This window comes from Pararhodobacter sp. CCB-MM2 (assembly GCF_001691415.1).
Classification (GTDB): domain Bacteria; phylum Pseudomonadota; class Alphaproteobacteria; order Rhodobacterales; family Rhodobacteraceae; genus Pararhodobacter.
Window position 1 is genome coordinate 1 of the sequence record NZ_LRRR01000006.1, and the last position, 112,819, is coordinate 112,819.

A 112,819-nucleotide genomic window follows, 5' to 3' on the forward strand; every position below is an offset into this window, starting at 1 on the left:
TCACGGGCGTGGTGTCGCTGTCGATGCTGTTGATGCATGGCGCGGCTTGGCTGGGGCTGAAGACCGAGGGCGAGATCGCCGCCCGCGCCCGCCGGATCGGCACCGTCGCGGGCATGGTCGCGGCGGGGGGCTATCTGCTGGCCGGGCTCTGGCTGGCGGTCGGGATCGACGGCTACCGCATCGTGACCGAGGTCGTGGCAAACGGCCCGTCGAACCCGCTCTACAGCGAAGTGGCGCGGGACACCTCGTGGCTGGCGGCCTATGTCACCCGGCCGTGGATCATCGTGGCACCCATCGCAGCCTTTGCCGGCATCGCCATGGCCGTCCGCGGGCTGCGGGCCGGGCGTGAGGGGACGACGCTTTTGTGGTCGAAACTGGCGATCACCGGCATCGTCTCCAGCGTCGGGCTGACGATGTTCCCGTTCATCCTGCCGTCCTCCAGCGCGCCGGACAGCTCGCTGACCGTGTGGGATGCCTCGTCCTCGCAGACCACGCTCTTCGTGATGCTGGTGGCGACGGCGATCTTCATGCCGCTGATCCTGGCCTATACTGCCTGGGTCTACAAAGTTCTGTGGGGCAAGGTGACCGAGGATGACGTCACCGGCCCCGGCCATTCCTACTGAGGAGCTGACGCGATGTGGTATTTCGCCTGGATCCTGGGCCTTCCGCTGGCCGCGCTGTTCGCCGTCCTGAACGCTATGTGGCTGGAGTTGCGCGAGGATTCGCGCATCATGCGCGAGGCTGAAGAGGCCGACCGAACTCCGACACATCCTGCGCCGGGCTAACACCGCACACCGTTCGGCAGGGTGTTTTGCCCCGCCGCGCTGGTTCCCGCATTGCATCGTGGCCGAAGCCAAGCGCGACGGCTTGAGTCGGGCTCTTAGGCGCCCCGGTATAAGCTTCAAAGGAGCATTCCGTGAAATCCAAGCTCATTCCTTTGACCCGACGCGGATTGCTTGGTCTCGCCTTTGGCGGGGCCGGGGTCGCCGCCTTGAGCCTGCCTGCTCGAGCGGAGCGTATTAGCACAGCCGCAAGAATCGTCATCATCGGCGCCGGCGCGGCCGGGACGGCATTGGTCAACCGGCTGGTCGAGCGGCTCGAGGGTGCGCAAATCACGATTGTCGATGCACGCGCCGAGCACCTGTATCAGCCAGGTCTTAGCCTGGTAGCAGCCGGTTTGAAGCCGCAATCCTACACCATCTCGCAGACAACTGACTGGTTGCCGGAGGGCATTACTTTAGTTGCAGAGAACGCGGCTGCCATCGACCCGGTTGCGAAAACCGTCGAAACAACCGGTGGCCAAACACTGCGCTATGATTTCCTGGTCGTGGCACCTGGCTTGGTGTTGGACCATGACGCCATTCCGGGCTTCTCGCTGGATATGGTAGGCCAGAATGGTATCGGCGCGCTTTATGCCGGGCCGCAGTACGCCGCCCGGACTTGGGAGGCGGCACAGAAATTCACCGAAGAGGGTGGGATTGGGTTGTTCACCCGTCCCGCGACCGAAATGAAATGCGCGGGTGCACCGCTAAAGCACACGTTTCTGATCGATGATATCTCCAGCCGTGGCGGCGCAGCAGGGCGATACGAAATCCACTATGCCGCGCCGCAGGCGGCCACCTTCTCTGTTCCCATCGTCGCTGAGAAGGTCCGGATGCTCTTCGAGGAGCGCGGGTTTACTCCGCATATGCGCCACAGGCTGGTCTCGATTGAACCGGGTAGCAAGCGCGCAACCTTCGAGAAGACAGAAACGGATGCAACCGGGGTTGAGTTGCGGTCGACCGTGGAGCTGCCCTATGATTATCTTCACGTCATCCCGCCGCAGCGTGCGCCCGAGGTCATCCGTCAGTCCGGCTTGTCATGGTCGGATCGTTGGACAGATCAGGGTTGGATCGAGGTCGATCCGCACAACCTACGCCATCTGCGCTATCCAGAAGTTTTTGGTTTGGGCGACGTGGCAGGCGTGCCCAAGGGCAAAACCGCCGCAAGCGTAAAATGGATGGTCCCAGTTGTCGAAGATCACCTGATCGCTGCCATTCAAGGCCGTGAGGGCACCGAGAGCTATGACGGTTACACGTCATGTCCGTTGATCACGCGTGTTGGACGAGCCATGCTGGTCGAGTTCGATTACCACAACAACCTTGTCCCTTCTTTCCCGGGAATTATTGCCCCGCTCGAGGAGCTGTGGATCAGCTGGTTGATGAAGGAAGTCGCCCTAAAAGCCACGTACAACGCCATGCTGCGCGGCAAGGCCTGAGGAGGACGTCATGAAGGAACTGACATTCGAAACCCTGATCGCTGTATTTGAGGAAATCTTCGGTCAGGGCCTGTTCTGGGCCATGGTTCTGACAGCACTGGTCGTCACTGGGGCCTATATTTACGTCCTGGTCCGTGACCGCGCGATGTCGATGCGGAAGTTTCTTTTGGCCCAGCTCTCGATGCCATTCGGAGCGATTGCCGCTGTGCTGTTCGTTCAAGCCGTTACCAGTTCTCATTTCCGCGACATCGGCGGGCCGGTGGATGTTATGGTGCTCCTCGGCGTGGCGGCGTTGGGTGCGGTCGGGACGGCTATTCTTGTCTATACCGCTCAATCACTTTTCCGGCGCAAATCGACATGAAACGTGCCCAACTAAAGCGATGAACCCAGCGCATGCCGCACAGGGGGCCCTTTTCGGCGAAGCATCATACCGCCTTCTCATTGATCAAGCTGCGGCCGGTCTTTCCGGCCGGATCCTTTGCGCATCTGACAGTGATGCGCACCACTGCGTGTGGCTTAAAGAGCCGGATCGCAAGTTGGTCTCGTTGAACTTCTTGGATTTGGCTCAGCGCAAGGCGGCCGATTTGGCTGTGTTGCGGCCGGTGATGCTGGAAATAGTGGAACCAGCTGGCGAAGCTTGCGGTCTCCCGATTGAAATGAAGCTTTCAAACTGGTGGCCGCCATTTTCATCCCGGTTGGCGTAGCGATTGACCGAACGCGGAAATCATCTGTGTCATGCGCCACCTTGGCCATCTGATACTGTACGGCTACACGCCCGAACAAATTCGCTGCGCCGCCAGCGCGCATCCCGCAGTTTCGATGATCAGATCAAACTGGGCACTTTCGACATCAAGGTCGCGCTGAAACGTCCGCGCCAGTGGGCGCGCGACAGGGCCGCGCAGGAGATCGACTTCTTCGGCACGATCCGCGCAACGGCGGAACAGGGCTGGCCTGCGCGCATGAACTTTGACCCAACGATCTGTGGATCAACCCACACTTGGGAAGTTCTGGCACCACTCGAATTCGATCTGAATGCTCACCGAGATCTTCGAGGACCTGATGCTCGAAATGACGCTGGACGGTTTAACATGGGGGATTGGCACGCTGGGGCCGGCCCCTTCGCCACGCGTCTTGCAGGGCACAGGGGTTGCGCAGGATTAGGTGGATGCCGTATGCATGTATTGCTATATGAAACGAGCCTCTTATGTTTGACGCCCTCATCGACCGGCTGACCGCAAGGCTCTACGGCCCTGTCGAACTTCTTTTCCGCGTAGCTTTGTCCCTGATCTTTCTGATCGGCGGCTTGGGTCACTTTATGCGCGCCGAGGATATGCTGACCCGGATTGTCGACTCTCCATGGCATGATTTCGTTCTGGCGCTTGGGAGCCCACTGCTTTTCCTGCATCTCAGTGGCGCTGTCTTCATAATCGCCGGGCTGTTGCTGATTGTCGGTTACTCGACACGGCTCGCCGCACTGGCGCTGTTTGTCACGCTGGTGCCGATCACTTTCGTTATCCATATCGCACCGGGTCACGAAGGCCCGTTGTTCAAGAATGTCGCCATACTGGGGGCCCTGCTGTTCATCGCAGTTCGTGGCAGCTATCGATTGTCGATCGACGGTCGTTTACGAGCGCCGGGATTCACAGCCTCGATATGACAACAACGAAGCTCCTCAACAGACAGATTTGGGGAGCCGATGCATGGCGCCGAGGAGTCGGCGCAAGCTAACGCGGGCTATCTCGCTGCAGAGCTTGTGGCGAAGGTCAGTGTAGCGGGCGACCGCAAACAGGCCCGTCAGCAGCGCGTGGGATACCTGCTGCGGTATTGGCGGGATCGCCACCGGTCGAGCCGTCCATAGGTTGCTTGACAACGTGGGGCAGCTGGTTTCCCGCGCTCAGCCGAGGCGAGATAACCAGCGCTCTTCTTGCCTGCTGTAAGGCCGTCCCTCTAAAGGCCGTTCACCGGCACTTTCAGCATCGGGCGTCCTGACGCATCGGTCGGAATCTCACCCGCACGCATATTCACCTGCAACGACGGGAGGATCAGCTTTGGCATTGCCAAAGTGGCGTCACGATCCGTGCGAAACTGGACAAAATCTTCTTTTGTTGCGCCACGGCCGACATGAATATTGTGTTCCTTCTCTTCTGCCACGGTCGTTTCCCAACGGATATCCCGACCATTTGGCCCGTAGTCGTGGCACATAAAAAGTCGGGTCTCATTCGGCAGCGCAAGCACCTTCTGAATGCTGTCGTACAGAACACCTGCATCGCCGCCCGGGAAGTCTGCTCGAGCCGAACCGCCGTCGGGCATAAAGAGCGTATCGCCCACAAATGCCGCGTCGCCGATGACATGGGTCATGCAGGCGGGGGTATGTCCCGGCGTGTGCAGGGCGACTGCGTCCAGCCCACCGATGGCATAGGTGTCACCATCCTTGAACAGCGCGTCAAACTGAGATCCATCTCGCTGGAACTCGGTCCCTTCGTTGAAGACCTTGCCAAAGGTTTCTTGCACGACCGTAATCTTTTCACCGATACCTATTTTCCCGCCGAGCTTGTCTTGAATATAGGGCGCAGCGGACAGGTGATCTGCGTGGACATGGGTCTCAATCAGCCAGTCAAGCCGCCAGCCCTTGCCCTGAATGAAGGCAATGATCTCGTCCGCATGGTCATAGGTGATGCGGCCTGCCGCATAGTCGATATCCATGACGGAATCAAAGACCGCGCAAGCGTCCGAGGCCGGATCACGCACGACATAACTGATCGTGTTGGTCGCAGGATCGAAGAAGCCGTGCACTTCGGGGGGCCGGGATTTCTTTGATGAGGACATCACACTTTTCCTTTGGCTTGGGAGAAGATCTTGCGGCAAGGGTTCGCCGCAAGACCAAGACTTTCTGCTCAGAGCATTTTGGTGCTGAAATACCAGTCCACCGTGTTCAGCCCCTCCTGCATGCGCGCATCGGCGGCATCGCAAGTCTGCGGCGTCGGCACGATAACCGGCTGGCCAGGGTGCCAGTTCTCGGGTGTTGCGACCTTGTGCTCGGCCGAGGTCTGCAGAGCCACGATCAACCGGTGAATTTCGTCCACCGAGCGTCCATTGGTCATCGGATAATAGACCATCGCCCGCAACTTGCCCTCGGGGTCGATGATGAAGGTCGCTCGCACGGCCTGAGTGTCGGACGCTCCAGGCATGATCATGCCATAGGCCTGCGCCACTTTCATGTCGAGGTCAGCGATGATGGGGAAGTTGATGTCCACACCGAAGCTCTGTTTGATCGAACGGACCCAGGCAATATGGGCGTAGTGGCTGTCGATCGACAGGCCGAGGAGCTCAGTGTTTAGCGCCGCAAAGTCGGCCGAGCGAGCCGCAAAGGCGGTGAATTCGGTAGTGCAGACCGGGGTGAAATCTGCCGGATGTGAGAAAAGGATCAGCCACTTGCCTTTATAGTCGGACAGCGACTTCATCCCGTGCGTTGTCAGGGCCGTGAAATCCGGAGCCGGTTCATTCATACGCGGCAGGCCGGCGGGCGTTTGGATGGCGGAGGTGGTGTTCATGGTGTCCTCGGTGAGTTGGTTTGCGATGCTACATCCTTACGCTTGAGACACTGATTGTGGAAATTGATTGTAAAACTTACAATAATAGACTAAATCTATTATTGCCATGACCACACTTCGCCAACTCCGATTTCTTGTCGCCGTCGCCGACACTCTCAACTTCACGCGCGCAGCAGAAATCTGCCATGTCACGCAGCCGACGCTCTCGGCCGGACTTAAGGAACTGGAGGATCACCTCGGCATCATAGTTGCTGAACGTTCCAAACGCCGAGTGATGCTGACACAAGTGGGCGAGGAGCTGGTACGGCGCGCGCGCACTGTGTTGACCGATGTCGCGGACATGGAAGCAGTTGCGAGGACGCAAGCAGGGGTAGGACAAGCAGATCTGCGGCTGGGGGTCATTCCAACCGTAGGCCCATTTCTAATTCCACGCGCAATGCCGATGCTGCGCCAAGTGTGGCCCGAGCTTCGACTATTTTTGCGAGAAGAGTTGACTGAACGGCTGCTGGAAGGGCTGGCTGACGGCAGGCTTGATTTGATCATCATCGCTTTGCCGTATGACACAAGCAGCATTGAGACCGAACTGTTGTTCGAAGACGGCTATCAGCTTGCCACTCCCATCGGCCATAGCCTTGCTGGGAACCCAGAGGTGACAGGTTCTCTTCTTGCTGGCGCACCCCTTCTCTTGCTTGAAAAAGGCCATTGCCTGCAGCGCCACGCACTTGAAGCCTATGCTGAAATGCGCAGCCCCCCGGGCGACGCCTTTGCAGCGACCAGCCTGCCTACACTCTTGTCGATGGTAGAGGAAGGACTCGGAATTACCCTTCTCCCCCAACTTGCCATCGACGCCGGCATAGTGCGCGGTCAGTCAGTCAGTCTAACACCCTTGCCCACGGCTTGCCCTCGAAAAGTTGTGCTGGGATGGAGGTCAACATCGCCTCATGCTGAGACATTTCGCCGGATTGCTGACGTGTTCCGTACTGTTAGGGCTCTGATGAGTTGACCACCCCCCGAGGGTATCGGTGTGCCAGTGCGCTGGAGAGCCATGCGGCCTTCGAAACGGGCGCCGCCGAGGAACAGCTGCGGATCGCGCGCGACATCTACGACAATATTGGCATCCCGCTCATGGGGGCGCTGCAGAGCCAAGAACCTCAGCGCAAGGATCAGCTGATCCGAGAGACCCTGACCGACTTTCGGGATATCGTGAACAATGCCAGCAGTCCGGCTCTTTCCTTCGAGGAGTTGCTGGCTGATCTGCGCGCTCAGATCTCGGACTCCGTCTTTGCGGCCGGGATGCGCTTCGACCGGGTCACCGACGGCGGGGCGGAGGTCGCGCTGCCGCTGGTCGATGCGCATACGCTGCGCTCTGTGATCCGCGAGGCGGTGCAGAACGTGTTGAAACACGCACAGGTTAAGTCGATCGGATCGTCCATCCAGCAGCAGGAGGGTGAGATCATCGTCACGGTCGGATATGACGGTAATTCGGACCTCCAAGACGCCCACTATTGCGCAGTAGAAGGCCCGCCCAGTATCGGGCGGGCCAGTTGGTCAATTACATCGGTGGCATCAGGACCGCGTCGATGACGTGGATCACGCCGTTCGAGGTCTCAATGTCAGTGGTCACGATGTTGACGCCGTTGATCGTCGCGCCGCCTTCCAGCGAGAAGGTGACCTCGGCGCCGTTGACCGTTGCAGCGGTCATGCCTTCCGTCAGGTCGCCAGCCATCACCGCGCCGGGTACAACGTGGTAAGTAAGGATGCCGGTCAGGGCCTCGGTGTCTTCGAGCAGGCCTTCGACGGTGCCCTCAGGGAGGGCAGCGAAGGCTTCGTCAGTCGGGGCGAAGACGGTGAAGGGGCCGTCGCCCTTCAGGGTCTCAACCAGACCCGCCGCTTCAACTGCAGCGACCAGAGTCGTGAAGTTGCCATTGGCGGCGGCGGTGTCGACGATATCCATCGCATGATCGCCATGGCCGTCGGCCAGCGCGGTGGTGGCAAGCGCGGTGCCGGCGACGAGGGCGAGGGCAGCGGTACGGAACATGTCATCTCTCCTGTGTTGGTGTCGGATGCGCAGTGTTGCATCGGCGGGAAAGACGGCTGAACTGGTCTATCGGATCACTTCCGGATACCTTCAACGTTGTGCGAGGCCCCTTGACCTGGCCCATTTTGTTGCCAAGCCCGGGCTGTCCGATCTTTCCAATCACATTTTCTTGATCCGCAAACGGGCCCCAACCCGCCGATTTTCTGCCGGGTTCTCGAGATTCAGGGGACTCGATTGACCTCTCGGCGTTAGCCCCATGTTGCCTGAGCTAAAGACAGATACAGGGGGAGCCCCAGCGCCACGTTGAACGGAAACGTCACCCCCAAGGAAAGGGTGAGGTAGATCCCCGGCTCAGCCTGCGGCAAGGCGATGCGCATAGGCGTCATGGGCGTTCATGTCCTTGGAGACCAGCGCGACCAGCCCAGCCTCCGCGCTGGAAAACCCCTGCGACATCAGCCAGCCTCGGTGCAGATCGGGTGCGACGCGCTCGACCTCCTCGTGCCAGTCCTTGAGGCTCGACTGTCCGAGCAGAGCCTCCAGAAGGTCGCGCGACCGGGTCTTCTCTACGATCTCCGTGTCCAGCACGGCCAGGCGCTGCCCCAGCATGTCGCGGTCGAGCTTGCCATCGAGGCAGGTCTGGCATTCTTGAAGGCTCAGCCCACCCGCCTGAAGTTGCTGCATAAGCCGCAGCCGCAGCCGCTGCCGGTCGACATCGGAATAGACGCGATAGCCGTTCGCCTTCCGCTTACCCTTCAGCAGCCCGAGCTTCTCGTAATAGAGCAGCGTCGCGCGGGACAGGCCCACGCTATCCGCCAGTTCAGAAATCCGCACCGCCCGCCGCCTCGTCCGTTCACACCGATTCTCGACCTATTAGACCCTCCTAAGGTGTGAAGTTATAGACAGGTCAAGTTCGTTCAGGGTGAAAACCGGTGTCGTCCGGCATAGCCGACGTCAGGGTCAAGAAGGCTGGCTTCGGATGCAATTTCTATCCTTGATGGATGAGGAAGACCGCCGCCTCTCCCCTACCTGAAAACTCTCGCTTCCTGACCCCGGAACTCGGCGGAGGCAGGCCTATCGGTTGGCACCAAGTTTGCTCCTCCAATTGGAGAGGTGAACCCCGACCGATTTCGAGCGTGAGGCGCCAGCAGATCGATGCCAAGGCCACCGTAGAGCGAACCCGGTCTTGGGCAGCAATGACTTGCCATCGCAAGCCCCTTGGGTGACGATCCGCCCATTGATCTATGGAGTTTTCATGTCTGTCTTTCTCCTCCCGCAAACCCACGCCCTGCGCCGTGGTCTTGTTGCGGTCGCCCTGTGTGTCACCACCTCACCCGCCTTGGCGGGATCGATGAATTCCGTCTCAACCCTGCGCCATGATCCCGACCACAATGGCCGCGAGATACGCCAGACCCTCGAAGCTGCGGGTTGGCAGCATGAAGTTGTGGACCGCGACGGCCTCTATACCGAACTCGCCACGGTGATGGTGCTGGAGATCACAGACAGTGCGACCGCGCTGGACGACCGCTTCGCGCAGGCTCCGCGCCTTGCTGCGAATTTCGAACACATGGTGCTGTCAGGCACGGCGCGCATTTACCAACGCGAAGGCGCGTTGCTCTTCGTTTCGATCCAGCTACGGCCAGAGGGGGGCGAGCAAGTCACCTGCATCCTGGGCAGTCCGCCCGACCCCGAGACCCTGACGCTCATGGCGCAGCATGGCAGGAGCGTCGTTGATGTCCCTACCCCTCGCTTAGTCACCCGCGTGACTGAAGAGGATGGCGCCGGCCTGCGCTCAATGCGGTTGTGGTCACGGCTCACGCACGAGCCCGCGCCCACGCCGCTGACAGACCTATTCTATATGGAACGCCTGACGCCGGAGGGCCGATAATGCGCGTAGCCGTCCTCGCGGCAGCGATCCTCGGCGTGTTCAGCCATGCCGCAGGCGCGCAGCCTTTTACCAACCCACAGGAAGCTGTCGACCGGATGATGGCGGCGACCGAAGCTCAGGATGCCGCGGCCATGGCCGGCCTCTATTCTGAGGGCGCGCTGCTGTTGATCCCCGGTCAGCCCGTGGTCGAAGGGCGCGACCAGATCGAGGCCCAATGGCGCACAGCCTTTGCTGACGGGTTTCAGGAACTGCGCATCGCCACACGCGAAAACCGACGCCGAAGCGAGGGCGCCGCAAGCGTCTATCAATGGGCCGCACGCGTGCAGCAGGGCGACCGCCTTACTGTCCTGCGCGCCCGCACGCTCTTGTTTCTGGAGCAAGTCGATGACGGTTGGCTGATCGCGGCCGAGATGTGGCAACCCGCGCCAGACGCCCCCTGAACATTTGTCAAAAGCGAGTCTTACATGATTTTCCGTTCCCCTGCCGTGTCGGCAATCGCCCTCTCAATATTCCTGTGTGGTTCCTTCAACCCTGCCCTTGCGCAGATCACCCTCACACCTGCACCTGAAGTTTCGGCCCTCATGGCGGCGTGCACGCCGACCGATGCACAAGCCGACGCCGTCATCTCCGGGCTGCGCGAACGTGGCTGGAGTGAGCCGGAGGCGAGCGACCAACGCGCCGCGCTGACATCGCTCACCGGAGCCCATCTGTGGTCATTCTTGCCGGGACGCAGCGCCGAGGAACAGAACGATGCGCTCGCCGGGCTCACGGAAAGGGTCGCCGGCGCGCTGCCGGCGAATGGCACGCTCCTAACGCTGGGCGAGGAGAAGGCGCTGATCCTGTGGAACGGCGAGGGTCTGTCTTGCCTCTGGGCCGGGCCTGAGACGCGCACCATCGACACGCTGGCCGTGCAATTGGGCGGCCCGCTTCCCGAAAGCACAGGCACCACGACGCGAGCAATCAATCAGCGGGTTGAGGCCGGTGGGCGGATGTGGCGGCGGCAGATGGCTGTCGGGCGCACCCCTGCTGCGGTGTTGCCGCCCGCGCTTGCCGGTGCCGCGATCACCGACGCGGCACGGCTGGATCGATGGCCGGATTGATGACACAATACGTATCGTCACCTTCCCATTACGCCTCGCCCCTCACCCGGTCGAGGCCCAGCGGGATGCGGTCGCCAACCGGGATCATCCGATCATGGGTGACGTAATCGATCGCGCCGAATGCCCCTCACGTGTTTCCCAACGCAACGAGGCGCCGGCGAGATCGCGCTAAGACAGCCGACGGACCGACGATACGGACGCACACCGCATTGGCGGCCGGCGTATGGCGCTCGGCAATTGCGTTCGACATCACTACTGCCCGGGACGACGGCACAAACCAAGAGACTGAGTGGATCTCGAAGTATGCCCTCCGATCAAGGGGATACCGAACCCTGATCCGGCGTGTTTCCGTGCAAGATTTTTCGCACCCAGTTCCTGACCTCAACTGCCAGAGGTCGCGAAAAAACAATGGTTTGCAATGGCGCTACAAGCTCTGCTCAGACCGAGCAGGCCCGGATCGAAAACGCTCTCCTCTACGTCGTTCAAATGATCGATCTTGAAGGTGGCGAGGTCTATCTTCCGATCTTTCAATGCCTGGAAACGGAGCTCGCCAAGCTTACAGCTAAGGAGACGGCAATCGAGCGGGCGCGACGGATGGCTCGGGCAGCGAGGCAGGCCGCATGATCATGATCTTCTGGTGCAGCTCCAGCCGCTGCTCCAGCGTCTGATCACCGTAGTATTGCCGACCTCTAATACGTCCGACGTCATGGCCCATCAGTGCTCCGCGGGTGTCCATCTCGACGCCGACTGCATCGAGTCTATCTTCAAAAGAGTGCCGGACACCTCCTGCTGTCACATGAACTGGCTTTCGCTTCCCACCTGGCAGTCGCTTGTACGAAGCCGGTTCAGACGGCAACAGCCCAGCAGCGCGCATTGACTTAGATGCGGCGTTCGAAAAGTTCCTATTGTTTCTATATCGGGGGAACCCAGCGGGGTGCCGCTTCATCGCTTCAAGGGCAACGCCTACCAGCGGAACACGGCGCTCCGACGACGATGTCTTGATCTGCCTTGCCCCCTCCCCATTTTCATCCCCCTCCTCTTCTTGAATGAGGATGTGTGGAATTGCGTGATCAAGGACAATCGCATCCTCCGGCAAATTGAAGATCTCGGACTCGCGGCAGCCGGTTTCCAGACACACTAACATGATGTCTCGCAGTTCGTCATTGATGCTCCGCCAGTTCGACAACACCACCCATTTCAGCAGATACGGCATAGGAACTGGCGGCTTACGCGATTTCTTCTGCCGGATCACCTTGTTGCATCGTATCCCGTGTGTTGGGTTTGGCGGATCCCTTCGATCGAGGGATGTGTGGTGATCCCGTATCATCCGCTGTAAATACTGGAGTTCCTTGTTCGCCGTAGATGAGTCCATCTCTCCTGCTTTGACGCGCGTATTTAGGCCATCCCGCAAAGCTCGAATGTGATCGGGCCGAATGTCGTCGACCGGGATATCCTGGACGCCGATTGCATCGATGAGCTTGTTTGCGACCCGCCTCCATTTCTGCTTCCAGTCATGTAGTTGCTGCTTATTCTTGTTGTCGACTTCGTAGGAGTTGAGCTCGTCCATCTCTTCGGCAAGCTCCAACAGTGTCCGGCGCGGCGCCGCGATGCCGCCAAGCAGCGCTTTGGATGCGATCGATCCGGGCGCATCGCCAGCGGATTGCAACCCCTCCACCCGCGCAATTATGTCTCTGGGGTCACCCTCAGCGAGCTCTGCAGCGGTTTGGTACTTGACACCTCGCGACGCCGTAAGTTCCGCCGCGACCAGATACCGAGACTTCGTCGATGGACCCTCCGCACCCGCGAGGGCTGCGTTCCACTCGGCGAGTTTCCTGCGCTTCCACGCAATGCGGAACTCGATCGCCTCGTCTGGATCCGAAGTACCGGTGGCTTGCCAAATCTCAGGCTTGCCGACGATGCCACGGAACTGGACAGGAACCTGAAAGCGCGCGGTAAACAGGCCTTTCTTACCGCGCCGGAAGACCCCATTCGACATGATGACCTCAACCATCTGAAACCCAGCCACGAGATACATCACAGGCTTCAAACCTCAAGGTGTTGCACCAAGATTTGCTACAGAAATTGCTACAGTATGAATGATTGCCTCAAGAATTTTTATCAATAAAATAAAGACTTACAGGTCGAAACTCCGCCTGATATGATTCCGCCCCCGGGCACCATTATTTCCCTCAGAAAAAATGAAGATCGACAGCTAGATACGATTCTGGCCCGTCGCCAATTTCTACGCCGAGCTAGACGTGGGCTGCGTTTCGCGTGCGGAGACCCAAGCAGGGTCCATCAACCTGAACGCACCAATCCACGAAACACCGCCGGAAGAAAATCCCAACCGCAGTTTGCAGCTGCGGTTGGAAGAGGGAGGCCACAATGGCGCCTTTAATGGATCCCTCATCGGCTGCGCATTTCGCTCGGGATGCCGCAGCAAAGAAGGACGCATCATCTCCCAGCGTCTGACGGCTTGCTGAAGCACTGTGTCGCTGGCCTTTCTCGGTGACGTCAGTCGAGCAAGATCCTCGCTCCTTCGCCAGAAACTGGGGTTCGACCGAAAATTCAGGGCGGCTGTGATGATGAGTCAGCGTGGTGATTTGCGCCGCAACGACGCCACGATAACCCAGACCCCGAGCAACAGAAACATCGCCGAGACCGGACGGTTCACCAGGAACCAAACGTCCCCGCCCGTCGCCGCGAAGGCCTGACGGATTGCCCTCTCCAGCGGCGAGGCAAGGATGAACGCGATGATGAAGGGCAAAGGTGAGATACCCAGCCGACGCATCAGATAGCCCAGCACTCCGAAGATCAGCGTCACCACCAAGGTCATCATTTCGGGCGCCTGCACATAAAGCGATGTCAGCGTGACCAGAACCACCGAGGGGAGCAACAGGCTGCGCGGGATACGCGCCATGATCCCGCTCGCGCGCATCACCGCACCACCCAGCGTCCAGTTCAACAGATTGGCGACCAGCATCATGGTGAACAGGCCGAAGGCCACCACCATCTCGGGATTGCTGCCGGTCGTCGGGACGCGGAAGACCCAAGGCCCGGGATTGAAGCCGCCGATACTGTCCGCCGCGAGGATCAGGAAGACCGCCGCTGCATTGCCCGGAATACCCAGCGAGAGGACCGGGATCAGATTGGCGCCTGATACCGCGCTGTTCGCGGCCTCGGTTGCAGCAACGCCCTCGATCGCGCCCTCGCCGAAGGCCGGACTGCCGCCGCGACGGGCGTGCCGCGCGCGGCCCAGCGTGTAGCCCAGCGTCGCCGCCAACGTCGAGCCGATGCCCGGAAGCGCACCGATCACCGTCCCGATCACCGCCGAGCGGCAGACATAGGGCAGGATGCGGCCGAAATCCGCGCGGGTCAGCGCTTGGGGCCCTCGAGGGCGGGTGTCCGGACGGCTTCCGGAACGTGCGTCGCGCAGCCCGTCCTCCAGGCTCTTGAACACCTCGCCCAGTACTAAAACCCCCAGCACCACCGTGACGACCGAGAAGCCCTCGGCCAGGGACGGCATTCCCAAGGTCAGGCGCGGGTAGAAATCCTGTCCGGTGCCAATCGCCGCGATCAGAAGACCGAGCCCCATCGAGATCAGCCCCTTGCCGATCGAGCCCCCCATCACCGCCGCGATGAATGTCAGGGACAAGATCAGCAGTGCCGCCTTCTCGGGCAGGTCGAGAAAGCGCTCCACCATCACCGCAAGAAAGGGCGCGCAGAGGATCAGCACCAGATCCGAGAAGCTGTCACCCATCACCGAAGACGCATGGGCGACCCGCAGCGCCTTTCCCGCCTGCCCGTTGCGTGCCAAGGGCCAGCCGTCCAGCGTGGTCATATAGGCATCGGGCGTTCCGGGCGTGTTGAACAGGATCGCCGGGACCGCGCCGCCCAAGGTCGCGCCCTTCATCACCCCGACCAGAAAACCCATCACCGGCAACAGTGCCTCCGGGCGGAAGCCGAAGATCGAGATCAGGATCGGCAGAGAGATCGCCATGGCCATCGGCCCGCCAAGGCCCGGCGTCGCGCCGACGATGATGCCGGCCACGACACCAAGAAGCACCATGACCAAGGCGACCGGGATGGGCAGACCAAAGAGGCTGAACAGCGCCGGGCCGTGGAAGACCGCGAGGACCCCCAGCCAGACATGGTCAAGGATGCTCATCAAAAGTCTCCGTTCGGTGGCAGCAGCAGGTCATCGAAAGGCAGGTCATAGATGGCGATCAGACCCAGCACGACCAATGCCGCGACCAGCGTTCCGCGCCAGCTGAAGCGCCGCTCAGCCAAGGCGACAAGCCCGGCGACAAGCACGAAGCCACCCAGTCCGAAGCCCAGATATTTCCAAGGCGCGCTGGCCCGCAACGGCCGGTAATCGAGCCCGGCCAGCACCGTAAGCATTGGCCCGGTCCAGCGCATCAACACAAAGCTCAGGGCGATGATCAGGACGGTCAGCCCCAGGAACACGAGGCTCTCGCGCGGCAGACCCGGTGTCGCCTCTCGCTGGCGCTCGAACACCAAGACCACCGCGCCCAGAAGCAAGATCACAGCGGCCACGGCGGGGGCCATCGCATCGCCAATGCTCGCCCGGCGCCGCACCAGCTGGATCACGCTACTGTCGACATCGGCGGGGATCCAAATCAGCAATGTGGCGAGGGCGAAGGCAGCGCAGGCAGCCGCCAGAAGAAGGGTGCGATGGCTCCCGGTCATGATGCGGCCTCAGTTCGACGCCGCGTCCATCAGCGCGCCAGCATCGTCATACTGCCGCGTGAGGAAGTCCGTCAGGGCGGCCCCGGACAGAGTGGAGGCTTCGCCGAAGGCGCGCTGGATCGCCTCACCCGCCGGGTTCGAAGGGTCGCTGGCGATGGCACTGATCGCCTCGGCCAAGGCGGTCCGGGCCTCTTCCGGCAGACCCGCCGGGGCGATGAAGACGAAATAGCCATCCGAATCGAAGGGCAGACCAAATTCCGAAAGCAGCGGCGCATCGGGCGTCTGGGTAAGCGGCGCACTCAACGCCGAGGCCAGATTGACGAGATCGCCGGACGCAACGCCTCTGGATTGTGCCCCCGCGACAAAGCCGACATCGATATCACCTGCGGTAATGCCGTTCATGACCGCCGCCCCGCCGTTGAGTTCGACGATGTTGAAAGCCACGTCATTTGCCTCGCCCAGCAGATACGCCTGATCCGCCAACTTCGCCGACATGACGCCAAAGCGGATGACTTGCCCGCCGCGCGCCGCGTCGAGCAAATCGGGGAAGCTTGCCCAACCAGACCCGGCACTGGCGACAAGGCCCATCTGGAAGCTTGCGGTGGTCGCAATGGGGGTGAAATCCGCTGGGGTCCAAGGGGCCTCGGACGCGCGTGACGAATAGCCGAGGCTGTCCGTCACCGTCATGCCGATGACCGTTCCGTCCGCCGGGTCATCCCGGATATCGGCCAACAGCGAGAGCCCACCGCGCCCCGCAGCCTGCTCGGGGATGATCGTCCATCCATAGCGGCTTTCCAGTTCAGCGGCGATGAGCCGCGCCTGCGTGTCCGCGCCACCGCCTGCCGCGAAGGCGATCTTCAGCGTGATCGGGCCGGATGGCATCCAACCCTGTGCCTGCGCCCCCTCGGAACCGAACGTCGTCGATGCGGCCACCAAGAGGGCCGCGATAGCGCCCTTGTAGAAACTCTGCATGTCGTCCTCCCAACGATGATGCGCAATCATGTGGAGGAGATAGATGTAAAGTCAACTTTAAAGTTGACTTTACATCTTCTTAGTCTCAAGATCATGACAAATAACAAGGTTTTCCGATGACTAACAGTGACTTGGATGAAGAGAAGCTGCTGACCGCCCCCTTGGGCTCGCTGCTGACTTTCCGTATTTCGCGCCTCAACAGCCAGCTGAACGCCCAGGCAAACCGGCTGCTCGACGCGACGGCAGGGCTGACCCTGACCCAATGGCGGATCTTCGCGCTGATCGATCTTCTGGGCCCGATCCCGGCGGCCGAGATCGTGCGGCGCAGCAACTCCGACAAGGCGCAGATCAGCCGCACCGTGGCACGGATGTTGGCCGACGGCCTTCTGGAAGCTGCGCCGAACCGAGCTGACCAGCGCAGCACTGTCTTGTCGATGACGCCGCTCGGTCGCGCCACCGTCGACAAGGCTCGCACCGCGATGCGTCAACGCCAGCAGCGCCTCCTCGGCGCCATGACGGAGGCTGAGCAAGCGACCCTGTTTGCCTGTTTTGACAAGCTCGACAGCGTGATCGCCGACATGGAGGACGAAGCATGAGCCGCAACCTGCTGATCCTGATGTCCGACGAGCATCAAGCCCGCGCCATGGGCTGCGCCGGCCACCCTTTCGTCCAGACGCCGCATCTCGATGCGCTGGCCGCGCGCGGGATGCGCTTCACCGAGGCCTATACGCCCTCGCCCATCTGCGTGCCTGCACGCGCCTCGTTTGCCACCGGTCGCTACGCGCATCAGCAACGGCTTTGGGACAATGCCATGCCCTACACCGGCCAGCCGAGGGGTTGGGGCCATCAGCTGCAGGAGCGCGGCATCGCCGTCGAATCGATCGGCAAGCTGCATTACCGCTATGACGATGACGACGCCGGTTTCGATGTCGAGCATATGCCGATGCAGGTGGTCGGCGGCCATGGCATGGTCTGGGCCTCGATGCGACGCGAGGGCGAGCGAAAGATCCGCGACGGGCGGATGCTCGGCGATTACATCGGACCCGGCACCAGCAAATACACCGAATACGACGCCCGCGTCACCGCCCGTACCGTGGACTGGTTGACCCAGCGCGGCGCGCAAGAGGGGACGGCGCCTTGGTGTCTCTATGTCGGGCTGGTCGCGCCGCATTTCCCGCTGATCGCGCCGCCGGAATTCCTCGATCTCTATCCGCCCGAGATGATGCCCGAGGTGAAGCTGCATCCCTCGACCGGCTACCGGCGCCATCCCTGGGCCGAGGCGCAGAACGCCAATATGGACAGCGAAGCCAAGTTCCGCGACCCCGAGGAGCGGCTGATGGCGATGCGCTGCTATTACGGGCTGACCAGCTGGCTCGACCAGAATGTCGGGCTGATCCTGCAGGCGCTCGAAGACGCGGGCCTCGCCGGGGACACCACGGTCGTCTACACCTCGGACCATGGCGACAATGTCGGCGCGCGCGGGCTCTGGGGCAAGTCGCAGATGTACCAGGAGAGCACGGCGATCCCGATGATCATGGCGGGCCCCGGCATTGCGCGCGGTACCTGCGCGACGCCGGTCAGCCTCATCGATCTGTCGCAGACGCTGGCCGAGCATTTCGGCGGTCATCTGGCGGATTCGCCCGGTGAGAATCTCTACGCCATCGCCCGCGCTCCCGACGCGCCCGAGCGGGTGGTCTTCTCGGAATACCATGCGACGGGCTCGATCTCGGCGGGCTACATGCTGCGGCGGGGGCGGTGGAAGTATCACTACTACGTCGGCTTCCCGCCCGAGCTCTTCGATCTGCATGCCGATCCCGAGGAGCTGGTGGATCTGGGGCAAGACCCGACCCATGCCGCGATCCGCGCCGAGCTGCATGCCGCCCTCTGCGCCATCGTCGACCCCGAGGCCGCCAATGCCCAGGCCTTCGCCGATCAGGATGCGCTGATCGCGCGGCTCGGCGGGCCCGAGAAGGCTTTCAACATGGGCGCCTCGGGGGCGACACCGCCGCCCGAGGCCTGAACCCCTCAGCCCTGCACCGAGGGGATGCGGATGACCATGCCGTCAAAGCTGTCCTCGATCTCGACCTGACAGCCAAGCCGCGAGGTCTCGCCCCGCTCCTCGGCGAAATCGAGCATGTCCTCCTCGTCATCGACCGGCGCGCCGACCCGGTCGAAATAGGCCGCATCGATCTGCATGTGGCAGGTCGCACACGAGCATTGCCCGCCGCATTCCGCGACCACGCCACGGATGTTGTTGCGCATCGCGGCCTCCATCAGCGTGAGGCCGGGCGCGACCGACACCGGCTTTGCGGTACCATCGGGTTCGATGAAGGTGAGGGTGATCATGGCGGGTCTCCGAGGGTGCAAGAGGGGGGCCGGCGCCGTGGGACGGGCCGGTTCGGTGGCGGAAAAGGGGATGCGGTTACAGGTCGGCGGGCCAGTCGGCAGCACCGCCGCCCATGGGCTGCAGGCGCAACAGTGGCCAGGGGCTCGCCATCGGCCCGACCGGAGCCTCGACCAGAAGCGGGCCCTTCGCGGTGACGCTCTCCGTCAGCACCGATTGCAGCGTGGCGGGATCCCCGGCCCGGGCATAGTCGACGCCGAAGGCGCGGGCGAGATCCTCGAAGCGCGGATTGGCGAGTTCGGTGATCGCGTTGCGCCCGAAGGTGCGCGACTGGATCGCCCGGACGTTGCCGTAATAGCCGTCGTTGAACACCACGAGCGTGACCGGCAGCTGATAGCGCGCGGCGGTGGCCAGCTCCTGCAGGCCCCAGCCGAAACCGCCGTCGCCGGTGATCGAGAACACGCGCCGGCCCCGCCCCCCGACCGCCGCCCCGAGGGCCGTCGGAAAGCCATAGCCCAAGGTGCCCTGATAGCCCGGCCCGATCAGCGTGCGCGGCGCCCGCGTCTCGAAGGCGATGCGCGACAGGTAACCTACCTGCGTCAGCTCGTTGACCAGAATACCGTCGTCCGGCAGCGCCGAGCGCAGGGCGCTGACGTAATCCCAGAGCACGCCGGTGCTCTCGATCAGCCCCTGTGCCCAGGCCTTGATCCGGGCCGCCCGCGACGGCTCCAGCGCCTTCCGCCTGGCGACGCTGGCGGTCAGGGCCGCGGTGCCGAGGGCGGCATCAGCCTCGATGCAGACGGCGCCGAGCCGGGGCGGCGAGAAATCGGCCGGATCGATGTTGAGATAGATGAAGGTCTTGCCCTGATCCTGCGGCCAGCTGGCATCGGGCGTCATGATGTCCATGAACCGGCTGCCGATCACCAGAACCAGATCCGCCTTGTCGAACAGCACCCGCCCGGCCAGCGCGTTGAAGGACAGGGGATGCACGTCCGGCAGCACGCCGCGCCCGTTGTCGCTGGCAACGACGGCCGCGCCGAGACGCTCGGCCAGCGCCTGAACCTCGGGGCCGGCGTCCATTGCACCGCCGCCGACATAGATCACCGGGAAGCGCGCCTTGTCGATCAGCGCGGCCGCGGCGTCGACGGCCTTTGCATCAGGCGCCTTGGCCGCAGCCGGCGCGAGGGGTTGCGCCTCCCCTGCCCCAGCCTTGGCGATCAGCAGATCGTACGGCAATTCCACCGCCGTCGGCCGGGGGCGACCCGAACGGGCCTGGGCATGGGCCTCGAACACCGCGGCTTCGATGCGGCTGCGGTCTGTGACCTGCTCGTGCCACTTGGTCAGGCCCTTCAGCACACCGGATTGATCGGTGATCTCGTGCAGGTTGCCATAGCCCTTGCCGATCGCCTGCGAATGGATCTGTCCGACCAGCATCATCACCGGCGCATTGCAGGCATAGGCCGTCGACAGCCCCGCCGTGGCGTTCAACATGCCGGGACCGGGGACGACCATGCCGACGCCGACCTCGCCGGTGACCCGCGCGAAGCCGTCGGCCATGTAGCTGACCGTCTGCTCGTGGCGCGGGACATAGAGCGCGATCTCGGGATGGTCGACCAGCGCATCGACGGCGTAATCCAGCTGGATGCCGGGCAGCAGGAACAGATCGCGCGTGCCGGTCGCCGACAGGGCGCGGGCGAGGGCCTGACCGCCGGTCTGGGTGAAGATGTCCTGTGCGGTCATGCGGTGCTCTCTGCCGTCTGGGTCAATAGTCCGATTGTCTTCAAGGGGATCGAGGGATCAGCCAGCGCCTTTGGGTCGGGCGAGACGCCCTCGGCCAGCCAACGTTTCCCCATCATATAGGCGCGCGGGTCGTCCAGCGCGTCGACGGCGAGGAAGGTCTCGCCGGCATAGTACCAGATGGATTCTGCGCCCGGTTTCTCGCCCACGCGGCGGATCACGCGGTCATGGCCGCGGTTCAGGCCAGCGATCTTCAGGCTGCTGTCGAACTGGTCCGACCAGAACCACGGCTGGGGGGCGTAGGGGCCCTTGGCCGTGCCACAGATATGGTCGGCCACGTATTCGCCCTGATCACAGGCGTTCTGCACCGATTCCAGCCGGGTCGGCTGGCCCCGGAACGGGAAGACCGCGCAATCTCCGGCGGCATAGATGCCGGGCGCGAAAGCCCGGCATTGGCCATCCGTCAGGATGCCGTTCTGCACGCTGAGCCCGGCATTGCGGGCAAGCTGCTCATTCGCCGTCACGCCAATGCCGACGACCACCAGATCCACTCCGACCGCGCTGCCGTCACTCAGCGCGGCAAGCCCGGCACGCTTGCCGTCGCCGAGCAGGCGATCGAGCGACACGCCCTCGCGCAGATCCACACCCTCGCGCAGATGCAGCGCGCGGATGGCGTCGGCGGTCTCGGTCGCGGCGACGCGCTGCAGGATGCGCGGCTGCGCCTCGATCAGTGTCACCTCCATCCCGGCGCGGGCAGCGACGGCGGCCATTTCCAGCCCGATATAGCCCCCGCCCACCACGAGCAGCCGTTGGCCCGGCCGGATATGCGGCCGCAGGGCGTCGGCATCCGAGAGGCTGCGCAGGGTGAAGACATTCTCCAGCCCGCCCCCCTGCGCCTCGGGCAATCTGCGCGGCGTGGCGCCGGTCGCCAGCACCAGATGGCCATAGGGCACATTGGCATTGTCCGACATCGCCACGCGACGGGTCGCCGTGTTCAGGTTCAGCGCCTGCACGCCACTGTGGATCTCGATCCCAAGATTGGCATAGAGCGCGGCGGGACGCAGAAGCAGCCGGTCGGCCTCCATCCTGCCCTTGAGATAGGCCTTCGACAAAGGCGGGCGTTGATAGGGCAGCGCGGGCTCGGCGCCGTAGATCGCTACGCGGCCCTCGAAGCCATTGGCGCGCAGGCGCAGGGCACAGGCACTGGCGGCCTGTCCGCCGCCGATGATCACCACATCATCCATGATCGCCTCCTCAACGGAAATCGTCCTCGAGATAGCCCTCTTCCCATTCCCCGATCGAGACCTTGGCACGGATCTCGCCCAGCTGGTCGCATTCCAGCGTGGCCGAGCCCGCGACCTCGGTCGAGGTGCCGAGATTGGCGATCTCATTGGCGAAGATCCACGCGTATTGGCGCGGCAGCCGCCAGATCAGGTCATTCGCCCCGCGCGCGCGGGGCCAAAGACCGGGCTTTTGCGCGGCACCCTCGGGCAATTCATCCAGCGTGACCTGCGTGTCGGTCGAGAAGACCCCGGCCTCGGTCAGGCTCAGCGTCCCGCCGGTCTCAGAGAACCGCTCGAAGATCGCGGCCAGTGCCAGCAGCTCCGGCTTCTGACCCAGCACCAGCAGGATCGGGTGGAAGTCGCTCGGCATGTAGCTCATGCGCAGCATGGCGGAATCCTCACTCGGGCGAATGGACTTCGGCGATGTCCTGACTGTGGACGAGCTCGCTCTCGCCGTCGAATTCGACGCTCAGCCATTGGCCGTCGCCCATGTTTTCCTCGACGACGCCCTCGCGGCCGTCATGCAGTTTCAGCCTCGCGCCTTCGGGGACGCGCATCAGGTCAGTGGTGGTATTCAGGATCAGCTTTGCCATCGGGGCCTCCCGCCGGTCAGAAGAAAGTCGACAGGTTCTTGGCCTGCAGCACGTTCTGGTCGAGGATGATGCGCCGGTGCAGCACCTTCCATTCGCCGCCCACTTTCTTCAGCCGGTCGTAGCGTTTGCCGACGAAGAAATAGGTCTCGTATTCGACCCGGTTGAGATAGGTCAGGAAGCGGCAGGAGGTGGTGATCTCGTCCGCCGCCTCGACGCTGGGCAGGGCCGTCTGGACCTGCACATTGGTGATCATATGGGTCGTGCGCGACAGCGGTTCCTCGGCGTAATGGACGCCCGTCAGGATCTGTTCGACCCGCTTCGAGACGGTCCATTTGTCCTCGTTGAACCAGCTGATCCCGTAATCCTCGCGGCTGTTCTCGCGCTCGTCATGCTGGCCGAATTTCACGTTGTGGCGCATGGGCATGAAGTACCGCAGGTCTTCGTGCAGCATGCCCAGCCATTCCTCGAAGCGGCGGGTGTCGAGGCATTCGGCCTCGTCGTAGAAGAACTCTTCGATCTCGGCGCGCAGGGCGAAATAGGCGGGATCGCGGCGCAGTTTGGGGTCGGTCTGGACGGCATCCATCAGGGGCGTCTCCTCTGTCTCAGCTTTTTCCGAGCGGGGTCGAGGACCCCTGATGGGCGAAACAGCCCACGTCGATGATCGTGCCCGAGATCGCGGCGGCGTCCTCGGACATCAGGAAAGCGATGGCGCGGGCGAGGTCTTCGCCCTCCATGTAGCGGCCGGCGACGGTGCCGACGGCCTTGGCGCGCAACTTCGACAGATCGCCGCCGACACGGCCCATGCTCATGCCGGCCTTGATGCCGCCGCCGCCCGGAATGACGGTGTTGACCGCGATGCCGTCGGCGAAATGATCGAGCGCCATGGCGGCCCCCAAGGCGATGAGCCCGCCCTTCGATGTCGCATAGGCGGCCATGTTGGGCTTGCCCCAACCGGCGCCCGAGCCCACGTTGACCACCCGTCCGCCGCCCTGCTTCGCCATCACCGGGATCGCGGCGCGGCACAGAAGATACGGCCCCATCAGGTTGACGCGCTGGATCGCCTCCCACAGCGCCGGCGGGGTGTCGAGGATCGTGCCAAGGGGCCCGATCGCCGCGTTGTTGACGATGCCGTGCAGATGCCCGTGACGCTCCAGCGCCGTCGCCACCACGCCCGCCACCTGCGCCTCGTCCGTCACATCGGCGGCCATGAAGAACAGCGGCAGCCCCTCGGCTTCGGCCTCGGCATTCAGCGCGGCGACCGAGGCTTCGGCCAATGAGGAGACCGGCGCGGCCTCCAGCCCGAAGGCCACGACCGGCCAACCGCGGCGGGCCAGAAGGCGCGCGATGTCGAGCCCGATGCCAAAGGTCGCGCCCGAGACGATGATCGCTCCCAGATCCGCCATGGCTTACTCCGCCGCCTGCGCGTGGAACCGCTCGTCACCGGCACCAAGCAGCACATCCCAGGGCTCGCGGTCCAGATATTGCGCCCAGCGGCGGTAGAAGCCGACCGCCATGTGTTCGGTCACCTGCAGCGAGACATCGCCCTTCACCTCGATGCCATTGACCACCGGGTTCAGGCTGCTCGCCCCCATCGACTGCGCGTAGTTGAAATTGTGCCGCCGGGCGATGGTGCCGGTCGAGGCGCGGGTGGCGTAGAGCCAGTTCTCCAGATCGTCCTGCTCGGTCATCCCGGCGGGACCCGAGTAGCGCATGTAATATTCGCGCAGGAAGTCTTTTACCTTGGTCGGCGCGTCGGCGTCGACGAGGAAGAAGCGCCAGCCCTCGGTCTCGTTGGCGGAATGCGGATGCCAGGAACACAGGCTGCGCGGCTGGCGGCCATGGTAGCTGGTGTTGGGGAACAGAGTGCCGACGAAGGGCAGAAAGCGCGCGTTCTCGCCCAGCCGGCGTTTGCGCTCCTCATGGCAATGGCGGAAATACTGGCCGATCTCGGGGTCGTTCTTGAAGGTATCGACGAATTCATAGCCCTCGGGCTGGATCGCCGAATGCACGCCGTGACCGGCGGGGAAGCTGCACCAGATATGCTGCGCCTCCTCCATCTCGTTATCGCGCCGGCCCTTCACGCCCTGCAGCGCCGAGGGGCCGATGCCGATCATGTCGACCGAGCGGTGGCTGGGGTTGTGATAGGTGTCGCCAAGGAAGTTCTCGGCGGCGAATTTCCAGTTGGCCGGGAAGATCCATTTGTGCACGCCGATCACTTCCGAGCCGCCGGGCCGGCCGTCGCGGCAATCGAGCGCCTGATCGAGATGCAACTTGGCATCGCCAAGATAGGTCAGGAAATCAGGGGCTTGCGGGTCCCATGTGGCCCAGATCGTGCCCTTGTAATTGTGCAGCTTGGCGACCTCGATCAGCGACCAGTCATCGCGGTCGAGGTTCCCCTCGTAGAGCGCCTTGTAGAGCGGGATGCCCCGGATGCGCCCGTCGGTGGTGTAGGTCCAGGAGTGATAGGGGCAGGTGAACAGCGAGGTGTTCCCGCTCTCGTAGCGGCAGACCTTCATGCCCCGGTGGCGGCAGGAATTCAGGAAGACATGGATCTCGCCCGCCTTGTCCCGCACGAGGATCACCGATTCCTCGCCCATCCGCGAGGTGAAGAAATCGCCCGGATTGGGGATCTGCGATTCATGGCCGACGAACAGCCAGGCGCGGGTGAACAGCGTCTCCAGCTCCTGCCGGTAAACCTCCTCGCTGACATAGATCTCGCGGCTGATCTGCCCGCGTTTCCAATCGACATAATCGGCCGCCCTGGACGTGAAGCTCATGTCCGGTTCCTCCTGATTCGGGTGTTCTGCTTTGCCAGAACAAGTTGACATGTTTACTACTTGAGCGCAATGAGAACCACCCCGTCAGGAATGGTTTTCCGCCAGTATTTCAAGGGATTTGCCGCGCATCCAACCGCACAGACCCGCCAGCGCGAAACCGGCGATGGCGATCAGCACGGCAAGCGGCGCCTCCGGCCCGAAGAGCGCGGTCGAGGCCAGCGCGAGGAAGGCCGCCGCCGTCATCAGCACCGCAAAAGCGCGGTTCGGCAGGCCCGCCAGAGGGCTCTCCAACATCGACTGTTTCAGCAGGAACGAGGCCGACAGAACCGTCGCGACGACAATGGCGATCTGCAGGGGGGTGCCCTTCAGCAACAGCGCCGGGTTGTAGACCCACAGGAACGGCAGGCAGTATGCCGCGATGCCGATCCGCATGCTGAGGAACCCCGTCTGCCACATATTCGCCCCCGCCACCCGCGCAGCGACGATGCTGCCGATGGCGATGGGCGGCGTGACCATGCTCATCAGGCCGAAGTACAGCAGGAACATATGCGCCGAGATCGGCGTCACACCGAAATCGATCACCGTCGGCGCGACCACCGTGACCAGCACGATGTAGACGGCGGCGGTGGGCATGCCCATGCCCAGCACGATGGCGACCAGCGCGGCGAGCAGCAGCAGCGCGAAGAGCCCGTAGGCCGAGGCCAGATGCGTCAGCGCCAGCGAGAGTTGGAAGGCGAAGCCGGTCGAGTTCATCAACCCGATGATCACCCCCGCCGCGCCGCCGATCAGCGCCAGCGGCACAAACTCGCGGCCCAGCGACAGCAGCGCCCGGCCGAACTCGGCCAGATCGATGCGGAAGCGCGACTTCACCACCCAGATCACCAGCATCAGCGCCGAGGCGATCAGCGCGCACATGCCCGGCTGCAGCCCCGAGGAGAACAGCAGGTACAGCAGCAGGCCGATGGAGATCAGCATCTCCCAACCGCCCTTCAGCGTGTCCAGAAGGTTCGGCATCTCGGACCGGTCGAGCCCGCGCACCTTGTTGCGCTGCGCCATCGCATCGACTTTGAGGAACAGGATGAGGAAGTAGAACAGCGCCGGGATCGAGGCCGCGACCATGATCTCGGTGTAAGGGACCTGCAGGAACTCGGCCATGATGAAGGCCGTGGTGCCCATGATCGGCGGCGCGATCTGCCCGCCGTTCGAGGCGACGGCCTCGATGGCAGCGGCCTGCACGCGCTTCATGCCGGACTTGACCATCAAGGGGATGGTGAAGACGCCCGTGGACATGATGTTCGCGACGGTCGAACCCGAGAGCATGCCGAAGAAGCCCGAGGCAACGATCGACACCTTGGCCGGCCCGCCCCGGCGATGACCGACCATGGCCAAAGCGAGGTTGTTGAAGAAGGCCATACCGCCGACGATCTCCATGACCTTGCCGAAGACCATGAAGGGCAGCACCAGCGTGACGATCACGGTGATCACCATGCCGGGCACGCCGTTACTGTCGGCATAGAGGTACAGCACCGTTCGCGTCGGCGCGAAGACGGCGGCTTGCAGGATGCCGGGGATCCAGTCGCCGACGAAACCATAAAGCGCGACCAGCCAGACGAGGCCGGCGATCACCAGACCCATGGTCTTGCGCAGGGCCTCGACCAGCAGGACCAGCGCGAAGATGCCGGGGATCCACATGTCCGGGGTGCGGAAGGCCATCGAGACCATCCAGGTCTCGAAATTCCACGCATACCAGAGCCAGGACCCGGCGGCGATCAGCGCCAGCGCATAGTCCAGCGCACCCGCGCGTTTGCCATAGGGATAGCCCAGAAGGGCGGCGGCGGTGGAAAGCCCCAGCACCACGGCGACGATCTGCTGGGTGACCAGCCTTACGCCCAGCATCTGCGGGACGTTCAGTGCCCAGAGAATGCCGAGAAGCGGAACCGCGACCAGCAAGGCCGCAAGCGTCGTATTGACCAAAGCGCGCACGGGCGCGTCCTCCCTTTGGTGGATCTGCCACCCCTCGCGATCCCTGAGGACCGCGAGGGGTTTCGGGTGATCTGCCTCGGCTCTACGCCGGATCAGAAACGAGCTTGCGCTGCTTCATGCGCCTCGGTCCACAAGCCGACTTCCTGATAGAAGCGGATCGCGCCCGGATGGTACGGCACCGAGGGCGCCGGCAGCGCCAGCTCGGCCTGCGGGACCGAGCGCAGCGGGCCCACATCCTGCTGCAGGTCGGCCCAATGCTCGTACAGGGTCCGGGTCAGCTGATATGCGTCGTCGTCCGACAGGCTGTCATCGGCCACCAGAAGCGTGTCGTAGACGGTGATCGGGGTCTCACCCATGACGAAGGGGGTCCGCTCGTTCGGCTGCGCGGTCATCATGCCGACACCGGGCACGCGGCTGGCAAAAAAGCCCTCCTCAGCCGCGCTGCCATTGGCGACGATGCGCAGACCGCCGGGGATGGAGGCCTGGGTCTCGGCCAGCACCGGCATCGACGTCGCCACCGGAGCAGCATCGGCGCGGCCCTCGACAATGGCGTTGATGCCGTCCATCAGACCGCCGCTGCGCATGAAGTCGACATCCGACAGCTCCAACCCGCCCGATTGCACGATGGCCGCGTTGATCTGCGTCAGCGCCTGCGAGGTCGGCATGTCGCCCATGATCCGGCGGCCGCGCAGGTCGTCGGCGGTGACAATGCCGCTGTCGGCGCGGACGATGAAGGCATAGGGAATGCGCCAGACGGCGGCCAGCGTGCGCAGGCCGTTGATCTCCTGCGGGTAGCCGGCCGAGCCGGTGTAGGCGAGACCTGCATCAACCGTCGAGGACAGGCCGAGCGTGATGTCGCCCACGTCAATCGACGGCAGGTAGATCGACGAGCCCGCGAAGGGTTGCGCCGTCGAACGGATGCCCAGCTCCTCCTGGAACAGCCGCGCGAAGGCAGAGCCGATGGAATAGAACGTCGACCCCGAGGGGTTGGTGCCGATGGTGATATTACGCAGTTCGGCTTGCGCCGGGGTCTGGAACGCCAGCAGCGAAAGCGCTGCCGCGGTCAGGATCGGTGTAATCTTCATTCTGTCCTCCCGTGCTTGCTTAAAGCATATTTGGTAGATATGTTAATCGTCAACTTGTCAACTATCTTGCGGGACGATTTCCCTCCCCGGCCACGCACACCGCAGCCCTCGTTGAAGAAAGATCAGGAATTTTAGCATGTTGGACGCAGCGATCCGCGATGAGTTGAAAGCCCTCCTTGGCCCGCGCGGTTGGGCCGAGGCCAGCGAAGACAACCCCGCGCTGCGCGACATCCACGGCCTCGGCCTGCCGGCGCTGCTGCTGGCGCGACCCGAATCGACGGATCAGGTCGCCGCCTTGATGCGGTTTTGCGCCCAGCATCAGATCGCCGTGGTGCCGCAGGGCGGGAACACCAATCTCTGCCGCATGGCCCTGCCGACCGAGGCCCGTCCGACGGTCCTTCTGTCCCTCGCCCGGATGAACCGCGTGCTGGAGATCAACCCCGAGGCCGCGACCCTGACGGCCGAGGCGGGCTGCATCCTTGAGGTCGCGCAGGAGGCGGCGCTTGCGGCGGGCTTCATCCTCTCGCCGGACTGGGGCGCGCGCGGCACGGCCAGCCTCGGGGGCGCGGTGGCGACGAATGGCGGCGGGCTCAATGTCGTGCGCTATGGCACCACGCGCGAGCAGGTCAGGGGCATGGAGGTGGTGCTGGCCGATGGCACGGTCTGGGACGGGATGCGCAGCCTCGTGAAGGACAATTCCGGCTATGACCTGAAGCAGATGTTCATCGGCTCCGAGGGGACTCTGGGCGTGATCACCAGGCTGATCTTCCGCCTGCATCCCGCCGAGCCCGAGAGCCGCACGATGATGGCGGCGTTGGCGGATCTCTCCGGCCTCATGGACTTCTTCGGACAGGCGCGGCAGATCGGCGGCACCCATCTGTCGGCCTTCGAGCTGATGCCCGGCATCGGCGTCGAGAAGGCGCTGGCACGCTATCCCGACCTTCGGCGCCCGCTGGAGGCATCCTCCGACTGGTATGTCCTCGTCCGCTTCTCCGGCCGTGAGGCGGTCGAGGATCTGCTGGGCGAGCTTTTCGAGGCGGGCTTCGAGGCCGGGCTGCTGACCGACGCCGTCCTTGCCAGTTCCGAGGCCCAGGCGCGGAACCTCTGGGAGATCCGCGAGCAGATGATCCCGCATCAGTATTTCCCCGGACAGGTCATGCTGAAATGGGATGTCTCGCTGCCCATCGACCACATGGCAGGCTTTCTCGCGCAGGCCGAAGACACGGTCCGCAGCCTCGCGCCGCAGGGGCTGTGCTATGCCGTCGGCCATGTCGGCGACGGCAATCTGCATTTCAGCTGCTTCCTGCCCGCCGGCACAGGGGAGGACACGCAACACGCGGTCTACGAGACCGTCGACGCGCTGATCTGGCGCCTCGGCGGCTCCATCGTCGCCGAGCATGGCGTGGGCGCCCTGTTCCGTGACCGGGTCGCGCGCCAAAAGAGCCCTGTCGAATACGCGATGCTGCAGCGCCTGAAGGCGGCCTTCGACCCCGAGGGGCGGCTCAATCCCGGCAAATTGCTGCACCCGCCCACGTGACGCCCGGCTGCGCCCCCCTTGCCCGACGTCCGGATATTCGCCACAACAGACCATCATCGAGAGGACCCGATGCACAACCCTGAATGGCCAGAAGGCAAGACGCCCCTGCTGAAGGATCTCAAATACGTCGACCGTTCGCTTGCCGTCGCCTGCACCCGCGGGCGCGAGGCCGTGGTATCGCGGTTCCGCAAGATGCTGCAGCGCGAGGACCTCTCCGAGCAGCAATGGCGCGTGCTCAGGATCCTGCATGATTTCGGCCGGTTGAACTCGGTGCAGATCGCCGATCAATCCTGCATCCACAAGACCAGCATCTCGCGGATCGTGAAGACGCTGGAGCAGCGCGATATCGTCGAACGCAGCCCGCATGAGACGGATTCACGGATCAGCTATGTCGCGCTGACCGTCTTCGGGCAGACGATGATGGACCGCTTGATCGTCGAATCCACCACCATCCACGAGAAGATCGCCGACGATTTCGGGCATGACAATTACCTCCGGCTGCTGGAGCTGCTGAAGAAGCTCGCCAAGCTGAACGAGCCCGGCTGAGACCGCGCCCTCACAGCTTGATCCACGCGGTCTTCAGGTCGAGATACTTGTCCAGCGCATGCAGCGAGCGGTCATGCCCGTTGCCCGATTGCTTGACCCCGCCCAAGGGCACGGTGATGTCGGCGCCGCCATAGGTGTTGACATGCACCACCCCCGCCCGGAGCCGCCGCACCATGCGATGCGCGCGCGACAGATCTGCCGTCCAGACCGCCGAGGCGAGGCCATAGTCGCTGTCATTGGCCAGCCGGACGGCCTCGTCTTCGGTGTCGAAGGGCAGGATCGCCAGCACCGGGCCGAAGACCTCCTCGCGCACCACGCGGTCCTCGGGGCGGGCGTCGGTGATCAGCGTCGGTTCCATGAACCAGCCGCCGGTGTCGCTGCGGATGCGCTGGCCGCCGATCACGGTACGGCCGGCCTGCCGCGCCTCCTCGACGAAGGCGAGATTCTGGGCGAGCTGGCGTTCCGAATTGATCGCCCCCGCGCCGGTCGCAGGGTCCAGCGGATCGCCCAGCGTCAACGCCTGTGCGGCCTTGGCGACCTTCTCGACAAATTCCGCATGGATGCGGCGTTCCACCAGCAGGCGCGAGCCCGCGACGCAGACCTGCCCCGAATTTCGGAAAATCCCGAAGGCTGAGACGCGCGCAGCCTCGTCAAGGTCCGGCGCATCGGTGAAGACCACGTTCGGAGATTTGCCGCCCAGCTCCAGATAGACCCGCTTGAAGTTCGACCGGGCCGAGGCCTCCATGAGTTTCCGCCCCGTCGCGCCCGAGCCGGTGAAGACCAGAACATCGACGTCCATCGACAGCGCGATGGCCTGCCCGACCGTCGCCCCCTCGCCCGTCACCACGTTCAACACACCCGGCGGCAGGCCCGCTTCCTGCGCCAGTTCGGCCAGCCGCAGCAGCGCCAGCGAGGCCGTCTCGGCGGGTTTCAGCACCACCGAACAGCCAGCCGCCAAGGCCGGCCCCAGCTTCCAGGCGCCGATCATCAGCGGGAAGTTCCAGGGCACGATGGCGCCGACGACGCCCACCGGCTCACGGTGGATCAGGCCCAGGGTGCCGGGCGGGGTGGGGGCGATCTCGCCCATGATCTTGTCCACGGCCTCGGCATAGAAGCGGATGGTCTGCGCGGCGGAAAGCGGCTCGGCGGGCAGGGCCATGGCGATCTCGGTACCATTGTCGCGCACACCCAAGACGGCCAGCTCCAGCGCGTTCGCCTCGATCAGCGCGGCCCAGCGGAAGAGGATGCGCTTGCGCTCGGCGGGCGCGAGGCCGGACCAGCGCCCGTCCTCGAAGGCGCGGCGGGCGGCGGCGGTGGCATCCTCGGCATCCTGCGCAGTGCCCCGCGCGAGGCTGGTGAAGACCTGCCCGTCGAGCGGCGAATGCACGTCCATCCGCCCGCCATCCGAGGCCGGGACCGATTGCCCGTCGATCAGATGCTGCGCCGGCGGCACCGGGGCCGCGCGCAGGGCGGCGATGCGGTCGCGGTCCATCATGCCGCCTCTCCCTTTACCAGACGGGGCGCCGCGCCGCGCAGTTTGGCGACCAGCGCGGCGGGATCGGCAGGCAGCGCATCGCCGCGCCAGGCGACATGCAGATCAGGCCGCGCCAGCACCAGCGCATGGCGATAGGCCGGATCCGTGATCCAATCCGCCTCCAGCAGCACCAGCGGCAGGCCCTGTGCCTGTGCCGCCGCCATCAGCGGTGCGACATCGACCGAGGGGTCGCAGCGGATCAGCGTGTACCCCGCGCCCAGCCCGTCATAGAGCGAGCCGCCCTCGGGCGTCACCAGATGCGGCAGGCGGCAGCCCGGCACGGTCGAGGCGGTGAAACTGCCCATTGCATAGGGCGGCGGGGTCTCGGCATCCCCCTCGATGATCGGGCTTCGGTCGTAGTAATAGCCGAAGTTCAGCCCGGCGGCGGCGTATTGCTGCACGTTCAGCGCATAGGCCTGCGCGCCCATCTCGGCCCGCGCAGCGGCGCCTTCGGGGGTGTCGTCCTCGATCCCCGCAGGCACCGAGCCGCGCTGTTTCGCCATCGCCTCGGCGTGGCGCATGGCGAAGCGGCTGACCTGTTCGGTGATCGGATGGCGCTCGGCCTCATGCGCGTCGAGGATCGCTACATCGCCCCAGCCCTGCAGATAGGCGGCAAGGATCCAGCCGAGGTTCTCGGCATCCGCAATCCCCGCATTCATCCCGTAGCCCGCATAGGGCACCCAGATATGCGCGGCATCGCCACAGAGGAACACGCGCCCCTTGCGGAAGCGGTCGGCGACCAGACGGCGGCCGAACCAATCCTCGTTGCTGACCACCTCATAGGCGAAATCCGCCCCCACCCCGAGGATCGCGCGGATCGAAGCATCCCGGTCGACGCTGTAGAAATCCGGCTCGTCGGGGCGCAGGTAATTGTGGATCAGCCAAAGCTCGCGCCCGTCGATGGCATAGATATTTCCCTGCCGGCGCGGGTTGAGCGAAAACATCGCCCAGGCGGGTTCGACCTGCATCAGATCAATCAGCTGCGGCGCGCGGATCAGCGTCGATTGCACCCGCTGCACCACCGCATCGCCCTCGAACTTTGCGCCGATGGCCTTGCGCACGCCCGAGCGCCCGCCGTCGCAGCCGATCAGGAACTCGGCCCGGATCCGGGTCTCATCCCCGCTGTCCAGCGCGCGGAGGTGGGCGGTGACGCCCTCAGGCGTCTGGGTGAAATCCACCATCTCGGTGCGGTTCAGGATCTCGATCCCCGGCATCGCCTTGGCATGGGCGAAGAGGATCGGTTCCAGATAGATCTGGTTGATCCGGTGCGGCGGCTCGGGCGTCGGCCAATTGCCGTCCGGGCCGTCCAGATCGGTGAACCGGCGGCTGCGGCTGGGGATCTCGATGCGGGTGAGCTCAGGGCCCACCGTCGTCGTACGGTACGAGATCGAATGCGGGTAATCCGGCGGCAGACCCGCCTCGCGCACCGCCTGCGCCACGCCCAGACGCCGCAAGATCTCCATCGAGCGGGCCGAGACATGGTTGCATTTGACATTGGGCGGCTCGGCCTCGGACCGCGTCTCGACCACGGTGACCGCGATGCCGCGCTGCGCGAGGCTCATCGCCAGCACCAGCCCGACCGGCCCCGCACCCACGACCAGTACACGCGTGGCCCTTCCCTTTGGCTCGTCCATACCGCTCCCCCCTTCGTCCGGTGGCGCACCCCTCCCGGCGCACCATTAGTTGTCTTGTTAACGAAATTACTTGCCTTGTCAATCTTCTTGCCGTGCAGAGCGCCGAAACAGGGTCACCAGCCTGTCACATCCCGGGGCTAAGCGGGGCCATCCATAATCCGAGCCTTCGACTCGGCAATTCCCCGGGGGATTCATGAAACACGCCATCATCGCCGCGCTTGCCACCCTTCCGCTTGCCGGGGCCGCGCTTGCCCAGAACACCGAGATTTCGGGCCCGCTGACGCTGTACACCTCGCAGCCCAACGAGGATGCGCAGCGCACCGTCGACGCCTTCACCGCCGCCTATCCCAATGTCGAGGTCACCTGGATCCGCGACGGGACCACGCAGGTCATGGCCCGTCTGGAAGCCGAATTCGCCGCCGGCGCCCCGCAGGCCGATGTGCTGCTCATCGCCGACACGGTGACCATGGAGGGCCTTGAGGCTCAGGGCCGCCTGATGGCCTATCCGGGTGCGGATACTTCGGCCTATGACCCGGCGCTGATGGACCCCGAGCATCACTACTTCTCGACCAAGCTGATCACCACCGGCATCATCTACAACACCAACGCCCCCTTCGTGCCCGAGAGCTGGTCGGACCTGCTGCGCCCCGAGGCGCAGGGCCAGATCGCCATGCCCTCGCCGCTGACCTCGGGCGCCGCGACGATCCACATGATCGCGCTGACCGGCCATGAGGACCTCGGCTGGGCCTATTACGAAGGCCTCGCCGATCAGGGCACCAACCCGCAGGGCGGCAATGGCGGCGTCTACCGCGCCGTCGCCGGCGGCGAGCAGATGTACGGCATGGTCGTCGACTTCCTGCCGATCCGCGAGATCCCGAACGGCGCGCCCGTTGGCTTCGTCTTCCCGACCGAGGGCGTCTCGGCGGTGACCGAGCCGGTGGCGATCCTGTCGAACGCGCAGAACGTCCCCGCCGCGCAGGCCTTCGTCGACTTCCTGATCTCGGAAGCCGGTCAACAGCTGGCCGCCGACATGGGCTATCTGCCGGCGCTGGAAACGGTGACCCCGCCCGCGGGCTTCCCGGCGCGTGACCAGATCCAGCTTCTGGACTTCGACCCGGCCGCCGCGCTGGAGAATGCCGATGCCGACCGTCTGCACTTCACCGAGATCTTCGGCGGCTGAGCCAAGACGCATGCGGTTTCGCCTCAAAGGCGGCGAGGGCCTGACCCTCGCCGCGCTTTTCCTTTTCGCGCTGGTGCTGATGGTGGTGCCGCTGGTCCTGCTTTTGCGCATGGGCCTGCTGGCCGAGGGCCACCCCTCACTGGCGCCGATCCTCACCGCGCTGGACAGCCGCTCCGTCCCCCGCGCCCTGTGGCATTCCTTGGAGAGCGCCGGGGCCTCGGCGCTGTTGTCGCTACTCGCGGGCACGTTGGTGGCGCTGCTGGTGGGGCTGACCGATTTGCGCGGCAAGGCGGTCTTCACCTTCCTCACGCTGATCCCGATGATGATCCCGCCGCATGTGACGGCCATCGCCTGGACGCAGGCCATGGGCCCGTCCTCGCCTTTGCTGGGGATGTTGGGCCTCGCGCCCGCCCCCGGCTCGCCGCATCCGCTTTACGGGCGGGGCGGGGTGATCGCGCTGCTCGCGGTGCAGCATATGCCTTTGGTGTTCCTCGTCGTGCTGGCCGCCCTGCGCTCGCTCCCGCGCGAGATGGCCGAGGCCGCGCGGATGGCCGGTGCCGGCCCGCTGCGCCTGCTTCTGAAGATCATCCTGCCGCTGCTGATCCCCAGCCTTCTGGCCGCGCTGACGCTGGCCTTCGTCTCGGCATTGGGGAATTTCGGCATCCCGGCGCTCTTGGGCATTCCGGGGCGTTACATCACCCTGCCCGTACTGATCTGGCAGCGGCTCTCCAGCTTCGGCCCCTCGATGCTGGCCGATGTCGCGGTCCTTTCGGCACTGATGGCGCTGATTGCCGTGGCGGTGGTGGCGGTGCAGATGGGCCTCTCGTCGCGCAACCGCGCCGCACTGATCGGCCCGGCACAGGCGCCCTTGCACCTGCGGCTGGGCCGCGCCCGGCCCTTGGCCGAGGGCGCGCTGGTGCTGATGGTCGCGGTGACTTTGGCCCTGCCGATGGCCGCGTTGTTCGGCACGGCCTTGGTGCCGACCTATGGCGTGGGGCTCAGTCTGCAGACCCTGACGCTGGACAATTTCCGCGCCGTGCTCTTCGAGCAATCGGTGACCGCGCGGGCCTTCCTCAACTCGACCCTCGCCGCCGGGATCGCCGCCTTGATGCTGGCCGGCGCGGGCCTTCTGGTCGCGCGTTTCCTCACCGGCCCCAAGCGGGGCGCGCGGCGCTTTGCGACCGGGATCGCGGGGCTCGCGGAGACGACCTATGCCATCCCCGGCCTCGTCATCTCGATCGCCTTCATCCTGACCTTCCTGCGCCCGCTGCCGATCCTCGGACTGTCGCTTTACAACACGTTGGCGATCATCGTGCTGGCCTATCTCTGCGCCTTCTTCGCCGTCGCGCTGAAACCCGTCGCTGCGGCGGCATTGCAGTTGGACCCGGCCTTGGACGAGGCCGCCCGGGTCTCGGGGGCGGGCTGGGGACGGCGGACGCGGCGGATCTTCCTGCCGCTCGTGGCCCCCGCCGCCGGATCGGGCGCGATCTTGGTGTTCCTGACGGCGTATAACGAGGTCACCGTCTCGGCCCTGCTCTGGTCGACGGGGACCGAGACCATCGGCACCGTGATCTACAATTACGAATACGGTGGCTACACGACCCTCGCGGCGGCGATGGCGGCAGTGACGGTGCTGGCAACGGTGGCGTTGATGGTGCTGCTGGACCGCTTCGGGCGGCATCTGCCGCGCGGTGTCGTGCCGTGGAGGATCTAAGAACGGAGGGCCGCGCCCGACCCGAGGGTGGGCGTTTGGCACGATGAAAGCTTGGTGCTTTATCGCCCCACGAACCTCCGGCGGCTGATCTTTCCGCGACGTTGCAAAGCGCCCGCCCTGGGGGCGGGTCGGGCGCGGCCCGGGCTGGTCGCCCGCGCCAAGGGAAGGCGTCAGCCCGGCAGCAACCACCCGCCGCGCACGGCCAGCGACAGGCCCTCACCCGCCCGGACCGGGCGGTTCAGATGCAGCGTGAAGGGATCGACAAGACCCTCGACCGCGACCTTCGCCTCCCAATGCCCGCCCCGATACAAAGCGGCGGTGACGCGGCCCGCGTGGCATTCCTCCAGCCCCTCGGCCCCCGGCACCAGATCGGCGGGGCGGAACAGTGCCTCGCGCGGACCCGAGGCCGCCTCCATCCCGCGCAAGGCCACCCGCCGCCCGGCCAGCCGCGCGACCCCGCCCTGAATTGTCACCGGCTGCACCACGCCCTGCCCGATGAAGCGCGCGACCTCGGCCGAGGCCGGGCGCTCGTAGATCTCGGCCGGGGTGCCGACCTGCAGGAAGCGCCCGGCGCTCATCACCGCCATGCGGTCGGCGACGGCCATCGCCTCGCGTTGGTCATGGGTGATGTAGACCGTTGTCGCCCCGGTGGCGCGGTGGAAACCCAGCAGTTCCTCCTCCATCACCTCGCGCAGATGCGGGTCGAGGTTGGCGAGGGGTTCGTCCATCAGGATCGTCTCGGCCTCCTGCGCGAGGCAGCGCGCCAAGGCCACCCGCTGCCGCTGCCCGCCGGACAGCTCGGCCGGCTTGCGCTCGGCGAAATCGCCCAGCGCCACGGTGTCGAGATGCGCATCGGCCCGGCGCGCGGCCTCGGCGCGGGAATGGCCGGCGGTCTCGGCCGGGAAGGCGACATTGCCGCGCACGCTCAGATGGGGCCAGAGGGCATAGGACTGGAAGACGAAGCCCGTGCGCCGTTCCTCGGGAGGTTGATGCAGACCCGCGCCCGCCGCCGGAACCCCGCCCAAGGCGATCTCGCCCGCGTCCAGCTCCTCCAATCCCGCGATCAGCCGCAGGATCGTCGACTTGCCGCAGCCCGAGGCCCCCACGATGGCGAAGAACTCGCCGCGTTCGATCTCGGCGCTGACCCCGTCGACGGCGGGCTTGCCGGCGAAGGACTTGGTCAGGTTGCGCAGGGAAATGGACATGGCGGGACCTCAGAGCACGGAATCCGCTCTGCCTAAGGGTGAATGGTGACTCTGCCATGACAGCGGGACACAAAGTCGCGTGTCCTCACGCACAGGCGCACAAGGCCCTGCGATCAAGGGCTGTTACCGAAGTTTCATCAACTCGGCACTCAAGTGTCATGCGGCCTCGTTAGCGCGATCACGACGCCCCCGGAGCGGGGTTTTCGCCAACAGAGGTTTCCCATGTCCTTTTCCCGCCGTTCGCTTCTGAAACTGTCCTCGGCCGCGCTGGCCGCGCCGATGATCCTGCGCGCCACCGATGCGCTGGCCACTTCGGGCACCGTCAAGGTCTTGGCCTGGCAGGACTACATCCAGCCCAATATCGCCGAGCGTTTCGAAGCCGAGACCGGCATCACGCTGGACCTGACCACCTTCGGCTCGAACGACGAGGCGGAATCGACCATCCGTTCGGCTGGCGGTCGTGGCTTCGACATCGTCTTCCCGTCGATCACCAACGTCCCGAACTACATCGACGAGAACGGCGAGAGCTATTTCGCCGAAGTCCCCGCCGAGGTGAACTCGGGCAACGTGATCCCGTCCTTCCTGCGTGACTCGGCCGGTCTGGGCGGCATGCATAACGGCCAGCAGATCGTCCTGCCCTTCGACTGGGGCACCGAGGGCATCACCCTGAACCGTGGCGCGCTGCCGATCGCCGATGCCGACCTGTCCTATGGCGATCTGTTCCGTGACGAGACCATCGGCAAAGCCGCCTTCCGCCAGAAATCGGCGATCATGGGCGTCGGCCTCTACCTCGACTCGATCGGCGAAGTGCCGTCGAATCGCATGATGGATGTTTACCGCACCGAAGACGACGCCCGCCGCGTCTGGGGGGCCATCGTCGAGTGGATGGTCGCCCGCAAGGAGCATTTCGGCGCCTTCTGGAACAACGCCACCGAAGCCACCTCGGCCTTCTCGGAAGGCGGCTGCATCATCGGTCAGACCTGGGACACCACCGGCCTGCTGCTGAACCGCGACAATGCCGACTATGTCTACCGCGCGCCGAAGGAAGGCATTATCACCTGGCTCGACAGCTTCGGCATGCTGAAGCAGGCCGAGAACCGCGAGCAGGCCATCGCCCTGATGAACTTCCTGCTGCAACCGGAAATCGGCGGCATGTTCGCCAACAACACCGGCTACAACTCGGCCGTCGCGGGTGCCGCCGACTTCGCCTCGGACGAGTTCCGCCGTCAGTTCAACGAGGTCTACACCGCGGACGTGCTGAACAACATGTGGTGGTGGCAGGCCGACACGCCCTTCTTCGCGCCGATCCGCGACGAGATGGTCGAGATCATCACCAACGCCTGACCCGGCGATCGGACGCTTCCGGCCCGGTGCCGGGGGCGTCCCCCTCTCTCACCATGACAGGGGTGCGCCGCCATCGCGCCCCTTTCCCGCATTCCCCGAGGTCCCATGCAGGGCAATGAAGTCACGCTCGACGGGCTGACCGTCACCTATCCCAACGGCTTCACCGCCGTTCACCCGACCGACTTGACGATCCGTGCGGGCGAGTTCTTCTCCATCCTCGGGCCCTCGGGCTGCGGCAAGACGACGATCCTGCGCACCGTCTCGGGCTTCGTGCAGCCCAGCGCCGGCAAGGTTCTGATCGGCGGGCAGGATATGGGGAGCAAGGCCCCGAATGCGCGGCCGACGGCGCTGATCTTCCAGAACCTCGCGCTGTTCCCGCTGATGAGCGTGCGCGAGAACGTGGCCTTCGGATTGGAGGCGCGCGGCGTGGGGAAGCGGGAGCGCCTGAACCGCGCGGATGAGTTGCTGGACCTCGTGGCCTTGGGCGACCAAGGCAGCAAGAAACCCGGTGAATTGTCCGGTGGCCAACGCCAGCGGGTCGCCATTGCCCGCGCGCTGGCGGTGGAGCCGGCGGTCTTGCTGCTGGACGAACCGCTATCCGCGCTGGACCTGAAGCTGCGCCAGCACATGCGCGAGGAATTGCGGTCGATCCAGAAGAAGACCGGCGTGACCTTCCTCTACATCACCCATGATCAATCCGAGGCGCTGACCATGTCGGACCGCGTCGCGGTGATGAACGAGGGCCGCATCGAGCAGGTCGGCACCGGCGACGAGATCTATTCCAACCCCAAGACCGCCTTCGCCGCGACCTTTGTCGGTGAGGTCAACGCGATCCCCGGCACGATCCGCGCCGTCGATGGCGGGCTGGTGCAGATCGAGACCGCCCTCGGCTCGTTCAGCGCCGAAAACCCACAAGCCATGGGTGTGGGCGAGGCCTGCCTGCTGTTCATCCGCCCCGAACGCCTGCAGATCACCCCCGATCCGCATTGCGTGAACCGCTTCCCCGCCCGTCTGCAACGCCGCGACATGGAGGGGGCTTTCGTCACCTACCACCTGCAGGCCATGGCCAATGGTCAGCCGCTGCTGGCCCAGCGCGTCAACACCGGCCCGCAGCCCATCGCCGGCGAGACCACGGTCGGGTTCGAACCCTCGGCCGCTTCGGTGCTGCCGGTGGGCAAGCTGGCCAAGACCGGGCGGGAACAGGCAGCATGAGGGACCTGCTTCGCAGCTTCGGCCTGCCGCTGACCGCGCTGTTTGCCACGCTGGTCGTGGCCTGGGGGCTGGTGCTGATCATCCTGCCGCAGGTCACCATGGCCGAGCGTGCCCTGACCCCGCCGTCGCGCGCCTTGGACAGCTCGATTGCCGCGACCCTGCGCTTCGACGCCTCGACCTGCCGGTCGGTGCTGGAAACCAACCGCGCCAGCGACACGGCCCCCGCCCCCAGCGGCGGTCTGGCGATCCCCTCCATCGCCATCCCCTCGCCCAACACGGCGCCCGCCCCCTCGCCCAGTGCGGGCGGCATGGCAATCCCATCGATGAACAGCGGCGGCGCGCGCAGCGCCGTGCGGCCCTACATCCTGCAATGCGACCGCGCCACGACCCATACCCGGCTGGTGCGCAGCGACGGCGAGGTCGCGTGGCTCGACGAGGTCTACGACCTGCCCCTTCTAAGCGTCGACGACACCGCCCCGCTGGAGGCGCAGATCGATCAGGCCGGCGCGCTCTACGACCTTGCGATCGACCTGCAAGCCCGGCTGCAAGCGCTCGAAGCCAATGCCCCCGCCTTTACGCTGGACAACTTCCGCGCCCTGACCGCCGCCCGCGCGATCCCGATGTCCGACAGCATGCGCGCTGCCGATGACGCCAGCCTGCTGAGCCAGCTGCAAACGCTGGTCGGCCTGCGCTTTGTGCAGGACGACACGGTCCACCTGCGGCTGGGTCTTGCGAACCTCGCCCGGACGCTGGTCTTCGCGGTGATGGTGACGATGCTCGCCTTGGCGATCTGCTATCCGGTCGCCTACAAGGTCGCGCTGGCCACTCCGCCCGCGCAGGTCGTCTGGCTGGTGCTGGGCCTCGTGATCCCCTACGCCATCGTCGAGCTGATGCGGATCTATGCCTGGACGACGATCCTCGACAATCGCGGCCTGATCAACTCGGCGCTGATGGCCACAGGCCTGATCGACGAGCCCGTGCGCTTCACCCGCATGCCCGGCACGGTCTTTCTGGTGATCGCCTATACCTATGTGCTGTTCATGGTCTTCCCGATGCTGAACACCATGTCCACGCTGGACCGCAACCAGCTGGAAGCCGCGCGCGACCTCGGTGCCAGCCCCTGGCGGATGCATTGGCGCGTGGTCATCCCGCATGCAAAGCCCGGCATCGCGGTCGGCTGCATCGCCACCTTCATGCTGGCCGCCGGTGCCTTCTCGGTGCCGCGGATCATCAGCCGGGGCCTGCAGGCCGAATGGTTCAGCCAGACGATCTACAACAAGTTCTTCGAATCCGAGAACTCGAATGTCGGCGCGGCCTATTCCTTCGCCTACACCTTGGTCTGCGTCCTGATCGTGGCCCTGTTCATGGCGCTGATGCGCACCCGCCTCAAGGATTTCGCGAGAGCCCGATGACCTCCCAGCGCCTTCTGACCGCCTATACCTGGGCCTTCCTCGTCTTCATGTTCGCGCCGCTGGTGCTGATGATCCTGGCCTCGTTCAACGACACCTCGCCACCCAGCGTCACCGATTGGCAGGGCTTCACCACCAAGTGGTACGAGTTCTTCTGGATGCCGGTCGAGCAACTCCGCGCCGATCCTGTGCTGCGCGCGCTGGACCGTGACCGGTTCCTCATGTGCTTCGGCAATTCCCTCTCCGTCGCGGGGATGGTGGTGCCGCTCTCGCTGGCTCTGGGGCTCGCGGGTGCGGTGATGCTGACCCGCTGGCAATCGCGCTTCAACTCGGTGCTGTGGTGGGTGCTGCTTTCGCCGATGCTGGCGCCGGGGATCGTGCTGGGCCTGTCCACGCTGGTCTTCTGGGGCCGGGTCGGCGTGCCGGGGGGCCTGTTTACCATCGTCATGGCGCAGGTGACCTTCGTCGCCGGCTACCCGATGCTGATCCTCATGGCCCGCCTGCAACGCCAGCCGATCGAGATGGAGGAAGCCGCGCTTGACCTCGGCGCCTCGCCCTGGCGGACCTTCCGGCGGATCACCCTGCCGTTTCTGGCCCCGGCTTTGTTCTCCTCGGGCGTCATCGCCTTCCTGGCTTCGATGGAGAATTACAACACGACCATGTTCGCCAAGGGCAGTGCCTGCACCTTCGCGACCGAGATCGGCGCCATGGCCCGCAATCCCAACGGCCACCCGCCGGTGATCAACGCGGTCGGCACGGTGATCATCCTGTTGACCGTCGCCTTCGCCTTGGGCCATGCCCTGTTGCAACGAAAGGAACGCGCCCTGTGATCACGGCCCGCTGCCATCCCGCGCTGAAGGACCTGCTGCCGCCGCCCGTGCCGGCGGGGCGGGCCCTGCCGGGCTGGCTGCGCGAGATGCCTGCTGAGGTCGAGAGTCCCAGCCTCGGCGGGGCGATGGTGCGGACGCTGAAGCATTGCCCGCCCTTCATCGACGCGCTGGCTCTGGGGGTGATCATCCCCCTGCCCTGCGACCTGATCCGTGACGAGGACGGCCTCAGCTGGGACTGGGAGTTTCCCGCGATCCCGGATGCGCCGATCACCCGCGCGCCCTTGGGTCTGCATGTGCCCGAGCAGGCCAAGGGCGCGCCCCTGCCGCTGGACGGGCAAGTGGCGATCAAGTTCACCAACTACTGGACGCTCGAGGCGCCCGAGGGCTGGGACCTGCTCTTCACCCATCCGCTGAACCGCGCCGATCTGCCGTTCCAGACCCTCTCGGGTGTCGTCAGCGGCGACAAGTTCACCCATGGCTATGTGCATTTCCCGGCGCTCTGGACCGATCCCGGCTTCCGGGGCGTCTTGCCGAAGGGCACCCCCGTCGCGCAGGTGATCCCCGTTCCGCGCGCGCAGCCCGGCCTGACGGTCGAGGCGATGAGCGAGGCCGATATCGACGAGAGCCGCGCGGTGCAGGAAGCCCTGCAGGCCGAGCCCGGCGTCTACCGCAAACGCTATCGCGCCTGAGGCAGTCGGAGGGGCAGATGCCCTTTTGCCGTCCGGGTCAGCGCCTTCAAGGCCTCGGGTCGCTCGGAAGCACGGGATAGCAGATCCGCCCGTTGGGCCGAGGTGTCAGAACCCGTCTCGCAGGCCACACGATAGGCCATCGCCCGAGTCTCGGCCGTCTGGGGCAATTGCGCCAGCGCCGCGCCGCAGCCCGCCCAATCCCCCAACCGCAGCCGCAACCGTGCGAGGTTCAGCCAGGCATCCGCCGCCGGTTTCAACGCCACCGAATGCGCGAAAGCCGCCTCGGCCCCGGCGAAATCCGTGACCATCAACGCCCGCCCCAGCTCGAACCAGCCATCCGCATGCCGCGGCTCCTGCGCCACACAACGCCGGAGCCATTCGACCCCGTCCTTCCCCTGCAACTCCAGCACCTTGGCTAGGTTGTAGGCCAAGGCCGCAGGCGCCTTGGGATCAATCAACGCGCGGCGCAGCAGGGCTTCGGCACCGGCCCAATCCTGGCGGGACAGCAGATGCGGGAGGCGGGAAAGGTCGGACATGCGGCGCGCCTAGCAGCGTAAGATGACATTCAGGCGTCACATGAACCTGCGAGGGGACAGAAAACGCAAGCCCGGACCCTTCCCATGAATGATGCCTTCACCGCCCCCGGCCGCTTTTGGCGCGGCAATCTGCACACCCATTCCAACCGCTCGGACGGCGCGCTGGAACCCGAGGAAGTTTGCCGCCGCTACAAGGCCGAGGGCTATGATTTCATCGCCCTGACCGACCATTTCATCGGTGCCTATGGCTATCCGATTATCGACACGAAACCCTTCCGCGACAATGCCTTCACCACCATCCTCGGGGCCGAGTTGCATTCCGGCGCGATGCAGAATGGCGAGCTGTGGCATGTCCTCGCCGTCGGCCTGCCCGAGGATTTCACCCCACCCCATGCCCCCGGCTTCCACCCGGTCGAGGGGCAGGAGAGCGGCCCCGAACTGGCCCGCCGCGCGCGCGAGGCCGGCGCCTTCGTCGCCATCGCCCATCCGCAATGGTCCGGCCTGACGCTGGCGGATGCCCGCTCGATCGACGCCGCGCATGCGGTCGAGATCTACAACCACGGCTGCGCCACCGGGGCCGATCGCGCCGATGGCTGGTCGGTGATGGACCTGCTCCTGTCCGAGGGCCGGCACCTCACCGCCATCGCCACCGATGACGCGCATTTCACCGAGCCCGACCATTTCGGCGGCTGGGTCATGGTGAAGGCCGAGGAGAACACCCCCGAGGCCCTGCTGCAGGCGCTGAAGGACGGGCATTTCTATGCCTCGACCGGACCGCAGATCCACGGGATCGAGATCGAGGGCGAGACCCTCCGCGTCGCCTCCTCCGCCGCCGTCTCGGTCATCGTTCAGGGCCAGGGCTCGGCCGCCGTCGCGCGGCACGGGCACTCGATGACCCGTGCCGAGATCCCGCTCGAACGCTTCGCCAAGTCGCCCTGGCTGCGGGTGACGGTGATCGACGCGGCCGGCAAGCGCGCGTGGAGCAATCCGATCTGGCGCTGACGCCGCGGTCCTCGCCCGGCCTCAGCGCATGAGGTCGGGCAGGAACAGGGTGATCTGCGGGAAACCGATCAGCAGCGCCATCACCACCACCTCGGCAGCAAGGAACCACAGCACGCCGCGGTAGATGGTCCAGATCGGCACCTGCGGCGTCACGGATTTCACCACGAAGACGTTCATCCCCAAGGGCGGGGTGATCATGCCGATCTCGACATATTTCACCACGATGATCCCGAACCAGATCAGGTCGAGCCCCAGCGCCTTCATCATCGGCAGGAACACCGGCAGGGTGATCAGCATGATGCCCAGCGGATCGAGGAACATCCCGAGGATCAGGAAGATCCCCGAGATCGCCAGGATCACCAGCAGCGGATCACCGGCATAGCCACCGACCATATCCGCCAGCATCTGCGACACACCGGTCAGGGCCAGCAGGCGCGTGTACATCACCGCCCCCATGCCGACGAAGAAGATCTGCGCCGTGCCCGACATGGATTCGCGCAAAGCCTCGGTGAAGGTCGCGACCGAGATCCGGCGTTGCAGGATGGCGATCAGAAGGGCCAGCGCCGCGCCGGTCGCACCGGCTTCGGTCGGGGTGACGATGCCGCCATAAAGCCCGCCGATGATCCCGAGGATCAGCACCGTGACCGGCCAGACCTCGCGCAGGGACGCCATGCGGTCGGCCTTCAGCGTGGCCAGTTCCTCGTCCGCAAGCTTCGGCGCCAGCGCGGGGTTCAGTTTGCAGCGGATGACGATCAGCGCGACATAGGCCACCGCGGTCAGCAGCCCCGGCACGATACCGGCGATCAGAAGGCGCGAGATCGAGACCTCGGCGAACACGCCATAGAGCACCAGCATGATCGACGGCGGGATCAGCGCGGCCAGCGTCCCGGCCGAGGCAACGACGCCGGTGGCCAGCGCCTTGTCGTAACCGTTGCGCAGCATCTCGGGGATGGCCAGCCGGCCCATCGCGGCGGACGAGGCCAACGACGAGCCACAGGCCGCGGCAAAGCCGACCGACGCCATATTCGCGGCGACGGCCAGCCCGCCGGGCAGCGCGCTGAACCACAACCGAGCAGCGCGAAACAGCGCCGAGGAGATCCCGGAATGGTTGGCAATCGCGCCCATCAGCAAGAACATCGGGATCGCGGTCAGATCCCAGCTGGCAGCAAAGGCAAAGGGGGTTTCGCGCAGGATCGACCAGGCGATGTTGAAGTTGCGCACATAGGCGAGGCCGAGGATCGACACCACGCCCAGCGCAACGCCGATCGGCACGCGCAGCGCGATCAGGGCCAGCATGCAGGCGAGGGTGATCAGGCCGAAGCTTAGGGGATCCATGTCAGGCCTTCTCGTTCGCGGGGACGCCGGTGATCGGGTTGGTGTTGGTCAGCCGGGCCAGCAGCCGGAAGATCATCGTCAGCACCATCGCGGCGCCGGCGACGGGCAGCACCCAGCGCATCGGCCAGACGGGCAGGAAGCCGCCAAGGATCTCCCAGACCTCGCCGCGGCTGGTACGCGACATCGCGGACAGCCAAGTCTGCCAGACGAAGGCCGAGACATAGGCGATGATCAGCAGGTCGGTCAGCACGCCGATCACGAACCGCGCCGCGCGCGGCAGGGCGCTGACGAAGATGTCGGCGGTGACATGCTCGTCGCGCAGGGTGACCCAGGCCAGCGGCAGGAAGGCCACGGCGATCATGTAGTAGCTCGCGGTGATCTCGCCGGTGCCGGGCAGCGGGTGGTTGAACAGGGTGCGCGAGGCCACGTCCAGCGTGACATGCGCCATCATCAGGACGCCCGCGATCAGGGACAACGCAAAGAGCGCGTCGGCAAGGCGCGAGACGAGGCGGTGCAGGGCTTTCATGGCGGGCTCTGGCTATCGTTTCAGGCTGGCAGCAGCGGCAAGGGATCGGAACCGGGGGTCGCTTGCAAGACCCCCGGTTCGCGCCGGATCACGGCGGCGCGTCGGGCGGGGCCGGCCCAGAGGACCGGGCACCACCCTTCGCGCCGCGCGCTCCGCGTTACAGGCTCGAGGGATCGACCTGCGCGAAGACCTCGTCCCAGAGGCGCTGGGTCCAGGCTTCGATATCGGTGCCCAGTTCGGCCGAGACCGGGCGCCAACGATCGACCGCGGCGAGATAGGTCTCGATCAGCGCCTCGGGGTCGCTGACGCCCAGACGGGTGCCGACCTCGATCAGGCGGGCGCGGTCATGATCGGCAAAGCCTTCGACCATGGCGCGCAGATCGTCCGCCGGCTCGACCAGTTCGACGCCGTTGACCTCTTGCTGGTTCTCGAAGCTTTCCTGATCGCGCAGCACGTAGTTGCCGATCGTGTGCTTGGCGGTGATGAAGGCCGAGGCGTGCAGCAGCGCCGCCTGCTCGTCCGCCGACAGGCCGGTGAACAGGTCGTGGTTGATCAGGAAGCCCACGGCCGGCGCGGCGTTGCCCAGCGGCAGATCGGTGACGTATTTCGCGTATTCGCCGTAGCCATAGGTCTGCAGCCATTCGCGCGTGGCCATCAGGCAATCGAGGCCCCCGCGCTGCAGCAGGCCCACGGCCTCGGTCAGGGTCACGGACATCGGCGTGCCGCCGCCCAGCGTCGCCATCTCGCCGTAACCACCCGTCGCGCGGATGCGGCGGCCGGCCCTGTCAGCCAGCGAGGCGGGCGGCTCGGTGCACATCAGCCGGTACGAGGCCGAGGCGAAGCCGCCCAGCGGCAGCACGTTGTTCTCGCGCGCTTCCTCAAGGCATTCGGGGCAGTTGAGGAAGATCGTCTCGGCCGCCGCCGCGGCTGCGGCCATGGGGTCATCCCCCGGCACGACGATGGAATAGAGCAGCGTCAGGTTCGGCATGGCTTCCGGCGTGTAGACCGGGATCTGCAGGCCGCCCTGCATCAGGTCGTCGGTCACCGCCGCAAGCGTGCCCCGGCCATCGGCCAGCTGGCCACCGGCGATCAGCTCCCATTCCAGCGAGCCGCCGGTCGCTTCCGAGATCATCGCGAAGGCCTCGGGCAGCGTGTCGGTGTTCAGGTAATCGGACGCCGGCGGCCACGAGCCATAGATCGGCGTCTGCGCGCTGGCCGTCGTGGCCATCAGCGCCAAAGCGGCACCCAAAGTCAGGGTCTTGGTCATCATTTACTCCTCCCAGTAAATCGTGCCCTCGGGCACAGGCCAAAAGTCTGTCGGTCGTTCTGTCGGACCGGGCCTTGGGGGCCCAGCCCTGTGTATCGGCGCCTCCGTCAGGCGGGGGTCAGACGGGCCGGCAGGCTGTGGTAGCCGCGCAGCCAGTTGATGTAGACGCGCTCGGGCTCGGCGGTGAGCTCGATCCGGGCGACCTTGCGGGCCAAGGCACCCAGCACCGATTCCGCCTCCAACCGCGCGACCATCTGGCCGACGCAGCCATGGATGCCGGTGCCGAATGCCAGATGCCCGACAGTGCGGCGGGTGATGTCGTAGCTGTCCGGCCGGTCCCAACGCGCGGGATCGCGGTTGGCGGCAGCGAGCCACATCATCACCTTCTCCTCGCCGCCCAGTTGGACACCGGCCAGCTCGGTCGGGCCCGCCGTCGTGCGGCCGATCACCGGCGACGGCGCGAACCAGCGCAGCCCTTCCTCGAAGGCGGCACGGGCGCGGGTCGGATCCTCGCGCAGCAGGGCCCATTGATCGGGGTTGTCGACCAGCGCCTTGATGGCGATGCCGATGCCGAACACGGTCGTATCGATCCCCGCCGAGATGAAGGCCCGCACCAGCATGCCTGCGTCGTCGGTGCTGATCTCACCGCGATGCGCGGCGGCGTAGATCTCTTCGCCGAAGCCGCCGGGGATCAGGTTTGCCTCGGCCATCTGCGCGGCGACATATTCGAAGGTGCCCTGCTCCTCGACCACCTTGCGGGCCGCGGCATAGAGCGCGTTCTTCGGGCCCATCGCGTTGAAATTCAACGTGGAATAGGGCATCAGATGATGGCGTCCATCCGGTTGCAGGCCGACCGCGTCGGGCAGCACCTTGAACGGGAAGGCAAAGGCCAAATCGGCCGCCAGATCCACCTCGCCGCCGCGCTCCAGCAGGGCATCGACCATGCGCTCGGCCTCGGCCTTGAAGTCATCGGCCATCTTGCGCAGCGCGGCGGGCGACAACACGCGGGCAAGCACCTTGCGGTTGGGCGTGTGGATGGGGGGATCAGCCTCGAGGATCACCGAGGGTTTGCGCCACGGCTCTTCGCGCACGACATTGGTCAGACCCGTCCCGAAGGCCGAGGAGAAGCGGCGCCAATCCTCGAAGACCTCGCGCACGACAGCATCCTGCCCCGAGATCCAGAACCCATATTTCGGCACCCAGACGACAGGGCCCGCAGCGCGAATGGCGCGGTCCAGCTCGATCGGGTTGTCCATACTCTCGCGGCTGAACGGATCGATGTCCAATACCGGCCGGTCGAGCGCGTCAGTGACGGGCATGATGGCCTCCTCCTCTGCAGTCAGTTTAATTAGCAACCGATTTAATTTGCAAGCGAGTTGTATCCGCGGAAACGAAAAAACCCGCTTGCGATGGGTCAGCTCAGGCCTGCGCGGCGGCTTTCAGCCACAGCGACACGGCAACGGCGCCCGGATCGGGATGGCCGATCACCCGGTCCCCGACATAGCTGGAGCGCCCCCGACGCGGCTTCATCTGCTTGGTGGCCTCGGCACCCTTGGCGGCGGCCTCGGCGGCAGCGCTCAGACGGGTGGCAACGGTCCCGCCCTGCCCCATTGCCGCCAGCGCAGGCGCCAAGGCATCGACCATCGTGCGGTCGCCCAGCTCGGCCCCGCCCAAGCCGCAAAGCGCCGAAACGCCGCTGGCGAACGCGGCTTCCATTTGCGCGCCGGCATCGCCTGAGGTGTCGTCCAGCGCATTCGCCGCCCCGAAGGCGAGGATCGCATAGAGCGGACCCGAGGTCCCCCCGGTCGAGCGCCGCACCACCGCGCCGACATGCCGCCAGAAGGCCGCGCCGGACAGATGCGCCAGCGTCTCGCGCTCGGCCAGCAGCGCCTCGGCCCCGCCGGCCAGCGAGCGTCCGATATCGCCGTCGCCGACCACCTGATCCATGCGGGTGAGTTCGGGCTCGGCGGCGATCAGCGCCTCGCAGCCGGCGACCAGCGCGGCCATCACGGCGGGATCAGCGGTGCCATTGGCCTCAACCGGTGCAGCGGCGACGGGGGCCGGCAGGGTCATCCCCTGACGCAGGCCCGGCAGCACCCAGGCGGGCGCGCCAGCCGGAGCATCCAGCGCCGCAAGCCGGTCGTCGTCCAGCGCCATCAGCGACAGCGAGACGCCGGCCATGTCGATCGCGGTCAGGAAGGTGCCGGCCCAGACCCGCTCGACCTTCAGGCCCAGCGCGGCGCAGGCGGCCAGCGCGTCACCGGCCATGATCGACACCTCCATAGGCGGCGTGGAGCCGAGGTTGTTGACCAGAAGCGCCACCCGGTCGCCGGCCTTCAGTCTGCGGTCGCGGGCGATGGTGCCGATCAACTCCTCGGCCAGATGGGCGGCGGGACGGAGGTTGACGCGGCTGAGACCCGCCTCGCCGTGGATGCCGAGGCCAAGCTCGATCTCATTCTGCGCCAGCTCGAAATTCGGGGTGCCGGCGGCGGGGACGATGCAGGGGCTCAGCGCCACGCCCATCGAGCCGGTCGCCGCGACGGCCGCCTCGGCCCGCGCCTTGACCTCGGCCAAGGACAATCCGGCCTCGGCGGCGGCACCGGCGATCTTGTGCACCAGCACGGTGCCGGCGATGCCGCGGCGGCCCGCCGTCTTCTCGGCCGAGCCCAGCGCAGCATCGTCATCGACCACCAGCACCTCGCAGGCGATCCCCTCACCCTGCGCGATCTGCGCGGCGAGGCCGAAGTTCAGCCGGTCGCCGGTGTAGTTCTTGACAATCAGCAGCACCCCGCCCGGACCCGCCACCGCACGGATCCCCGTCAGCACCTGATCGGTCGAAGGCGAGGCGAACACATCGCCCGCCACCGCCGCCGTCAACAGCCCCTTGCCGACATAACCCGCATGCGCCGGCTCGTGCCCCGAACCACCGCCTGAGATCAGCGCAACCTTGCCCGCCCCGATCACCGCGTCCAGATCGGCGCGGACGACCACGGTGGTGCCCTCGATCAGGCGCAGGTTGTTCGACGTGTCGACCAGCCCGGCCAGCGCCTGGGGGACCACATCCTTCACCTCGTTGATGAGCTTCTTCATCGCGACCTCCCAGTCGGTTTGCAATTAAACGAGTTGCGTGTAAGACCGAAGATCAGGAGGAACCCCCCGATGTCCGAGCCCGAGCTGATCACCGAAGGCAACCTGTCCGTCCAGGCGGCGCGCTATGCGCCCTATTTCCTGTCGGTCATCAACAACCGGCTGTCGTGGGGCGCCTCGCAGGTTTACCTGCAGCTCTTCGATATCGGCCTGAACGAATGGCGCATTCTTTCGGCCCTGCGCAACGAGCCCGGCATCCAGGCCCTGCGCGTCGGCGAGATGGTGGCGATGAACAAATCGGTCGTCAGTCGCTCCACCCGCCGGCTGGAAGAGATGGGCCATGTCGTCGCTAAGCTGGATCGCACCAAGCGCCTGCTGTGGCTGAGCCGCTCGGGCGCCGAGTTGCACGACAAGATCTTCTCCATCGCCCTGCAACGGGAAACGGCCCTGCTCGATGGGTTCGACGCCGCCGAGCTGGACACGCTGTTCGCGATGCTGGAGCGGATGCGCGCCAATCTGGCCAAGGTCGATGCCGTGGACCGGGGCATGACCGGGCGCGAGCTGCTGCCCGAGTAACACCACCGGTTCGGCACCGGGCTGGCGGATCACACCTGTGCCTCAGGCAGATGCAGGATCAGGCCGTCCATGCCTTCGGTCAGCAGGATCTGACAGCCCAGCCGGCTGCGCTCGTCCGTCGGGGCCGCGGCGCAATCGAGCATCGCTTCCTCGATCTCCTGCTGCGGCGGCATCTGATCGGCGAAGGCCGGGTCGACATGCACATGGCAGGTCGCGCACATGGCCGAGCCGCCACATTCCCCGATGATCCCGACAACGCCGTTCTGCACGGCGGCTTCCATGACGCTGATGCCGGCGCGCACGTCCAGCGTGCGCCGGTCGCCCGCGGCGCTGACGAATGTAACCTGAACCAAGGCAAGGTCCTCCCTTTCCTTAGTTTATGCAGCAACTAGTTTATATTGCAACCCGCTATTTTCTGCGCGGCACCGACGGGTGAGAGGGCGCGCTCAGCGGCGGGGACGGACGAAGATATCCAACCGGTGCGAGACGATCTCGAACCCATGTGCACGGGCAATATCCTGTTGAATCCGCTCGATTTCATCGGAACGGAACTCAACGACCTCGCCGGTTTCGAGGTTGATGAAATGGTCGTGGTGCTCGGCCGGCTGGGCCTCGTAGCGGGCGCGACCGGCGGCGAAGCTGTGGCGCTCGATCAGCCCGTGTTCGGCCAATGTGTTCATCGTGCGATAGACCGTGGCGATGGAGATCCCCGGCTCCAGCGCCTGCGCGCGGCGGTGCAGTTCCTCGACATCCGGGTGATCGTCGGCGGCATCGAGAACCCTCAGGATCACCTTGCGCGGTGCCGTCAGGCGCAATCCGGCCTGCTTCAGTCGCTGGGTCAGGGACAGGCTGTCAGGTTGCGGCATCGGCAGCACTTTCGATTACGGGATAGCCTCGTAGCATGCAGGATAGGTCAGGTCACGCCGATTACCACCAATTGCGACAGATTCGCAGTTGAAACCCGCAAGAAGGCTGCTAGCTTACCTCGTGACACAGCAGTTTTTGCGAATGGATCGCAAGTAGGAGCCAAGATGTCGACGACTCGCCTGCCCCTTGCCGCCCTGGCGCTGGCCTTTCTGCCCGGCATGGCACAGGCCGACGGTCTGAAAGTGGTGACCACCTTCACCGTGCTGGCCGATATGGCACAGCATGTCGCGGGGGATGCCGCCGAGGTCGTCTCGATCACCGTTCCCGGCGCCGAGATCCACAATTTCCAGCCCACCCCGCGCGATCTGGTCCGGGCGATGGATGCCGATCTGATCCTGTGGAACGGGCTGAACCTCGAGGCCTGGTTCGCGCAATTCCTCGACAATCTCGGCGATGTGCCCTCGGTCACCGTGTCCGAGGGGATCGACCCCATCGCGATTTCCGGCGGGGAATACGACGGGCGGCCCAATCCTCATGCCTGGATGGGGCTGGAGAATGCGCTGATCTATGTCGCCAATATCGAGGCCGCGCTCTCCGCCGCCGATCCCGACAATGCCGCGACCTATGCCGCCAATGCCGAGGCCTATGCCGCCGAGCTGCGCGCCACTCTGGAGCCCCTGCGCGACCGTCTGGCCGAGGTGCCCGAGGCGCAGCGTTGGCTGGTGACCTGCGAGGGGGCCTTCTCGTATCTGGCGCGGGACATGGGGCTGCATGAGCTGTTCCTCTGGCCGATCAACGCCGACCAGATGGGCACGCCGCAGCAGGTCCGGCAGGTGATCGACGGCGTGCGCGAACATCAGATCCCGGTCGTCTTCTGCGAGAGCACGGTCAACACCGCCCCCGCCGAGCAGGTCGCCCGCGAGACCGGCGCGCGCTATGGCGGGGTGCTCTATGTCGACAGCCTCTCGACCGCGGACGGCCCGGTGCCGACCTATCTGGACCTTCTGCGCGTCACCGCGACGACGGTGGTGGACGGACTGACCGGAGCGAGTGAGTGATGGACGGCAGCCAGATGGACGGGATCGAGGCCAAGGGCGTCACCGTCACCTATCGCAACGGCATGACTGCACTGCGCGACGCCAGCTTCGCCATCCCGCGCGGGACCGTCACCGCTTTGGTCGGCGTGAACGGCGCCGGGAAATCCACGCTTTTCAAGGCGATCATGGGCTTCGTGCCTGCTGCCAAGGGCGAGATCCGGCTTCTGGGCCTCACCGTGCGCGAGGCGCTGAAGCAGAACCTCGTCGCCTATGTCCCGCAGTCCGAGGAGGTCGATTGGTCCTTCCCGGTGCTGGTCGAGGATGTGGTGATGATGGGGCGCTACGGCCATATGGGCTTCCTGCGTCGCCCCGCGAAGACGGATCACGACGCGGTCGAAGCGGCGCTGAAACGCGTCAACATGCTGGAGTATCGCCACCGGCAGATCGGTGAGCTGTCCGGCGGGCAGAAGAAGCGCGTCTTCCTCGCCCGTGCCTTGGCGCAGGACGGGCAGGTCATCCTGCTCGACGAGCCCTTCACCGGCGTCGATGTGAAGACTGAGGCGCAGATCGTCGCCTTGTTGCAAGAGCTGCGGGCCGAGGGGCGAGTGATGCTCGTCTCGACGCATAACCTCGGCTCCGTGCCGGAATTCTGCGACCGGGTGGTGCTGGTCAAGGGCACGGTGCTGGCCCACGGCCCGACCGAGACGACCTTCACGCGCGACAATCTGGAGCAGGCCTTCGGCGGCGTGCTGCGGCATTTCACCCTCGGCGGGGCCGCGCTGCATGACGATGACGACGCGCGCCATGTCACCATTTACACCGATGACGAGCGCCCGCTGGTGCATTACGGCGACGCGGTGCAAAGGCGGGATCCGTCGTGATCGAGATCCTGCTGGAACCCTTCACCTATCACTACATGACCAACGCCATGTGGGTCTCGGCGCTGGTCGGCGGGGTCTGCGCGTTCCTGTCGGCCTATCTGATGCTCAAGGGCTGGTCGCTGATCGGTGACGCGCTCTCGCATTCCGTGGTGCCGGGGGTCGCGGGGGCCTATCTGCTGGGCCTGCCCTTCGCGCTGGGGGCCTTCCTGTCGGGGGGCCTCGCGGCACTGTCGATGCTGTTCCTCTCGGATCGCTCTGGGTTGAAGGTGGATGTAGTGATCGGCCTCATCTTCACCGGCTTCTTCGGGCTGGGGCTGTTCATGGTCTCGCTGAACCCGATGGCCGTCTCGGTGCAGACGATCACCATGGGCAACATCCTCGCCATCACGCCCGAGGACACGCTGCAACTGGCGATCATCGGTTTCGTGTCGCTGGCGGTGTTGCTGGCAAAGTGGAAGGACCTGATGGTCGTCTTTTTCGACGAAAGCCACGCCCGCACCATCGGCCTGCGCCCCGACCTGCTGAAAGGCGTGTTCTTCGCGCTGCTGTCGGCCAGCGTCGTCGCGGCAATGCAGACGGTCGGTGCCTTCCTCGTGGTCGCCATGGTCGTGACACCCGGCGCGACGGCCTATCTGCTCTGTGACCGCTTCCCGAGGCTCATCGTCACCTCGGTCCTGATCGGCACGCTCACCAGCTTCATCGGTGCCTATGTCAGCTATTTCCTCGATGGCGCGACGGGGGGCGTGATCGTCTGCCTGCAAACGCTGATCTTCCTTGTGGCCTTCGTCTGGGCCCCGAAACACGGGCTGCTGGCGGCGAAAGCAAGGGCGCGCGAGGCGCTGGAATCATGATGGAAACCCTGCTCCTCCCCTTCCGGTTCGGCTTCATGCAGGAGGCCTTCCTCATCGCCGCGATGATCGCCGTGCCGACCGCCTTGCTGTCCTGCTTTCTGGTCCTCAAGGGCTGGGCGCTGATGGGCGATGCCGTCAGCCATGCGATCCTGCCGGGCGTGGTGCTGGCCTATATCCTCGGCTGGCCGCTGCTGATCGGTGCCTTCGCAGCGGGGATGCTGACCACGCTGGCGACGGGCTATCTGGCGCAGAACAGCCGGGTGAAGCAGGACACGGTGATGGGTGTCGTGTTCTCGGGCATGTTCGGGCTGGGGATCGTGCTCTACACCTCGATCAGCTCGGACCTGCATCTCGACCATATCCTGTTCGGCAATATCCTCGGTATCGACGCGGCGGATCTGTGGACCACGGGGCTGATCGCGGGCGGTGTCTCGTTGGTGCTGGTCGCGCGCTGGAAGGATCTGATGCTGCACGCCTTCGACCCGGCGCAGGCGCGGACCTCGGGCCTGCCGGTGGGGCTGCTGCATTACGGGCTGCTGACTGTGCTGTCGCTGACCATCGTCGCGACGATGAGCGCGGCCGGACTGATCCTTGCCGTGGGCCTGCTGATCGCGCCCGGCGCGATCGCCTTCCTGCTGTCGCGCCGCTTCGGGCGGATGATGGCGCTGGCCGTGGGGGTGAACCTGCTGGGGCTTCTGGGTGGGGTCTATGCCAGCTTCTTCTGGGGCAGCGACCCGGCGGCGACGGTGATCGTGCTGCTGACGGCGATGTTCCTTGCGGCCTTCCTCTGGCGGCGCTGGCGGATTGCCCGGATGACCGCGCAGGCGGCGTAAATCCGGCGGCTCGGCGCCTTCGGGCTTCCCCCGAGGCCCCGGCTTTGGCTAAATGCCCGCATTGCTTGATTGATTTGTACGGCCCCGATGTCCCAGCCCAGTATGGCCGCCGGCTTTGCCGCTTCGTTTCTCGACTTCGCCTGTGCGCGCGGGGTGTCGCGTGATGCGCTGCTGGGCGCGTCAGGCCTCACCGAGAGCGACCTTGCCGATCAAGACAACCGCATCCCGGTCGCGGCCTACCAAACCCTCATCGACGCGGCGATGCAGCTGTCCGGCGACACGGCGCTGCTGCTGCGGCACACGATGGAAACCCGGCTGGAGACGATGTCGATCGTCGGCCAGATCGTCCATGCCTCCTCGTCTTTGGCGCATAGCTTCGAGCAGCTGAACCGCTATGTCCGGCTGATGGTCGATACCGGCCGGGCCGAGGGCGACCGGTTCGAGCTGCACCCGGACGGCACGGATCTGTGGATCATCGACCATCTGCCGGTGCCGGATCGCGATTACCTCGTGGTGGAATCCGGTTTCGCCCGGCTGATCAGCGAATTCACCCGCGGCTTTCCCACGAAGCCCTTCGCGCGGGAATTGCAGGTCACCTATCCCGCCCCGCCCCATGCCGAGGCCTATCCCGAGATCCTCGGCGTACCCACGCGCTTCTCGGCCGCTCGCAATGCGCTGCGGGTGGATCGCGACTGGCTGGACGTGCCCTTCGACGCGCCCAACACCTATGTCTTCGGCCTGTTCACCCGCCATGCCGATGCGCTGATGGAGAGCCTGAAGGCCACGGACACCATCCGCGCGCGGGTCGAGACGCAGATCCTGCCCGAGCTGCATGAGGGCAACCTGTCGATGGACCGCGTGGCCAGGCAATTGGGGATGAGCCGCCAGACCCTTTATCGCCGCCTGAAGGACGAGGGCGTGACCTTCGCCGAGTTGCATGACGAACTGCGCCAGAAGATGGCACGGGACTATCTGTCGACGCGCCGGGTTTCGGTCAACGAGGCGGCCTATCTGCTGGGCTTCTCAGAGGCCTCGTCCTTCGTGCGGGCTTTTCGGCGCTGGACCGGGATGAACCCGTCGTCCTTTCGGGACCGGGCTGCGTAAACCGCCGCGTGTTACCGGCGGTCAATCCTTTGAAACCTCCGGTCATGGGGGGAATCGCGGCACGGGCGTAGATCGCGGGGCATCAAGACATCCCGCGAAAGGACCTCCCATGACCGCGACCCGTTTCCCCACCCGCTTCGTCTTCGCCACCGCAACCCTGAGCCTGATGGCCGCCTGCGCGAATAGCGGGGCGAAATACACCCCGATCCTCGACGGACCGACCACGCCCGCCTATCAACGCGACCTTGCCGAATGCCAGTCGCTCGCCGCCAACCAGCGTCAGTTCGACCGCGAGACTTGGGGCGCCGTCGCCCTCGGGGCCGGTGCCGGCGCCCTGCTGGGCGAGGCCGATGACGGCGGCGATGCTCTGGGCGGTGCGATTGCCGGGGCGCTGGCCGGCGGCGCGGGCGGCACGGTCAACGCGAATGAGCGGCGCGAGGGCATCGTCGTCGAGTGTCTGCGCGGTCGCGGCCACCGCGTCGTCGGCTGAGGGGGCTGAGTATGCCGGTCCATCACCGCTTTCACCGCCTGCACGCGTTGCTCACGGGGGACGCCGACCTGCGTCCCGCGCCAACCCGGCGCCGCTGGTGGTACCGCCGATGAACGCGGCGCTTTTCCTCCTGCTGACGGGCCTGCCGGTGGTGGCCCCTCGGCCACCGCAAAAGCCCGCATCGTCAGGCTACAGCGCGGCCAGCCAATCGCCCATCCGGGACAGCTGATCCCGGCACAGGGCCGAGAAGGGCAGCGCATGCAGGTAGCCGTGCACCAAAGTGACGCCGGGGTCGTAGTTGACCGCCACCCCGGCCTTGCGCAGGGCCTCGGCATAGGCGGTGCCGGCGTCGCGCAACGGATCGAACTGGGCGATCGCGACATAGGCGGGCGGCAAGTCGGCATGGCTGTCCGCCAAGAGCGGCGCCAGCAGCGGGCGCAGCTGCGGATCGGCCAGCGCCGCCTCGGCCTCTGGCGCATAGAGCGCGTTCAACGGGGCAAGGTCGCGGGCTTCCAGAACCGGTCCCTCGGCATTCTCCAGATAGCTGGGGCGGGACAGGTCGAAATCGCAGCCCGGATAGATCAGCAACTGGCCGCGCAACTGTACCGGCCCGCCGCGCAATGCCAGCGCCAGACCCGCGGCAAGGTTGCCCCCCGCGCTGTCTCCCGCCACCGCGAAACGCGCCGGATCGAGGCCGAGCGCCCCGGCCTGCGCGTGCAGCCAATGCGCCACCGCCTGCACCTGCCGGGCCGCCGCCGGGAAGGGTGCCTCGGGCGCGAGGGCGTAATCGACGCTCACCACGACATGACCACTGCGGGCCGCCAAATGTGCGGTGACATCGGCATGGGTCTCGGGCGAGCCCATCATGAAGGCGCCGCCATGCAGGTAGATCAGGCAGGGCTGCGCCCCCTCCCCCGCCGGCCGGTACAGGCGGACGCGGACCGGACCGGCCTCGGTCTCGACCCAATGCTCCTCGGTATCCGTGACGCCCTCGGGCAAGGGCATGCGGATCTCACGCGCGATGGCCTCGAACCGCTTGCGACGATCGGCCGGGCGGGCGCCGTCCGGCAGACTGTTCCACCGCTCGTTCCACAGGGCAAGGAAGGGCTCCAGCCCCGGATCGCGCAGTACCTTGGCCGCACTGAGGATCGCGTCGCTCTCGGTGGGATCGACCAGAACCAGACTGAGGATGCTGCGCAGCGCCTGCTCGCGCAGCTCGGCCTGCCCGGTATCGGTAAACAGGCTGTCGCCGAAGGCCGTGGAGAAGCTGGGCCGGTTCGAGACGTTGAAAAACGCCAGCGCAGAGATCTGCCAATGCAGGGCCAGAGGCGTCACATCCGCGCGGAACACGCCGTCCGCGCGCCCGCGCTCTAGGATCCGCTCCAGCTTGGCGATGGCACCGGCGTTGACCTTGTTGATCACGCCCGTGGCGCGCAGGTTCTCGGCCCGGTGCACGTTCTCGATCATCACGAGGCGAATGACCTCAGGATGCTTGCGATGATGGTCGAAGGTGAAGCCAGCCACTGCCACCAGCGCCTGCGCCGGTGGCAGATGGTCAAGCTGCAATGCCGCCTCACGCTCTCGAACAGAGGCGTAGGCGTGGTGAAGGACCTCGCGATAGAGGCCCTCCTTGTCGGTGAAGTAGTAGTACACCATCCGTTTCGAGGTCGCGGTCTTCGCCACGATGTCCTCGATGCGGGTCAACGCATAGCCATTCTGTGCAAATTCGGCCGTGGCAGCCTCCAGCAGGGCGCGGCGCACACCCTCCGGATCTTGCTTCCATCTTTGCCGACCTGCGCCTGCGCTTGTGACCATGCGTATCGCCCTGTCGTCCTTTCCCGGCATTGTTCCTACCAGAACATTTTCAAAAAAACAATTAACTCCTGCGCACATTACGCGCAACTGCCGTCACGTCAGGAAATTCACCGCCGGCAGGGAACGATGCACGGCCAGCCCGGTTTATTCCTTGATTTCCCAAATTTTTAGCGCGCCCCGGGATGGCGCTTTAACATTTGTTAGTGCAGTCTGAGCGCGCGGAGCCCAGAACAGATCCATGACCCATCCAATCCCTGACGCGCTGCGCGATTTCCTGCAGCAAAGTGGTGTGCCCCTCACTCTGGCCGACGCCACGGTCGAGGATTGTCCGCTGGTCTACTGTAACGAGGCCTTCACCCGGCTGACCGGCTTTGGCCCGGACAAGGTGCTGGGCCGCAACTGCCGTTTCCTGCAGCCGCCCGAGGGCGCGGGCCCGGTCCGCGACAGGATCCGGGCCTTTCTGGCCACCGACACCGACAACACGGAACGCTTTCTTCTGCCCAATCGGCGCAAGGACGGCTCGCCTTTTGTCAATGTGCTCTACATGACCAAGATCTACCGCGACGGGCGCTGCGTCTTCGTGCTGGGTTCACAATTCGACGCGGCCCGCATCGATGGCCGCCGGGAGACGCTGTATGACGACGCGCTGCGCGAGGACGTGACGCAGATCGCCATCATCGCAGGCGACACCGGCTATCTGATGTTCGGCTCGGTCGAGACTCTGGCCACCAGCACCGCCCTGATCGCGAAAAGCCGGGGAGAGAACGCGCCATGAGCGTATCGGCCTATCCACTGTCGCATCGGTTCCTGCTGGGCCGCGCGCGGCACCGCCTGTCCGAACACGAACGCGGCGTGGTCGAGGGCCTGATCACCGATGTCGAGCGGTTCACCTCGGCCCATGTGGTGCTGGAGCGCGGCGATGTCGTCAGCCGCTCCACCCTGCTGATCGAGGGCTTCGTCGCGCGTGTCATCAACGAGGGCGGGCGCCGTCACATCGTCGCCCTGCATGTCCCCGGCGATTTCGTCGACCTGCATGCCTTCGCGCTGAAGCGGCTGGACCATTCGATCGTCTCGATCGGGCCGGTGATGGTCGGCTATACCACGCACAAGAAGCTCGAAGGCCTGATGCAGACCGAACCGCATCTATCGCGGATGCTGTGGTTCTCGACCCTGCTCGATGCGGCGATGCACCGTGAGTGGATCATGAAGCTGGAGCACCTCAGCGCCGATGGTCGCCTGGCCCATCTCATCGCCGAGATCTGGCAGCGGCTCGATTTCGTCGGGCTGGCCGATCCGGGCGGCTTCCCCTTCCCGCTGACGCAGCAGGAGCTGGCGGATTCCTGCGGCACCACGGCCATCCACATGAACCGCGTGGTCCGCAAACTGCGCGAGAACGGCATCGCCGAGATCTCACGCGGGCGGGTGACGGTGCTGGACAAGGACGCGCTGATCGAGGCGGGCGGCTTCGATCCCTCGTATCTCTACGGCAAGGGCGACCTGATGCTCGACTAAGGGGCGAGACCATTCGACTTGACGGCCGGATAAGAAACCTGCTCTGGTGTTAACTTCTCCTTCCGGCTGTGCGATATCCCGCTTCATGACCGAGACCTCCTCCACCAAACCCGATTTCCCCATTATCGGCATCGGCGCCTCGGCAGGCGGTCTTGAGGCCCTGCGCGAGATGTTGGAGGGATTCCGCGGCGATCTGCCCATGGCGTTGGTGGTCATCCAGCATCTCGATCCGAACCACGAATCGATGATGGCGCAGCTGATCGACCGCTACACCAGCATGCCCGTGACGCAGATCACCGGCGGCGAGGCGGTCGAACCCGGACACGTCTACGTGATCCCGCCCGGCCACGGTCTGGGCATCAAGAACGGCCAACTGGACCTGCGCGACTTCGAGGCCCCGCGCGGGATGCGCCGGCCGATCGACGATTTCTTCGAGATCCTCGGGGCCGAAATGGGCCGCCTCTCGGCCGGGATCGTCCTGTCGGGCACCGGTGCCGATGGCAGCCGCGGCATCCGCGCGATCAAGGAGCACGGCGGGCTGGCCATCGCGCAAGAGCCCTCGGATGCCCGCTATGACGGCATGCCTTTGGCGGCCGAGGGGACGGGGCTGGTCGATTTCATCCGCCCGGCCCGCGATATCCTGCCGGTGCTGTCCGACTATTTCGCCCGCCAGTCGCTGCCCGATACCGACGACGCGGCCCCGGCCATGGGCGATCATATCGACGAGCTGTGCACAATCCTCGCCCAGAGCACCGGCCACGATTTCACCGGCTACAAGCGGCGCACGCTGGGACGGCGCATCCACCGCCGCATGCAGGTGCTGGGGATTGCCGAGGCAACGGATTACGTCACCCGTGTGCGCGACGACGCCGTCGAGGCTCGGGCGCTGTTCCGCGACCTGCTGATCAACGTCACCCGCTTTTTCCGCGACACCGAGGCCTTCCAGACCCTGCGCGAGAAATGCATCGACCCGCTGGTGCGTGACGCCACCGATTCCGACGAGATTCGGGTCTGGGTCGCCGGCTGCTCCAGCGGCGAGGAAGCCTATTCCATCGCCATGCTGTTTCGCGACGCGATGTCCCGGCTGGACCGGCATCCGGTCGTGTCGATCTTCGCCAGCGACATCGACGAGCAGATGCTGGAGATCGCGCGCGAGGGCCTGTACCCGCTGGCCGCGATGGCCGACATCCCCGAGCCGTTCCGCACCCGCTATACCAATGCCACGGGCGACCATTTCACGGTCGTGCCGCAGATCCGCGACATGGTCCGGTTCAGCCCGCACAGCCTGATCAAGGATCCGCCTTTCTCGCGCATCGACCTTGTGTCGTGCCGCAACCTGTTGATCTACCTCGATGACCGGCTGCAGCGCGCGGTGCTGCCGCTGTTCCACTACGCCCTGCGGCCGGAAGGCACGCTGTTCCTCGGCTCGTCCGAGACGATCGGGCGGTTCGACGACCTGTTCGACGATCTCAGCCACCGCCACCGGCTGTTCCGCCGCCGCTCGGTGCGGATGAGTTACCCGCTGGAGCTGCCGGCTGCCACGACGCGCCGCAAGACACCCTCGGCCGCGCGCCGGCCGCGTGAAATGGCTGCCACCGACTGGCTGGAATCCGAGGCGCTGGCCCATCTGACGCAGCGCCATGTCCCGGCCTCGGTGCTGATCGATTCGTCGGGGGCGATCACCGCCAGCTGGGGTCCGGTCGGCCGCTATTTCGACTTCCCGACCGAGCGCGAACGCCGCCATCACGCACCGGCGCTGGCCAAGCCCGGCCTGCGTGACGTGCTGGGTCCGCTGATGCGCCAGACGGCCAGCGACAACCGCCCCCATGTGGCGCGCGAGGTCACCGTGCAGGCCGATTTCGGCGCACAGGACGTGCGCGTGACCTGCGAGCCGATGCGCGACGGCGCGATGCTGCTGGTCATCAAGGAGATGGGCCATTTCCGCGCCGCCGGCGACGATGATCTGGTCGAGCTGCATCAAGGCGACGGCCAGATGCAGCTGATGGAGGGCGAGCTGCGCGCGATGCGGCACCGCCTTCGCTCGACCGTCGAGGAACTGGAGACGGCGAACGAAGAGCTGAAAAGCTCGAACGAAGAAATGATGTCGATGAACGAGGAGCTTCAGTCGACAAACGAGGAGCTGACCACCGTCAACGACGAGCTGAAAACCAAGGTCGATCAGCTGACGGTGGCCAATGCCGACCTGAAGAACTTCTTCGATTCCACGCAATTGGCGGTGATCGTCGTGGACCGCCACATGGTCATCCGCTCGTTCACCGATGCCGCGGCGCTGCTGTTCCCGTTCCAGCCGACGGACCGTGGCAGGGCGCTGAGCGACGTCTCCTCGCCGCTGCATGATTCCCGTTACCTCGATTTCGCGCGCCGCGTGGCCGAGAACGGCGAGGTCATCGAAGACCGCATGACCGACGAAAAGCGCGGGCGCGAATACGCCGTGCGCATCATGCCCTACCGGCGGTTGGACGGCTCGCAGGACGGGGCGACGCTGATCTTCACCGACATCACCGAGAGCCTGTCGATGGAGCGCGATCTGGCCGACGAGCGCGCGCGCCTGCGGCTCGCCATCGAGGTCGCCGGGATCGGCATTTGGGAATACAACCCGGCCACCGGCGCGACCGATCTGGACCGCACCGAGCGCGCCTTTTTCGAAGTCGACGAGGTCGAGGCGCGGGATATCGAGCCGATCCTCAACCGCGTGCTGGCCGAGGATCGCCCCCGGGTCGAGAAATCGCTGCGCGCCGTCTCGGCCAACCTGCAGGATTTCGACGAAAGCTTCCGTGTCACCAATGCCGATGGCCGCACGCGCTGGCTGCGGGGCCTCGGCCGGTTCACCCGCCGCGACGGCGATCCCCGGATCATGGGCGTGACCTTCGACATCAGCGCCGAGCGCAAGCTGCTGGAAGAGCGCGAGCTGCACCTCGCCGAGATGAACCACCGCATCAAGAACCTCTTTGCGGTGGTCTCGGCCATGATCTCGTCGGTCGAGCGGGAATCGAGCGATGCCGCCGATTTCAGCCGCAACTTGCGTGGCCGGATCTCGGCGCTGGATCGGGCCCATGCGCTGATGCTGCGCGACGACATGCGCGCGCCGATCCCGCTGCGCCAATTGGTGGAACGGGTGCTGGAGCCGACGCGCGGCGGGCAGGACATCGTGATCGAGGGCCCCGATACGCTGGTCCCGGTACGCGAGCTGACGCCGCTGGTGCTGATCCTGCACGAATGGACCACGAATTCCGCCAAATACGGCGCGCTGTCGCGGCGCGATGGCACGCTGGCGATCCGCTGGCAGCTGACGGAGCAGTCGTTCCGGCTGGACTGGCAAGAGAGCGTCGAGAATTTCGTGGACACCGGCAGCTCTGGCGGATTCGGCTCGCGGCTGGTCCGGGCCTCGATCATGCAATTGCAGGCCGAGGCGGATCGCGAGGTCGCCAATGGCACCCTGCGCCATACGCTGACCATGCCGCCGTTCCGCACCAGCTGAGCAAGACCAACACCAAGCGAAACGGGCGCGCCCTTCGGCGCGCCCGTTCGTTTTCATGACCTGTCTTGGGCCGATCACCTCTCGGGGATCAGACCCCGCGGGGCGAAACGCAGCACCAGCAACAGGATGATCCCCATCGTCAGCAGACGCACATGCGCGGCGGAATCCAGCAGATGGGCGCGCAGGCCGCTGTCCTCGGGCATGGCGGCGGTCAGGTTGGTGATGGCCCAGATGCCGATCGGTTCGACCTCGATCCACAGGAACCAGATCAGGAAGCCGCCCAGCACCGCGCCCCAGTTGTTGCCCGACCCGCCGACGATCACCATCACCCAGATCAGGAAGGTGAAGCGCAGCGGCTGGTAGGTGGCCGGGGTCAGCAGGCCGTCCAGCGTCACCAGCATGGCCCCCGCGATCCCGCAGACGGCCGAGCCAAGGATGAACACCTGCAGGTGCCGCTTCTTGACGTCCTTGCCCATGGCCTTGGCCGCGGTCTCGTTGTCGCGAATGGCGCGCATCATGCGGCCCCAGGGCGAGTTCCACGCCCGCTCGGACAGCCACATGATCAGCGCCAGAACCACGACGAAGATCACCGCATAGCAGGCCTTCACGAAGATCGACGAGCCCTCGACCGCATCGAAGCCGAAGCTTTGCGCCCAAGCGACGAAATCGGGGTTGTTCTGCAGGTTGACCTCGTAGGGCACCGGACGGGGCAAGCCGTTCACGTTGCGAACCCCGCGCGAGAGCCAATCCTCGTTCTTCATGATGGCGACGATGGTTTCCGAAATGCCCAGCGTGGCGATGGCCAGGTAATCCGACCGCAGGCCAAGGCTGACCTTGCCGATCACCCAGGCCGCACCCGCCGCCAGCAGACCACCGACGACCCAGCTGAGGATCACCGGCATGCCGGCGCCGCCGAGATAGCCGGCAACGGCGGTGTTGGTGCCCTCGATCGCGTCGACGGCCGGGTCCAGCACCGCGCGGTACAGGAAGAAGCCGCCGATCACGACCACGGCCTGAACCGCCAGACGCGCCCAGCCCTTCGCCATGCGGCGATGGACCTGAACGGCGGCGATGATGGCCAGCACGCCGATGGCAAGGCCACCCAGCACACCGAGGCCACCGGCGCTCCAAGCTTCGTGGACCGGGGGCATCGAGGTCAGCACGACCGCAAGGCCACCCAGCGCGACGAAGCCCATGGTGCCGACCGAGAACAGCCCGGCATAGCCCCACTGGATGTTCACGCCCAGCGCCAGAATGGCCGAGATCAGGCACATGTTGAGCAGGCCCATGGCAACGGACCAGCTTTGCAGCACGCCGACCAGCACCAGCAGGACGGCCATGAGGAGGAAGTAGGATGCGTGGCGCAGGGTCATATCGATTGCCCCTTGAAGAGCCCCGTCGGGCGGAACAGCAGCACGAAGACCAGAAGCACGAAGCTGACCGCGAACTTGTAGTCGGTGGACAGCAATTGCATCAGGCCCGAGGGCTCCATCGATTCCGGCAGCAGGTACTGGAAGAATTTGCGGAAGGCGTAGGTCACGCCGACCTCGGAGAGGGCAATGATATAGGCTCCGGCCACGGCCCCCAGCGGGTTCCCCATGCCGCCAAGGATCGCCGCGGCGAACATCGGAAGGAGGAGCTGGAAGTAGGTGAAGGGCTTGAAGCTTTTGTCGAGGCCGTAGAGCGTGCCGGCCACGGTCACCAGAACGGCGACGATCAGCCAGGTCACGGCCACCACGCGCTCAGGGTTGATGCCCGAAAGCAGCGCCAGATCCTCGTTGTCCGAGAAGGCGCGCATCGACTTGCCGGTGCGGGTCCGGTTGAGGAACCAGAACAGACCCGACATCACCGCCAGCGTCACGACGATGGTGATCAGCTGCGACCAGCGCAGGCCGAGACCCTCGTCGAGGCCGGTGGCCTCCTTGAAGTCGCGCACGGTGAACAGGAAGCGCGCGCCGTCGGCGAAGTTCTGGTCATCCGGCCCGATGATGAAGCGCACGAGACCGTTGACCACGAACATCACGCCCAGCGAGGCCATGACGACCACGATCGGCGGCGCCTTCACCTTGCGGTAGAAGCGATAGATCGTGCGGTCCGTACCGAGCAGCAGACCCGCCGCGACGGCAATCCCCACCGGCAGCGCCAGCAGCGCGGTCGGCAGCGGATCGATCGACACGCCCATGCCCTGCAGCCACCAGGTGACCAAGATCACGGCCATGGTGCCGAAGGCCATCACATCGCCATGCGCGAAATGCGAGAAGCGCAGGATGCCGTAGATCAGCGTAATACCCAGCGCGCCCAGCGCCAGCTGGCTGCCATAGGAGATCGCGGGGATCAGGACGAAGTTGCCCAAGAGAACCAGGGCATTGAGAAAATCCATGGCTCAGCCCCCCAGGAAGGAACGACGGACCTCGGGGTCGGCCAGAAGGGCCTGCCCGGTGTCGGTGTAGCGGTTCGCGCCCTGCACGAGGACATAGCCTTTGTCGGCGATCTCCAGCGCCTGACGTGCGTTCTGCTCCACCATCAGGATCGAGATGCCGGTGCGGGCGATCTCGATGATGCGGTCGAACAATTCGTCCATGACGATGGGCGAGACGCCGGCGGTGGGTTCGTCGAGCATCAGCACCGAGGGCTTGGTCATCAGCGCGCGGCCCACGGCCACCTGCTGACGCTGGCCGCCCGAAAGCTCGCCCGCGGCCTGACGGCGCTTGTCCTTCAGGATCGGGAACAGCGTGTAGATCTGTTCCATCGTGTTCTTGTAATCATCCGTGCGGATGAAGGCGCCCATCTCGAGGTTTTCCTCGACCGACATCGTCGGGAAGATGTTGCGCACCTGCGGCACGAAGCCCATGCCCTTCGCCACGCGGTCCTGCGGCGAGAGCTTGGTGATGTCCTCGCCATTGAGCCGGACCTGACCTTCACGCAGGTTCAGCATGCCGAACACGGCTTTCATCGCCGTCGACTTGCCGGCGCCGTTCGGGCCGACGATGACGGCGATCTCGCCCTTGTTCACCGCGATAGTGCAGCTGTGCAGGATGTCCGCGCCGGTGCCGTAGCCCCCGGTCATGGCATCGCCGATCAGCACGGCCTCGGGGTTGGGGGTGACGGGATGCTCAGACATGGCCCACCTCCGCCTTCACCTTGTTCTTCAGGCCGGTGCCCAGATAGGCCTCGATCACCTGCTCGTTGGCCTTGATCTCGGCCAGCGTGCCCTCGGCCAGCACCTTGCCCTCGGCCATGCAGATGACCGGGTTGCAGATGCGGTCGATGAAATCCATGTCGTGTTCGATCACCACGAAAGTATATCCGCGTTCCTTGTTCAGCCGGACGATCGCATCGGCGATGGTGTTCAGAAGCGTCCGGTTCACGCCCGCGCCCACCTCGTCGAGGAAGACGATCTTGGCGTCGGTCATCATCGTGCGGCCGAGTTCCAGAAGCTTCTTCTGACCGCCCGAGATCTGCCCGGCCTTCTGGTCGGCGATATGGTCGATGGTCAGGAATTCCAGCACCTCGTCGGCGCGGCGGCGGATCTCCTCGTCCTCCAGCGCGACCTTGCGGCGCTGGAACCAGGCGGACATCAGCCCCTCGCCGGCCTGACGCGCGGGCACCATCATCAGGTTCTCGCGCACGGTCATCGAGTGGAATTCATGGGCGATCTGGAAGGTCCGCAGCAGCCCCTTGTGAAACAGCTCGTGCGGCTCCAGCCCGGTGATGTCCTCGCCCGCCATGGTGACGCGGCCCGAGGTGGGCTTCAGCACGCCGGCGATGACGTTGAATAGAGTGGTTTTCCCTGCCCCGTTCGGCCCGATCAACCCGGTGATCGACCCTTCGGCGATGTGCAGAGACGCACCATCGACGGCGTGGAAGCCCCCGAAGTGCTTGTGCAAGTTCTCGACGCGGATCATGCGCGCATCCTTGTATGGAAACAGCCCGGACCACGTCCGGGCTGTCCTGTTGTCACTGCAAACGCCTCAGCGGAAGCGCACGGTCTCGAAGGCGTCGCCGCGGATTTCCAGCTCACGGTAGTTACCGGCGCTTTCACCCGGGCCGATCAGTTCGACAGCCGAGGCACCCACGTAATCGACGTCACCGCCAGCAGCGATGATTTCCAGCGCGCGGCCCAGTTCGCCCGGGTAGATCGGCTCGCCGGGGGCGTTGGCCACGTCCATGACGTGATCCTTGTAATCGGCCGAGGCGGTCGAACCGGCAGCAGCCATCGCCAGCATGATCAGCGCGGCGGCGTCATAGGATTCCGGTGCGAAGGCCGAGGTACCGTCGAAGCCCGCGGCTTCGGCCAGGCCCTGGAAGGTCTCGGTGCCGGGGTTGTCGGCGCCCGGAAGCTGGCCGTACGAGCCCTGGATTTCGTCGCCCATGGCTTCCAGCAGGCTGTCGCCGATCATGCCGTCCACCAGTTCGAACGTGTCGAACGCGCCGAGGTCGAGGGCCGAGCGGATGATGCCGCGGCCGCCTTGGTCGACGTAACCCGCCACGACCAGCACGTCACCACCGGCAGCCGCCAGCGCGCCGACTTCGGCCGAGTAGTCGGCTTTGCCGTCTTCGTGCGAGGCGACCATGGTCACGGTGCCGCCCGCGGCGGTGAAGGCCGCCTGGATCGAGTCAGCCAGACCCGCGCCGTAGTCGTTGTTGGTGTACGAGATCGCGATCGATTCCACGCCGCGGTCGACCAGGATGTCCGACACGACCTGACCCTGACGGGCGTCCGACGGGGCGGTACGGAAGAACAGGCCGTCGTCTTCAGCGGTCGACAGCGCCGGCGAGGTGGCCGAGGGCGAGACCATGACGACGCCGTTCGGGCGCGCGACGTTCTGCAAGATGGCGCCGGTCACGCCCGAGCAGTCCGCGCCGACGATGCCGAGCACGCGGTCCGAGGTGACGAGACGTTCGGCGGTGGCGACAGCCATGCCCGAGTCGATGCAGCCGTCATCGCCGCGCACCGAGGTCACGGTGCCGAGCGAGAAATTGCCCGATTCGTTGACTTCGGCGATCGCCATTTCGGCAGCCTGAGCCATCGCCGGGGTGATCGATTCCAGCGGGCCGGTGAAGCCGAGGATGATGCCCAGCGGCACATCGTCGGCCTGTGCGGCGCCCGCGGCGAAACCGACGAGAGCGGTGGTCAGAAGCAGTTTTTTCATTGGGGTATCCTTCCCTGTGGATGTGGTTCCGGTCGGCGTTCGGGGCCCGCTGTTGCGGTGCGCCTCGATGCTTCTCCCCTGCCGTGTTCTGCGCACGATCATGGGACGTGAAGCCGCCTGCTTCGCGAGTTCGGTTAGATCAAAACTCCCTTCGTCTGCGCGCCGTTGACCGGACGTCTGCTGCGGCGGCGTGGCGTGCCGAAAAATTCGGCGGCCCACCGGTTCGCTGTCGATGACTTTACCGTGCGCCGCGCAATCAGCAACACCCTTCGCCACCTGCCGCGACGAATCCACCCTAAGGGACACGGGTTTGACGCGAAGGCAGGCGATTGGCGTGACGCAGCGTTGCGCTGTTCAGGGTCTGGGCGGATCGGGCAACGCGTGCCAATTTCGCAGGCAACGACCGAACCTGCGGAGTGCCGAGATGACCCTTCCCCCCTCCCGCCGGGCCCAGCTGCCCGCCGCCCTTCAGGCCACCCGTCTGCCCATGGTCGGCTCGCCGTTGTTCATCATCTCGAACCCCGATCTGGTCATTGCCCAGTGCAAGGCCGGCATCATCGGCAGCTTCCCCGCGCTGAACGCCCGTGAGGCCGAGGGTGAGCCGATCCAGCTGGAAGCGTGGCTCAAGCGCATCACCGAAGAGCTGGATCGCCACAATCAGGCCCATCCCGACAGCCCGGCTGCGCCCTTCGCCGTGAACCAGATCGTGCACAAGACCAACACGCGGCTGGAGCGCGACGTCGAGATCTGCATGCGCTGGAAGGTGCCGGTCTGGATCACCTCGTTGGGGGCGCGGACGGATGTGAACGACGCGGCCCATAGCGTGGGCGGCATCGTCCTGCACGACGTGATCAACGACCGCTTCGCCCGCAAGGCCATCGAGAAGGGCGCGGACGGCCTGATCGCCGTCGCCGCCGGTGCGGGCGGCCACACCGGCGCGCAATCGCCCTTCGCCCTGCTGCACGAGATCCGCAGCTGGTTCGACGGCCCCGTTCTGCTCTCGGGCTCCATCGCCACCGGCCGCGCTTTGCTGGCCGCGCAGGCGGCGGGCGCGGACATGGGCTATGTCGGCACGCCCTTCATTGCGACCGAGGAAGCCAACGCCCAGCAGGCCTACAAGCAGATGATCGTCGACACCCGCGCCGATGACATCGTCGCCACGGCGGGCGTCACCGGCGTCACCGGCAACTACCTGCGCCCCTCCTTCGCCAATGCCGGGATCACGCCCGAGGCGCTGGAAGCCATGGGCACCGAGATGTCCTTCGGCAAGGCGCGCGAGGAACGGCCCAAGGCCTGGAAAGAGATCTGGGGCGCGGGTCAGGGCGTCGGCGCCGTAGAGGCGATCGTGCCGGCCGCCACCCTCGTGGCGCGTTTCGCCGCCGAATATCAGGCCGCACGCCAACTCATGGCGGGTATTCTGGACGATTGGGCGGTTTGACCCCCTCGGAACGTTGAACCCGGCAAGGATTTATCCGACAAGACGCGCAGGGCCAACAAGGGGACCGGCGCGATGATCCGAACCTATGCCATCGGCGATATTCACGGCCAGATCGACTTGCTGCGCGCAGCCCATGCCCGGATCGAGGCCGACCGCGCCCGCACCGGCGATGCCGAAGCGCCGATCGTCCATGTCGGCGATCTGGTCGACCGGGGCCCCGATTCGCGCGGCGTGGTCGAGCTGCTGCTGAAGGGTCAGCTCGCCGGGAAGCCGTGGATCGTGCTCAAAGGCAACCACGACCGGATGTTCACCTACTACCTCGAGGGCCGGCGCGACCCGGTTCTGCGCGCGGATCTGGAGTACCTGAACCCGCGGATCGGCGGGGCGGAAACCTTGCTCTCCTACGGCGCGTCGTCCGATGCCACGCCGATCGAGGCCGCCGCTGCCGTGCCCGCCGGCCATCGCGTCTTCCTGCAGGACCTGCCCAGCCATCACCTGCGCGGCGAGGTGCTGTTCGTCCATGCCGGCATTGCTCCGGGCGTGCCGCTGGAGGACCAGACCGAAAACACCATGGCCTGGATTCGCGCGCCGTTTCTTGAGTTCACCGGCCCGCATCCGTGGCTGGTCGTCCACGGCCATACCCACCGCCCCGAGGCAGAACATTGCGGCAACCGTGTCAATATCGACAGCAGCGCCGCCTATGGCGGCCCTCTGACCGCCGTGGTGATCGAGGGGCGCGATGTTTGGGTTCTTGGCCCTGACGGGCGTATCCCCCTGAAACCTCAGGCCGATTAACGCTGTTCGCTGGCCGGCGATTAACTCGAGGTTCATACACCGCTGCTACCCCTGAAGATGGGTGAAAAAGGTAAGGTGGTGGCATGAGCCGGCAAAACGAGGCCAGGCCCATCATCATCAAACGGAAGAAGGTCATTGCGGGCGGCGGCCATCATGGTGGCGCCTGGAAGGTGGCTTATGCTGACTTCGTGACCGCGATGATGGCGTTCTTCCTGATGATGTGGCTGTTGGGCGCAACAACCGAATCGCAGCGGCGCGGGCTTGCGGATTATTTCAATCCGTCGATCCCGGTGCACCGCATGGCCTCAGGCGGCGAGGGGATGTTCGGCGGCTCCGACATCCAGATGCCCAGCCTGACCGCTCCCATGACCCCGGATATGAGCGATACCGAAACCGGCATCGAGAACATGGCCGAGACGGAATCGCTTGAAGATCTTCAGCAGCGCCTGATGGGCCTCGGTGGCGAAAGCGCCGTTCTGGACGATGCGCTGGCCCATGTCGTCACGCGTCTCACCGACGAAGGTCTGGTGATCGAGCTGTTCGATCTGCCCGGCGCGCCGCTGTTCGATGCCGAGACGAACCAGCCGACCATCGTCACGCAGAATATCGTGCAGATCGTCGCGCAGATCTTTGCCATGGTCACCAACCAGCTGGCGATCGAAGGCCACACCCGCAGCTATAGCGTCGTGCAGGCCACCGACCCTCGCTGGACCCTGTCGATGTCCCGCGCCGAGCGCATCCGCGAGATGATGGACAATGCCGGTTTCGACCCGACCCGAATCGCTCGTGTGACCGGCCATGCCGACCGTCGCCCGGCCGATCCGAACCCGATGGCGGTGCGGAACAACCGTCTGGAACTGATCCTCCTGCGTCGCAATCGCTGACGCAGGCGCCGGATCGCTGGCTCCGGCCCCGCGATCCGGCCCTCCGCCCCTCCGGGCGGGCATGACCCTCTCAACACGATCCCAGAAGGGAACGATTCTCGTGACTTGGCCGCTGCAGGCTGGTGTCGGGATCACCTCCCGGCACCGCTGCACCGGCGGTACGCTGCGCGCGCGACCCGCGGCTTGGCCCTTCGATTGATGGAACCAAGCCGGGCTGAGCGGAAAGGCTCTGACACAGGCCGGACCCGCCGTTTGCTGTTAGGGCCGCATTAACGCCCTTCGTGCAGTGTCAGGACAATTGCTTCGCACCAGAAAGGTCACCGAACATGTCCACGTTGTACTCTTCGTTCAATGCCGGCCTCTCCGGCCTGAACGCCAACTCGACGCGGCTCGCCGCGATTTCGGACAACATCGCAAACACGGGTACCGAAGGGTACAAGCGGGTCGTCACCTCCTTCCAGTCGATGGTGATGAGCTCGGGCTCGAACTACGGCCCTTATATTGCTGGCGGCGTGCGCGCCTCCACCACGCGCCTCGTGGACGAACGCGGCGCCCTGACCTCCAGCTCGAACGCCACCGACCTCGCCGTCAGTGGCCGCGGCTTCCTGCCGGTCACCGCCGAATCGGCGCTGGGTTCCTCGGGCGCGCTGCCGCTCATGCTGACCACAACCGGCTCATTCCGGCCCGATTCGAACGGCCTGCTGCGCAACCCGGCCGGCCTGATCCTGCTGGGCTGGCCCGCCGATCCGGACGGCACGATCCCGGCCTTCCCGCGCGACACCATCGGTGGGCTTGAGCCGATTCGCATCAACTCGAACCAGTTCGCCTCGGACCCGACCACCAATATCGACGTCCGCGTCAACCTGCCCGCGACCGGCACCCGTTCGGATTCGGACGGCCTGTCGCATGACGTGGCGCTGGAATACTACAGCCCGCTCGGCACCACCGACACGATGACCATGACCTTCAGCCCGAACGTTCCGGCCACCGGCCAGTCGAACGAATGGACGGCCACGGTCACCGATCCCTCGACCGGCACCGTTGTCGGCGAATACACCATCACCTTCGACGACCAACCCCCGAACGGCGGCCGCATCCTGAGCGTCAGCCAGGCCGGCGGCGCACCGGGCGGTGCCTATGACCCCGCCACCGGTTCGTTCACCGTGACGGTCAACGGTCAGGACATCTCGCTGAACATCGGGATGCCGGGCGATGAGGACAGCATCACCCAGATGGCCGAAAGCTTCATCCCGGTGTCGACCGATCGTGACGGCTCGCCCGTGCAGTCGCTGGTCGGCGTCCAGGTCGATGCCACCGGTTTCGTGAAGGCCTATTACGACTCGGGCCTGATCCGCACCATCGCGCAGATCCCGCTGGTCGACGTGCCGAACGCGAACGGCCTGACCGCCATGGACAACCAGACCTACAGCGTCTCGCCCGATTCGGGTCCGATGTTCCTGTGGAACGCCGGTGACGGCCCCACGGGCGACATCATGGGCTTCACGCGGGAGCAGTCGGCCACCGACGTCGCGCAGGAGCTGACCAACATGATCCAGACGCAGCGTGCCTATTCGTCGAACGCGAAGGTCATCCAGACCGTCGACGAGATGCTGCAGGAAACCACCAACATCAAGCGCTGATCCAGCGTCTAGGAGGTCGAGATGAGCATCAGCTCAGCGTTGAACAATGCCAACTCGGGTCTCGCCGCGTCGGCGCGGGCGGTGCAGGTCGCATCGTCCAACATCGCCAACGTGCTGACGCCCGGCTATGCCGCGCGCAGGCTCGACCTCGCCTCCTCGTCCCTGGGCGGGGTAGGCTCCGGGGTGCGGGTGGCGGGGACGACCCGCATCGTCGATCCGGTCGTGCTGGGCATGCACCGCGACGCCGGGGCTTCGGCCTCGGCGGGCGGCACCTCGGCCTCGTTCTGGAACCGCATCCAATCCGCGATCGGCCTGACCGGCGAGGGGCTTTCCTCGGCCATGTCCGGCTTCGAAAGCGCCCTGATCTCGGCCAGCGAGCGCCCCGATCTGGAAAGCCGCCTTTCCGGGATCGTGAACAACGCCAATGCCTTGGTCAGCAAGCTCGGCCAGATCGAAGATGCTGTTCAGCAAACCCGGGTCGAGGCTGACAACAACATCGCCGTCGACGTGAAGGCGCTGAATGAGGGCCTGCAGCGCGTCGATACGCTGAACGACCAGATCATCAAGATGAAGATGAGCGGTCAATCGACCCTTGGGTTGGAAGATGAGCGGCAGTCCGTGATCTCGACCCTGTCCGAGATCGTGCCGATGCGGGAATACCCGCGCGATAATGGCCGCGTCATGCTCTATTCGACCAATGGAGAGCTGCTGCTGGACACCCAGCCGGTCACCTTCGGCTTCACCCAGACGGTCGCCATCGATGCCTCGATGAGCAACGGCAGCGGCCTGTCCGGTCTGACCATCAATGGCCGCGCCATCTCGACCACCGAGACCGGACCGCTTGGCGGGGGCCGCCTCTCCACCAATTTCAACATCCGTGACGTGGATGCCCCCGGCGTTCAGGCCGAGATCGACGCCTTCGCGTCCGATCTGATCTCGCGCTTTGCCGATCCGGCGACCGATGCCACCCTCGCTGGCGGCCCCGGTCTGTTCACGGATGCGGGTACGCTGGACACCGGCGTTGCCGGCCTCGCGGGCCGTCTGGCGGTCAATACGGCGGTCGACCCCTCGGCCGGTGGCGCCCTGTGGCGCCTGCGCGATGGCATTGGCGCCGCCGCGGCCGGACCTGTCGGTGACGCCACGCAGATCAACAACCTGATGGGCGCGCTTGATCGCTCCATCAGCTCGGGCCCCGGGGCACCGATGCGCGACGTGGCCGGGAACCTTGGCGGTCTGCTGACCTCGATCTCGACCGCACGTCAGGGGGCTGAAGACAGCGCCACCACGGCGCAGACGCGCTTCAACACCCTCAACGATTCCCTGCTGGAGCAAGGCGTCGACACGGACGCCGAGATGCAGCGCCTTCTTCTGATCGAGGAAGCCTACGCCGCGAATGCCCGCGTGATTTCGACCGCAGACGCCATGCTGCGCACCCTGCTGGAGATCTGAACATGAACTGGCTTTCCCTTGGCAGCCTCGCCCTGCCTTCGCAGCTGAACCGCAGTTCGGTGATGCTCCGCAATGAGATGACGCGCCTCGGGACCGAACTGGTCACCGGCGAGGTGCAGAACACCGCCAAGCACCTGAAGGGCAATCTGTCGCCCCTGTCGGCGGTGGACAATCGCCTGTCGCGCATCCTGTCCTACACCGAGGCCAACACCCTCGCCAGCACGGCGGCGGATGTCGGCCAATCGGTCCTGAACCGCATTGCGGATTCGGGCTCGGATGTCGGGGCGCGCATGATGGCTGTCTCGAACGAAGGCGTGTCGCCCGAGACCCTGCGCGCTGGCGCGACCTCGGCCAAAGGGGCGTTGACGGACCTGTCGAATGCCCTGGGCCAGCGCGTCGCAGGCCGGGCGATCTTCTCGGGCACCGTGACCGACGCCTCGCCGCTGCCCAGTGCCGATGACATGATCGCAGCGATCATTCCGCTGGTGAACGGTCTGCCGTCGACCGATGACATCATCGCCACGGTGAATTCGGCCTTCATGGATCCGGGCGGCCTGTTCGAGACCACGTTCTACCAAGGCGGCCCAGCCGCTCAGGGTGCGGCCATCGACACCGGCGTGACCGCCCCCGCAATGCCGACGGCGGATGACCCCGCATTGCGCCGCATGATGGCCGGCATGGTCATCGCGGCGCTGTCGGGTGAGGATTCGATGATCCTTCAAGACAACGAACGTGTCGCGCTGGCCAAGGCCGCCGGTACTGCGATGATGGGCGCGGCTCCCGGCATGGCAGAGCTGCAGGGCTCGCTCGGGGAAACGCAAGCGCGTCTGGATGAAACGCAGACCCGCCTCACTGGCGAGCGCGATGCGTTGAGCCTTGCGCGCAACAACCTTGTGGGCGCGGATCCCTATGAGGCTGCTGGCCAGCTGGAGGTCGTACAGACCCGTCTGGAAACGCTGTACGCCTTCACCGCCCGCACGGCACGCCTGTCCCTGACGGAGTACCTGTAATGCGTCACCTGATCCGTTTCGCCTGCGGTTTCGCTTTGGCTATCATGGTTAGCGCTTCCTTTGCGTCGGCGCAGATCCGGCTCAAGGATCTGGTCGAGTTCGACGGGGTGCGCGGCAACGACCTGATCGGCTATGGCCTCGTGGTCGGTCTGGACGGCACCGGCGACGGGATCCGCAATGCGCCCTTCACCGAAGACATCATGGCGAACATTCTGGAACGGCTGGGCGTCAACATCACCGGCGAACAGTTCCGTCCCCGCAACGTCGCCGCCGTTCTTGTGACCGCGACTCTGCCGCCATTCGCCCGCACCGGCTCGCGCGTCGATGTGACGGTGTCGGCCATCGGTGACGCCAGCTCGCTGTTCGGCGGGACGCTGGTGATGACCCCGCTGAACGGCGCCGATGGCCAGATCTATGCCGTGGCGCAGGGTGCGGTGATTGCCGGTGGCGTTGCCGCACGCGGTCAGGCCGCGCAGGTGGTCGAAGGCGTCCCCACGTCGGGCACGATCCCCGGCGGCGCGCGTGTCGAGCGCGAAGTTGACTTCTCGCTGGCCTCGCTGCCCCGCGTCCGGCTGGCGCTGCGTCAGGCCGATTTCACCACCGCCCTGCGGATCGAACAGGTGATCAACGCCCATTTCGGCCGCGCCGTCGCCGCCATGCAGGACGCCGGCACCGTCGTTCTGGACATCGCCGCGACCCGCGCGCCTTCGGCCGCCCACGCACTGAGCAGCGTCGAGAATCTGGTCGTCGCACCCGGCACCCGTGCGCGCGTGGTGATAGATCAGCGATCCGGGACGATTGTCATGGGTGAGGATGTTCGCATCAGCCGCGTCGCCGTGGCGCAAGGCGGTCTGACTCTCAGGGTCGAGGAAACGCCACAGGCGATCCAGCCCAACCCGTTCAGCCCCGGCGAGACCGTGGTTGTTCCGCGCACCGATGCCACGATCACCCCCGACCCCGGCGTAGGCTTGGCCGAAGTGCGGGGCGGCACCTCGCTGGCCGAGGTCGTGGCGGGCCTGAACGCGCTGGGGGTCGGACCGCGCGACATGATCGACATCCTCAACACGATCAACGCGGCCGGAGCGCTTCACGCAGACCTTGTCGTGCACTGACAACCTCGCAGACGAAACGAAAAGGGCGCCCGGGATATCCACGGGCGCCCCTTTCTGTTCCAACGGAACGGCCGTTCAGACGTCCAGCCGGCCCTCGACGAAATCAATGAGCCGCGGCAGACAAATGCTGTGCAGGTCGTAATTCTCGACGATATGCCGACGGGCGGCTTGCCGCATGCCCCGGAATTCCTCGGGCCGGGCAAGGGCGCGGATCAGCGTCCCGGCGATCTCTTCGGTGTCGAAGAAATCGACCAACAGGCCGTTCTCGCCATCCTCGATCAACTCCTCGACCGGCGCGGTGCGGGAGCCGACGACCAAGGCCCCGGCGCTCATGGCCTCCAGCATCGACCATGACAGCACGAACGGCACGGTCAGGTAGCAATGCGCGCGGGTACATTGCATCAGGCCGGTGAAGGTCGCGTAGGGCACCTTGCCGGTGAAATGCACCCTCGAGAGGTCCAGCTGATCGCGCACCTCGTCAAGGAAGATCTCCTTCCAGCTGCGCCCGCCGCCCGGTCGGGCACCGTAGCTGACGTCGTCGCCACCGATGATCACCACCTGCGCGTTGGGGCGGGCCCGCATCACTTCGGGCAGGGCCCGGATGAAGGAATGGTAGCCGCGATAGGGCTCGAGGTTGCGGTTGATGAAGGTCAGGAGTTCATCGCCCGCCCGGAACTCCACGCCCGAGGGCAACACCACCCGCGCCATCGGATCGGGCTTCAGCCGATCCGTATCGACCCCGTCATGGATGATGGTGATCTTGTCGCGGAAGCTCTCGGGGAAGGTATCGGCCTGAAACTCGGTCGGGGCCAAAGCCGCGTCGCATTGGGCCATCATCAGCGCTTGATGCCCCTGCCGGGCCACAACGGAATAGACCTTGTCCTCGCTGTCATTGGCGAATTCTGGATCAAACCCGACATCCAGCCCGCGCGGAGCGTAGTAGAGCTCGGCATAGACGATGAGCCGCGCCTCGGGCCAGACCTCGCGCAGAAACAGCGTCTCACCCCAGCCGCCGTGGCCGAAGATCACATCGGGCACATAGCCATGCTTGTCGCGCAAGACACGGGCGGCGCGCGCGACGCGCCAGGCCCGGTTGGTCATCTCGCAATAGGTGGTGCCCAGTTGCGCGATCTTCGGATCGGGGCGCGGATCGGGCTTGCGGTAGCGGAAGGTGGTGATCGTCGATTTGCGCGCGTTCGTCTCGTCGGTCAGGGCCGTGACATCATGCCCGCGTTCCACCAGGGCCGGGGCCAGATGCAGGAACTGGCCCGGGAAATTCTGGTGGACAAACAGGATCTTCACGCATCCTCCGACGTCACGCGCCCCATGGTTTTCAGGTCGAAGGCCGCGGCGAGAAGCGCGCGCGTATACTCGTGCCCCGGCGCGTCGAACACCTGCTGCGCCGGGCCGTATTCCAGCACATCTCCCTGTTTCAACACAAGGATCTGATGCGACATGGCGCGTACGACGCGAAGATCGTGGCTGATGAATAGATAGGCCAACCCATGCTTGCGTTGCAGGTCGCGCAGGAGTTCGACGATCTGCACCTGCACCGTCATGTCGAGGGCCGAGGTCGGCTCGTCGAGGATCACCAGCTTAGGTTGCAGGATCATCGCGCGGGCGATGGCGATGCGCTGACGTTGCCCGCCCGAGAATTCATGCGGGTAGCGATCCATCGCGGCGGGGTCGAGGCCGACTTCGGTCATGATCGCCGCGACGGCCTCGCGCGGGGTGCCGCCGGTGGGGACACCGTGGACGCCGAGGCCCTCGGCGATGATTTCCTCGACCGTCATGCGGGGCGAGAGGCTGCCGAACGGGTCCTGAAACACAATCTGCATCTCGCGCCGAAGGTCGCGCAGAACGGCACGGCTGGAGCCCTTTTCCGAGGCCGGCGAGATATCGCGCCCGAGGAAGACGATCGTCCCCTCGGACCGCGTGAGTCGGGCGATGGCCAGTGCCAAGGTGGTTTTGCCCGAGCCGGATTCGCCCACGACACCAAGGGTTTCGCCCGCACGCAGGCTGAGCGAGGCGTCGTTCACCGCCTTGATATGCCCCACCGTCTTGCGCAGCAGACCGCGCTGGATCGGGAACCAGACGCGCAGGCCCTCGGTCCGCAGAACCTCGGGGGCGCCTTGCGGAACGGGATCGGGCTCGCCGGTCGGCTCGGCCTCGAGCAGCTTGCGGGTATAGGGATGCGAGGGATTGGTGAAGACCTGCTCGGTCGGCCCCTGCTCGACGATCTCGCCGTTCTGCATGACGCAGACCCGGTCGGCGACGCGGCGGACGATGTTCAGATCATGCGTGATGAACAGCATCGACATGCGCTCGGCACGCTTCAGCTCGGCCAGCAGCTCAAGGATCTGCGCCTGAATCGTCACATCGAGGGCGGTGGTCGGCTCGTCCGCGACCAGCAATTTCGGCCCGTTCGCCAAGGCCATGGCGATCATCACCCGCTGCCGCTGCCCGCCGGACAGCTGGTGCGGATAGCTGGAGAGCCGGGTCTCGGCCTCGCGGATGCCGACCTTCTGCAACAGCTCCAGCGCGCGGGCGCGGGCGGCGTCGCCGCGCAGGGCTTGGTGCAGTTCCAAGGCCTCGGTGATCTGCTTTTCCACCGTGTGCAGCGGGTTGAGCGAGGTCATCGGCTCCTGGAAGATGAAGCTGATATCGTTGCCGCGCACCCGCCGCAGCTCGGCCGCCGGGGCTCCGACCATCTCGGCCCCCTCGAAGGTGATCGAGCCCGAGATCTCGGCGGCGTCGGACATCAGCCCGACCGTCGACAGGGCCGTCACCGACTTGCCCGAACCGGATTCGCCCACCAGCGCGACGGTCTCGCCCTCGGCGATCTCGAACGAGACGCCTTTGACGGCCTGCGTGGCCTTGCCCCCCTGCCGGAAGGCGACGCCGAGGTCCTTCACGCGCAACAGGGTCATCGGAACGTCTTTCTGGGATCGAACGCATCACGCACGCCCTCGAACACGAAGACGAGGAGGCTGAGCATGATGGCGAAGGTGAAGAAGGCGGTGAAACCGAGCCATGTGGCCTGCAGGTTCTGCCGCGCCTGAAGCGTCAGGTTGCCCAGCGACGGAGCCGAGGCCGGCAGGCCGAAGCCGAGGAAGTCCAGCGTCGCCAGCGAACCGATGGCGCCGGTGACGATGAAGGGCAGCATCGTGACGGTGGCGACCATGGCGTTGGGCAGCACATGGCGGAACATGATGCGCAGGTTCGACACGCCCAGCGCACGGGCGGCGCGGACATATTCGAAATTGCGCGCCCGGAGGAACTCGGCCCGGACGACGCCCACGAGGGCTGTCCATGAGAACAGCACCATGAGGATGACCAACAGCCAGAAATTCATCGGTATGATCGCGGCGACGATGATGATCACGTAGAGCGAGGGGATGGAGCCCCAAAGCTCGATCAGGCGTTGCGCGACGAGGTCGGTGATCCCGCCGAAGAAGCCTTGGATCGCACCCGCCGTGATGCCCACGACCGAGGAGATCGCGACCACGACGAAGGCGAAGCTGACTGACAGCCGGAAGCCGTAGATCACCCGCGCCAGCACATCGCGTGCGGCGCCGTCGGTGCCCAGCCAATGGTCGCCATCGGGCGCCGAGGGGGCCGGGCCGCCGAGGTTGTTGATCGTGTCATAGGAATAGGGGATCGGCGGCCAGACCATCCAGCCCGGCACGACCTCCTCGCCCTCGACCGTGCCGGTTTCGGCGGCTTGGGCCATGGCGTCCTCGGGATCGTCCAGACACCATTCGATGCCGCCGGTGGCAATGAGGCATTGCACCTCCTCGACGCGGTAATCGGCCTGCGTGCGGAACTCGCCGCCATAGGCGGTTTCCGGGTAGAACTGGAAGATCGGGAACTGGATCTCGCCGCGATAGCTGACGACGACCGGCACGTCATTGGCGAGGAATTCCGCAAACAGCGACACGCCATAGAGCAGCAGGAAGACCCAGAGCGACCAGAAGGCCCGGCGGTTCGCGCGGAAGTTCCGCCAGCGGCGTTGGTTCAGGGGAGACAGGGCCATGCGCTCAGCTCTCCCGCGTCTCGAAGTCGATGCGGGGGTCGATCCAGACATACATCAGGTCCGAGATGATGCCGACGATCAGCCCCAGCAGCGTGAAGATGAAGAGCGTGCCGAAGATCACCGGATAGTCGCGGTTGATCGCCGCCTCGAAGAACAGCCGACCGAGCCCGTCGAGCGAGAAGACCGTCTCGATGATCAGGGAGCCGCCGAAGAAGGCGCCGATGAACACCGCCGGGAAGCCCGCGATGACGATCAGCATGGCGTTGCGGAAGACGTGGCCATACAGCACCTTGCGCTCGACAAGGCCCTTGGCGCGGGCGGTCATCACGTATTGCTTGCGCAGCTCGTCGAGGAACGAGTTTTTCGTCAGCAGGGTGAGCGTGGCAAAGCTGGAGATCGTCAGCGCGATGGTCGGCAGCACCATGTGATGCGCGTAATCGAGGATCTTGCCGCCCCAGGACAGGCTCTCCCAGACCTCACGCTCGGAATGGATCCCGCGCGAGGGGAAGATTTGCAGATACGAGCCGCCAGCGAAGATCACCAGCAGCAGGATGGCGAACAGGAAGCCGGGGATCGCATAGCCGACGATGATCACCCCGGAGGTCCAGGTGTCAAAAGGCGAGCCGTCCTTCACCGCCTTGCGGATGCCCAAGGGGATCGAGACGATATAGGCGATGAGCGTGGACCAGAGGCCGAGGGATATCGATACCGGCATGCGCTCGAGGATCAGGTCGATCACCGTCTTCGAGGTGAAGTAACTCGTGCCGAAGTCGAAGGTGAAGTAATTCGCCATCATCGTCAGGAAGCGTTCAAGCGGCGGCTTGTCGAAGCCGAACTCCCGCTCCAGCTGCTCGATGAAGGCCGGCGGCAGGCCGCGCGCGCCGATATAGCGCTCCTCCATCCCGCCGCTGGACCGGGTGATGTCCTCGCCCGCGCCGGTGAAGCCGCGGGTCGCATCCCCCTGCCCCTGCATCTGGGCAATGACCTGCTCGATCGGCCCGCCGGGCACGAATTGCACCAGCGTGAAGTTGATGATCATGACCCCGATCAGCGTGGGGATGACCAGAAGCAGACGGCGAAGAATATAGGCTCCCATGGGGGCGGATTACCTCAGCGCGCCGGTGCTGCGCAACTCGGCTGCCCGGTCGGCATCGTACCACCACCAATCCATGGTCCCGGCCGAGAATTGCGGGATTTCCTCGGGATGGCGGTAGACGTCCCAATAGGCGAACCATTGGTTCGGGCTGTACCACAGCGGCACCATGAACCGCTCATAGCGCAGCACCCGGTCGAGGACGCGCAGCGCGGTGTCGCGCTCCTCGGGGCTTTCCGCCATCAGCGAGATGTCGATGATCCGGTCGACCAGCGGGCTGGCGAGGCCGGCCGGGTTGAACAGCGAATAGGACGCGGCCTCGGAGCCGAAGCGCTGGTGCAGCCCGGTCCCGGTATCGAGGAACGCGACATAGCCGTCGAGGATCATGTCATAGTCGCGGTTGCGCTCGCGCTCGGTGTATTGCGCGGGGTCGATGCGCTGGCCGATGGCGTTGATGCCCATGGCGCGCAGGTTGTCGAGGAAGCTCTCGATGATCGCCTCGGCCGTGGCCGAGCCCGAGCTGGCATAGGGGAATTCGATGGTCAGCTGTTCACCGGCCTCGTTGCGGCGCAGGCCGTCGTCGCCGACGACCCAGCCGGCCTCTTCCAGCAGGCGGTTGGCGCGGCGCAGGTTGCGGCGGTCCTGCAGGTTGTCGGCCGAGGATTCAGGCGGGACATAGGCGGTTTCGGTCAACAGATCGGCGGGCACCAGATCACCCAGAGATTCCAGCAGCGCCAGCTCGGCCCCTTCCGGCACGCCCGTGGCCTCCAGATCGGTCCCTTGGCTGAAGGAATAGCGGCGGCCCATCAGCCCGTATTGCAGCTGCTGGTTCGTCCATTCGAAATTGTAGGCCATGGTGATCGCGTCGCGCACCCGCATGTCCTGCAGGGCCGGACGCGCAAGGTTGAACACGAAGCCGGTGGGCGTCGGCGGGTTGCCGTCGGGGATTTCCTCGCGCACGACCCAACCGTTGGTCACTGCCGGGAAATCGTAGCCGATCGACCATTGGCGCGAGTTCCCCTCGGCCCGGAAAGTGTATTCGCCGGTCTTGAAGGCCTCGAAGGCGACGGCGTCATCCGAGAAATACTCGACGCGGATGGTCTCGAAATTGTGGCGGCCCTGATTCTGCGGCAGGTCCCAGCCCCAATAATCCGGGTTGCGACGATAGGTGATGCGGCGGTTCACCTCGTAGCTGTCCAGCACATAGGGGCCCGATCCCGGCGAGGTCTCGAACCGCGGCTCATCGAGGCGGGCGCCGGTTTCCTCGAACCACGCCTGCGAGAAAACGGGCGTCGCCCCGACCTGATCGATCAGCGACCGGCGCGAGATGTCCGGGGCGAAGTCGAAGCGGACGGTATGCTCGTCCAGCGCCTCGGCCGAGGTGATGCGCTGGCGCACGGCTTCGGAATAGGACGGCAGGCCCTGCTCTAGGAACAGGTTGTGGGTGAAGACGACGTCCGCGGCCGTGACCGGGGTGCCATCGCTGAAACGGGCCTCGGGGCGCAGGTGGAAGATCACCCAATCCTTGGTCGGCGGATATTCCAGGCTCTCGCAGAGCATGCAGTAGTATTCGCCGTAGACATCCGCCGGGGCGGAATCGCCGAAGGGGCCGCCGGTTTCCAGCAGGCTTTCATAGATCGCCCAGGAATAGCGCCCGGCCCGGCCCCGGCGCGAATAGGGGTTCATCGAATCGAAGGTGCCCGAGGCGAATTCCGAATACTCGCCGCCGACCGGCGCGTCCGGGTTGACGTAGCTGAAGTGGTTGAAATCGGCGGGATAGCTGAGATCGCCGTAATAGGAATAGCCATGGGCCTGAATGAGGTCGGCCTGTGCCCGGGCCTGTCCAGCCACCAGCAACCCCGCGAGGGCCAGCGCGGTCCCTCCAGCGAGGAGGCGCAAGGCGGCGGCGGGATCGCGCGTCAGGGTTCGGGCAATGGCGGGACGGGTCATTCGGCTCTCCAGCTTGCGTCTGACTTCTGCGGGTCAGGTAGGCTTTTTCCAGCTAAATCCAGCCGGATGCCCGGTTGCAAGTGTCGATTGCGTGACGACTTGTGCAAATCCTCGTGCGGTCAGGGAAAAATCACCGCCACGCGGGCCCTGTGCCAGAAAACCGGCGCAAGAAAAAAGGCCGCACGCGCGGGGCGTACGGCCTTTTCATCGGGAGAGAGCGACCTCAGGCGGGGTGCTCTTCCAGGTATTTGATCAGGTTCACACGATCCTGCGGGTCGCGCAGACCACGGAAGCTCATGCGGGTGCCGGGAGCGGCCGAACGCGGGTCTTCCAGGAAGTGGAACAGGTTTTCCACGGTCCAGGTGTCGCCGACCTGCAGCAGGGCGCCCGAGTAGTTGAAGCCGTCGACGGCGTCGATTGCACGACCGACAACGCCATCCAGATGCGGGCCGGTGCCGTTGGCGCCTTCCAGCGAGTGGCACGAACGGCAGTTGCGCCACAGGGCTTCACCGGCAGCGGCGTCGGCGCTGGCATAGAGCGCGTCAACGTCGATCTCTTCGGCCGGAGCGGCCTCGGCGGCGCCATGGTCGTCGCCTTCGGTCGGCAGCGGGTAGACAGCCGCGGCATGGTCGCCATGAGCGGGCATGTAAATCGTCTCGGCGGCCCATTTACCGACGAGGAAGAACAGGAAAGTCGCGCAAATGGCGCCAACCGCCTTGGTGATAACCATGGTATCGAACATGTCGCATCCCGTGCCTGAGCAGAAGTCGCGCCCTTCTACCCGCTTCCCCTCGCCCAATTCAAGCGCTAGTTACCGCGACGAATTGACGTTCAGGCAGGGTTTTCGCGGGGTGAGGGACCAATGAGCAAGCGCATCGCATTCCAAGGCGAACTTGGCGCCTATTCCCACGAGGCTTGCGTGGCCTCGCGACCGGATTACGAGCCGATCCCCTGCCGCACCTTCGAGGAGGTCATCGACTCGGTCCGCGAGGGTCGCGCCGAGCTGGCGATGCTGCCGGTCGAGAACTCGACTTACGGGCGCGTGGCCGACATCCACCGCCTTCTGCCCGAGAGCGGGCTGCATATCGTTGACGAGGCGTTCGTCCGCGTCCGCATCGCGCTGATGAGCCTGCCGGGCACCAAGCTGGAGGACGTGAAGCATGTCCGCGCCCATCTGGTGCTGATCCCGCAGGCAGCAAGTTTCCTCAAGTCGCATGGCATCTCGGCCGAGGCCGCGGCCGACAGCGCCGGTGCCGCCGCGGATCTGGCGCAGGACAAGACCCCCGGCGAGGGTGTGCTGGCCTCCGAGATCGCCGCGCAGATCCACGGGCTGGAAGTGCTGGCCACCGATATCGAGGACAATCACCACAACACCACCCGCTTCCTCGTGATGTCGCCCGAGCCCGACCTGACCCATCGCGGCGGCGCGCAGGGCATGGTGACGACCTTCGTGTTTCAGGTGCGCAACATCCCCGCCGCGCTGTACAAGGCGATGGGCGGTTTCGCGACCAACGGCGTCAACATGACCAAGCTGGAAAGCTACATGGTCGACGGCTCGTTCACCGCGACCCAGTTCTACGCCGATATCGAGGGCCATCCTGAGGACCCCAATGTGAAGCTGGCACTGGAAGAGCTGCGCTACTTCACCAACCGCCTGCATATCCTCGGGACCTACCCCGCCTCGCCGGCAAGGGGTTGAGCCGGGCCATCAATCCGCCGTCGCGTCACGCAAGGCGGTGGCTTTCCCTGAGAAAAGGCGCGGTCTAGGCTCGCGCCCGAAACAGGGAGGAACATCATGGATCAAGATCTGAACGGCCGTCACGCGCTGGTCACCGGCGGCGGTACGGGCATCGGCCTCGCCATCGCCCAGATGCTGGCCGCGCGCGGCGCCAAGGTCACCATCACCGGCCGCCGCGGTGCCGTGCTGGAGGAAGCCGCTGCCGCCAATCCGGGCCTGTTCCCGCTGGTGATGGACGTGGCCGACGAGGCCAGCGTGGTGCAGGGCGTCGCCGATGCCATCGCCGCGCGCGGTCCGGTCACCATCTGCGTCGCCAATGCCGGCATCGCCGAGGGCAAGTCGATGGGCAAGATGGACCTCGCCTTCTGGCGCAATATGATGGCGATCAATCTGGACGGGGCCTACCTCACGGTGCGCGAATGTCTGGGCGGCATGCTGGCCGAGAGCTGGGGCCGGACTATCTTCGTGGCATCCATCGCCGGGCTGAAAGGCCTGAAGGGCGCACCGGCCTATTCGGCCTCGAAACACGGGATGATCGGCCTGATGCGCGGCCTGTCCGAGGAATACATGGGGTCGGACCTGACCTTCAACGCCCTCTGCCCGGGCTATGTCGACACCGACATCGTCACCCGCAACACCCAGTCCATCGCCGACCGCGCCGGAATCGACCCCGAGCAGGCGCGTCAGATGATGGTCAAGACCAACCGCCACAAGCGCCTGATCACTTCGGACGAGGTCGCCGCCATGGCCGCCCTGCTGGTCGGTCCGAATTCCGGCAGCCTGAACGGCCAGACCTATGAAATCGCCGGGGGGCAGATGTAACGCCCCCATGCCCAAGACGCGCCAAAGGACCCGATGCCCAGCCTCAACCGCCTGACCGGAGGAATTCCCCCGGCGACCATCTTCGTGACCTATGCGCTGGGGGGCGCCGGGGGATTGCTGGCACAATGGGCGGGTCTGCCGCTGGCCATGCTGATGGGCGGCATGGTCGCCGTCACCGGGGCCTCGGCCATGGGGTTGAAGATCTCTGGCCACGCGCTCGCGGTGCCGCAAAAGTGGCGCTACACCCTGATCCCGATCGTCGGTGTGGCGATCGGGGCCAGCTTCCCGCCGGATTTCGCCACGCAGGCCCTGCATTGGTGGGTCACCATGGTGGCGCTGCTGCTGTTCATCCCCTTCGCGCAATTCCTTGGCTACGCGATCTTCGCCAAGCTGGGCAGGATGAAACCCGCAACCGCCTATTTCGCGGCGATGCCCGGCGGTTTCATCGAATCAATCGAGATGGGCGAGAAGACCGGCGCCGACATGCCGATGCTGATCATGCTGCAGCTTCTGCGCCTGATCCTGTGCATCGTGATGATCCCCATCGCCTTCTCCATTTTCGAGGGCCATGCCGTCGGCTCGGCCTCGGGCCTCAGCGTGGCCGGGCGCGCGCCGTTGACCGCCGTGGACTGGGCGGTGATCGTCGGTCTGGGTGTGGTCGGCTGGTGGGGCGCGCACAAGCTCAAGTTCCCCGCCGCGATGCTGTCGGGGCCCCTGCTGCTGAGCGGGATCGCCCATGCGGCAGGCCTGACGCATGCCGTCCCGCCCGGCTGGGCGATTCAGGTCACGCAATGGGTGATGGGAACGTCGCTGGGCGTGCGCCTGATCGGCTTCGAGCGCGCGCAGGCGGGCAAGGCCGTCGTCCTCTCGGTCATCCATGTCAGCCTGATGCTGATGGTGGCCTTCGGGGTGGCGATGCTGCTGGCGGATGCGGTGGACGAGCCGATCTCGGCGGTGATCCTGGCCTTCGCGCCGGGCGGCGTCAGCGAGATGTCACTGGTCGCCCTGTCGCTGCATGTGAGCGCGGTCTACGTCACGCTGCACCACCTCGCGCGGATCGTGCTGGCGGTGCTGTTCTCACGGATCGGGCAGCGCATCGTCAAACTCTGACGCTGCCCGATTCCGGGGTCTTACTTCGTCAGGATCAGCTTGCCGGCGCGGGTGATGCGCAGGTCATAGACCTTGCCGTCCAGTTCGATCTGGGCCTGCGTGCCGCCTTTGGTCAGGGCGCGGGCCGAATGCACGGGCAGTTGCACCGAGGCAACCGGTTGCGAGCGGGTGAAATCTTGTTGCGAGTAGAGGGACATGGGCTTGCTCCTGTTCGATGACCTATTCCTGACAAAAACACTTTGGAGAGTCAATCCTGATTCTTGCGCTCAGGAATATCCCGTCTTGACCCCGGCCCCTTTCCGCCGCCCCATGCGCCTCAAACACAGGAGCCCGCGATGAGCGCCCTCGACGGTCTTGAGATTGGCTATGACATCCCCGCCCTGCCCGGCTTGACCGAGGCCGAGATCGAGACGCCCAGTCTGGTGCTGGATCTCGACGCGCTGGAGCGGAACCTGCGGCGGCTGGGGGAGTATGTGCAGCGCCACGGGATGAAGCTGCGCGTTCATGGCAAGATGCACAAATCCGCCGATGTCTACGCCCTGCAACAACGGATCGGCGGCGCGACGGGGCTGTGCTGCCAGAAGGTCTCGGAGGCAGAGGCCTTCGTCCGCGCCGGTGTGCGTGACGTGCTGGTCTCGAACGAGGTGCGCGGCGCGCGCAAGATCGACCGGCTCGCCCGCCTGCCCCTCTCGGGCGCCACGGTCGCCGTCTGCGTTGACGATCCCGCCACCGTGGCCGAGCTCTCCGAGGCCACCCAGCGCCACGGCACATCGCTCGACTGCCTGATTGAGTTGGAAGGCGGCGCCGGTCGCTGCGGGGTCACCTCGCCTGAAGGTGCCGTTGCGCTGGCCCAGGCCATCACCGCCGCCCCCGGCCTGCGCTTCGCTGGCTTGCAGGCCTACAATGGCGGGATGCAGCACCTCGCCACGCATGAAGACCGCAAGGCCCGCAGCGATGTCACCGTCGCCGCCACCCGCGCCACGCTCAACGCCCTGACCGAGGCCGGTTTCACAATCGAGACCGTCACCGGCGGCGGCACCGGCAGCTATGAGCTGGAGACCGCCTCAGGGATCTATACCGAGCTGCAATGCGGCTCCTACGCCTTCATGGACGCGGATTACGGCCGAGTGTTGATGCAGGACGGAGCGCGTCTCGATGTGCGCTTCGAGAACGCGCTGTTCCTTCTGACCAGCGTGATGAGCAAACCCCGCCCCGGCCTCGCCGTGGTCGATGCCGGGCTGAAAGTGCAATCCGTGGATAGCGGCCTGCCCGAGATCTGGGGTCGCGACGATCTGCGCTACGTCACCTGTTCCGATGAGCACGGCAATATCGACGACCCGCAGGACCGCTTGCGCGTCGGCGACCGGCTGAAGCTGGTCCCCGGCCATTGCGACCCGACCTGCAACCTGCACGATTGGTATGTTGGCCTCCGGGGCGGCACGGTCGAATGCCTCTGGCCCGTCACCGCGCGCGGCAAGGCCTACTGACCCGGCTTGAGATTTGATCAAAACAGGCCTAGCTAAAGCCGCAGACCTTCCGGGAGCGGTACCATGCGGGTGATGATCAACGGGTTCGGGCGGATCGGGCGCACGGTTCTGCGCGCCTGGCTCAAGGGCCAATGGCCGGAGCTTCAGATCGTCGGCATCAACGACATCGCCAATGCCGAGACCTGTGCCTATCTCTTCGAATTCGACAGCGTCTTCGGCCCCTTGGACGGCATCGCGCTGGACGGCGAGGTGCTGATTGCCCAAGGCCACCGCCTGCCGTTGACCCATACGCCGGACATCTCGACGCTGGACCTGTCGGGCGTCGATCTGGTGCTGGAATGCACCGGCAAGACCGACAGCCGCGACGTGGCCGAACGCGGCCTCAAGGCCGGCGCCGCCCGCGTGCTGATCTCCGGCCCCTCGGACGCCGCCGATGCCACGCTGGTGCTGGGCGCGAACGATCACCTTCTGACGCCCGATCTGAAAATCGTCTCCAACGCCTCCTGCACCACCAACGCGCTTGCCCCCCTCGCCCGCGCGCTGCACGAGGCCTTCGGCATCACCGCCGGCTGGATGACCACGATCCATTGCTACACCGGCTCGCAGCCGACGGTGGACGCGCCGCGCTCCTCGGACCCCGCCCGCAACCGCGCCGCCGCTTTGTCGATGGTGCCGACCACCACCTCCGCCGGCCGCCTTCTGGACCGCGTGTTGCCCGACCTCGCCGGGGTCATCGAATGCGCCGCCGTCCGCGTTCCGACCGCCAGCGTCTCGGCCGTCGATCTCTGCGTCGTGCCCGAGCACCGCGTGGGCGTCGAGGCCGTGCAGGAAGTCCTGCGCCACGCCGGCGGGGTGATCGGCTGGACCGAGAAGCCGCTCGTCTCCTCGGACCTGCGCGCGCGGCCCGAATCGATCGTCATGGCCCTGCCCGAGACCCGCGTCACCGGCGTCGGCCTGATCCGCGTCTTCGGCTGGTACGACAACGAATGGGGCTTCTCCTGCCGGATGCTGGACATGGCACGGCGGATGGGCGACGCTCCGGCATGATCACCATCGCCGACGCCATTCTCCACGCCCTCGACCATCGCCAGCCGATGGCCCCGATCACTGACTCCGACCCCGGCTTCGACCTGACCAAGGCCTACGCGGCACAGGCCGAACTGACCGCGACCCGCCTGCGCCGCGGCGCCAAGGTCGTCGGCGTGAAGACCGGCTTCACCAACACGACGATCTGGGACGAATACAACGTCCACGCACCGATCCACGGCCCGGTCTTCGACACGACCTGGGGCGAGGGACCCATCGCCGCCAGTGCGTTCATCGAGCCAAAGATCGAACCCGAGATCGCCCTGCGCCTCGGCGCCTCGCCCCGCCCCGGCATGGACCGCGCCGCGCTCATGGCCTGCGTGGACGGCATCGCCCGCTCGTTCGAAATCGTCGACAGCCCCTTCCCCGGCTGGCGCTTCCGCGCCCCCGACACCGTCGCCGCCGGCGCCCTGCACGGCGCGCTGCGCACCGGCACCTTCATCGGCGCCACGCCCGAGGCCCTGACCGCCCTCGCCACGCTCGACGTCCGCCTGATGCGCGACGGAGAGACGATGGACCACGGCCATGCCTCGAACGTCCTCGGCGGCGGGCCCCTCGCCGCGCTGGCCGACCTTGTCGAGCAACGCGGCGATGACCTGCTGCCCGCCGGCTGGATCATCTCCACCGGCACCCTCACGCGCGCGCTACCGATCGCCCTCGGCGAAAGCTGGACCACGATCATCGAAGGCCCCGACCTGCCCCCCCTCACCCTGCAGATCACCTGACCCCATCTTTGCTCCCCAAATATCCTGGGGGTGAGGCGCGTCCGCGCCGAGGGGGCTAGCCCCCTCCCTTCGCCCCCGCTAACACGAGGAAAACGACCGGGGTGACGCGATGACAGCGACAGTGATGATCCAGGGCGCAGGCTCGAACGTGGGGAAATCCCTGCTGGTCGCCGGCTTCTGCCGCGTCTTCGCCCGCCGCGGCCTCACCGTCCGCCCGTTCAAGCCGCAGAACATGTCGAACAATGCCGCCGTCACCCCCGACGGGGCCGAGATCGGCCGCGCGCAGGCGCTGCAGGCGCTGGCCTGTGGCGTCGCGCCCTCGGTGCATATGAACCCGATCCTCCTGAAGCCGGAATCCGAGACCGGCGCGCAGGTGATCGTGCAGGGCAAACGCTTCGCCACCGCCAAGGCTCGAGAATACTCCGCCCTAAAACCGCAATTGATGAGCGCGGTGCTGGACTCGTTCGAGCGTCTCAAATCCGAGGCCGATCTGGTCATCGTCGAAGGCGCGGGCTCACCCGCCGAGGTCAATCTCCGTGCCGGCGACATCGCCAATATGGGCTTCGCGCAGGCCGCCCGCGTGCCGGTGGTGCTGGCCGGCGACATCGACCGTGGCGGGGTCATCGCCCAGATCGTCGGCACACAGGCGGTGCTGGACGCGGCCGACAATTCGCTGATCAAGGGCTTCCTGATCAACAAGTTCCGCGGCGATCCGCGCCTCTTCGACGACGGCTACCAGCTGATCCAGGACCGCACCGGCTGGGCCGGCCTCGGCGTGCTGCCGTGGTTCACCCAAGCCCACCGCCTGCCCGCCGAGGATGCCGCCGACCTGCGCCGCACCGGCGGTCAGGGCACCTTCCGCATCGTCGTGCCACAACTCAATCGCATCGCCAATTTCGACGATCTCGATCCGTTGATGGCCGAGCCCGGCGTCTCGGTCGAGGTGATCGCCCCCGGCCTGCCGCTGCCGGTCGAGGCCGATCTGATCCTGATCCCCGGCTCGAAATCCACCATCGCCGACCTTGCGCATTTCCGCGCGCAGGGCTGGGATATCGACCTCGCCGCCGCGATGCGCCGGGGCGCGCGAGTGCTGGGACTTTGCGGTGGCTACCAGATGCTCGGCCGGACGATCTCGGACCCCGAGGGCATCGAGGGCGCGCCCTCGACCGTGCCGGGCCTCGGCCTTCTCGCCGTCGACACGGTGATGACGCCGGACAAGCGCGTGACGCTGACCGAAGCCGTGCATGCCGCCTCGGGCGAGGCCGCGCAGGGCTATGAGATCCATCTCGGCAAGACCGAGGGCCCGGACCGCGCGCGCAACCTCTTCATCGTCGAGGGCCAGCCCGAGGGCGCGATCAGCGCGGATGGGCGGGTGATGGGCAGCTATCTGCACGGCCTCTTCAGCGCCGATGGCTTTCGCGCGGCCTTTCTGCAGGGCCTTGGCGCCGCAGCGGGCAATGGGTCCTATGCCGCGGGGGTCGAGGAGGCGCTCGAAGCGCTCGCCGACCATCTTGAGGCCCATGCCGATTGCGAAGCGCTGCTCAGAATCGCCAAGGCCGGGCTGTGACCCGTAGGGTGGGGTTTCACCCCACCATGCCCAGCGCCCTGAGGAACCCCGCCTCATCGGCAATCTGCAACCGCACTGGCAGCGTCAGCACCTGCCGCCGTTGCGCCGTAGGCAAGCGAACTGCGTCCTTCTCGGTCGTCACCAGCTGCGCCTTCTCGCGCCGCGCCTCGGCATCGAGCCGCGCATAAAGCGCCGAGGTCAGCGGCTGGTGATCGCTCAGCGCCTGCGTCCGGACGACATTCGCCCCTGTATTTCGCAAAGACTCGAAGAATTTCTCTGGCCGTCCGATCCCGGCAAAGGCCAGCACCCGCAACCCGGTCCAATGCATGCCCGTGTTCAGCGGCTCCAGCGAGCCGGTGAACAGCGACACGCCGCCCAGCCGCCCGCCCCATTCCGCCGCGAACCGCTCCTGTGCCGCCTCGGGCCCGATCGCCAAAACCGCCTGCGCGCGCTTCAGCCCCGCCCCCACCGGCTCGCGCAAGGGCCCGGCCGGGATGCAGCGCGCATTGCCGAAGCCGACCTGCGCATCAACCACCACCACCGAAGCGGTCTTCACCACGCCCGGATTCTGGAACCCGTCATCCAGCAGCACCACCTGCGCGCCCGCGGCCTCGGCCGCCTTCACCCCCGCCGCGCGATCCTTGGCCACGAAGACCGGCCCGAAAGCCGCCATGAGCAGCGGCTCGTCCCCAACCTGCGCCGCCGTGTGTTCCCGCTCGGACACCGCGACCGGCCCCTCCAGCGAGCCGCCATAGCCGCGCGAGACGACCGCCACCGACAGCCCCTTCGCCGACAGGGCCTGCATCAGCGCGATCACCGTCGGCGTCTTGCCCGTGCCGCCCGCATTCAAGTTGCCGACGCAGATCACGGGCACCGAGGCGGCATAGCCATCCTTCGCCCCCCGCCGCGCCGTGGCCGCCGCATAGAGCCAACCCAACGGCGCCAGCAGCCGCGCCTGCCAACCGGGGCGCTCGGGCGGGTTCCTCCAGAAAAGCGGCGCCTTCATGCCGGGCCTCCCTCGCCCTGCGGGGCGTGCAAGTTGATCCAGGCGATCACCGCCTTGGCGACGGCCTGCGTCGCCTCCTCACCCTCGGTGGCCAAGGTCCAGGCCTTCAACGCCGCCTCGGCCCCTGCTTCCGGCGATAAAAGCGTACTGATCGCCGGGCCAAGGTCGCTGGCCCCTTCGATCTGCCGCCCCGCCCCCATGAAGCGCAGCCGGTCCATCAACGCCCGCGCCGAGGCATCCCCGTGCGGGCCGAACACCAGCGCCGAGCCCAGAGCCGCCGGCAGGATCGGCGAGCCCGTCCCCGCCCCCCGCGTCAGCGAGCCGCCCAGATAGCTGACCGGGGCCAGCCGCAGGAACAGGCCGGGATCGTCGCCCAGATCGGCCACATAGACCTGCGTCGTCTCGGCGATCTCGTCCTCGGAAGCGCGCTGCGCCGAAAGAAACCCGACCTCGCCGGCTCGGCGGGCGATGGCCTCGCCCTCGGCCATGTCGCGCGGCTCAAGGATCATGAGCAGCCGATGCGCGCGCCGCAGGGCGTGGGAATGGGCCAGAAACACCGCGTCGATCTCGCTGGCCGGCACATCCTGCGCGAACCACACCGGGCGCGCGCCGATACTGTCGCGCAGGGCGCCCAGCTCCAGCATGTTGCAACCGGGCACCGCACCATGGCGGGCCAGCGCACCGCTGGGCAGGATCGGCACCGCGCCTTTCAGGCTGCGCTCCAGCTGGTTGGCACTGATCGCATCGCGGGTATGGATCTCGGCCAGTTTGGACAGGGTCGCGCGCGGGTTCCGACGCAAAAGCCGAAACCCGCCCGAGAGTTGCGGATCGGCGCAATCGACCAGCATCACGCCGACACCCCGCGCCCGCGCCCGGTCGATCATCGGCACCGGCAGGCGGTCACCGGCCAACACCAGCAGCGCCGGGGCGACCGTGTCAAAGGCCGCGTCGAGGCCCCGCAGATCGTCCTCGGGCAGCAGATCGCCGGGCTCGCCCGTGACATGCACCGGCGGGCAATCGCGACGCTCCGTCAGGTGGTCCTCCAGCACACGCAGCGCCGGAACCAGAGCGGGCTCGGTCGCATGCAGCCAGATCCCGCGCGACATCATCCCCGGTCCTTCGCGCCCGTCAGACCGGCCATCAGCGCGGCATGCAGGCGGGGACCGGCGGCGACGACACCGGCGTTCTTCGCCTCGGTCCGGTTGAAGCGCAGCTTGCGGCCAAGGCGGTCGGTCACACGCGCACCGGCCTCGGTGGCGATCAGCGCGGCGCCGGCGATGTCCCAATCCCAGGCGTCGCGGATCGTCAGCATGGAATCGAACCGCCCCTCGCCCACCAGCGACAGCCGCCACGCCAGAGAGGGCCGGAACTCGCGCTTCACCTCGGGCATGCCGCCGGGCCAGAGGATCGGATCAAAGGCCGGGCGCGCGGCCAGCATCGTCGGGCGGTCGCTCAGATCGGGGTCCGAGACCGTCACCGGCTTGCTGTTCAGCGTGGCCCCGCCACCCAGCACCGCGCCATAGGTCAGGCCCAGCTCCGGCAGATGCACCGCCGCCGCGACCGGCTCTCCGCCGCGCACCACAGCCAAGGCATGGGCGAAACCGGGCTGGCCGTCGATGAAGGCGCGGGTGCCGTCGATCGGGTCCACGACGAAGACACTGTCATGCTTCAGCCGCGCGAGGTTGCCCAGAGGGTTGCTCTCCTCGCTGAGCCAGCCGTAATCGGGCCGCGCCTTCGCCAGCACGGCGTGCAGGTGTTCGTTCACCTCAAGGTCGGCTTCGGTCACCGGGCCCTGCCCGTCGCCCTTGTCCCAGACCTTGGGCGCATTGCGGAAATGCCGCTTGGCGATCTCGCCCGCGGAGAGCGCCGCTTCGATCAGCAGCAGCAGGTCGTCTCTGTCGCCCTCAAGCGCCGGCAATCGTCAGCCCCTCGACCAGGAGCGACGGCACCCTCGTCGACAGGTGCTGGCGCGCGTCATTGGCGGCAATCATGCGCATCAGCATGTCGCGCAGATTGCCGGCGATGGTGCATTCGTTGACCGGATAGGCGATCTGCCCGTTCTCGACCCAGAAACCCGACGCCCCGCGCGAATAGTCGCCCGTGGTCGGGTTGATCGTCGAGCCGATGAGCGAGGTGACCAGAAGGCCGGTGCCCATGTCGCGGATGAGGTCGGCACGGCTGGCGGCACCCGGCGTCAGCGTCAGGTTCGACAGGCTCGGCGAGGGCGGGGCCGAGGGGCCGCGCGTCGCGTTCGAGGTGCTTTGCAGCCCCAGTTTCCGCGCCGTGCCGAGGTCCAGCACCCAGCCCTGCAGCACCCCGTCCTCGACCAGAGCGCGCTGGCCGGTCGGCAGCCCCTCGGCATCGAAGGGGCGCGTACCGGCGATGCGGATGCGCAGGGGATCCTCGGTCAGGGTGAAGCCCGCAGGCAGCACCGCCTTCCCCATCGCGTCACGCAGCCAGCTGGCCCCGCGCGAGATGGAGGTGCCGTTGATCGCCGAGGTCAGATGCCCGATCAGCGAGGCGGAGATGCGCTCATCATAGAGCACCGGGAAGCTGCCCGAAGGGGGCTTGCGGCTGCCCTTGCGCGCGGCGGCCCGCTCGCCGGCCTCCACGCCGATGCTCTCGGGGCTGGGCAGATCGGCCTGGAAGATGCGGCTTTCGGACGCCCAATCGCGCTCCATCCCCGTCCCCTCGCCGGTGATCGCGACGCAGGAGGTGTTGCGCGAGGTCCGCGCATAGCCGCCCGCGAAACCGTTGGAGGCGGCGAGGTGGATCGTGCGGCGCGAATAGCTGGCGCCCGTCTGATCGATCTGGCTGATCCCGGCGACACCGCGCGCGGCGGCCTCGGCGCGGCGGGCGTCTTCTTCCAGCTCGGCGGGTTCGGGCTCGGGCGAGAGGTCCACCAGCTCCAGCCCCTCGGCATCGCGGCGGGCGCTCAGCTGGTCAGGGTCTGCGAGGCCGGCATAGGGATCCTCGGGCGCTTCCTTGGCCATGGCGACGGCGCGTTCGGCCATCATCGCCAAGGTGGCGGGCTTCGCATCCGAGGAGGACACGCAGGCCTGACGCCGCCCGACCAGCACGCGCAGGCCGATATCCAGCCCCTCGGCGCGTTCGGCATGTTCCAGACGGCCCTCGCGCACGTCGATCGAGACGGCGGTGCCGTCGATCACCAGCGCATCGGCGGCATCGGCACCGGCCTTGCGGGCGGCGTCGAGAAGGGCTTGGGCGAGGTCTTGCGTCATCGGTCGGCCTGTGCGGTGAAAGCATGCATATGGGTCAAGCAGGCTTAGCGCCAAGGCCGGCGAAAGGAAACCCGGCATGGGGTCACAAGGGTGGGGTGCCGGGACAGCGGTGGCCCGTGGGATGGCGCTGCAACAGTGGTGCGGAGCGCTTTATCTCGCCGCATCCGCTAAACCTCCGTTCGGCGCAGGCGGCTTCCAAAGCGCCAGCCCGTGGGGACGGGCCGGCGCTGGCCCGGCGCCTTCGGCTTGTCCCGGGCCCGTCCCGCGTAGGGTGGGGTTTCACCCCACCTTTGCGCCCCTCATTCGACGCGGATCACCACCGCCATCGCGGAATCGCCCGCCGCACAGCCCTGGAACAACCCCGTGCCGCCGCCGCGCATCTCCAGCTCCTCGATCAGCTCGATCACCCCGCGCAGCCCGGTCGGCCCCTGCGGATGCCCCCAGATCAGCGACGAGCCGTAATTGTTCATCCCCCGCCAATCGATCCCGAAGGCGCGGGCGAAGGCGATGTCGTTGACCGCGAAAGGGTTGTGCGACTTGATCGCGTCGATCTCGCCGATCCCGATCCCCAACTGATCCAACGCGCGCCTTGTCGCCTTGATCGGGGCGGCGGGCATGAAGCCCTTCTCCTCTCGCGCCTGCGTCACCGCCAGAAGCGAGACTTTCGGCCCGCCAGCCCTCCCCAACTCCGCCGCGCGCCCGGCTTCGGCACAGAGCACCAGCCCCGCATTGCCATCCGCCGGATGGGTCTGACCTGCAAACGTCACCGTCCCACCCTCGCGCACCGGCTTCAGTTTGGCCATCTTCTCGGGGTTCACCGGCTGGATGCCCTGATCGCCCGAGATGGTCCCGACCACCTTGCGGAAGCTCGCATCCGGCAGTTCCAGATCCGCCATGTAGCGGCGCTGGAAGGCGCGGTCCTCGGCCAAGGCCTGCTGGTATTGGGCATGGCGATGGATCACCAGTTCATGCTGCTCCTCGGTGCCGATCTCTTCGCGCCGCGCGACATTCTCGGCCGTGTCGACCATCGCGTTCTTGGCCCAAGGATCATGGTTGAAGCTGTCCAGCACCCAGTTCTCGGACGCCCCGGTGCCCCCCGGCCCGGAGGGCGCGGGGTAGTAGACATGCGCGCCGTTCGACAAACGATCCCCCGCCGCCAGCAGCGCCACGCCGGCATTACCGAGGGCGATCTCGCCCGCCGCCGTCGCCAGCAGCCGGGGCCCGGTGGCGCAGGCTTGGTCCAGCGTCGGGCCGGGCAGATGCTCGGCACCGATCAGCGCGGAATACCAGGGCGCGCCGTAGAAGATGTTGGGCTGGATGACCGTGTAGCCATAGGCGCAATAGTCGAAGACCTCGGGCGAGAGGCCGCGAGCCGCCAGCGCCGTCTTCGCCACATGGGCGGCGAAATGCACCGAATGGAGGTGGGCGAAGGCGCCCTGCCAACGCGCGAAGGGTGACGACCAATAGCCGCCATAGGGGATGTAGCCGAGGGCCATGTCGTCAGACCTTGATCGTCGCCGGGTCGGCATCGTCATAGAGCCGGTCCAGCAGAGCCGCGCGCGTCATCAGAAGCTTGCGGAAGTTGAGGTTGCCTTTCGCGGTGATCTCGCCTTCGGCCATCGAGGGCGGATCGCGCAGCACCTGCGCGCGACGGATGGCATGGGCCGAGCCCTCGTTCGGGCCGGGTTTCAGACGGGCGGCGATCTCGGCGGCCTGCGTCACCGCCAGCGCGCCGTCATGGTCCGTGGCACCCGCGCGCAGGGCCTCGGTCGGGACGATCATCACACCCACTTCCGCGCGGTCGGCGCCGGTCAGCACCACGTCCTGCGCGAGGCCCTTCAGCTTGCCCAGAACCTCCAGCCGCAGACCCGCCGCGCGGACCCAAGTGCCGGTGTTGAGCTTGAACTCCTCGGCAATCCGGCCGTCGAATTTCATCCCCTTCGCAATGTCGGCGGGATCGACGAAGCGCATCGCGTCGCCGGTGATGAAATAGCCCTCGTCGTCGAAGGCCTCGGCGGTCTTCTCGGGGTCGTTGAGGTAACCCGGCGTGATCGTGTCGCCCTTCACACGGACCTCGAAGCGGTTGTCGTCATCCGCCGGCACCAGCTTCACCGTCACCTCGGGCAGCGGCACGCCGATGATGCCCGACTGGTCGGTGAACTCGTATTGCAGCAGCGCGGCGGGGGCGGTTTCGGTCAGGCCCCAGCTGGAGTTGAAGAGCGGCATCTCGCCCCGCACCTCATGCGCCATCGCCTCCAGATCCGCCCAGACATCCTGCGGCAAGGAGGCACCAGCATAGAACAGCATGTCGAGATTCTGGAAATACTGCCGCTTGAGCGCCTCGTCCTCCTTCATCGCGTCGCGCAGGACGGCGAAGCCGACCGGCACGTTGAAGGCGATGGTGGGCGAGACCATCCGCAGGTTCTCGATCGTATGCGCGGCCAGCGCGGGGGTGGGCTTGCCGTTGTCGATATAGAGCGTCCCGCCATTCGACAGCACGAGGTTGAAATTATGCGAGCCGCCGAAGACGTGGTTCCACGGCAGCCAGTCCAGCAGCACCGGAGGCTTGGCCGACAGGAAGGGGAAGGCCACGCTGAGCATCGCCTGATTGACGCACATCATCCGCTGCGTGGTGACCACGCCCTTGGGATGCGAGGTCGAGCCCGAGGTCAGCAGGTATTTCGCCACGGTATCCGGCCCGACCTTGGCATTGAGCGCGCTCACATCGCCCTCACCGGCCAGCAGTTCCGCGAAGGGCGTGCCGATGTCGCCGTTGCTGACCACCTTCTCGCAGCCATCGAACACCGGCAGGGCCAGCGCGGGGCCGTAGCGGATGGCGTCGTCGGCGAAGACCATGCGCGGCGCGATCATGCCGGCGATACGCTCCAGCACCGGATGCGCGCCGGGAATGAGGGCGTATTGCTCGGCCACCGGGACCGTCGGCACGCCGATATACTGCGCGGCGAGCGTCAGCAGCGCGTGGTCGACACCGTTGCCGCTGATGATCAGGATCGGCGTCTCAGCCCCCATCCCGCGCGCGGCCAGCGAGGCGGCAATGGCCTTCACCTGCGCCAGCGCCTTCGCATAGGTGACCTCGCGCCAGCCGGGGCCCTGGCGTTCGGCCACGAAGATGCGGTCCGGTGCCTCGGCGGCCCAATGCTCCAGCCAATCGGTAGAGCAGCGCACCACCGGGCCAAGGGGCCAGCCACTGGTCAGCAGGATCGAGCCATCCGGGCGATCCTCGCGCAGCGCCTTATGGGCGCGATATTTCCCCTGCGTCATCCGAACTCCTCCCGTTCGATTCGATCTGCCGCAAGGCGCGGTGCAGGGCTGCGCGTTCCTCAGCGCTCAGCCCCCGCGCCATGCGGGCATCATGCTCGGCCACGGCCTGACCGGCGCGGTCGCACAAGCGCCGCCCCTTCAGCGTGACCTTCAATTCGTAAGCGCGCCGGTCGTCGCGGGCGCGGGTGCGCGTCACCAGATCCATCCCCTCGAGCTCGTCGAGGATCAGCACCAGATTGGGACGCTCGATCATCAGAACCTCGGCCAGCCGCGATTGCCGCAGGCCGGGGTTGTCGCGGATCACCGTCAGGACCGAGAAGGTCAGCATCCGCAGGCCAAAGGGCTGAAGCGTCGCGTTCACATCCGACTGGATCGCCGTGAACGCGCGCTTCATGTCGTAGCCCATGAAGGCCCGCAAACTGGAATCGGCCGGGCTGTCGCCCATCAGCGCGGCGGCAGGCGGGTGGCGCCGTCGAGGCGGATCACCTCGCCGTTCAGATACGGGTTCTCGACGATCTGCGCGACCATCAGGCCGTATTCCGACGGATGCCCCAGCCGGTCCGGGAAGGGGATGTTGGCGACGATCTGGCGCGTCGTCTCCTCGGGCAGGCTTTCCATCATCGGCGTGTTGAACAGGCCCGGCGCGATGGCCATCACCCGGATGCCCGACCGCGCCAGTTCCCGCGCGGCGGGCAGCGACATGGCGGCGATCCCGCCCTTAGAGGCCGAATAGGCCGCCTGACCGACCTGACCGTCCTGATAGGCGGCGGAGGCGGTGTTGATCACCACGCCACGCTCGCCCCCCTCCAGCGGATCCTGCGCCTGCATGCCGCGCACGGCATAGGACATGACATTGTAGGAGCCGATCAGATTGACGCGGATCACCTTCTCGAACAGGTCGATGGAGAGCTTCCCCTCACGCCCGACGATGCGCGCGGCGACACCGATCCCGGCGCAGTTCACGGCAACGCGGGGCATCGCGCCGAGGCCTTCCTCGACGCGGGCGAAGGCGGCTTCGACGGCAGCAGCATCGCCCACATCGGCCTGCACGGCCAGACCGCCGATCTCGGCGGCGACGGCTTCGGCGCGGGCGAGGTCGAAGTCCAGCACGGCAACCTTGGCCCCACGCGAGGCCAGAAGGCGGGCCGTTGCCGCGCCCAGACCGCTGCCACCGCCCGTCACAAGGGCAATCTGTCCGTCGATGTTCATGAAACCCCTCCCAAGGTTATGCTTGATATTGATTACAAGACATAACTGTTTTCGTGTCAAGGATTCTGGCGACAGACCGCAATGGAAACGGGGACCCAAAGGCCCCCGCAACATCCGTCCTCGGACCCAAGGTCAGGGGATCAGGAACAACGTGATCGCCGGGAAGGCCACGAGGATGCCGACGCGGATCAGGTCCGACATGACGAACCACGACACGGCCTTGTAGGTGTGGGTCATCGGCGTCTTGCGGTCCATCGCGTTGATGATGAACAGGTTCATCCCCACGGGTGGCGTGATCAAGCCGGTCTCCACCACGATCAGCACGAGGATGCCGAACCAGATCGCCACATGCTCGGGCGACATGCCGAAATCGAGCGCCATCATCATCGGGAAGAAGATCGGGATGGTCAGCAGGATCATCGACAGGCTGTCCATGACGCAGCCCAGCACGAGGTAAATCGCAAGGATCAGCAGCAGCACCGCGACCGGCGGCAGGCCGAGGCTGACCACCCATTCGCTCAGCGCGTTGGGAACCTGCGTCCGGGCGAGGAAGCCGTTGTAGAAGGCCGCGCCGAAGACGATGAAGAAGATCATCGCCGAGGACCGCGCGGTCGAGGTGAAGCTCTCGAGCATGGTCTTGAAGTTCAGCCCGCGGTTGGCCAGCGCAATCAGGCCCGTGCCCAGCGCACCGACGGCCGCGCCTTCGGTGGGCGTGAAGACACCGCCATAGATGCCGCCGACCACGGCGAGGAAGACCAGCAGCACCGGCCAGACCTGCCACAGCAGCTTGAAGCGCTCGGCCATCGGGACGCGCTCGGCGGTGCCGGCGCGTTCGGGGTAGAGGCGGACATAGACCGAGATGACGATCATGTAGCCGATGGCGGCAAGGATGCCCGGCGCGAAGGCCGCAAGGAACAGCTTGGCGATGTTCTGCTCGGCGAGGATGGCATAGATCACCAGCACGACCGAGGGCGGGATCAGGATGCCCAAAGTGCCGCCCGCTGCCAGAAGCGCGGTCGAGATGCCGCCGTCATAGCCGAAGCGCTTCAGCTCGGGCAGGGCGACGCGGCCCATGGTGGCGGCGGTGGCGAGGGACGAGCCGCAGATCGCGCCGAACCCCGCGCAGGAGGCGACGGCGGCGATGCCGACCCCGCCCTTGCGATGGCCGACGAAGGCCTCGGCCGCCTTGAACAGCGCCTTCGACATGCCGCCGATGGTGGCGAAATAGCCCATCAGCAGGAACATCGGCACCACGGCCAAGGATTCACTGGCGAAGGTCGAATAGGCGGCGTTCTTCAGCTGCGCCATGGGCACGCGGGTCGAGCCGTCGATGATCCAGTAGCCGGCGAAACCGGTGACGAACATTGACAGGCCGATCGGCACGCGGACGAAGATCAGGCCCAGCAGGACCGGGAAGGACAGAAGTCCGATCGCAAGGTTGCTCAATGGTCTGCTCCGGCGCTGGCGACGAGGGTCTGGTTGGTGAAGGCCTCGACGATCCGGACGATCGCCATGTAGACGGCAATGACGGCGGTGGCGATGGCGGGGACGAGCGCCACGGCATAGTTCCACCACAGCGGATACTGCAGAAGGAAGGTCGTCGAGCGGCGGCGTTGCAGGGTTGTCATGCCCTCGTAGAGCTGGATCGCCACATAGACGAGCGCCACGGCAAACAGGATCTCGATGAACATCTGCAGCCAGCGCAGTTTTTGCTGGCTCAGGCTGGCGGTGAACACGTCGACGGTCGCGTGACCGGCGGTGATCTGACACCAGCCGAGGAAGCAGAAGACCGAGAAGGCCATGCCCGCGACGACGAGTTCATAATCCCCGTAGATCGGGCCGACACCGGCATCGAGCAGCGACTGCGCCAGCCCCGGCGCGGTCGATTGCATCCACGCGGAGTGCAGCAGGTCCGAGGCCTCGCGGCCCAGGATCGACAGGCAGATCATCAGGATGAGGATGGCGAGGGTCAGCCCGCCGATAACGGCCATCAGCCAGGCAACGCCGTGGATCGCCTTGTGTATCGTTCTGAACATGGTTCGGTTCCCGTCCCCGGCCGGTTGATCCGACCGCCCTTATTCTGGTGCCGCCGCGCCGCAACAACCGGCGCGGCGGCGGGTTCATTCCCGCAGGACTCAGTGCGAGGCGATGTACTCGTCCATCAGGCCGCGGGCTTCGTCGATCAGCGCTTGACCGTCGATGCCCTGCTCCAGCATGTCGGCAACCCATTCGTCATAGACGGGCTGCGCAGCCTGGCGCCATTCCATCACGTTGTCTTCCGAGATGGTGATGATGTTGTTGCCATGCTCGACCGCCAGCTGACGGGCCGGGCCATCCGAATCCGCCTGCGTGCCGCCGGCGAAGACCGAGAAGTCCAGACCCGAATGCGCGTCGATGATGGCGCGCAGGTCGTCGGGCATGCCCTCATAGACGTCGCGGTTCATCGCCAGCGTGAAGGTTACGGTGTAGGGATACGAGTTCTCGAATTCGGTGTGGTTGTTCACCAGCTCGGCCACGCGCAGGGCGGTGGTCACTTCCCACGGGATCACCGCGCCGTCGATCACGCCGCGCGACAGGCTTTCCGGGATCATCGTGACCGGCAGACCGATCGGCTCGGCGCCGAGGATCTCCAGCAGCTGGCCGACCATGCGCGACGGCGTGCGCAGCTTCAGGCCCTGCATGTCGGCGATCTGCTCGACCGGGCGGTTGGTGTGCAGCACGCCGGGGCCGTGCACCCAGGTACCGATCAGGTGGACGTCCTGATAATCGGTCTCGGCCATATGCTCTTCGAACATCTGCCAATAGGCGGCCGAGGCCGCGCGGGCGTCCTGCACGAAGAACGGCAGTTCGAACACTTCCGAGCGCGGGAAGCGGCCCGGCGTGAAGCCGTTCACGGTCCAGGCGAGGTCGGCGATGCCGTCGATGACCTGATCCATCAGCTCGGGCGGAGTGCCGCCCAGCGCCATGGCCGGGTAACGCTCGATGACGATACGGCCGTTCGATTCAGCCTCGATCTGGTCTGCCCAGACATCGAGAACCAGATGCGGAACGTTGGCCTGCGGAGGCAGGAACTGATGCAAACGCAGGGTGACTTCCTGCGCCAATGCCGAGCCCGCGCCCAGCGCGGCAAGGGTCCCGAGGGCACCACCAACGGCAAGCCCCATGAAATTCCGACGAGTCGACATGCTTTCCTCCCTCATGTCCGCTCCGGCGTCAGCCGGTATGCAAGGGGCGCGGCATGACGCCACGCCCCAGTTCTTACGCGGATCGCACGGAAATCAGTGCGAGTCCTCGTATTCCGTCATCAGCGCACGGGCTTCGTCGATCAGCGCCTGACCGTCGAGACCGCGGCTGTCCATGTCGGCGACCCAGTTCGCATAGAGCGGCTCGACAACGTCGCGCCATTCCTGGGCGTCCTCTTCCGACACGGTGATGATGTTGTTGCCCCGATCCACGGCGACCTGACGGGCCGGGCCGTCCGCATCGGCCTGCGTGCCGCCGGCGAAGATCGAGAATTCCAGACCCGAGTTCTGGTCGATGACCTGCTGCAGGTCCTCGGGCAGCGAGTCGTAGACATCCTGGTTCATCGCGAACGAGAAGGTCAGCACGTACAGCGCCGGGCCCTCGATCTCGGTGTGGTTGTCGACCAGCTCGGCGACGCGCAGGGCGGTGGTCACTTCCCACGGGATCGTGGTGCCGTCGATCACGCCGCGCGACAGCGCTTCCGGCACGCCCGACACGGGCAGGCCGACCGCTTCGGCACCGACGAGCGCCAGCAGGTCATTCACGCCGCGCGAGCCGCCGCGGATCTTCATGCCCTGCAGGTCCGAGGGATGCGCAACCGGGCGGTTGGTGTGGAACATGCCGGGGCCGTGGACCCACATGCCCAGCATGTGCACGCCGGCGAAATCGTCCTGCATGCGCTCTTCGTACATCTGCCACAGGGCCGACGAGGCGGCACGGGCATTTTCCACCATGAAGGGCAGCTCGAAGACTTCGGTCTGCGGGAAGCGGCCGGGGGTGTAGCCGTTCACGGTCCAGATGATGTCGGCAACGCCGTCCATGACCTGATCCATCAGTTCGGGCGGGGTGCCGCCCAGCGCCATCGAGGCGTAACGCTCGATCTCGATCCGGCCGCCGGAATCACGCTCGACGTTGTCAGCCCAGACATCGAGCACATCGCGCGGGACGTTGGCCTGCGCCGGCAGGAACTGGTGCATGCGCAGGGTGAATTCCTGCGCGCTTGCCGTTCCGGCGGTCACTGCCATCACGGCAGCGGCGCCCATCAGGCCGAGAATAGTGGTCCGCTTGGTCATGTGTTGCTCCTCCCAAAGACACATTAGCTGGCATTATCTTGCAAGTGATGGCACAGGCCGCATTATATTGCCAACAAATTTTATGGCCGTCTGCGGTCCCGATTCATCCCTTTTGTTGCGCCTGCAAGGTTTCACGTGGAAACGATTCCCGCAAGGGAAATTTATCGACCGTACGGTCACCCTTTGTCGGCACAACCCTTGCTTGCTTGATGACTCCTGCATTGCGTTGCTGGGTTCGGAGGGGGAAACGGGCCTGTCCGGCCCGCCCCAAAGTCATCGTGACCGCGTCAATCGGTCACCCTGCCGATCACTCGGCGTCCGGCTGTTTCGACGGATGCGCATCGGCAAAGGCGGGCAGTTCGGCACAGGCCTCGGCAATGGCGCGCAGCCGCGGCATGGCCGAGGTGTCGACCTTGAAACGCTGCGCCGAGAACATCTGCGGGATCAGGTAGATCTCGGCCATGCCGGGCGCGTCGCCAAAGGCGAAGCGAGTCGCCGGGCGCTTGGCCAGCAGGGCCTCGCACGCCGCCAGACCATCGCCGATCCAGCGCTGACACCAGGCCTCCTTGCCCTCCAGCCCCTGCGCATAGTTCGCTTCGAGGTACTGAAGCGTGCGCAGGTTCTGCAGCGGATGGATCTCGCAGGCGATGACGTTGCAGAACGCCCGCACCGCCGCCCGTTCCATCGCATCCGCCGGCAGCAGCCGGGGCTCGGGATAGGTCTCTTCCAGCCACTCCAGGATCGCCGGCGACTGGGTCAGCACCTGCCCGCCCACCTCCAGCGCCGGAACCAGCGCCTGCGGGTTCAGGGCCCGGTACTCGGCCGTCTTCTGCTGCCCGCCGCCCTTCACCAGATGGACCGAGACGAAGTCGTACTCGATCCCCTTCAGGTTGAAGGCGATCCGGCAGCGGTAGCTGCTCGAGGACCGGAAATAGCCGTGGAACCGCATCATTCCGCCGCGCCGATGGTCAGGCTGATCGGGGCCAGACCGTCGATGCCACCGGTGATGGAATCGCCCGCGACAACCGCGCCCACGCCTTCCGGCGTGCCGGTCATGATCACGTCGCCCGGCTGCAGGTGATAGAACTTCGACAGATCCGCCACCACGTCCACGCAGCTGTGAATCAGCAGCGCCAGCTGGGAATCCTGCTTGGTCTCGCCGTTCACTTCCAGATGGATGCGCTGCTCGCCGACGGCCCCGAATTCCTCGGCCTTGGTCAGCTCGGCGAAGACGGCCGATTGCTCGACATCCTTGCCCAGATCCCAGGGCCGCTGCTTGGCACGGGCGACCAATTGCAGGTCACGGCGCGTCATGTCCAGCGCACAACCATAGGCGTAGATCGCCGCGGCGGCCTCGTCCTTCGAGGCGCGGAACACCGGCTTGCCGATCACCAGCGCCAGCTCCATTTCGTAATGGTAGTTCTCGGTGCCCGGCGGGTAGGGGATGGTCTCACCCGAGGCCAGCGTGTGCAGCGGGTTTTTGGTGAAGTAGAACGGGGCTTCCCGGTCCACTTCGACGCCCATCTCGGCGGCATGGGCGGCGTAGTTGCGGCCCACGCAGAAGATGCGGGTCACGGGATAGCCCGCGGTTTCGCCCTTCACCGGGATGGTGGGGAATTCGGGCGTCGGGAAAAGGGTGGTCATCGGGCGCGTTCCTCGTAGTAACCCAGCTTGTCCTGCAACGGACGATCGTGGACGCGGATGAGGAAGCTTTCCTCATCGGCTTTGTGGTCGATCACGGCGAAGGGGGGCGCGGTGAAGGTGTCCTTCGGACCCCAGGTGATCTCCTTGCCGTCGATGACAGTGGTACCGCTGCCCTTCACGACATGGAAGGCCGACGAACACGAGCGGATCGGCGGGTTGTCCGACTGGCCCTTGGCCAGCATCATCGCGGTGAAGCCCATCACCGGCAGCACGTCCTGCCCGGTCTCGGGGTTGATGTAATCGACCTCGGCGATGCCGTTGTCGCCGTATTTCGCGATTTCCCGAAGGGCTTCCTCGGTTCGGGCCCAGGGGAAGCGGGTCATCGGATAGCGGCGCGCCTGGCTGCGCGAGCGGCTGGGCACGAGGCCGGCCGAACGGTATTCCACCAGCGAAGCATCCGGCCGGTTGCGCTGCGCTTGCAGCGGGCCTTCGGTCGCGTAGGAACCTTCGAGATAGACGAACACCGGCAGGTCCAGCGCGTCGAGCCAGATCACCGGCTCGGTGCCTTCGTGGCCGTGGTCATGCCAGTCGCCGCCCGGCGTCAGCACCAGATCGCCGTCTTCCATCGGCAGGCGCTCGCCGTCGACGACGGTGAAGCCGCCCTTGCCCTCGACGATGATCCGGGTGGCCGACGGGGTGTGCACATGCGCAGGCGCAGTCTCGCCTGGCAGCAGCAGCTGCATCCCGAGATAGATCGACGAGGTCGCCTGCATCGCCCCATTGCCGCGGCCCGGATCGGACAGCACCAGAACACGACGCTCGGCCTTTTCCACCGGCGTGAGTTCACCGGCGCGCAGCAGCAGCGGGCGCAGGTCGGCATATTTCCAGAAGCCGGGCTTGGTCTGCGGGTTGGGTTTGCCGTGCGGCAACACGTTGCGCATCATCGGCCACAGCGGCGCAACACCGGCCTCGGCCATGGCATCGCGATAGTCCTGCGGCAGCTCCTCAAGCGTCCCCAGTTGGGTCATTCGACTCGACCTCCCTTGCGTATCGATAAAGGTAGTATGCTTACGATGCGTATGCTTGTCAAATTCTTCCCCGTGGATATGCTTTTGCCATGACGCTGTTCCACACCATGCCGGGCCATTTGATCCGGCGCCTCAACCAGATTGCCGTCTCGATTTTCCAGGACCGAATGCAGGCTCTGGGGTTGGATCTGACACCCGTGCAATTCGCAGCGCTGGTCTCGCTGCGGGACAATCCCGGCATCGATCAGGCAACGCTGGCGGGCTTCATTGCACATGACCGGGTGACGATCGGCGGGGTGGTGGACCGACTGCAGGCCAAGGCACTGGTGGCCCGCACGGTGAACGAGAACGACCGCCGCTCGCGCAGCCTCGTTCTGACCGCCGCCGGGGCCGAAATGCTGGACCGCGTCCTGCCCGAGGTCACCGCCCTTCAGGATGAGATCCTCTGCGGTCTGGCCCCCGAGGAGCGCGACGCCTTCGTCGCGCTGGCCTCGAAGGCGACCGAGGCCGCCAATGATCGCAGCCGCGCGCCGCTGCGGGTCAAGGACTAACGCCGCTTTGTCATTGGGATCAACGCAGGGCAGCGGTCAGCCGCTGCCCGGGCCGCAAGAGCGGCGGCCCCGGCGGGGCAGGTCACGACCCTAAAGTGATCCGCCGCGTCAGCCCCAGCGCGTCAAGGAACCGCGCATCGTGGCTGACCACCAGCAACGCGCCATCATAGCCCGCCAGAGCGGATTCCAGCGCCTCGATGGCATCCAGATCCAGATGGTTCGTCGGCTCGTCGAGGATCAGCAACCCCGGCGGTTGCGGCCCGCCCAACGTACAGGCCAGCCCGCCGCGCAGACGTTGCCCGCCACTCAGGCTGCCGACCTTGCGCAGGGCTTCGTCGGCGCGGAACTTGAACCGGGCCAGCGTCGCCCGCGCGCCGTTCTCATCCGCACCGGGATTGAGTCGCAGGAAAGCCTCGCGCAGGGTCTCGTCTGGATCGAGCAAGTTCACCGACTGGTCCAGCAGCGCCATCGCCACGGGGCGATGCACCTGCCCCGCGATGGGCACCAAGGCCCCGGTCACCAGCGCCAGCAGCGTCGACTTCCCGCAACCGTTCGGCCCGGTGATCGCCACCCTCTCCGGCCCCGTCAGCTGCCACGAGGCATCGCGGATCACCGGCACATCGCCATAACCGCCCGTCACCCCCTCCAGCCGCAGCACCACCTTCTCGCGTGGCAGGCCGGTCGAGGGCAGGTCCATCCGCATCGGCTGCAACACTTCCACCTTCGCCCGCGCGGCCTCATGCCCCGCCTCGGCCTCAGCCGCCCGCGCCTCTCGCAAGCGGATGCCCGCGCCCTTCGAGCCCTCCGCCCGCTCCTGCGCCTTGTCCATCAGCATCTTCGGCTGCCCGCCCTTGGCCCGCGACCGCTTGCCCGCCGCATCCTTCTTCGCCTTCCGCTCGGCCGCCTGCTGCGCCTTCTTCGCCGCCTCGTCGCGCTGCCGCTCCGCCGCGCCCAAGTCATGCGCGGCGGCCGCCAGCTGCACATCCTTTTGCGCCCGGTAGGCGGAATAGCCACCGCCAAAGCGCGTCGCGCCGAGGCTGGTCAGCTCGACTATGGCATCCATCCCCTCCAGCAACTCGCGGTCATGGCTGACCACCACCGCCCCGCGCGGCCAAGCGGCCAGCAGGTCGATCACCGCCTGCCGCCCCTCGCGATCAAGGTTGTTGGTCGGCTCATCCAGCAGCAGCATGTCCGGCGCGTCGAACATCACCGCCGCCAGCGCCGCGCGGGTCGCTTGCCCGCCGCTGAGCGTCTCAAGCGGGGTCTCCGGCGCGCAAGACAGCCCGACTGACGCCAGAGCCGCCTCCAGCCGCGACGGCAGGGTCCAGTCGGCATCGGCCAGTTCCTCGGCACTGGCCGTGCCGGCCTCGGCCCGGTCCAGCAGCGCCAAGGCCGCGCGGATATCGAAGAGATCGGCCAAGGTCTCGCCGGGTGCGAAGCTCTGGCGCAGGACGGATAGTCGTCCGTCGACCTGCACGCGCCCCGAAGACGGCTGCAAGCGCCCGGCCATCAACGCCAGCAGCGTCGATTTGCCCGTGCCGTTACGACCGACAAGGCCGGTGCGCTCAGGCCCGAAGGCCAGCGTGAGATCGGTGAAAAGCGGGGTGCCTTCAGGGGTGGCGAAGGACAGGGAAGACAGAGTGACAGGCATGGGAAAACTCGCGGATCGTGACCTTGGGGGTGGCGATGTCGCGAATGATGTCCATGGGGGTGTCCTCCGGGTTTCGTCACGGGGATGTAGTCGATTCTGCCCGATATTCAACCTTTGCAGGGGAAATCGGCGCGCCGGCACCGCGTGAGGACAAACATTCCTTGACAGGAATCGGTCCCGCAGGCATCCCTTAGTGAAACATGAATCATTGATCATGTTTGGGATCAGGGAGGATTCTATGAAACTGCTTTTGAGTGCCGCGCTCTGTGCGCTGGCCACGGCCCCGGCAATGGCGGAAGAGATCCGCATCGCCCATATTCACGACATGACGGGCGCGCTTGAGGCCTATGCGGCGCAAAGCCAGATCGGGCTGATGCTGGGGATCGAATACGCGACCCAGGGCTCGATGCAGGTCGACGGCAATGACCTCGTGGTCACCGAATACGACAGCCAGCTGCGCCCCGATCTGGGCCGCGCCCTGCTGGCGCAGGCCTTCGGCGACGACGATGCGGCGATTGCCGTTGGTCCGACCTCGTCGGGCGTGGCGCTGGCGATGCTGCCGGTGGCCGAGGAATACGAGCGCATCCTGCTCGTCGAGCCCGCCGTGGCGGATTCGATCACCGGCTCGGACTGGAACCGCTACATCTTCCGCACCGGCCGCAACTCGTCGCAGGACGCGATCTCGAACGCCATCGCGCTGGGTCAGGAAGGCGCTGTGATCGCCACGCTGGCGCAGGACTATGCCTTCGGCCGCGACGGCATCGCCGCCTTCCGCGAAGCGCTGGCCGGCACGCCCGCCGAGCTGGTGCATGAAGAATACGTCCCCACCGACACCACCGATTTCACCGCCGCTGCCGAGCGCATCTTCAACGCGCTGCAGGAACACGAAGGCGACCGCCGCCTCTTCGTGATCTGGGCCGGGGGCGGCAACCCGATGGGCCGCATTCAGGCGATGGACCCCTCGCGCTTCGGCATCCAGATGGCGACCGGCGGCAACATCCTGCCCGCCATGGCCGCCTATCGTGACTTCCCGGGCATGGAAGGCGCGACCTATTACTACTATGAGATCCCGCAGAACCCGGTGAACGACTGGCTGGTCGAACAGCACATGGCCCGCTACGGCACCCCGCCCGACTTCTTCACCGCCGGCGGCATGGCCTCGGGCATTGCCGTGGTGGAAGCCCTGCGCGCAACCGGCGGCTCGACCGACACGGAAGAGCTGATCGCCGCCATGGAAGGTATGCATTTCCAGACCCCGAAGGGCGAGATGTGGTTCCGCCCCGAAGACCATCAGGCGATGCAGTCGATGTACCACTTCCGCATCCGCGTCGAGGATGGCGTCGACTGGGCGATCCCGGATCTCGTGCAGGAAATCACGCCCGACATGATGGACATCCCGATCCGCAACCAGTGATCGGCTGATCCCGA

General features: G+C 65.9%; 108 protein-coding genes and 1 pseudogene. 50 read left to right on the forward strand and 59 right to left on the reverse strand.

Annotated features, from left to right (window positions below):
* From cydB to BCY78_RS08490, 6 genes are all read left to right on the forward strand, one after another.
* The coding region (gene cydB / locus BCY78_RS08470; protein WP_068300353.1) for a cytochrome d ubiquinol oxidase subunit II at window positions 1–623 on the forward strand (623 nt) is incomplete at its 5' end.
* Window positions 624–635: 12 nt separating this feature from the next.
* Window positions 636–785, forward strand: coding sequence for a cytochrome bd-I oxidase subunit CydX (cydX, locus tag BCY78_RS08475; RefSeq protein WP_068300355.1), 150 nt, complete (start codon window positions 636–638; stop codon window positions 783–785).
* Window positions 786–916: 131 nt separating this feature from the next.
* The gene (locus BCY78_RS08480; RefSeq protein WP_068300356.1) at window positions 917–2,257 is read left to right on the forward strand and encodes an NAD(P)/FAD-dependent oxidoreductase; all 1,341 of its coding nucleotides are present in this window, start codon (window positions 917–919) and stop codon (window positions 2,255–2,257) included.
* A gap of 10 nt (window positions 2,258–2,267) precedes the next feature.
* On the forward strand, window positions 2,268–2,618 hold the full coding sequence (locus tag BCY78_RS08485) for a DUF5368 domain-containing protein (protein WP_068300358.1): 351 nt from the start codon (window positions 2,268–2,270) through the stop codon (window positions 2,616–2,618).
* A 671-nt stretch (window positions 2,619–3,289) separates the two neighbouring features.
* On the forward strand, window positions 3,290–3,418 hold the full coding sequence (locus tag BCY78_RS26170; RefSeq protein ID WP_255402853.1) for a hypothetical protein: 129 nt from the start codon (window positions 3,290–3,292) through the stop codon (window positions 3,416–3,418).
* A 43-nt stretch (window positions 3,419–3,461) separates the two neighbouring features.
* Window positions 3,462–3,914, forward strand: a complete 453-nt coding sequence (locus BCY78_RS08490; RefSeq protein WP_068300359.1) for a DoxX family protein — start codon at window positions 3,462–3,464, stop codon at window positions 3,912–3,914.
* Between the two features lie 290 nt (window positions 3,915–4,204).
* Here BCY78_RS08490 and BCY78_RS08495 read toward each other — a convergent pair whose 3' ends face one another.
* Together BCY78_RS08495 and BCY78_RS08500 are read right to left on the reverse strand one after the other, a co-directional pair.
* Complete coding sequence (locus tag BCY78_RS08495; protein ID WP_068300360.1) at window positions 4,205–5,083, reverse strand: MBL fold metallo-hydrolase; 879 nt, start codon at window positions 5,081–5,083, stop codon at window positions 4,205–4,207.
* A gap of 68 nt (window positions 5,084–5,151) precedes the next feature.
* The gene (locus tag BCY78_RS08500; RefSeq protein ID WP_068300362.1) at window positions 5,152–5,808 is read right to left on the reverse strand and encodes a peroxiredoxin; all 657 of its coding nucleotides are present in this window, start codon (window positions 5,806–5,808) and stop codon (window positions 5,152–5,154) included.
* Between the two features lie 106 nt (window positions 5,809–5,914).
* Here BCY78_RS08500 and BCY78_RS24570 point away from each other — a divergent pair, with 106 nt between their 5' ends.
* Together BCY78_RS24570 and BCY78_RS08510 are read left to right on the forward strand one after the other, a co-directional pair.
* Entirely contained in the window at window positions 5,915–6,811 is an 897-nt protein-coding gene (locus BCY78_RS24570) for a LysR substrate-binding domain-containing protein (protein ID WP_083194909.1), read from the forward strand.
* A complete protein-coding gene (locus BCY78_RS08510) occupies window positions 6,808–7,392 on the forward strand; it encodes a sensor histidine kinase (RefSeq protein ID WP_068300366.1) in 585 nt (194 codons plus the stop codon). Before BCY78_RS24570 ends, BCY78_RS08510 begins: the two co-directional genes overlap by 4 nt.
* Here the strand turns inward: BCY78_RS08510 and BCY78_RS08515 are convergent.
* From BCY78_RS08515 to BCY78_RS08520, 3 genes and pseudogenes are all read right to left on the reverse strand, one after another.
* A complete protein-coding gene (locus BCY78_RS08515) occupies window positions 7,361–7,846 on the reverse strand; it encodes a fasciclin domain-containing protein (RefSeq protein ID WP_068300367.1) in 486 nt (161 codons plus the stop codon). The two genes, BCY78_RS08510 and BCY78_RS08515, sit on opposite strands and share 32 nt — an antisense overlap.
* Window positions 7,847–8,094: 248 nt before the next feature.
* A pseudogene (locus BCY78_RS24575) lies at window positions 8,095–8,223 on the reverse strand (sodium-dependent bicarbonate transport family permease); the annotation flags it as partial.
* The gene (locus BCY78_RS08520; protein WP_083194910.1) at window positions 8,198–8,677 is read right to left on the reverse strand and encodes a MerR family transcriptional regulator; all 480 of its coding nucleotides are present in this window, start codon (window positions 8,675–8,677) and stop codon (window positions 8,198–8,200) included. The pseudogene BCY78_RS24575 and the gene BCY78_RS08520, both read right to left, overlap by 26 nt.
* 421 nt (window positions 8,678–9,098) lie before the next feature.
* On the opposite strand from BCY78_RS08520, the gene BCY78_RS08525 reads away from it, so the two are divergent.
* The 3 genes from BCY78_RS08525 to BCY78_RS08535 are packed head-to-tail and all read left to right on the forward strand — an operon-like array spanning window position 9,099 to window position 10,831.
* Window positions 9,099–9,731, forward strand: coding sequence for a hypothetical protein (locus BCY78_RS08525; RefSeq protein ID WP_068300369.1), 633 nt, complete (start codon window positions 9,099–9,101; stop codon window positions 9,729–9,731).
* Window positions 9,731–10,171, forward strand: a complete 441-nt coding sequence (locus tag BCY78_RS08530) for an SgcJ/EcaC family oxidoreductase (protein ID WP_068300370.1) — start codon at window positions 9,731–9,733, stop codon at window positions 10,169–10,171. The genes BCY78_RS08525 and BCY78_RS08530 overlap by 1 nt, the downstream gene beginning before the upstream one ends.
* Window positions 10,172–10,195: 24 nt before the next feature.
* The gene (locus tag BCY78_RS08535) at window positions 10,196–10,831 is read left to right on the forward strand and encodes a hypothetical protein (RefSeq protein WP_139103120.1); all 636 of its coding nucleotides are present in this window, start codon (window positions 10,196–10,198) and stop codon (window positions 10,829–10,831) included.
* 562 nt (window positions 10,832–11,393) lie between these two features.
* Here BCY78_RS08535 and BCY78_RS08540 read toward each other — a convergent pair.
* The 4 genes from BCY78_RS08540 to BCY78_RS08555 all read right to left on the reverse strand — a co-directional run bounded on the left by BCY78_RS08540 (window position 11,394) and on the right by BCY78_RS08555 (window position 16,543).
* The gene (locus tag BCY78_RS08540) at window positions 11,394–12,866 is read right to left on the reverse strand and encodes a DUF6538 domain-containing protein (RefSeq protein WP_068300372.1); all 1,473 of its coding nucleotides are present in this window, start codon (window positions 12,864–12,866) and stop codon (window positions 11,394–11,396) included.
* Window positions 12,867–13,421: 555 nt separating this feature from the next.
* Window positions 13,422–14,999: a tripartite tricarboxylate transporter permease gene (locus tag BCY78_RS08545; protein WP_068300375.1), complete on the reverse strand. Its 1,578-nt coding sequence runs from the start codon at window positions 14,997–14,999 to the stop codon at window positions 13,422–13,424.
* Window positions 14,999–15,541 (reverse strand): hypothetical protein, encoded by a 543-nt coding sequence (locus tag BCY78_RS08550; RefSeq protein WP_068300376.1) that lies wholly within the window; start codon window positions 15,539–15,541, stop codon window positions 14,999–15,001. Before BCY78_RS08550 ends, BCY78_RS08545 begins: the two co-directional genes overlap by 1 nt.
* Window positions 15,542–15,550: 9 nt before the next feature.
* Window positions 15,551–16,543, reverse strand: a complete 993-nt coding sequence (locus BCY78_RS08555) for a tripartite tricarboxylate transporter substrate-binding protein (RefSeq protein ID WP_083194911.1) — start codon at window positions 16,541–16,543, stop codon at window positions 15,551–15,553.
* 101 nt (window positions 16,544–16,644) lie between these two features.
* Between BCY78_RS08555 and BCY78_RS08560 the strand changes: the two genes are divergently transcribed.
* Window positions 16,645–17,109 carry a MarR family winged helix-turn-helix transcriptional regulator gene (locus BCY78_RS08560; RefSeq protein WP_068300381.1) on the forward strand — a complete coding sequence of 155 codons (465 nt, stop codon included), beginning with the start codon at window positions 16,645–16,647 and terminating at the stop codon, window positions 17,107–17,109.
* A complete protein-coding gene (locus tag BCY78_RS08565) occupies window positions 17,106–18,533 on the forward strand; it encodes a sulfatase-like hydrolase/transferase (RefSeq protein ID WP_068300383.1) in 1,428 nt (475 codons plus the stop codon). The genes BCY78_RS08560 and BCY78_RS08565 overlap by 4 nt, the downstream gene beginning before the upstream one ends.
* Window positions 18,534–18,538: 5 nt before the next feature.
* On the opposite strand, the gene BCY78_RS08570 is transcribed toward BCY78_RS08565, so the two are convergent.
* The 10 genes from BCY78_RS08570 to BCY78_RS08615 all read right to left on the reverse strand — a co-directional run bounded on the left by BCY78_RS08570 (window position 18,539) and on the right by BCY78_RS08615 (window position 28,315).
* On the reverse strand, window positions 18,539–18,859 hold the full coding sequence (locus BCY78_RS08570) for a 2Fe-2S iron-sulfur cluster-binding protein (protein ID WP_068300385.1): 321 nt from the start codon (window positions 18,857–18,859) through the stop codon (window positions 18,539–18,541).
* Between the two features lie 76 nt (window positions 18,860–18,935).
* Window positions 18,936–20,597 carry a thiamine pyrophosphate-dependent enzyme gene (locus BCY78_RS08575; protein WP_083194913.1) on the reverse strand — a complete coding sequence of 554 codons (1,662 nt, stop codon included), beginning with the start codon at window positions 20,595–20,597 and terminating at the stop codon, window positions 18,936–18,938.
* Window positions 20,594–21,838 carry an NAD(P)/FAD-dependent oxidoreductase gene (locus BCY78_RS08580; RefSeq protein ID WP_068300387.1) on the reverse strand — a complete coding sequence of 415 codons (1,245 nt, stop codon included), beginning with the start codon at window positions 21,836–21,838 and terminating at the stop codon, window positions 20,594–20,596. Before BCY78_RS08580 ends, BCY78_RS08575 begins: the two co-directional genes overlap by 4 nt.
* 10 nt (window positions 21,839–21,848) lie before the next feature.
* Window positions 21,849–22,265, reverse strand: a complete 417-nt coding sequence (locus BCY78_RS08585) for a hypothetical protein (protein ID WP_068300388.1) — start codon at window positions 22,263–22,265, stop codon at window positions 21,849–21,851.
* A gap of 10 nt (window positions 22,266–22,275) precedes the next feature.
* The gene (locus BCY78_RS08590) at window positions 22,276–22,470 is read right to left on the reverse strand and encodes a hypothetical protein (protein ID WP_068300390.1); all 195 of its coding nucleotides are present in this window, start codon (window positions 22,468–22,470) and stop codon (window positions 22,276–22,278) included.
* 16 nt (window positions 22,471–22,486) lie between these two features.
* Window positions 22,487–23,053 carry a 3-phenylpropionate/cinnamic acid dioxygenase subunit beta gene (locus BCY78_RS08595; RefSeq protein WP_068300392.1) on the reverse strand — a complete coding sequence of 189 codons (567 nt, stop codon included), beginning with the start codon at window positions 23,051–23,053 and terminating at the stop codon, window positions 22,487–22,489.
* A gap of 19 nt (window positions 23,054–23,072) precedes the next feature.
* On the reverse strand, window positions 23,073–23,873 hold the full coding sequence (locus tag BCY78_RS08600) for an SDR family NAD(P)-dependent oxidoreductase (RefSeq protein WP_068300393.1): 801 nt from the start codon (window positions 23,871–23,873) through the stop codon (window positions 23,073–23,075).
* Window positions 23,874–23,876: 3 nt separating this feature from the next.
* Window positions 23,877–25,247 carry a Rieske 2Fe-2S domain-containing protein gene (locus tag BCY78_RS08605; RefSeq protein ID WP_068300395.1) on the reverse strand — a complete coding sequence of 457 codons (1,371 nt, stop codon included), beginning with the start codon at window positions 25,245–25,247 and terminating at the stop codon, window positions 23,877–23,879.
* A gap of 84 nt (window positions 25,248–25,331) precedes the next feature.
* Window positions 25,332–27,230 (reverse strand): TRAP transporter fused permease subunit, encoded by a 1,899-nt coding sequence (locus tag BCY78_RS08610; protein WP_083194914.1) that lies wholly within the window; start codon window positions 27,228–27,230, stop codon window positions 25,332–25,334.
* A 92-nt stretch (window positions 27,231–27,322) separates the two neighbouring features.
* Entirely contained in the window at window positions 27,323–28,315 is a 993-nt protein-coding gene (locus BCY78_RS08615) for a TAXI family TRAP transporter solute-binding subunit (protein WP_083194915.1), read from the reverse strand.
* A gap of 136 nt (window positions 28,316–28,451) precedes the next feature.
* On the opposite strand from BCY78_RS08615, the gene BCY78_RS08620 reads away from it, so the two are divergent.
* Together BCY78_RS08620 and BCY78_RS08625 are read left to right on the forward strand one after the other, a co-directional pair.
* Entirely contained in the window at window positions 28,452–29,852 is a 1,401-nt protein-coding gene (locus BCY78_RS08620) for an FAD-binding oxidoreductase (RefSeq protein ID WP_068300397.1), read from the forward strand.
* A gap of 69 nt (window positions 29,853–29,921) precedes the next feature.
* Window positions 29,922–30,398, forward strand: coding sequence for a MarR family transcriptional regulator (locus BCY78_RS08625; RefSeq protein ID WP_068300399.1), 477 nt, complete (start codon window positions 29,922–29,924; stop codon window positions 30,396–30,398).
* A gap of 10 nt (window positions 30,399–30,408) precedes the next feature.
* On the opposite strand, the gene BCY78_RS08630 is transcribed toward BCY78_RS08625, so the two are convergent.
* Window positions 30,409–31,890 (reverse strand): aldehyde dehydrogenase, encoded by a 1,482-nt coding sequence (locus BCY78_RS08630; protein WP_083194929.1) that lies wholly within the window; start codon window positions 31,888–31,890, stop codon window positions 30,409–30,411.
* On the reverse strand, window positions 31,890–33,566 hold the full coding sequence (locus BCY78_RS08635; protein ID WP_068300402.1) for an FAD-dependent oxidoreductase: 1,677 nt from the start codon (window positions 33,564–33,566) through the stop codon (window positions 31,890–31,892). The genes BCY78_RS08630 and BCY78_RS08635 overlap by 1 nt, the downstream gene beginning before the upstream one ends.
* Before the next feature lie 193 nt (window positions 33,567–33,759).
* On the opposite strand from BCY78_RS08635, the gene BCY78_RS08640 reads away from it, so the two are divergent.
* Both BCY78_RS08640 and BCY78_RS08645 read left to right on the forward strand, forming a co-directional pair.
* Entirely contained in the window at window positions 33,760–34,746 is a 987-nt protein-coding gene (locus BCY78_RS08640; RefSeq protein ID WP_068300404.1) for an ABC transporter substrate-binding protein, read from the forward strand.
* A 10-nt stretch (window positions 34,747–34,756) separates the two neighbouring features.
* Complete coding sequence (locus BCY78_RS08645) at window positions 34,757–36,460, forward strand: iron ABC transporter permease (RefSeq protein WP_068300406.1); 1,704 nt, start codon at window positions 34,757–34,759, stop codon at window positions 36,458–36,460.
* Between the two features lie 170 nt (window positions 36,461–36,630).
* Here BCY78_RS08645 and BCY78_RS08650 read toward each other — a convergent pair whose 3' ends face one another.
* A complete protein-coding gene (locus tag BCY78_RS08650) occupies window positions 36,631–37,665 on the reverse strand; it encodes an ABC transporter ATP-binding protein (RefSeq protein ID WP_068300407.1) in 1,035 nt (344 codons plus the stop codon).
* Between the two features lie 222 nt (window positions 37,666–37,887).
* Here BCY78_RS08650 and BCY78_RS08655 point away from each other — a divergent pair, with 222 nt between their 5' ends.
* From BCY78_RS08655 to BCY78_RS08675, 5 genes are all read left to right on the forward strand, one after another.
* Window positions 37,888–39,009: an extracellular solute-binding protein gene (locus BCY78_RS08655; protein ID WP_068300408.1), complete on the forward strand. Its 1,122-nt coding sequence runs from the start codon at window positions 37,888–37,890 to the stop codon at window positions 39,007–39,009.
* Between the two features lie 105 nt (window positions 39,010–39,114).
* Window positions 39,115–40,221 (forward strand): ABC transporter ATP-binding protein, encoded by a 1,107-nt coding sequence (locus BCY78_RS08660; RefSeq protein WP_068300412.1) that lies wholly within the window; start codon window positions 39,115–39,117, stop codon window positions 40,219–40,221.
* On the forward strand, window positions 40,218–41,633 hold the full coding sequence (locus BCY78_RS08665) for an ABC transporter permease subunit (RefSeq protein WP_068300414.1): 1,416 nt from the start codon (window positions 40,218–40,220) through the stop codon (window positions 41,631–41,633). The genes BCY78_RS08660 and BCY78_RS08665 overlap by 4 nt, the downstream gene beginning before the upstream one ends.
* Complete coding sequence (locus tag BCY78_RS08670) at window positions 41,630–42,460, forward strand: ABC transporter permease (protein WP_068300415.1); 831 nt, start codon at window positions 41,630–41,632, stop codon at window positions 42,458–42,460. The genes BCY78_RS08665 and BCY78_RS08670 overlap by 4 nt, the downstream gene beginning before the upstream one ends.
* Window positions 42,457–43,149: a hypothetical protein gene (locus BCY78_RS08675; protein WP_068300417.1), complete on the forward strand. Its 693-nt coding sequence runs from the start codon at window positions 42,457–42,459 to the stop codon at window positions 43,147–43,149. Before BCY78_RS08670 ends, BCY78_RS08675 begins: the two co-directional genes overlap by 4 nt.
* On the opposite strand, the gene BCY78_RS08680 is transcribed toward BCY78_RS08675, so the two are convergent.
* Window positions 43,137–43,685, reverse strand: coding sequence for a hypothetical protein (locus BCY78_RS08680; protein ID WP_068300418.1), 549 nt, complete (start codon window positions 43,683–43,685; stop codon window positions 43,137–43,139). The genes BCY78_RS08675 and BCY78_RS08680 overlap by 13 nt on opposite strands.
* Before the next feature lie 84 nt (window positions 43,686–43,769).
* Here BCY78_RS08680 and BCY78_RS08685 point away from each other — a divergent pair, with 84 nt between their 5' ends.
* Window positions 43,770–44,687 carry a CehA/McbA family metallohydrolase gene (locus tag BCY78_RS08685; protein ID WP_068300419.1) on the forward strand — a complete coding sequence of 306 codons (918 nt, stop codon included), beginning with the start codon at window positions 43,770–43,772 and terminating at the stop codon, window positions 44,685–44,687.
* Between the two features lie 21 nt (window positions 44,688–44,708).
* Here the strand turns inward: BCY78_RS08685 and BCY78_RS08690 are convergent, their stop codons facing one another.
* From BCY78_RS08690 to BCY78_RS08710, 5 genes are all read right to left on the reverse strand, one after another.
* Window positions 44,709–46,022 carry a TRAP transporter large permease gene (locus BCY78_RS08690; RefSeq protein ID WP_068300420.1) on the reverse strand — a complete coding sequence of 438 codons (1,314 nt, stop codon included), beginning with the start codon at window positions 46,020–46,022 and terminating at the stop codon, window positions 44,709–44,711.
* 1 nt (window position 46,023) lies between these two features.
* The gene (locus BCY78_RS08695) at window positions 46,024–46,548 is read right to left on the reverse strand and encodes a TRAP transporter small permease (protein ID WP_083194916.1); all 525 of its coding nucleotides are present in this window, start codon (window positions 46,546–46,548) and stop codon (window positions 46,024–46,026) included.
* A 157-nt stretch (window positions 46,549–46,705) separates the two neighbouring features.
* The gene (locus BCY78_RS08700; RefSeq protein WP_068300422.1) at window positions 46,706–47,815 is read right to left on the reverse strand and encodes a hypothetical protein; all 1,110 of its coding nucleotides are present in this window, start codon (window positions 47,813–47,815) and stop codon (window positions 46,706–46,708) included.
* Between the two features lie 107 nt (window positions 47,816–47,922).
* A complete protein-coding gene (locus BCY78_RS08705) occupies window positions 47,923–49,134 on the reverse strand; it encodes a cytochrome P450 (RefSeq protein WP_068300423.1) in 1,212 nt (403 codons plus the stop codon).
* Between the two features lie 100 nt (window positions 49,135–49,234).
* Complete coding sequence (locus tag BCY78_RS08710; RefSeq protein WP_068300425.1) at window positions 49,235–50,905, reverse strand: dihydroxyacetone kinase family protein; 1,671 nt, start codon at window positions 50,903–50,905, stop codon at window positions 49,235–49,237.
* A gap of 69 nt (window positions 50,906–50,974) precedes the next feature.
* On the opposite strand from BCY78_RS08710, the gene BCY78_RS08715 reads away from it, so the two are divergent.
* Window positions 50,975–51,478: a MarR family winged helix-turn-helix transcriptional regulator gene (locus BCY78_RS08715; protein WP_068300426.1), complete on the forward strand. Its 504-nt coding sequence runs from the start codon at window positions 50,975–50,977 to the stop codon at window positions 51,476–51,478.
* A gap of 29 nt (window positions 51,479–51,507) precedes the next feature.
* Here BCY78_RS08715 and BCY78_RS08720 read toward each other — a convergent pair whose 3' ends face one another.
* Window positions 51,508–51,831, reverse strand: coding sequence for a 2Fe-2S iron-sulfur cluster-binding protein (locus tag BCY78_RS08720; protein WP_068300427.1), 324 nt, complete (start codon window positions 51,829–51,831; stop codon window positions 51,508–51,510).
* 93 nt (window positions 51,832–51,924) lie between these two features.
* Window positions 51,925–52,344, reverse strand: a complete 420-nt coding sequence (locus BCY78_RS08725) for a Fur family transcriptional regulator (RefSeq protein WP_068300429.1) — start codon at window positions 52,342–52,344, stop codon at window positions 51,925–51,927.
* Window positions 52,345–52,509: 165 nt separating this feature from the next.
* Between BCY78_RS08725 and BCY78_RS08730 the strand changes: the two genes are divergently transcribed.
* The 6 genes from BCY78_RS08730 to BCY78_RS08755 all read left to right on the forward strand — a co-directional run bounded on the left by BCY78_RS08730 (window position 52,510) and on the right by BCY78_RS08755 (window position 57,541).
* Window positions 52,510–53,403 (forward strand): metal ABC transporter substrate-binding protein, encoded by an 894-nt coding sequence (locus BCY78_RS08730; protein WP_068300431.1) that lies wholly within the window; start codon window positions 52,510–52,512, stop codon window positions 53,401–53,403.
* Window positions 53,403–54,263 carry a manganese/iron ABC transporter ATP-binding protein gene (locus tag BCY78_RS08735; protein WP_068300434.1) on the forward strand — a complete coding sequence of 287 codons (861 nt, stop codon included), beginning with the start codon at window positions 53,403–53,405 and terminating at the stop codon, window positions 54,261–54,263. Before BCY78_RS08730 ends, BCY78_RS08735 begins: the two co-directional genes overlap by 1 nt.
* Window positions 54,263–55,114 carry a metal ABC transporter permease gene (locus tag BCY78_RS08740; RefSeq protein WP_068300710.1) on the forward strand — a complete coding sequence of 284 codons (852 nt, stop codon included), beginning with the start codon at window positions 54,263–54,265 and terminating at the stop codon, window positions 55,112–55,114. Before BCY78_RS08735 ends, BCY78_RS08740 begins: the two co-directional genes overlap by 1 nt.
* On the forward strand, window positions 55,111–55,947 hold the full coding sequence (locus BCY78_RS08745) for a metal ABC transporter permease (RefSeq protein ID WP_068300435.1): 837 nt from the start codon (window positions 55,111–55,113) through the stop codon (window positions 55,945–55,947). The genes BCY78_RS08740 and BCY78_RS08745 overlap by 4 nt, the downstream gene beginning before the upstream one ends.
* 87 nt (window positions 55,948–56,034) lie before the next feature.
* Complete coding sequence (locus BCY78_RS08750) at window positions 56,035–57,051, forward strand: AraC family transcriptional regulator (RefSeq protein WP_068300438.1); 1,017 nt, start codon at window positions 56,035–56,037, stop codon at window positions 57,049–57,051.
* Window positions 57,052–57,160: 109 nt separating this feature from the next.
* Complete coding sequence (locus BCY78_RS08755; protein ID WP_068300440.1) at window positions 57,161–57,541, forward strand: hypothetical protein; 381 nt, start codon at window positions 57,161–57,163, stop codon at window positions 57,539–57,541.
* Window positions 57,542–57,730: 189 nt separating this feature from the next.
* On the opposite strand, the gene BCY78_RS08760 is transcribed toward BCY78_RS08755, so the two are convergent.
* Window positions 57,731–59,302, reverse strand: coding sequence for an alpha/beta hydrolase fold domain-containing protein (locus tag BCY78_RS08760; protein WP_233499373.1), 1,572 nt, complete (start codon window positions 59,300–59,302; stop codon window positions 57,731–57,733).
* A gap of 52 nt (window positions 59,303–59,354) precedes the next feature.
* Between BCY78_RS08760 and BCY78_RS25545 the strand changes: the two genes are divergently transcribed.
* The 4 genes from BCY78_RS25545 (at window position 59,355) to BCY78_RS08775 (ending at window position 64,367) form a co-directional block, all read left to right on the forward strand.
* Window positions 59,355–59,570 (forward strand): hypothetical protein, encoded by a 216-nt coding sequence (locus BCY78_RS25545; protein WP_158515911.1) that lies wholly within the window; start codon window positions 59,355–59,357, stop codon window positions 59,568–59,570.
* A 24-nt stretch (window positions 59,571–59,594) separates the two neighbouring features.
* Window positions 59,595–60,131, forward strand: a complete 537-nt coding sequence (locus BCY78_RS08765) for a PAS domain-containing protein (protein WP_068300443.1) — start codon at window positions 59,595–59,597, stop codon at window positions 60,129–60,131.
* Entirely contained in the window at window positions 60,128–60,868 is a 741-nt protein-coding gene (locus BCY78_RS08770) for a Crp/Fnr family transcriptional regulator (RefSeq protein ID WP_068300445.1), read from the forward strand. Before BCY78_RS08765 ends, BCY78_RS08770 begins: the two co-directional genes overlap by 4 nt.
* An 85-nt stretch (window positions 60,869–60,953) precedes the next feature.
* Window positions 60,954–64,367, forward strand: coding sequence for a CheR family methyltransferase (locus BCY78_RS08775; RefSeq protein ID WP_068300446.1), 3,414 nt, complete (start codon window positions 60,954–60,956; stop codon window positions 64,365–64,367).
* A gap of 74 nt (window positions 64,368–64,441) precedes the next feature.
* Here the strand turns inward: BCY78_RS08775 and BCY78_RS08780 are convergent, their stop codons facing one another.
* The 5 genes from BCY78_RS08780 to BCY78_RS08800 all read right to left on the reverse strand — a co-directional run bounded on the left by BCY78_RS08780 (window position 64,442) and on the right by BCY78_RS08800 (window position 69,520).
* Entirely contained in the window at window positions 64,442–65,740 is a 1,299-nt protein-coding gene (locus BCY78_RS08780; protein WP_068300447.1) for a branched-chain amino acid ABC transporter permease, read from the reverse strand.
* Window positions 65,737–66,747 (reverse strand): branched-chain amino acid ABC transporter permease, encoded by a 1,011-nt coding sequence (locus BCY78_RS08785; RefSeq protein ID WP_068300449.1) that lies wholly within the window; start codon window positions 66,745–66,747, stop codon window positions 65,737–65,739. The genes BCY78_RS08780 and BCY78_RS08785 overlap by 4 nt, the downstream gene beginning before the upstream one ends.
* A 3-nt stretch (window positions 66,748–66,750) precedes the next feature.
* Window positions 66,751–67,488: an ABC transporter ATP-binding protein gene (locus BCY78_RS08790; RefSeq protein WP_068300451.1), complete on the reverse strand. Its 738-nt coding sequence runs from the start codon at window positions 67,486–67,488 to the stop codon at window positions 66,751–66,753.
* Window positions 67,481–68,272 (reverse strand): ABC transporter ATP-binding protein, encoded by a 792-nt coding sequence (locus BCY78_RS08795; protein ID WP_068300452.1) that lies wholly within the window; start codon window positions 68,270–68,272, stop codon window positions 67,481–67,483. The genes BCY78_RS08790 and BCY78_RS08795 overlap by 8 nt, the downstream gene beginning before the upstream one ends.
* Window positions 68,273–68,338: 66 nt before the next feature.
* A complete protein-coding gene (locus tag BCY78_RS08800; protein ID WP_068300453.1) occupies window positions 68,339–69,520 on the reverse strand; it encodes an ABC transporter substrate-binding protein in 1,182 nt (393 codons plus the stop codon).
* 424 nt (window positions 69,521–69,944) lie between these two features.
* Between BCY78_RS08800 and BCY78_RS08805 the strand changes: the two genes are divergently transcribed.
* From BCY78_RS08805 to BCY78_RS08835, 7 genes are all read left to right on the forward strand, one after another.
* On the forward strand, window positions 69,945–70,958 hold the full coding sequence (locus BCY78_RS08805) for a nitronate monooxygenase family protein (protein ID WP_068300456.1): 1,014 nt from the start codon (window positions 69,945–69,947) through the stop codon (window positions 70,956–70,958).
* Between the two features lie 75 nt (window positions 70,959–71,033).
* Window positions 71,034–71,753 carry a metallophosphoesterase gene (locus tag BCY78_RS08810; RefSeq protein ID WP_068300712.1) on the forward strand — a complete coding sequence of 240 codons (720 nt, stop codon included), beginning with the start codon at window positions 71,034–71,036 and terminating at the stop codon, window positions 71,751–71,753.
* A gap of 83 nt (window positions 71,754–71,836) precedes the next feature.
* On the forward strand, window positions 71,837–72,637 hold the full coding sequence (locus BCY78_RS08815; RefSeq protein ID WP_068300457.1) for a flagellar motor protein MotB: 801 nt from the start codon (window positions 71,837–71,839) through the stop codon (window positions 72,635–72,637).
* 326 nt (window positions 72,638–72,963) lie between these two features.
* Window positions 72,964–74,277 carry a flagellar hook protein FlgE gene (locus BCY78_RS08820; protein WP_068300459.1) on the forward strand — a complete coding sequence of 438 codons (1,314 nt, stop codon included), beginning with the start codon at window positions 72,964–72,966 and terminating at the stop codon, window positions 74,275–74,277.
* A gap of 21 nt (window positions 74,278–74,298) precedes the next feature.
* Window positions 74,299–75,726, forward strand: coding sequence for a flagellar hook-associated protein FlgK (gene flgK / locus BCY78_RS08825; RefSeq protein ID WP_068300461.1), 1,428 nt, complete (start codon window positions 74,299–74,301; stop codon window positions 75,724–75,726).
* Window positions 75,727–75,728: 2 nt separating this feature from the next.
* Window positions 75,729–76,736, forward strand: coding sequence for a flagellin (locus BCY78_RS08830; protein ID WP_068300463.1), 1,008 nt, complete (start codon window positions 75,729–75,731; stop codon window positions 76,734–76,736).
* Complete coding sequence (locus BCY78_RS08835) at window positions 76,736–77,848, forward strand: flagellar basal body P-ring protein FlgI (RefSeq protein WP_068300465.1); 1,113 nt, start codon at window positions 76,736–76,738, stop codon at window positions 77,846–77,848. Before BCY78_RS08830 ends, BCY78_RS08835 begins: the two co-directional genes overlap by 1 nt.
* A 75-nt stretch (window positions 77,849–77,923) precedes the next feature.
* Here the strand turns inward: BCY78_RS08835 and BCY78_RS08840 are convergent, their stop codons facing one another.
* The 6 genes from BCY78_RS08840 to BCY78_RS08865 form a co-directional block, all read right to left on the reverse strand.
* Window positions 77,924–79,150 (reverse strand): glycosyltransferase, encoded by a 1,227-nt coding sequence (locus BCY78_RS08840; RefSeq protein ID WP_068300466.1) that lies wholly within the window; start codon window positions 79,148–79,150, stop codon window positions 77,924–77,926.
* A complete protein-coding gene (locus BCY78_RS08845) occupies window positions 79,147–80,778 on the reverse strand; it encodes an ABC transporter ATP-binding protein (protein ID WP_068300467.1) in 1,632 nt (543 codons plus the stop codon). Before BCY78_RS08845 ends, BCY78_RS08840 begins: the two co-directional genes overlap by 4 nt.
* Window positions 80,775–81,884 carry an ABC transporter permease gene (locus BCY78_RS08850; RefSeq protein WP_068300468.1) on the reverse strand — a complete coding sequence of 370 codons (1,110 nt, stop codon included), beginning with the start codon at window positions 81,882–81,884 and terminating at the stop codon, window positions 80,775–80,777. Before BCY78_RS08850 ends, BCY78_RS08845 begins: the two co-directional genes overlap by 4 nt.
* Window positions 81,885–81,888: 4 nt before the next feature.
* Window positions 81,889–82,980 (reverse strand): microcin C ABC transporter permease YejB, encoded by a 1,092-nt coding sequence (locus tag BCY78_RS08855; RefSeq protein WP_068300469.1) that lies wholly within the window; start codon window positions 82,978–82,980, stop codon window positions 81,889–81,891.
* A 9-nt stretch (window positions 82,981–82,989) separates the two neighbouring features.
* Complete coding sequence (locus tag BCY78_RS08860; RefSeq protein WP_068300470.1) at window positions 82,990–84,927, reverse strand: extracellular solute-binding protein; 1,938 nt, start codon at window positions 84,925–84,927, stop codon at window positions 82,990–82,992.
* Window positions 84,928–85,150: 223 nt separating this feature from the next.
* A complete protein-coding gene (locus BCY78_RS08865) occupies window positions 85,151–85,669 on the reverse strand; it encodes a cytochrome c family protein (protein ID WP_068300472.1) in 519 nt (172 codons plus the stop codon).
* 120 nt (window positions 85,670–85,789) lie between these two features.
* Here BCY78_RS08865 and BCY78_RS08870 point away from each other — a divergent pair, with 120 nt between their 5' ends.
* From BCY78_RS08870 to BCY78_RS08880, 3 genes are all read left to right on the forward strand, one after another.
* Window positions 85,790–86,626: a prephenate dehydratase gene (locus BCY78_RS08870; protein ID WP_068300474.1), complete on the forward strand. Its 837-nt coding sequence runs from the start codon at window positions 85,790–85,792 to the stop codon at window positions 86,624–86,626.
* 96 nt (window positions 86,627–86,722) lie between these two features.
* The gene (locus BCY78_RS08875; protein WP_068300476.1) at window positions 86,723–87,487 is read left to right on the forward strand and encodes an SDR family NAD(P)-dependent oxidoreductase; all 765 of its coding nucleotides are present in this window, start codon (window positions 86,723–86,725) and stop codon (window positions 87,485–87,487) included.
* Between the two features lie 33 nt (window positions 87,488–87,520).
* Complete coding sequence (locus BCY78_RS08880; protein WP_068300478.1) at window positions 87,521–88,597, forward strand: AbrB family transcriptional regulator; 1,077 nt, start codon at window positions 87,521–87,523, stop codon at window positions 88,595–88,597.
* 20 nt (window positions 88,598–88,617) lie between these two features.
* Here the strand turns inward: BCY78_RS08880 and hemP are convergent, their stop codons facing one another.
* Entirely contained in the window at window positions 88,618–88,794 is a 177-nt protein-coding gene (gene hemP, locus BCY78_RS24580; protein WP_083194918.1) for a hemin uptake protein HemP, read from the reverse strand.
* 138 nt (window positions 88,795–88,932) lie between these two features.
* Here hemP and BCY78_RS08885 point away from each other — a divergent pair, with 138 nt between their 5' ends.
* From BCY78_RS08885 to BCY78_RS08900, 4 genes are all read left to right on the forward strand, one after another.
* Window positions 88,933–90,084 carry a DSD1 family PLP-dependent enzyme gene (locus BCY78_RS08885; protein WP_068300480.1) on the forward strand — a complete coding sequence of 384 codons (1,152 nt, stop codon included), beginning with the start codon at window positions 88,933–88,935 and terminating at the stop codon, window positions 90,082–90,084.
* Between the two features lie 63 nt (window positions 90,085–90,147).
* Window positions 90,148–91,131 (forward strand): type I glyceraldehyde-3-phosphate dehydrogenase, encoded by a 984-nt coding sequence (locus BCY78_RS08890; protein WP_068300484.1) that lies wholly within the window; start codon window positions 90,148–90,150, stop codon window positions 91,129–91,131.
* The gene (locus tag BCY78_RS08895) at window positions 91,128–91,895 is read left to right on the forward strand and encodes a 2-keto-4-pentenoate hydratase (RefSeq protein ID WP_068300486.1); all 768 of its coding nucleotides are present in this window, start codon (window positions 91,128–91,130) and stop codon (window positions 91,893–91,895) included. Before BCY78_RS08890 ends, BCY78_RS08895 begins: the two co-directional genes overlap by 4 nt.
* 109 nt (window positions 91,896–92,004) lie before the next feature.
* Window positions 92,005–93,462, forward strand: coding sequence for a cobyric acid synthase (locus BCY78_RS08900; RefSeq protein ID WP_068300488.1), 1,458 nt, complete (start codon window positions 92,005–92,007; stop codon window positions 93,460–93,462).
* A gap of 16 nt (window positions 93,463–93,478) precedes the next feature.
* Here the strand turns inward: BCY78_RS08900 and lpxK are convergent, their stop codons facing one another.
* The 15 genes from lpxK to BCY78_RS08975 form a co-directional block, all read right to left on the reverse strand.
* The gene (gene lpxK / locus BCY78_RS08905; RefSeq protein ID WP_068300489.1) at window positions 93,479–94,468 is read right to left on the reverse strand and encodes a tetraacyldisaccharide 4'-kinase; all 990 of its coding nucleotides are present in this window, start codon (window positions 94,466–94,468) and stop codon (window positions 93,479–93,481) included.
* Entirely contained in the window at window positions 94,465–95,574 is a 1,110-nt protein-coding gene (locus BCY78_RS08910; protein ID WP_139103123.1) for a 3-deoxy-D-manno-octulosonic acid transferase, read from the reverse strand. The genes lpxK and BCY78_RS08910 overlap by 4 nt, the downstream gene beginning before the upstream one ends.
* Window positions 95,574–96,386 (reverse strand): 3'(2'),5'-bisphosphate nucleotidase CysQ, encoded by an 813-nt coding sequence (locus BCY78_RS08915; RefSeq protein WP_068300491.1) that lies wholly within the window; start codon window positions 96,384–96,386, stop codon window positions 95,574–95,576. The genes BCY78_RS08910 and BCY78_RS08915 overlap by 1 nt, the downstream gene beginning before the upstream one ends.
* Window positions 96,373–97,710 (reverse strand): TldD/PmbA family protein, encoded by a 1,338-nt coding sequence (locus BCY78_RS08920; RefSeq protein WP_068300494.1) that lies wholly within the window; start codon window positions 97,708–97,710, stop codon window positions 96,373–96,375. Before BCY78_RS08920 ends, BCY78_RS08915 begins: the two co-directional genes overlap by 14 nt.
* Before the next feature lie 299 nt (window positions 97,711–98,009).
* On the reverse strand, window positions 98,010–99,206 hold the full coding sequence (locus BCY78_RS08925; RefSeq protein ID WP_068300496.1) for a thiolase family protein: 1,197 nt from the start codon (window positions 99,204–99,206) through the stop codon (window positions 98,010–98,012).
* Window positions 99,207–99,210: 4 nt separating this feature from the next.
* Window positions 99,211–100,992, reverse strand: coding sequence for a feruloyl-CoA synthase (locus BCY78_RS08930; protein ID WP_068300498.1), 1,782 nt, complete (start codon window positions 100,990–100,992; stop codon window positions 99,211–99,213).
* A complete protein-coding gene (locus tag BCY78_RS08935; protein ID WP_068300499.1) occupies window positions 100,964–101,437 on the reverse strand; it encodes a MarR family winged helix-turn-helix transcriptional regulator in 474 nt (157 codons plus the stop codon). Before BCY78_RS08935 ends, BCY78_RS08930 begins: the two co-directional genes overlap by 29 nt.
* Entirely contained in the window at window positions 101,437–102,201 is a 765-nt protein-coding gene (locus tag BCY78_RS08940; RefSeq protein ID WP_068300500.1) for an SDR family NAD(P)-dependent oxidoreductase, read from the reverse strand. Before BCY78_RS08940 ends, BCY78_RS08935 begins: the two co-directional genes overlap by 1 nt.
* Window positions 102,202–102,333: 132 nt before the next feature.
* Window positions 102,334–103,647 carry a TRAP transporter large permease gene (locus BCY78_RS08945; RefSeq protein WP_068300505.1) on the reverse strand — a complete coding sequence of 438 codons (1,314 nt, stop codon included), beginning with the start codon at window positions 103,645–103,647 and terminating at the stop codon, window positions 102,334–102,336.
* A complete protein-coding gene (locus BCY78_RS08950; protein WP_083194919.1) occupies window positions 103,644–104,237 on the reverse strand; it encodes a TRAP transporter small permease in 594 nt (197 codons plus the stop codon). Before BCY78_RS08950 ends, BCY78_RS08945 begins: the two co-directional genes overlap by 4 nt.
* A gap of 99 nt (window positions 104,238–104,336) precedes the next feature.
* Complete coding sequence (locus tag BCY78_RS08955; protein WP_068300507.1) at window positions 104,337–105,386, reverse strand: TRAP transporter substrate-binding protein; 1,050 nt, start codon at window positions 105,384–105,386, stop codon at window positions 104,337–104,339.
* 93 nt (window positions 105,387–105,479) lie between these two features.
* Complete coding sequence (locus BCY78_RS08960) at window positions 105,480–106,517, reverse strand: TRAP transporter substrate-binding protein (RefSeq protein ID WP_068300509.1); 1,038 nt, start codon at window positions 106,515–106,517, stop codon at window positions 105,480–105,482.
* Window positions 106,518–106,824: 307 nt separating this feature from the next.
* On the reverse strand, window positions 106,825–107,469 hold the full coding sequence (gene maiA / locus BCY78_RS08965; protein WP_233499374.1) for a maleylacetoacetate isomerase: 645 nt from the start codon (window positions 107,467–107,469) through the stop codon (window positions 106,825–106,827).
* On the reverse strand, window positions 107,466–108,161 hold the full coding sequence (locus BCY78_RS08970; RefSeq protein WP_068300512.1) for a fumarylacetoacetate hydrolase family protein: 696 nt from the start codon (window positions 108,159–108,161) through the stop codon (window positions 107,466–107,468). The genes maiA and BCY78_RS08970 overlap by 4 nt, the downstream gene beginning before the upstream one ends.
* On the reverse strand, window positions 108,158–109,189 hold the full coding sequence (locus BCY78_RS08975) for a cupin domain-containing protein (RefSeq protein WP_068300513.1): 1,032 nt from the start codon (window positions 109,187–109,189) through the stop codon (window positions 108,158–108,160). The genes BCY78_RS08970 and BCY78_RS08975 overlap by 4 nt, the downstream gene beginning before the upstream one ends.
* An 89-nt stretch (window positions 109,190–109,278) precedes the next feature.
* On the opposite strand from BCY78_RS08975, the gene BCY78_RS08980 reads away from it, so the two are divergent.
* Window positions 109,279–109,740 carry a MarR family winged helix-turn-helix transcriptional regulator gene (locus tag BCY78_RS08980; RefSeq protein ID WP_068300515.1) on the forward strand — a complete coding sequence of 154 codons (462 nt, stop codon included), beginning with the start codon at window positions 109,279–109,281 and terminating at the stop codon, window positions 109,738–109,740.
* An 82-nt stretch (window positions 109,741–109,822) separates the two neighbouring features.
* Here the strand turns inward: BCY78_RS08980 and BCY78_RS08985 are convergent, their stop codons facing one another.
* Window positions 109,823–111,391: an ABC-F family ATP-binding cassette domain-containing protein gene (locus tag BCY78_RS08985; protein WP_068300517.1), complete on the reverse strand. Its 1,569-nt coding sequence runs from the start codon at window positions 111,389–111,391 to the stop codon at window positions 109,823–109,825.
* 238 nt (window positions 111,392–111,629) lie between these two features.
* Between BCY78_RS08985 and BCY78_RS08990 the strand changes: the two genes are divergently transcribed.
* A complete protein-coding gene (locus BCY78_RS08990) occupies window positions 111,630–112,805 on the forward strand; it encodes a substrate-binding domain-containing protein (protein WP_068300519.1) in 1,176 nt (391 codons plus the stop codon).
* Window positions 112,806–112,819 lie beyond the last annotated feature (14 nt).

Bases quoted from the DNA above. Each gene is read 5' to 3' on its own strand.
- BCY78_RS08635 (WP_068300402.1), bottom strand. From the start codon at position 33,566: ATGGACGAGCCAAAGGGAAGGGCCACGCGTGTACTGGTCGTGGGTGCG.
- BCY78_RS08715 (WP_068300426.1), top strand. From the start codon at position 50,975: ATGTCCGAGCCCGAGCTGATCACCGAAGGCAACCTGTCCGTCCAGGCG.
- maiA (WP_233499374.1), bottom strand. From the start codon at position 107,469: ATGATGCGGTTCCACGGCTATTTCCGGTCCTCGAGCAGCTACCGCTGC.
- BCY78_RS08820 (WP_068300459.1), top strand. From the start codon at position 72,964: ATGTCCACGTTGTACTCTTCGTTCAATGCCGGCCTCTCCGGCCTGAAC.
- BCY78_RS08935 (WP_068300499.1), bottom strand. From the start codon at position 101,437: ATGGGCGACAGCCCGGCCGATTCCAGTTTGCGGGCCTTCATGGGCTAC.
- BCY78_RS08750 (WP_068300438.1), top strand. From the start codon at position 56,035: ATGTCCCAGCCCAGTATGGCCGCCGGCTTTGCCGCTTCGTTTCTCGAC.
- BCY78_RS08555 (WP_083194911.1), bottom strand. From the start codon at position 16,543: ATGATTGCGCATCATCGTTGGGAGGACGACATGCAGAGTTTCTACAAG.
- BCY78_RS08780 (WP_068300447.1), bottom strand. From the start codon at position 65,740: ATGACCCTGCGCCACGCATCCTACTTCCTCCTCATGGCCGTCCTGCTG.
- BCY78_RS08795 (WP_068300452.1), bottom strand. From the start codon at position 68,272: ATGATCCGCGTCGAGAACTTGCACAAGCACTTCGGGGGCTTCCACGCC.
- BCY78_RS08920 (WP_068300494.1), bottom strand. From the start codon at position 97,710: ATGACGCAAGACCTCGCCCAAGCCCTTCTCGACGCCGCCCGCAAGGCC.
- BCY78_RS08700 (WP_068300422.1), bottom strand. From the start codon at position 47,815: ATGACCAAGACCCTGACTTTGGGTGCCGCTTTGGCGCTGATGGCCACG.
- BCY78_RS08830 (WP_068300463.1), top strand. From the start codon at position 75,729: ATGAACTGGCTTTCCCTTGGCAGCCTCGCCCTGCCTTCGCAGCTGAAC.
- BCY78_RS08805 (WP_068300456.1), top strand. From the start codon at position 69,945: ATGACCCTTCCCCCCTCCCGCCGGGCCCAGCTGCCCGCCGCCCTTCAG.
- BCY78_RS08570 (WP_068300385.1), bottom strand. From the start codon at position 18,859: ATGATCACCCTCACCTTCATCGAACCCGATGGTACCGCAAAGCCGGTG.
- BCY78_RS08600 (WP_068300393.1), bottom strand. From the start codon at position 23,873: ATGGCGGATCTGGGAGCGATCATCGTCTCGGGCGCGACCTTTGGCATC.
- BCY78_RS08860 (WP_068300470.1), bottom strand. From the start codon at position 84,927: ATGACCCGTCCCGCCATTGCCCGAACCCTGACGCGCGATCCCGCCGCC.
- BCY78_RS08580 (WP_068300387.1), bottom strand. From the start codon at position 21,838: ATGGATGATGTGGTGATCATCGGCGGCGGACAGGCCGCCAGTGCCTGT.
- BCY78_RS08815 (WP_068300457.1), top strand. From the start codon at position 71,837: ATGAGCCGGCAAAACGAGGCCAGGCCCATCATCATCAAACGGAAGAAG.
- BCY78_RS08545 (WP_068300375.1), bottom strand. From the start codon at position 14,999: ATGAGCATCCTTGACCATGTCTGGCTGGGGGTCCTCGCGGTCTTCCAC.
- BCY78_RS08630 (WP_083194929.1), bottom strand. From the start codon at position 31,890: ATGGACCGCGACCGCATCGCCGCCCTGCGCGCGGCCCCGGTGCCGCCG.
- BCY78_RS08765 (WP_068300443.1), top strand. From the start codon at position 59,595: ATGACCCATCCAATCCCTGACGCGCTGCGCGATTTCCTGCAGCAAAGT.
- BCY78_RS08625 (WP_068300399.1), top strand. From the start codon at position 29,922: ATGCACAACCCTGAATGGCCAGAAGGCAAGACGCCCCTGCTGAAGGAT.
- BCY78_RS08590 (WP_068300390.1), bottom strand. From the start codon at position 22,470: ATGGCAAAGCTGATCCTGAATACCACCACTGACCTGATGCGCGTCCCC.
- BCY78_RS08775 (WP_068300446.1), top strand. From the start codon at position 60,954: ATGACCGAGACCTCCTCCACCAAACCCGATTTCCCCATTATCGGCATC.
- BCY78_RS24570 (WP_083194909.1), top strand. From the start codon at position 5,915: ATGACCACACTTCGCCAACTCCGATTTCTTGTCGCCGTCGCCGACACT.
- BCY78_RS08955 (WP_068300507.1), bottom strand. From the start codon at position 105,386: ATGTCGACTCGTCGGAATTTCATGGGGCTTGCCGTTGGTGGTGCCCTC.
- BCY78_RS08880 (WP_068300478.1), top strand. From the start codon at position 87,521: ATGCCCAGCCTCAACCGCCTGACCGGAGGAATTCCCCCGGCGACCATC.
- BCY78_RS08605 (WP_068300395.1), bottom strand. From the start codon at position 25,247: ATGAGCTTCACGTCCAGGGCGGCCGATTATGTCGATTGGAAACGCGGG.
- BCY78_RS08790 (WP_068300451.1), bottom strand. From the start codon at position 67,488: ATGTCTGAGCATCCCGTCACCCCCAACCCCGAGGCCGTGCTGATCGGC.
- BCY78_RS08645 (WP_068300406.1), top strand. From the start codon at position 34,757: ATGCGGTTTCGCCTCAAAGGCGGCGAGGGCCTGACCCTCGCCGCGCTT.
- BCY78_RS08500 (WP_068300362.1), bottom strand. From the start codon at position 5,808: ATGAACACCACCTCCGCCATCCAAACGCCCGCCGGCCTGCCGCGTATG.
- BCY78_RS08540 (WP_068300372.1), bottom strand. From the start codon at position 12,866: ATGTATCTCGTGGCTGGGTTTCAGATGGTTGAGGTCATCATGTCGAAT.
- BCY78_RS08850 (WP_068300468.1), bottom strand. From the start codon at position 81,884: ATGGCCCTGTCTCCCCTGAACCAACGCCGCTGGCGGAACTTCCGCGCG.
- BCY78_RS08730 (WP_068300431.1), top strand. From the start codon at position 52,510: ATGTCGACGACTCGCCTGCCCCTTGCCGCCCTGGCGCTGGCCTTTCTG.
- BCY78_RS08800 (WP_068300453.1), bottom strand. From the start codon at position 69,520: ATGAAAAAACTGCTTCTGACCACCGCTCTCGTCGGTTTCGCCGCGGGC.
- BCY78_RS08845 (WP_068300467.1), bottom strand. From the start codon at position 80,778: ATGACCCTGTTGCGCGTGAAGGACCTCGGCGTCGCCTTCCGGCAGGGG.
- cydX (WP_068300355.1), top strand. From the start codon at position 636: ATGTGGTATTTCGCCTGGATCCTGGGCCTTCCGCTGGCCGCGCTGTTC.
- BCY78_RS08525 (WP_068300369.1), top strand. From the start codon at position 9,099: ATGTCTGTCTTTCTCCTCCCGCAAACCCACGCCCTGCGCCGTGGTCTT.
- BCY78_RS08485 (WP_068300358.1), top strand. From the start codon at position 2,268: ATGAAGGAACTGACATTCGAAACCCTGATCGCTGTATTTGAGGAAATC.
- BCY78_RS08660 (WP_068300412.1), top strand. From the start codon at position 39,115: ATGCAGGGCAATGAAGTCACGCTCGACGGGCTGACCGTCACCTATCCC.
- BCY78_RS08495 (WP_068300360.1), bottom strand. From the start codon at position 5,083: ATGTCCTCATCAAAGAAATCCCGGCCCCCCGAAGTGCACGGCTTCTTC.
- BCY78_RS08985 (WP_068300517.1), bottom strand. From the start codon at position 111,391: ATGCCTGTCACTCTGTCTTCCCTGTCCTTCGCCACCCCTGAAGGCACC.
- BCY78_RS08615 (WP_083194915.1), bottom strand. From the start codon at position 28,315: ATGAAGATTACACCGATCCTGACCGCGGCAGCGCTTTCGCTGCTGGCG.
- BCY78_RS08785 (WP_068300449.1), bottom strand. From the start codon at position 66,747: ATGGATTTTCTCAATGCCCTGGTTCTCTTGGGCAACTTCGTCCTGATC.
- BCY78_RS08620 (WP_068300397.1), top strand. From the start codon at position 28,452: ATGTTGGACGCAGCGATCCGCGATGAGTTGAAAGCCCTCCTTGGCCCG.
- BCY78_RS08755 (WP_068300440.1), top strand. From the start codon at position 57,161: ATGACCGCGACCCGTTTCCCCACCCGCTTCGTCTTCGCCACCGCAACC.
- BCY78_RS08875 (WP_068300476.1), top strand. From the start codon at position 86,723: ATGGATCAAGATCTGAACGGCCGTCACGCGCTGGTCACCGGCGGCGGT.
- BCY78_RS08575 (WP_083194913.1), bottom strand. From the start codon at position 20,597: ATGACCGCACAGGACATCTTCACCCAGACCGGCGGTCAGGCCCTCGCC.
- BCY78_RS08970 (WP_068300512.1), bottom strand. From the start codon at position 108,161: ATGACCACCCTTTTCCCGACGCCCGAATTCCCCACCATCCCGGTGAAG.
- BCY78_RS08680 (WP_068300418.1), bottom strand. From the start codon at position 43,685: ATGTCCGACCTTTCCCGCCTCCCGCATCTGCTGTCCCGCCAGGATTGG.
- BCY78_RS08855 (WP_068300469.1), bottom strand. From the start codon at position 82,980: ATGGGAGCCTATATTCTTCGCCGTCTGCTTCTGGTCATCCCCACGCTG.
- BCY78_RS08585 (WP_068300388.1), bottom strand. From the start codon at position 22,265: ATGCTGCGCATGAGCTACATGCCGAGCGACTTCCACCCGATCCTGCTG.
- BCY78_RS08665 (WP_068300414.1), top strand. From the start codon at position 40,218: ATGAGGGACCTGCTTCGCAGCTTCGGCCTGCCGCTGACCGCGCTGTTT.
- BCY78_RS08910 (WP_139103123.1), bottom strand. From the start codon at position 95,574: ATGTCGCGCGGGATCTGGCTGCATGCGACCGAGCCCGCTCTGGTTCCG.
- BCY78_RS08980 (WP_068300515.1), top strand. From the start codon at position 109,279: ATGACGCTGTTCCACACCATGCCGGGCCATTTGATCCGGCGCCTCAAC.
- BCY78_RS08565 (WP_068300383.1), top strand. From the start codon at position 17,106: ATGAGCCGCAACCTGCTGATCCTGATGTCCGACGAGCATCAAGCCCGC.
- BCY78_RS08535 (WP_139103120.1), top strand. From the start codon at position 10,196: ATGATTTTCCGTTCCCCTGCCGTGTCGGCAATCGCCCTCTCAATATTC.
- BCY78_RS08925 (WP_068300496.1), bottom strand. From the start codon at position 99,206: ATGGCCCTCGGCTACATCCCCTATGGCGGCTATTGGTCGTCACCCTTC.
- BCY78_RS08695 (WP_083194916.1), bottom strand. From the start codon at position 46,548: ATGAAAGCCCTGCACCGCCTCGTCTCGCGCCTTGCCGACGCGCTCTTT.
- BCY78_RS08640 (WP_068300404.1), top strand. From the start codon at position 33,760: ATGAAACACGCCATCATCGCCGCGCTTGCCACCCTTCCGCTTGCCGGG.
- hemP (WP_083194918.1), bottom strand. From the start codon at position 88,794: ATGTCCCTCTACTCGCAACAAGATTTCACCCGCTCGCAACCGGTTGCC.
- BCY78_RS08990 (WP_068300519.1), top strand. From the start codon at position 111,630: ATGAAACTGCTTTTGAGTGCCGCGCTCTGTGCGCTGGCCACGGCCCCG.
- BCY78_RS08650 (WP_068300407.1), bottom strand. From the start codon at position 37,665: ATGTCCATTTCCCTGCGCAACCTGACCAAGTCCTTCGCCGGCAAGCCC.
- BCY78_RS08690 (WP_068300420.1), bottom strand. From the start codon at position 46,022: ATGGATCCCCTAAGCTTCGGCCTGATCACCCTCGCCTGCATGCTGGCC.
- BCY78_RS08685 (WP_068300419.1), top strand. From the start codon at position 43,770: ATGAATGATGCCTTCACCGCCCCCGGCCGCTTTTGGCGCGGCAATCTG.
- BCY78_RS08490 (WP_068300359.1), top strand. From the start codon at position 3,462: ATGTTTGACGCCCTCATCGACCGGCTGACCGCAAGGCTCTACGGCCCT.
- BCY78_RS08735 (WP_068300434.1), top strand. From the start codon at position 53,403: ATGGACGGCAGCCAGATGGACGGGATCGAGGCCAAGGGCGTCACCGTC.
- BCY78_RS08900 (WP_068300488.1), top strand. From the start codon at position 92,005: ATGACAGCGACAGTGATGATCCAGGGCGCAGGCTCGAACGTGGGGAAA.
- BCY78_RS08950 (WP_083194919.1), bottom strand. From the start codon at position 104,237: ATGTTCAGAACGATACACAAGGCGATCCACGGCGTTGCCTGGCTGATG.
- BCY78_RS08550 (WP_068300376.1), bottom strand. From the start codon at position 15,541: ATGACCGGGAGCCATCGCACCCTTCTTCTGGCGGCTGCCTGCGCTGCC.
- BCY78_RS08530 (WP_068300370.1), top strand. From the start codon at position 9,731: ATGCGCGTAGCCGTCCTCGCGGCAGCGATCCTCGGCGTGTTCAGCCAT.
- flgK (WP_068300461.1), top strand. From the start codon at position 74,299: ATGAGCATCAGCTCAGCGTTGAACAATGCCAACTCGGGTCTCGCCGCG.
- BCY78_RS08895 (WP_068300486.1), top strand. From the start codon at position 91,128: ATGATCACCATCGCCGACGCCATTCTCCACGCCCTCGACCATCGCCAG.
- BCY78_RS08835 (WP_068300465.1), top strand. From the start codon at position 76,736: ATGCGTCACCTGATCCGTTTCGCCTGCGGTTTCGCTTTGGCTATCATG.
- BCY78_RS08710 (WP_068300425.1), bottom strand. From the start codon at position 50,905: ATGAAGAAGCTCATCAACGAGGTGAAGGATGTGGTCCCCCAGGCGCTG.
- BCY78_RS08930 (WP_068300498.1), bottom strand. From the start codon at position 100,992: ATGACGCAGGGGAAATATCGCGCCCATAAGGCGCTGCGCGAGGATCGC.
- lpxK (WP_068300489.1), bottom strand. From the start codon at position 94,468: ATGAAGGCGCCGCTTTTCTGGAGGAACCCGCCCGAGCGCCCCGGTTGG.
- BCY78_RS08870 (WP_068300474.1), top strand. From the start codon at position 85,790: ATGAGCAAGCGCATCGCATTCCAAGGCGAACTTGGCGCCTATTCCCAC.
- BCY78_RS25545 (WP_158515911.1), top strand. From the start codon at position 59,355: ATGCGTATCGCCCTGTCGTCCTTTCCCGGCATTGTTCCTACCAGAACA.
- BCY78_RS08885 (WP_068300480.1), top strand. From the start codon at position 88,933: ATGAGCGCCCTCGACGGTCTTGAGATTGGCTATGACATCCCCGCCCTG.
- BCY78_RS08595 (WP_068300392.1), bottom strand. From the start codon at position 23,053: ATGGATGCCGTCCAGACCGACCCCAAACTGCGCCGCGATCCCGCCTAT.
- BCY78_RS08705 (WP_068300423.1), bottom strand. From the start codon at position 49,134: ATGCCCGTCACTGACGCGCTCGACCGGCCGGTATTGGACATCGATCCG.
- BCY78_RS08975 (WP_068300513.1), bottom strand. From the start codon at position 109,189: ATGACCCAACTGGGGACGCTTGAGGAGCTGCCGCAGGACTATCGCGAT.
- BCY78_RS08515 (WP_068300367.1), bottom strand. From the start codon at position 7,846: ATGTTCCGTACCGCTGCCCTCGCCCTCGTCGCCGGCACCGCGCTTGCC.
- BCY78_RS08745 (WP_068300435.1), top strand. From the start codon at position 55,111: ATGATGGAAACCCTGCTCCTCCCCTTCCGGTTCGGCTTCATGCAGGAG.
- BCY78_RS08655 (WP_068300408.1), top strand. From the start codon at position 37,888: ATGTCCTTTTCCCGCCGTTCGCTTCTGAAACTGTCCTCGGCCGCGCTG.
- BCY78_RS08890 (WP_068300484.1), top strand. From the start codon at position 90,148: ATGCGGGTGATGATCAACGGGTTCGGGCGGATCGGGCGCACGGTTCTG.
- BCY78_RS08670 (WP_068300415.1), top strand. From the start codon at position 41,630: ATGACCTCCCAGCGCCTTCTGACCGCCTATACCTGGGCCTTCCTCGTC.
- BCY78_RS26170 (WP_255402853.1), top strand. From the start codon at position 3,290: ATGCTCACCGAGATCTTCGAGGACCTGATGCTCGAAATGACGCTGGAC.
- BCY78_RS08960 (WP_068300509.1), bottom strand. From the start codon at position 106,517: ATGACCAAGCGGACCACTATTCTCGGCCTGATGGGCGCCGCTGCCGTG.
- BCY78_RS08865 (WP_068300472.1), bottom strand. From the start codon at position 85,669: ATGTTCGATACCATGGTTATCACCAAGGCGGTTGGCGCCATTTGCGCG.
- BCY78_RS08770 (WP_068300445.1), top strand. From the start codon at position 60,128: ATGAGCGTATCGGCCTATCCACTGTCGCATCGGTTCCTGCTGGGCCGC.
- BCY78_RS08940 (WP_068300500.1), bottom strand. From the start codon at position 102,201: ATGAACATCGACGGACAGATTGCCCTTGTGACGGGCGGTGGCAGCGGT.
- BCY78_RS08725 (WP_068300429.1), bottom strand. From the start codon at position 52,344: ATGCCGCAACCTGACAGCCTGTCCCTGACCCAGCGACTGAAGCAGGCC.